Here is a 113,085-nt window from a genome sequence, read left to right as displayed (position 1 = left end):
GGCGATGGGGATGAGCCGCGAGCAGGTCCGTGAGCGTTATGAGGGCATCGTCGACTTCTCCGGTATCAACGAGAAGGGCGACTTCATCTCGCTGCCGATGCGCACCTACTCCTCCGGTATGGCGGCCCGGCTGCGGTTCTCCATCGCCGCGGCCAAGGACCACGATGTGCTGATGATCGACGAGGCGCTGGCCACCGGCGACCGCAGCTTCCAGAAGCGCTCCGAGGCCCGCATCCGCGAGCTGCGCAAGGAAGCCGGCACGGTCTTCCTCGTCAGCCACAACAACAAGTCGATCCGCGACACCTGCGACCGGGTCCTGTGGCTGGAGCGCGGTGAGCTGCTGATGGACGGCCCGACGGACGAAGTCATCAAGGCGTACGAAAAGGAGACGGGCAAGTAGTCCGCTCCGCGCTCGAAGGCCTCCACGAGTCCGCCTCGTGGAGGCCTTCGAGCGTGAGGAACGGTCAACTCCGGCAGTTCCGGGAACAGTTCGGACTTAAAGGACGTTGAACGGATCGTTGTCTCATGCTTCGGGACCCGCTCGGACGTGGGTGAGACGTACGACGTAAGCTGTACCGGGTACCGAACAGCACAAGTGGTACATGTCGGGCAATGCTCACCCAGGCGGGCGATGTGGACCCGATCGGGCGCGTCGCCTGCTGCGGCGTGTCCGAAATAGGATGTTTTAGCTTGGCGGTGTAGAACGGGAGACGTGACGGCAATGGCTACTGGTTCGCTCCGGCACCGAAATGCGCCGGGCAGCCCCCGGTGAGCCGAGACAACGAGCAGGCGCGTCGCGCCTTCCTCCGAAGGGGGACGGCGGGTGACGGGCGGGAGCAGACGCGCACCGTGCTCGATCAGGCCGCACACGAGAATTTCCCGGTCGCACCGTTCTTCCTGCCCCGCGCCTGGCGGACCGATCTGATGGCCGTCTACGGCTTCGCCCGGCTCGTCGACGACATCGGTGACGGCGATCTCGCACCCGGCGGCGGCGATGCCGTACTCCTCGGACTGGACCGCGCACAAGATGGGGGCACCCCCCGCTCGAGCGCAGCCGAGAGTGGGGGAGACCGGGCGGCCTTGCTGGACGCACTGGAGGCGGACCTCCACCGCGTCTTCAGCGACCGGGCCCCCGGCCCCCGGCATCCGCTGCTGCGCCGGCTCGGCCCGACCGTCCGCCGCTGCGCGCTGACCCCCGAGCCGTTCCTCGCACTGATCGAGGCCAACCGGCAGGACCAGCGGGTGAGCCGCTACGGCACCTACGACGACCTGGTCGCCTACTGCGAGCTGTCGGCCAACCCCGTCGGCCGGCTCGTCCTCGGTATCACCGGCACCGCGAGCCCCGAGCGCATCCGTCGCTCGGACGCGGTCTGCACCGCCCTGCAGATCGTCGAACACGTCCAGGACGTGGCCGAGGACCTCGGGCGGGACCGTATCTACCTCCCTGCCGAGGACCTGAAACGATTTGGTGTCACCGAGGCGGATCTGGCCGCGCCGAGCGGGGGCGCATCGGTGCGCGCACTGATCGCCTACGAGGCGGAACGCGCCCGTGAGCTGCTGAATGAAGGCACCCCGCTGGTGGGTAGCGTCCACGGCAGACTCAAGCTGCTGCTGGCCGGATTCGTGGCCGGCGGACGCGCTGCACTCCAGGCGGTCGCGGCCGCCGATCACGACGTACTCCCTGGACCGCCCAAGCCGACCAAGCTCAGCCTGCTGCGCGAGGTAAGGGCGACATTGCGAAGAGAGGGGTGAGTCGGACCGTGGAGGCAACTGCACACGCGTCCGCGCCGGTGCTCGCTGCGTATCGCTACTGCGAGGCCATCACCGGGCAGCAGGCACGCAACTTCGCCTATGGCATCCGGCTGCTGCCGACCGACAAGCGGCAGGCCATGTCGGCGCTCTACGCCTTCTCCCGCCGGATCGACGACATCGGCGACGGCACCCTGGAGCCCGCCGCCAAGCAGGGGCGCCTGGAGGACACCCGGGCGCTGCTGGCCCGCGTCAAGGACGGCCGGATCGACGAGGACGACACCGACCCGGTCGCCGTCGCGCTGTCCGACGCCGCCCGCCGCTTCCCGCTGCCGCTGGAGGGTCTCGACGAGCTGATCGACGGCGTGCTGATGGACGTGCGCGGCGAGACCTATGAGACCTGGGACGAGCTGAAGGTCTACTGCCGCTGCGTCGCCGGTGCCATCGGCCGGCTCTCGCTGGGCGTGTTCGGCACGGTCCCGGGTGCGCCGGACGCCGAGCGCGCCTCCGAGTACGCCGACACCCTCGGCCTCGCGCTCCAACTGACCAACATTCTCAGGGACGTTCGCGAGGACGCCGGCAACGGGCGTACCTATCTGCCCGCCGAGGACCTCGCCAAGTTCGGCTGCGCGGCCGGCTTCGGGCGTCCCGTACCGCCGCCCGGCTCGGACTTCACCGGCCTGGTGCACTTCGAGGTGAAGCGGGCCCGCGCGCTGTTCGCCGAGGGCTTCCAGCTGCTGCCGATGCTCGACCGGCGCAGCGGTGCCTGTGTCGCCGCGATGGCCGGCATCTACCACCGGCTGCTGACGCGGATCGCCGCCGACCCCGAGGCGGTGCTGCGCGGCCGGGTCTCCCTGCCCGGCCGGGAGAAGGCCTTTGTCGCGGTGCGCGGACTGTCCGGGCTCGACGCGCGGGCGATCGGCCGCCGGCAGGCCGTCCGGAGGCGCGGATGATGTGCCGGGCGGCGAACGACAGTGGTGATCCCGCGTCAGCGAGGCGGGCAACCCTCCCCCGGGCGGCTGCGTCCGTAACAGGAGTACAGGGGGAGATCACATGACATCGGGAGTCACCCGGCCAGGCCGGCGCCGTGACCTGCCGCCCGGCCGTCCCGAAGGGGCGGCTGCGGTGGTCATCGGGGGCGGTCTCGCGGGCACGACCGCGGCGCTCGCACTGGCCGACGCGGGGCTGCGGGTCACCCTGGTCGAGGGCCGGCCCCGCCTCGGCGGCCTGGTCTTCTCGTTCCGCCGCGACAGCGCCGCCGGTGAGCTGAGTGTCGACAACGGCCAGCACGTCTACCTGCGCTGCTGCACCGCCTACAGCGAGCTGCTGGAGCGGATCGGCGCCACGGATCTGGTGCCCCTCCAGGAGCGGATGGACGTCCCGGTCCTGGATGCCGACCGGATGCGGCTCGGCCGGCTGCGCCGCACCGCGCTGCCCGTCCCGCTGCACCTCGCCGGGAGCCTCGCCGGCTACCCGCACCTCTCCCTCGCCGAGCGGGCCGGGGTCGCGCGGGCCACCCTCGCGCTCAAGGGCCTCGACCCGGCCGACCCCGTGCTGGACGGGACGGACTTCGGCAGCTGGCTGCGCCGGTACGGCCAGTCGGCCCGCGCGATCGAGGCGCTGTGGGATCTGGTCGGCATCGCGACCCTCAACGCCCGTGCCGGTGACACCTCGATGGGTCTGGCCGCCAAGGTCTTCAAGACCGGGCTGCTGTCCGCCCCCGGCGCCGCCGACATCGGCTGGTCCCGCGTCCCGCTCGGTGACGTCCACGACACCCTCGCCCGCACGGCCCTGGAGAAGGCCGGTGTACGCATCGCCCTGCGCACCCGCGCCGGAGCGGTCACCCGCCGGGACGACGGCTGGCAGGTGTCGGTGGAGAACGGTCCGGACGGCACCGAGCAGCTCACCGCGGACACCGTCGTCCTCGCCGTACCGCAGCGCGAGGCGCACGGCCTGCTGCCCGACGGGGCGCTGGACGGCAAGGACCGGCTGCTGGACATCGGCACCGCCCCGATCCTCAACCTCCATGTCGTCTACGACCGCAAGGTGCTGCGCCGCCCCTTCTTCGCCGCGGTCGGCTCGCCGGTCCAGTGGGTCTTCGACCGCACCGACGCCTCCGGGCTGACCCGCGTCGCAGGGAACGAGCGCTGCCAGTATCTGGCGGTCTCGCAGTCCGCCGCGCAGGAGGAGATCGACCAGCCGGTCGCCAAGCTCCGCGCCCGCTACCTGCCCGAGCTGGAGCGGCTGCTGCCCGCCGCCCGCGGCGCCAGGATCCGCGACTTCTTCGTCACCCGCGAGCGCACCGCGACCTTTGCGCCCGCCCCGGGCGTCGGCAGGCTCCGCCCCGCCGCCCGCACCCAAGCTCCCGGCCTGTTCCTGGCCGGTGCGTGGACCGCCACCGGGTGGCCCGCGACCATGGAAAGCGCTGTTCGCAGCGGCACTGCCGCCGCTCGCGAGGCACTCAACGAACTCGGCTTCCCCCAGGGCCAGTTGCCTCAGGAGGCGGCATGACTACGAGTACGAGCGCTCGCACGAGCACGAGCGTCGGAAACAGAGGAGAAACCGTGAATCCGGCTTCCCCAGCTATCGACACCGAGGGCGTCACCGCGCTGCTGGAGCGCGGGCGGACACTCGCCACCCCCGTGCTGCGTGCCGCCGTGGACCGGCTCGCTCCTCCCATGGACACCGTCGCCGCCTACCACTTCGGCTGGATCGACGCCGAGGGCCACCCCACCGCGGGGGACAGCGGCAAGGCGGTACGGCCCGCGCTCGCCCTGCTGTCGGCCGAGGCCGCCGGCGCGGCCCCCGAGGTCGGTATCCCCGGCGCGGTCGCCGTCGAGCTGGTGCACAACTTCTCGCTGCTGCACGACGACCTCATGGACGGCGACGAGCAGCGCAGGCACCGCGACACCGTCTGGAAGGTGCACGGCCCCGCGCAGGCCATCCTCGTCGGCGACGCGCTGTTCGCCCTCGCCAACGAAATACTGCTGGAGCTCGGCACGGTCGACGCCGGCCGAGCCACCCGCCGGCTCACCCTGGCCACCCGTAAGCTGATCGACGGCCAGGCCCAGGACATCTCCTACGAGCACCGCGAGCGGGTCACCGTCGAGGAGTGCCTGGAGATGGAGGGCAACAAGACCGGCGCCCTGCTGGCCTGTGCCGTCTCCATCGGCGCGGTCCTGGGCGGCGCCGACGACCGCACCGCGGACACCCTGGAGAAGTACGGCTACCACCTCGGCCTCGCCTTCCAGGCCGTGGACGACCTGCTCGGCATCTGGGGCGACCCGGAGGCCACCGGCAAGAAGACCTGGAGCGATCTGCGTCAGCGCAAGAAGTCGCTCCCGGTCGTCGCCGCGCTGGCGGCCGGTGGCCCGGCATCCGAGCGTCTCGCCCAGATCCTGGCGGCCGACGCGAAGAAGAGCGAGACCGAGATTGCCGACTTCACCGAGGAAGAGTTCGCCTCCCGTGCGGCCCTCATCGAGGAGGCCGGCGGCCGTGAGTGGACCTCTCAGGAGGCCCGCCGCCAGCACGCCACCGCCATCGCCGCACTGGACGAGATCCACATGCCGGAGCAGGTCCGCGCACAGCTCGTCGCGCTCGCGGACTTCGTCGTCGTACGACAGAGATGAGCAGTATCGACACCGAATAGTTCGCAGTCGCCGGCCGGTGCCAGCCGGGCGCCGGCCGACGGAATCCCTGAGCACGCTTTTCACAGTTCACTGCAGAAGGGGAAGCCATGACAGCGACGACCGACGGAAGCACCGGGGCGCTGCCGCCCCGGGCCCCCTCGGCCAGCGATGCCACCGCTGAGAACACCGCACCACCCGCGGCCACGCGGACCGCCGTACGGCAGGACACGGTGGACGCCGCCCGCCGCGCGACCGCACGCGCCACCGACTACCTGCTGTCCGTCCAGGACCCCGCCGGTTGGTGGAAGGGCGACCTCGAGACCAACGTCACGATGGACGCCGAAGACCTGCTGCTCCGTCAGTTCCTCGGTATCCAGGACCCCGAGCTCACCGCAGCCGCCGCCCGGCACATCCGCAGTGAGCAGTGCGCGGACGGTACCTGGGCCACCTTCTACGGCGGGCCCGGCGAACTCTCCGCCACCATCGAGGCCTATGTCGCCCTGCGGCTCGCCGGTGACGCCCCGGACGCACCGCACATGGCCAAGGCCGCCGCCTGGGTCCGCGGGCAGGGCGGGATCGCCGCGGCCCGGGTCTTCACCCGCATCTGGCTGGCGCTCTTCGGCTGGTGGAAGTGGGACGACCTGCCCGAACTGCCGCCGGAACTCCTCTACTTCCCCAAGTGGTTCCCGCTCAACATCTATGACTTCGGGTGCTGGGCGCGGCAGACCATCGTGCCGCTGACCATCGTCTCGGCCAAGCGCCCGGTCCGCCCGGCGCCGTTCGCCCTCGACGAGCTGCACACCGATCCACGCCGCCCCAACCCGCCGCGGCCGCTCGCCCCCGCCACCAGCTGGGACGGGGTGTTCCAGCGTCTCGACAAGGCGCTGCACCTCTACCACAAGGTCGCCTTCCGCAAGCTGCGCGCCGCCGCGATGCGCTCCGCCGCCCGCTGGATCATCGAACGGCAGGAGAACGACGGCTGCTGGGGCGGTATCCAGCCCCCCGCGGTCTACTCGATCATCGCCCTGCACCTCTGCGGCTACGACCTCGACCACCCCGTGCTGCGCACCGGTCTGGCCTCCCTCGACCGGTTCGCCGTCTGGCGCGAGGACGGTCCCCCTGGGCCTGACGGCCCGGGAGGTGCCCCCACACGGATGATCGAGGCCTGCCAGTCCCCGGTCTGGGACACCTGCCTGGCGACCATCGCGCTGGCCGACGCCGGACTGCCCGCCGACCATCCGCAGCTGGTCAAGGCCGCCGAATGGATGCTCGCCGAGCAGATCGACCGGCCCGGCGACTGGAGCGTCAAAAGGCCCCAACTCCCGTCCGGGGGCTGGGGCTTCGAGTTCGAGAACGACAACTACCCGGACATCGACGACACCGCGGAGGTGGTGCTCGCGCTGCGCCGGGTCCAGCACCCCGATCCGCTGCGGGTCGAGGCCGCGGTACGCCGCGCGGTGCGCTGGAACCTCGGGATGCAGTCCAAAAACGGGGCCTGGGGCGCCTTCGACGTCGACAACACCAGCCCGTTCCCCAACCGGCTGCCGTTCTGTGACTTCGGGGAGGTCATCGACCCGCCGTCGGCCGATGTCACCGCCCATGTCGTCGAGATGCTGGCCGACGTCGGCCGCACCCATGACCCGCGCACCCGCCGCGGTATCGCCTGGCTGCTGGCCGAGCAGGAGTCCAGCGGTGCCTGGTTCGGCCGCTGGGGCACCAACTACCTCTACGGCACGGGCTCGGTGCTCCCCGCGCTCGCCGCGGCCGGTGTGCCTGCCTCGCACCCCGCTGTCCGCCGGGCCGTGCGCTGGCTGGAGCGGGTGCAGAACGACGACGGCGGCTGGGGCGAGGACCAGCGGTCCTACCAGGACAAGGAGAAGTGGGCGGGGCGCGGCGCCTCGACCGCCTCGCAGACCGCCTGGGCGCTGATGGCGCTGCTCGCGGCCGGGGAGCGGGGCAGCGAGGCGGTGCGGCGCGGTGTGCACTGGCTGACCGCGACCCAGCGCGAGGACGGGTCCTGGGACGAGCCGTACTTCACCGGTACGGGCTTCCCCTGGGACTTCTCCATCAACTATCACCTGTACCGCCAGGTCTTCCCGCTGACGGCCCTGGGCCGCTACCTCAACGGGGGACCGGCCGGCGCCCCGGTGGGGGCCTGATGTCGCGACGGCCCCCGACGGACGCGGAACCGCCGCTGCTGATCGCCTGCGCGCTCGGCATCGAGCGGTTCGCGCTGCGCGGCCGGGGCCGCGGGGGAGCGGCGGCGGGCGGAGCCGGCCCGCGGGTGGTCACGCTCCGCACCGGCATGGGCCCCCAGGCGGCCGAACGCACCCTCACCGAAGCGCTGAGTGAGGGTTCGGTCACCGAACGTTCCCCGGTGGTCGCCAGTGGCTTCTGCGCCGGCCTCGCCCCCGGGATGCGCCCCGGGGACGTGGTCGTCGCCGAGGCCACCCGCGGCCACCAGCCCGCCGCGCCGGAGACGCCCTGCCGTGACAACGGCCCGCTGCTCCGGGCCCTGCGAGAGCGCGGTCTGACCGTGCACAGCGGGCTGCTGTGCGGCTCCGACCATGTCGTACGCGGCGCGGAGCGGGCCGAGCTGCATGCCGCCGGTGCGGTCGCGGTGGACATGGAGTCCGCCGCCACCCTGCGTGCCGCGCAGCGCGCCGGCCGCCGTCCGGTTGCGGCCGTCCGGGTGGTCGTGGACGCTCCAGAACATGAACTCGTACGCATCGGCACCGTCCGCGGTGGAATATCGGCCTTCCGGGTGCTGCGCTCCGTAGTACCCGTTTTCCACGAATGGCACCGTTCTTTGCTGCTCCCCTGGAGGTGAGCCAGATGGCCATGCCGCTCCGTCAGTCCATCCGGGTCGGTACCTATCTCTTTGAACAGAAGGTGATCCGGCGGCGGGAGAAGTTCCCGCTCATTGTCGAGCTGGAACCGCTCTTCGCCTGCAATCTGAAATGCGAGGGCTGCGGGAAGATCCAGCATCCGGCGGGCGTGCTCAAGCAGCGCATGCCGGTGGCGCAGGCGGTCGGGGCGGTGCTGGAGTCGGGCGCTCCGATGGTCTCCATCGCCGGTGGTGAGCCCTTGATGCACCCACAGATCGACGAGATCGTGCGGCAGTTGGTGGCGAAGCGGAAGTATGTCTTCCTGTGCACCAACGCGATGCTGTTGCGCAAGAAGCTGGAGAAGTTCACCCCCTCCCGGTATTTCGCCTTCGCGGTGCACATCGACGGAATGCGGGAACGCCATGATGAATCCGTCGCCAAGGAAGGTGTTTTCGACGAGGCGGTGGCGGCGATCAAGGAAGCCAAGCGGCGCGGATTCCGGGTCACCACCAACTCCACTTTCTTCAACACCGACACCCCGCAGACCATCATCGAGGTCCTCAATTTCCTCAATGACGATCTGCAGGTCGACGAAATGATGCTGTCGCCCGCCTACGCCTACGAGAAGGCACCCGACCAGGAGCATTTCCTCGGCGTCGAACAGACCCGGGAGCTGTTCAAGAAGGCCTTCGCCGGCGGCAACCGGCGTCGCTGGCGGCTCAACCACAGTCCGCTCTTCCTGGACTTCCTGGAGGGCAAGGCGGACTTCCCGTGCACGGCCTGGGCGATCCCCAACTACTCGCTCTTCGGCTGGCAGCGCCCCTGCTACCTCATGAGCGACGGGTACGTCCCGACGTACCGGGAGCTCATCGACGAGACCGACTGGGAGAAGTACGGCCGCGGCAAGGACCCGCGCTGCGCCAACTGCATGGCGCACTGCGGCTACGAGCCGACCGCCGTCCTCGCCACCATGGGCTCGCTGAAGGAGTCCCTCAGGGCGGCCAGGGACACCGTCGCGGGAAACCGCGGATGACCCGTTGAGCAAGGGGAGCCCGTCGCCACGGCTCCCCGGCGTCCCGGCCCGGTCCGGCTCCTGCGTCGTACGGCGCAGGAGCCGGACCGGACCGGTCACCGTCCGCTGAACCAGGAGAGGGGGACCGGACATGACGATGCTGGAGCACATCCGGGAGCCACAGGACCTCAAGGCGCTCCCCGAGGAGCGGCTGGCCGAACTCGCCGCGGAGATCCGGCACTTCCTCGTACGGGCCGTGCCCCGCACCGGCGGTCTTCTGGGGCCCAACCTGGGCGTGGTCGAGCTGACCATCGCCCTGCACCGCGTCTTCGACTCGCCCGCCGACCGCATCCTGTGGGACACCGGCCACCAGTCGTATGTGCACAAGCTGCTGACCGGACGTCAGGACTTCTCCAAGCTCCGGGCCAAGGGCGGGCTGTCCGGCTATCCGTCGCGCGCCGAGTCCGTGCACGACGTCATCGAGAACGGCCATGCCTCGACGGTGCTGGGCTGGGCCGACGGTCTGGCCAAGGCCCAGCAGCTGCGCGGCCAGGGCGGCCATGTGGTGGCCGTCATCGGCGACGGCGCGCTGACCGGCGGGATGGCCTGGGAGGCGCTCAACAACATCGCCGCCGCCAAGGACCGCCCACTGATCATCGTCGTCAACGACAACGAACGCACGGACGCCCCCACCCTCGGCGGGCTCGCCACCCACCTCGCCACCCTGCGCACCACCGACGGCTACGAGAAGTTCCTGGCCTGGGGCAAGGACGTGCTGCAGCGCACCCCGGTCGTCGGACAGCCGCTCTACGGGTCGCTGCACGGTGCGAAGAAGGGCTTCAAGGACACCTTCGCGCCCCAGGGCATGTTCGAGGACCTGGGGCTGAAGTACGTCGGACCGGTCGACGGCCATGACCTCGCGGCCGTCCAGTCCGCGCTGCGCCGCGCGGCGGGCTTCCACGGGCCGGTGCTGGTGCACTGCCTCACCGAGAAGGGCCGCGGCCGGCCGCCCGCCCCGGAGGGCGAGGCGGACCACTTCCACACCGTCGATGTGATGGACCCTTCCCCGGCCAACCCAGGCAGGCGCCCCCAGACCTGCGCGCCGGTCACGCCGCCCGGTGCCCCTTCCTGGGCGTCGGTCTTCGGCGACGAGATGGTCCGTATCGGTGCCGAGCGCGAGGACGTCGTCGCGCTCACGACGGCGACGCCGGAGCCGGTCGGGCTCAAGAAGTTCGCCGAGGCCTATCCCGGCCGGGTGTGGGACGTGGGCAGCGCCGAACAGCATGCGGCCGTGTCGGCGGCGGGACTGGCCACCGGGGGTCTGCACCCGGTCGTCGCCGTCCGTGCCACCTTCCTCAACCGCGCCTTCGACCAGGTCCTGATGGATGTCGCCCTGCACCGGTGCGGGGTGACCTTCGTCCTGGACCGGGCCGGTATCACCGGCACCGACGGGGCCTCGCAGCACGGCATGTGGGACCTGTCGGTGCTCGGCGTCGTGCCGGGCCTGCGGATCGCCGCCCCGCGCGACGCCGGCCGGCTCCGCGCCCAGCTGCGCGAGGCGCTGGACATCGCCGACGCACCGACCGTCCTCCGCTTCCCCGAGGAGCCGGTGGCCGGACCGGTCCCGGCCGTGGACCGGATCGGTGGTGTCGATGTGCTCCACCGGGGGCCGCAGCCGGACGTCCTGCTGGTCGCCGTCGGGGTGATGGCCCCGGTCTGTCTGCGGGTCGCCGAGCTGCTCGCGGCGCGCGGTGTGCACACCACCGTCGTCGACCCGCGGTGGGTCAAGCCGGTCGACGCCGTCATCCCGCAACTCGCGGCCGAGCACGCCATGGTGGCCGTCGTCGAGGACAACAGCGTCAACGGGGGCATCGGCTGGGCCGTCGGCCAGGCGCTGCGGGACGCCGATGTGGAGGTGCCGCTGCGCACCTTCGGCATCCCCGAGCGGTTTCTGGCGCACGCCAGGCGTGGTGAGCTGCTGGCCGACCTCGGCCTCACCCCGACCGAGATCGCCGGCCGGATCAGCGGTGCGATGGCCCGTAAGGAGAAGCAGACGTGACCGGATTTGACCTGACCGAGCTGCTCGCCGCACGCGGGGGTGAGCGCTACGCCCTGCACTCCCGCCATCTCAACCACCAACTGCCGCGGATGCTGCACACCATCGGCTTCGACAAGGTCTACGAGCGGGCGGAGGGCGCCTACTTCTGGGACGCCGACGGCCAGGACTACCTGGACATGCTCGCGGGCTTCGGGGTGATGGGCCTCGGCCGGCACCACCCCGTCGTCCGGCAGGCGCTGCACGACGTCCTGGACGCCCAACTGGCCGATCTCACCCGCTTCGACTGCCAGCCGCTGCCCGGTCTGCTCGCCGAGAAGCTGCTGTCCCACACGCCCCATCTCGACCGGGTCTTCTTCGGCAACAGCGGCACCGAGGCCGTCGAGACCGCCCTGAAGTTCGCCCGCTACGCCACCGGCCGGCCCCGCATCCTCTACTGCACCCATGCCTTCCACGGCCTGACCACCGGCTCGCTCTCCGTCAACGGCGAGGACGGTTTCCGGGACGGCTTCGCCCCGCTGCTCCCGGACACGGCCATCGAACTGGGTGATCTGGCCGCGCTGGAACGGGAGTTGAAGCGCGGCGATGTGGCCGGATTCGTGGTCGAGCCCATCCAGGGCAAGGGCGTACACCCTGCCCCGCCCGGATTTCTGCGCGCCGCACAGGAACTGCTGCACCGTCACAAGGCCCTGCTGATCGCCGATGAGGTGCAGACCGGCCTGGGCCGCACCGGCGACTTCTTCGCCTATCAGCACGAGGACGGTGTCGAACCGGATCTGGTGTGCGTGGCCAAGGCGCTGTCCGGCGGATATGTGCCGGTCGGGGCGACCCTCGGCAAGGACTGGATCTTCAAGAAGGTCTACTCGTCCATGGACCGGGTGCTGGTGCACTCCGCCAGCTTCGGCGCCAACGCCCAGGCGATGGCCGCCGGTCTGGCGGTGCTCTCGGTGCTGGAGGACGAGCAGCTCGTGGCCGGCGCCCGGCGCACCGGTGAGCTGCTGCGCTCCCGGCTGGCGGAGCTGATCCCCGCATACGAGCTGCTGCACGACGTACGGGGCCGCGGCCTGATGATCGGCATCGAGTTCGGCCGCCCCAAGTCCCTCGGTCTGCGGAGCCGTTGGACGATGCTGCAGACGGCCCGTAAGGGGCTGTTCGCGCAGATGGTCGTGGTGCCGCTGCTGCAGCGCCACCGCATCCTGACCCAGGTCTCCGGTGACCATCTGGAGGTCATTAAGCTGATTCCGCCGCTGGTCATCGGCGAGCGGGAAGTGGACCGTTTCGTCGAGGCGTTCACGGCCGTCATGGACGACGCCCACGGGGGCGGCGGACTGATGTGGGACTTCGGGCGGACGCTGGTCAAGCAGGCGGTCGCCAACCGCTGACGACGCTGGGGGGAATGCCATGGTGGCCGCGGCGACGGCGCGGGCCGTCAACGACATGACGGCCCGCTGGGCGCGCGAGACGGTGGGGGAGCGGGACAGTGTGCTGACCGCGGCCGGTGTCTGGCCGCTGCTGGCCCTGCTCGCCGGACCGGCCGGCGGCCCCGCCCGCAAGGAGCTGGCCGAAGCGCTCGGCACCGATGCACGGCACGCCGTACGCGAAGGCCGTGAGCTGCTGGCCGCGCTGGCGGCGGCGGACGGTGTCGATGCCGCGGTGGGGCTGTGGGCCCGCCGCACACTGACCCTGCACCCCGAGTGGCTGGCCGGCCTGCCGCCCGCCGCGCACGGGGAGCTCACCGGGGACGCGACCGCGGACCAGGACGCGCTGGACGCCTGGGCGCGGGGGCACACCGACGGTCTGATCGAGCGGATGCCGGTACGGCTCGCCCCCGACACCCTGCTCGTACTGGCCAGTGCGCTGCTGGTGCGCACGACCTGGACGGAGCCGTTCGACGAGTTCCCGGCCCCGATGGCCGAAGGGCCCTGGGCAGGGCGGGAGTTGCGGGTGCTGAGCCGCTCCGGGCCGGACGTGGAGCAGGTGCGGGTGCACGGCACACCGGCCGGTCCGCTGACCGCGGTGCGGGTCGCGGGCGACAACGGACTCGATGTCCATCTGCTGCTCGGCGAGCCGGACCTGCCGGGTGGCGAGGTGCTGCACCACGGTGTCGCGGCGCTGGGCGGCGGCTACCCGACGGTGTCCGGCGCGGCGCTGACCGAGGGCGCCGGGCCGGGGCTGCGGGTGACGACCGTGCCGAGCTACGACGGCGTCCCGCTGTTCGATCTCACCACCCCGCGGTTCACCGTCGACGCCGACCACGATCTGCTGGAGCGGGCGGACCTCTTCGGGCTCACCACCGCCACCGACACCTCCCGCGGACACCTCCCCGGTATGAGCGACCAGCCGCTGGCGGTGTCGGCCGCCCGGCAGACGGCGACCGCGACCTTCGGCGCACTGGGCTTCCGGGCGGCCGCGGTCACGGTCATGCCGGCCGCCGCGGGGTCCGTGCCACCGCCCCCGCCGTACCAGGCGCTGCGGATCTCGGCCCGCTACGACCGGCCCTTCGGCTTCCTCGCGGTGCACCGGGCGTCCGGGCTGGTGCTGGTCGCCGGGTGGGTGGCCACCCCGTGAGCCGGGGCCGCGGTTGTCAGTCCGTCAGCAGCTGGTCCCGCAGCCGCTCGCGGACGGCGGGCGTCAGCCCCAGGCCGTCGGCGAGGTACTTCTCCGTCGAGCCCCAGGTCCGCTCGATCGCGTCGTAGGCGGCCGTGAGGTAGTCGGTGTGCGCCCCGAACAGCGGGGAGAGCAGCTCCATGACCTCCTGCGACATCCCGACCGCGGAGTTGTCGGAGCGGCGGATCTTGTAGCGGCGGTGCGGATCGTTGGACTTGAGGTAGTCCGCCTCGATGGCGTCCCGCTCCACCCCGACCGCGAGCAGGGTCACGGCGACGGACAGGCCCGCCCGGTCCTTGCCGGCCGCACAGTGCATCAGCGCCGGGACGCTGTCCTCGGCGAGCGCATGCAGCACCCTGCTGTGGTCTTCGGTGCGGGTAGTGATGATGTGGCGGTAGGTCGCGGCCATACGGGCCGCGGCCTTGCCGTCGCCGAGCGCGGAGCGCAGCTGCTCCAGCTCACCGTCGCGCACCATCGTCCAGAATTCCGCGCCGTCGGCCGGGTCGGTGAGCGGAATGTTCACATTGCGCACGCCCGGCAGCGCGACATCGGGGCCTTCCAGCTTGATGTCCGAGGCATTGCGGAAATCGAAGATGGTGTGCAGCCCGAGGCCGGCCAGAAATGCGGCGTCGGTCTCGGTCGCATGGGCGAGATGGCCACTGCGGAACAGCCTGCCCTCCCGTACGTGACGCCCGTCCACGGTCGGCAGACCGCCCACATCGCGGAAGTTCCGGACCTCCGTGAGCTCGGGCTGGGCCTGTGGGACCTGCGGCGTCTGCTGCGTCACGGGCGCGCTCCTCGGGTTCGGCCGCCGACGCTGCTCGTCGGCGAGGCGGGGCACCTCCGACGATACGACATTGATGCAATAGACAATCAGGCCGCAACGGGGGCGTCGTCATACGCACCGCAGTGCACGGCGGAGCAGGCTGCGGTCGAACATTATTCCGACTTGAGCAGAATTTGACCTGGTGGCATTAATCACCTCTCGTCAACCCCTGGTTACGGTGGCGTAAGTCACTTCTTGAGGTGAAGTATGTCCTGACGTGGCAGACGATTCGAAGTACTTCAGCAACGGCGCCCCTGGCGCCATCGAGTCGTACGCAGCCGTCGGGGACAGCTTCACAGAGGGGGTCGGGGATCCCGGCCCTGACGGGGCGTACATCGGTTGGGCGGACCGGCTCGCGGTCCTGCTCTCGGACCAACAGGCGGAGGGGGACTTCCGCTACGCGAACCTCGCGGTCAGGGGGCGGCTCCTCGACCAGATCGTGGAGGAGCAGGTGCCCCGGGCGAAAGCCCTCGCCCCTGCGCTGGTGACGTTCTGCGCCGGCGGCAATGACATCCTGCGGCCGGGCTCGGACCCGGACGCGGTCGCCGAGCGCTACGAGGCGGCCGTCGCCGATCTGCGGGAGGCCGTCGGCGCGGTGCTGCTCTGCACCGGCTTCGACACCCGCGGTGTCCCGGTCCTCAAGCATCTGCGCGGCAAGATCGCGACGTACACGGCGCATGTCCGGGCCATCGCGGACCGGCACGACTGCCCGGTCCTGGACCTGTGGTCGCTCAAGTCGGTGCAGGACCGGCGGGCGTGGAGCGATGACCGGCTGCATCTGTCCGCCGACGGGCACACCCGGGTGGCGCTGCGCGCGGCACAGGTGCTCGGGCTGCGGGTGCCGGCCGATCCGGACCAGCCCTGGCCCCCGGAGGCGGAGCGTTCGGCCGCCGAGGCGCGGCGGGACAACATCCAGTGGGCGCGGGAGCATCTCGTGCCGTGGATCGGACGCCGGCTGCGCGGGGAGTCCTCCGGCGACCATGTCGAGCCCAAGCGGCCCGATCTGCTGCCGCTGTAGGGCAGCCCGCGGGCCGGCAGGGCCCTTGGCATGACTGAGGCCCCGTTGCCGCGGATGCGGAGCGGGGCCTCAGTGTGCGAGGGAGGAGTACGGCAGGTCTGCCCAGACCACCCGGCCCTGACCGCTGTCGGTGGGCCGCGACCCCCAGCTCTCGGACAGTGCGCCGACGAGGAACAGCCCTCGTCCGCACTCCTGGTCCACGCTGCCGGGCTGGATGTGCGGCGCCGAGTCCGCCGGGCCGCCCTGGTCCGTGATCTCTATGCGTATGTGCGCGCCGAAGAGGGCGAGCTCGCAGCCGACCTTCTCGCTGTCGGTGTGCCGCACCGCGTTGGTGAACAGCTCGGAGACCACCAACTCCACGTCATCGCGGACTTGTTGATCCGCGCCCCACTCGCACAGCAGCGCACTGACGCGTCTGCGCGCCTCGGGAACGGACGTGCGTCGCGCCGGCAAGTGGAACGCGTCCTGCGGGTACTGGGCGACAAAGCCGCCACAGCGCCCTAACGAAGGAGCGTTGTTGGAGGAAGCCACGCCGTAACTATGTGCGATGTTGGTCACCGATGGCAAGGATCAGTCTGTAATTTGCAGAATCGTAAGTGCAGTCTGTTCGTTCGTGCTGACGGCATGACACACTGCTGACAATTGAAGTCAGTTGGAGGCGATCGGACGTGGCGGACCCACGGTCGGCAGGTGCACCAACCGTCCTACGGGTGGTGCTCGGCAAGCGACTGCAGGACCTGCGCGAGAAAGCGGGCCTCTCCTTCGAGCAGGCCGCCGCGGCCCTCGATGTGACCCACGCCACGATACGGCGCATGGAAAAGGCCGAGGTCGGCCTCAAGCTCCCCTATGTCGAGAAACTGCTGGCGACCTATGGCGTCACCGACGAGGAGGAGATCGAGGGCTTTGTCTCCCTCGCCCGTGAGGCCAACAAGCCTGGCTGGTGGCACCGGTTCCGCGATGTGCTGCCCGAGTGGTTCAGTGCATTCGTCAGCCTGGAGAGCGAAGCCAATCTCATCCGGGCCTACCAACCGCACTACATCCCCGGGCTGTTGCAGACGGAGGACTATGCCGCGGCCGTCCTGAAGGCCGGCATGCCGCACGCCTCCGCCAAGGACATCGACCGCATCGTCGCGCTGCGCATGGAGCGGCAGTCCCTGCTGACCCGTGACCGCGCACCGATGCTGTGGGTGGTCATGGACGAAACCGTGCTGCGGCGCCCGATCGGCGGGCCGAAGGTGATGCGCGACCAGGTCTCCCGGCTGATGGAGGCCACCGCGCTGCCGAACGTCCGGCTGCAGATCATGCCGTTCGCCGCGGGCCCGCACCCCGCCATGTACGGCCCCTTTCACATCTTCCGCTTCCCGATCCCGGAACTCCCGGACATCGCTTACGCGGAAAGCCTCGTCGGAGCCGTGTACTTCGACCAGCGCAACGACGTCTCGCAGTTCCTGGAGGCCCTGGACCGGATGTGTGCACAGGCCGCGCCGGCACACACCACCGAGGCCATTCTGGGTGGCTTTCGCAAGGAGATCTGAACCATGGATCGCATACGCATCTACAACGGCATGCCCGCCAAAGAACTGGGCACTGAGGGCTGGCACAAGCCGTGGAGCGGCGGAAACGGCGGCGAGTGCGTCGAGGCCATGCGGCTGGGGGACGGCCGGATAGCGCTGCGGCAGTCGACCGACCCGGACGGCCCGGCCCTGATCTACACCCACCGCGAAATGGTGAGCTTCATCGAGGGAGCGAAGGCCGGCCACGCCGACTTCCTGCTCGCGGCGGCCCCGGGCCGGCGCACCGAACGGAGGACGGCATGAGCGGACAGGGCATATCCCAGGGAGCGCCGGACGGCGAGGTCCCGGACATCGGACCCTACGTCCAGGGGCCGGAGCACTCGGGCTTCTCCGCCGAGGAGATCGACACCAGCCGGCCGCACCCCGCCCGGATGTACGACTACTACCTCGGCGGCTGGGACAACTACGAGGTCGACCGGGTGGCCGCGGAACGCGTCATCGAGGTCCACCCCCAGGTACGGCTGAGCGCCCGCGCCAACCGCGCCTTCCTGCGGCGGGCGGTGCGCGAGCTGGTCGCCGGCGGTATCCGCCAGATCATCGACATCGGCACCGGCATCCCCACCTCGCCCAACACCCATGAGGTGGCCCAAGAGACCGCTCCCGACACCCGCGTGGTCTACGTCGACAACGACCCGATCGTCGCCACCCACGCCGGGGCCCGGCTGACCAACACCGAACGCACCGGATTCGTGCTCGGCGACGTCCGTGACCCCAAGGCGCTGCTGGACCACCCCACCGTCCGGGAGCTGATCGACTTCGACCGGCCGGTGGCGCTGCTGCTGGTGGCCGTACTCCACTTCATCCGGGACGACGAGGACCCCGCCGCGCTCATCGCCACCCTCGCCGATGCGCTCCCCGCGGGCAGCCATCTCGTCCTGACGCATGCGACCGGTGAGCCCTACGAGGCCTATGAGGCGGGCCGCACGGACGTGCAGGCGCGCGACGGCGTGGTGAACGTCTACAAGAGCGCCACTGCCACCCTCAATCTGCGGTCGAAGGCCGAGGTCGAGCCGCTGTTCGGCCCGTTCGCCCTGCTGGAGCCGGGCGTCGTACGGGTACCGCTGTGGCGGCCGGACGGCCGGGTGCCCGGCGCGGAGGAGCTCAACAACACCATTTTCTACGGCGGAGTGGGCCGCAAGAACTGACCGGCCGGGGCTCCCGACCGGTCCGCGCTCCGTCGGCCGGACGAGATGCCCTATGCCCCCGTACGGGACACCTGAGCATCCGGCGGGCCCGGGAGCCTGGGCCCGTCACCGGCCGGTGACGTGGTGACGGTCGCCGGCGCCTTCGCGCCGAGGGCCGCGTGCAGTTCCTGCGGTCCGACGAGGGCGGTGTGGGTGCCCCGCGAGGTACAGGCGTACGCCCCCGCGACGGCGCCCAGGCGCGCACACTCCTCCAGACTCCGGCCCGCCAGCCTGCCGTAGAGGAATCCGCTGGTGAAGGCGTCGCCCGCGCCATTGCTGTCCACGACGGGGCCGGGCGGGACCGCGGCCGGCACCGGGCGTGGGGTGCGGTCGTCGGCGCTGAGGAGGTAGGCGCCGCCCGCCCCGGCCGTGGCGATCACCGCCTCGGCGCGGCCCTCGTGCAGGATCTCCCGCATCACGGACCCGATCCGCTCCCCGGCCCCGGCCGTACTGAGGAACACCAGGTCGGAGCGGAGCGCGAACTCCCGGTGATGGTCCGTCAGTCCGTCCCAGTCCTGCAGATCCGTGGAGACGGGGATGCCCAGCGCCTCGATGTCGTCGTACAGGAAACGGGCGAAGTGCATGATCGACAGATGGACGTGGCGGGCGCGGCGCAGCGGGGGCAGATAGTGCTCGGGCGGCATCCGCAGATCGACCGGGTCGCGGGCGTCGTAGAACGACATCCGGCGGCCGTCGGGGGCGACGAGATTGACCGCGCGCCGGGTGCCGTGCGGTGAGATCAGTGGCCGGAAGTCGACGCCGGTACCGGCCAGCCGCTCGCGGACCAGCGTGCCCGGATGATCGTCGCCGAGGAAATCCACGAACCCGGTGGTGAGCCCGAGTGCCGCGCAGCCGAGCGCGACACCGGTGCCGGTGTGCCCCGCCCCTTCGTGCAGAGGTGGGACCGGGTAGGAATCGGCGAGCGGTACGGGCAGCGCGCCGACCTGCACGAGAGTGTCCACGCCCGACCCGCCGACGACGAGGACGTCATAGGCGTCATACGGCTCAGAAACCTGCTGGAATGTCACAAGCGTCCCTGAATCCCTTGCTGATGAGACGAATCCCTTGCTGGTGGGACCGTTTGCGGACGAGGTGCATCCGCTGCCGGGAGTCTAGACGCAGGCTCGTCCCATGACGGGATGTCAGGGAATCCGGTGACACGAGGGAGGAAAGGACGCGCGAGAGCCGGGCCCGTGAGCAGGCCCGTGAGCAGGCCCGTGATCAGTGGCCGATGATGAGCGGGCGACGGCGGATGACCGGTGGGAACGAACGCGCACACCGAGGACCGTTGGCGGAACGGGCCGTTGACACGGCTGCCGGGGGCACTGAAGTCTGTGGCCGACGGCGATCGGATTCCGCGGACGGTGCTCAGGTACCGGGCAGGGCGAGCAGGTCCGGGGACAGCAACGAGTGGGCCGTACGGCGGTCGGACCACGCCGTCGGGGGAGCGAGGCAACGGTGGCAGAGCACTCCAATGGCGGGCACACCGCGATCGTGATCGGTGGCGGACTCGCCGGGATGCTGGCCGTCACCGCCCTGATCGGGCACGTCGATACGGTCACCGTGATCGAGCGCGACCGCTATCCGGAGGGGCGCGCCTTCCGCAAGGGCGTCCCGCAGGCCCGCCATCTGCACATCCTCCTCAGCGGCGGCAGTCTCGCTCTGGAGGAGCTGCTGCCCGGCACGGTCGCCGCCCTCGGCGAAGCGGGGGCACGCCGCCTGTATCTGTCGCGCGATCTGCTCACCCGCACCCCCACCGGCTGGCAGCGCCGCTTCGACGAGCGCCGGCATCTGACCCTGAGCGTCACCCGGCCCGTGCTCGACTCGGTCGTACGGGAGCGGGTGCTGCGGGCGGTGGCTGGTTCTGCCACCCGGGTCGAGGTTCTTGAGGCGACCGAGGCCACCGGGCTGACCGGGGACGCCGGGCGGGTGACCGGGGTCAGGGTGCGGTCGCGGGACGGTGCGCCGGGCGGGCGGTCCGAGCGGGAGCTGCCGGCCGCGCTCGTCGTGGACGCCTCGGGCCGCGGATCCCGCGCCCCGCAGTGGTTCACCGAGCTGGGCCGGTCCGCGCCGCAGGAGGAGACCGTGGACGCGGGGATCGCCTACGCCACCCGGATGTACCGCCCCAAGGACCCGGCCACGGCACCGGACGCGGGCGTCAATGTCCCGGGCTGGCCCGAGTGCCCGCGGGGCGCGGCATACGTCCCCGTCGAGGACGGCAAGTGGCTGCTGACGCTGTCCGGTGTGCGCGGGCACCACCCGCCCACGGACGCGGCGGAGTTCACCGCCTTCAGTGCCACGATCGGCGACCCGTACGTCCATGAACTGCTCGACCGGGCCGAGCCGCTGTCGCCGGTGCACGGCTTCCGCGACACCTGCAACCGCCGCCGGCACTTCGAACGGCCCGGTGCCCTGCCCGAGGGGTTCCTCGTCCTGGGGGACGCCGGGTGCACCTTCAACCCCGTGTACGGGCAGGGCATGTCGGTCGCCGCCCTCGGCGCGCTGGCCGTACGCACCACGCTCGCGGACGGCGGCGGTCTGCGCCCCGGCATCACCGCCGAGGCGCAGCGGGCGGTGGCCCGCTCCGTGGAGCCCGCCTGGCTCGCCGCGGTCGGCGCGGACCGCCCGTACGCGAGCCCCGAGGACACCAGGGCGGGCGTCGGGGAGCGGCTGTCCACGTGGTACATCGACCGGCTGTCCGCCCGCGCCGCCATCGACCCCGTCGTCGGCGAGGCCTTCCGGGACGTCTTCTCGCTCACCGCGCCCCCGACCCGTCTCGTCGCCCCGCAGATCTTCCTGCGCACCGTCTTCCTGCCGCGCCGCCCCGGTCTGCCCGGCCCGCCCGCGGCCATCGAAGCGGTCTGACCCGGATCACCTCGTGAGGGAGTGCGGACCGCACCGGCGACCTCCGGGCGCGCGGGCGTCTGTGGCGAGCGGCCCGGCCACCGCGCGCGCCCCCACCGCCGGCTCGCGTTCACCGCAATGGACGCGTCCCGTGCCTGCCGGGAGACACCCCCGGCAGGCACGGGAAAGGTCACACCCCGCGTCAGGAATGCGACGGGCGGTCGCGCGGTTTGCTTCTGCGGGTGATGGTGTTGAGTCCGGGTGGTCGTGGTGCGGAAACCGTACGACGGCGCCGAGTGGCGCGGTGTGCCGGAACCCACCGCTCATGCGGCCCGTTCACTTCGCGACCGCCCCGACCATGGAGGTGCCGTGACCGGTTCCCGACCCCGCCGCACTCGACTCTCCGCGCTGCGGCCCGCGAGCTTCGGTATCGAACCCACCGGGGAGCGGCTGGCCAGGATGCGCAGGTCGCCCCAGTTCGTGGACGGCCAGTTCCGCAATCCCGTGCCGACCAGGCAGCTGCTCCATGGCTCCGCGCTGCCGATGGCGCGCACCCAGCTGAGCCGGGAGGGGCGGCTGCGCCGGGCACCGGTCGGCCGGATTCCGGTGTACCGCCCGACCGCCGCGGACTGGGGCCGGCCGCCCGCTTCCGGGCTGCGGCTCACCTGGATGGGTCATTCGAGCGTGCTCGCCGAGATGGACGGGCAGCGGGTGCTGTTCGACCCGGTCTGGGGCGAGCGCTGTTCGCCGTTCACCTGGATCGGCCCCCAGCGGTTGCACCCGGTACCCCTCGCACTGGACGAGCTGGACCCGGTCGATGCCGTGGTGATCTCGCACGACCATTACGACCATCTCGACATGTCGACGGTCCAGGGCCTGGCCGGCACCGGCGCGGCCTTCGTCGTACCGCTCGGGGTCGGCGCCGACCTGGAATTCTGGGGTGTGCCCGCGGACCGGATCACCGAGCTCGACTGGCACGAGTCCACCCGGGTCGGCGGGCTGACCCTCACGGCCACCCCCGCACAGCACTTCTGCGGCCGCGGGCTGCGCGGCCCGCAGCACACCCTGTGGGCCTCCTGGGTGGTCGCGGGACCCGAGCACCGGATCTTCCACAGCGGCGACACCGGCTACTTCTCCGGCTTCGCGGAGATCGCCGCGGCACACGGCCCGTTCGATGCGACGATGATCCAGATCGGCGCGTACAGCGACTTCTGGCCGGACATCCACATGACCCCGGAAGAGGGCGTCCGCTCCCACCTCGACCTGCAGGGCGGCGAGCCGCGCGGTGTGCTGCTGCCGATCCATTGGGGCACATTCAACCTCGCACCGCACCCATGGGCCGAGCCCGCCGAACGGACGCTGGCCGCCGGCCGCACATCCGGGGTCACCACGGCCCACCCCAGACCCGGCGAGCCCTTCGAGCCCGCCGAGCCGGCGGCCGTCTATCCGTGGTGGCGGGCGATTGCGGTGCCGCCCATCCATGGCTGGCCCGCCTGGCCGCCTGCGGTGTCCCCCACCGACGTGGGCCTCGCCGCGGACCGGTGAGCGCGCGGCGGAGCGTGCGGGGAGGGCGATCCCTGCCCGGCGCCCGCCGGGTACGTGCGCATGGAGGCCCCGCCGACGCCGGCCCGGGCGAGTGGCTGCCGAGCGGTCGAGGGCACAACGGGCCGGACGGCAATTGCAGTTGAGGCTTCCCTGACCGTCCGGTCGCGATCCTCCGCCGGTCCAACCCGGCCGCTTCCCCGGGCACTTGGCCGGCCAGGAGGCAAACGGCTTGCCGTGATCGAGACACGGCGATGAGGATGAGGCCATGCCTGCCTTCGCCGCTCCGGACGGGACCGCACTTGCCTATCACGTCGTGGGTGAGGGCGAGCCGCTGCTCTGCCTGCCCGGCGGGCCCATGCGGGCCTCCGGCTACCTCGGCGATCTCGGCGGACTGTCGGAGCGGCGCCGGCTGATCAAGCTCGATCTGCGCGGCACCGGCGACTCCGGCACGCCCGCCGACCCCGCCACCTACCGCTGCGACCGGCAGGTCGCCGATGTCGAAGCGCTCCGTGAGCACCTCGGGCTGGACCGTATCGACCTCCTCGCGCACTCGGCGGCCGGCGATCTCGCCCTTCTCTACGCGGCCCGGCATCCGCGCCGCATCCGCACCCTCACTCTCATCACCGCGCGCGCTCGCGCCGTCGGCGTCGACTTCACCGAGGCACACCGCCGGGAGGCGGCCGCCCTGCGCACCGCCGAGCCATGGTTCGGAGCCGCGTACGACGCCTACGAAAGGGTCTGGGCCGGTTCCGAGGCCGATGCCGACTGGGACGCCATCGCCCCCTTCTTCTACGGCCGTTGGGACGCGGCCGCGCAGGCGCACGCCGCATACGAGGTGGCACAGACCCACGACGAGGCCGCCGGGATGTATGCGTCCTCCGGCGCCTTCGCCCCGGACGCGGCCCGCGCCGCCCTTGCGGGCCTGGACGCACGGGTCCTGCTGCTCGCCGGTGAGGTCGACAGCGGCCCGCTTCCCCGTATCGCCGCGGACATCGCGAAGCTGTTGCCCCGGGCCGAACTCGCCGTGCAGCCGGGCGCCGGTCACTATCCCTGGCTCGACGATCCCCGCCGCTTCACCCGGACCGTCGCGGAATTCCTCGGCCAGGAGCCTGCCGGGCCCGTCGGCTGACGCTCAGACAGTGCCCTGCCGCGGTCCCCGGGCAGGGCGCCGCGTGGGTGGGTGCCAGCCGCGTTCCAGGAGGTCGAAGGCGGCGTCGACGGCCGCGCGGGGATCGTCCTGGTCCCGGGCGAGGGCGGATGCTTCGAGGGCGAAGTGCGCGAGTGCGGCGCAGGCCGGATCGTCCTCGGGGGCACCGATGTCGGCGGCGATGGCCTGCGCGAGGGCCGTTTCGTGCCGCATCCACATGCGGTGGCCGTAGTCGCGGAGTGCCGGTGTGCTCGTGACGAGTTCTCTGAACCGGGCGAACGCGGGGTCGGCGAGGGTCTCGAGATGGCTGCGCAGAATGTGGTCACGCAGGGCGGCGGGGAGGGACCGGCCGTCCGGGCGCTCGCGGACGGCGGCGACCAGGGCGGCCTCGTGGTCGCTGTCCGCGTCGAAGACCAGGGCTTCCTTGCCGGGGAAGTGCTTGAAGAGGGTCGTGGTGGAGACATCGGCGGCTTCGGCGATGTCCCTGATGCTGACCTGGTCGTAGCCGCGTTCGAGGAACAGCCGCAGGGCCGCGTCGGCCAGCGCCTGGCGGGTGGCGGCCTTCTTGCGCTCTCGGCGGCCCATGGGCTCTGTCGTCTCACTCACGACTTCACCCTACCCTCTTGTTGACTCATTGAAAAAGTTGACTCGTTGCACTTTTTTAATCGGTGTGCTCTTCTGGGAGTGCCGGGAGCGGAGGACGAGCCCCGACCGGCTCCGGTTTCACCGCACCGGTGAACTGAGCGATGCCTCCTGCCTGTTGCCGACCGGGACCGGACCGGTCCGATGGGCCGGCGTGGGCCCGCTCGCCCCACCTGACCAGGAAGAGGAATCACCCATGCCCACCACCCCCGCACCGCGGATCGCCGTTATCGGCGCCGGCCCCGGCGGACTGACCTGCGCCCGCGTCCTGCAGCGCCACGGCATCGGCGTCACCGTCTACGACCGGGACGCCTCCGCCGACGCCCGCGACCAGGGCGGCACCCTGGACCTGCACGCGGACTCCGGCCAGATCGCCCTGCAGGAAGCCGGACTTCTCGACGACTTCCACGCCCTGGCCCGGACCGAGGGGCAGGCCATGCGCATGCTCAGCCGCCATGGCGAGGTCCTCGTCGACTACCGCCCCACCGACGAGGAGGACGCCGCCCCCGAGATCGACCGCGGCCGGCTGCGCACCCTGCTGGCGAACTCCCTCACCCCCGGCACCGTCCGGTGGGGCCACACCCTCACCTCCGTCACCCCACACCCGGCCGGTACGCACCGCCTCACCTTCGACAACGGCGTCACCAGGGACGTCGACCTGGTCATCGGTGCGGACGGTGCCTGGTCCCGGGTGCGGCCGCTGGTCAGTGCCGCCACGCCCGTCCATACCGGCGTGACCTTCCTGGAGGCCCGCTTCGACAAGGTCGACACCGAGCACCCCGCCGTCGCCGAACTCGTAGGCGACGGGCAGGTCTTCGCCACCGGCGACCACAAGGGTCTGATCGCGCAGCGCAACAGCGACCAGCATGTGCGCGCCTACATCGCCCTCCGTGACGACGAGGACGGGTACCCCGCCGCCGGCGTCGGCCTCGACGACACCGAGGCCGTACGCGCCGCGCTGCTCCGGGCGTTCGCCGGCTGGGACGAGCGGCTCCTCGTCCTGATCACCGACAACGACGGCCCGTACGTCAACCGGCCGCTGTTCGTCCTCCCGGCCCCGCACACCTGGCCCCACACCCCGGGCGTCACCCTGCTCGGGGACGCCGCCCATCTGATGACTCCCTTGGGCGGCAACGGCGCCAACTTCGCCCTGCTCGACGGCTGCGAACTCGCGCTGGCCCTCGCCCGCCACGACACCCTCGACGAGGCCGTCACCGCCTATGAGCGGACCATGCTGCCGCGCGCCGCCGCGGCCGGTGACGGCGCGGCGGCACTGAAGCAACTCCTCGGGCCGGGCGACCGCGGCCGCGCCGACGTCCCTGACTTCGCCGAGGAGAAGGAGCGGTACCGGCAGGGGGCCGCCGCATATCGCAGCCGGTGACCGTCGGCCGGCACCGCCCCGTGCGCCTCGGAGGCGTGAGGCGGGCCGGTCAGCCGTGCCGTAAGTGCGGGGTCAGGTTCCCGTGGTGGAGCCAGGCCTGATGATCATCAGGACGGTGACGGTCGCCCACAGCAGATTGAACAGGCCCGTGAGCATCGTCAGCCGGCGGGCGGCTCCTTGATCGGGTATCGAGGCTCCGGGGCGGTCCGCCGCGGCCTCGATCTCGTCCAGGGCGGCATCCTGGCCGGGCAGCACCAGCACCACCAGAAGCGCGGCGGCGCCGGTGGTGAGGACGATGGAGGCGATCAGCCAGCCGCTCCCCAGGACACCGAGGCTGCCGGCGGTGGCGAAACCCAGGACGGGTACGGCGACGCCGAGAGCGGCGTAGACGCGGCAGATGCGGTGCAAGGTGCGCAGCACCGAGCGGGCGGCGGGGTCCTGCGGTTCGGCCTGGGCGCGGCGCAGTGCCCTGGGAAACATGCCGGCGGCGACGGTGACCGGTCCCACGGCAAGGACGGCGGCCAGGACATGCAGGGCGAGAAAGAGCTTTGTCACGGTGGTGGAGCCTTCGCGTCGACGGCGGTGCGGAGGGACGGGGCCGGGGGCAGGGGGCCGGGGGAGTGGCTCATCGAAGGGACGGTTTCGGTCCGTGGTTGCGCCAGACGACGCCACGCCGCTCGTAGGCGAACAACTCCTCAACGGCAAGGGCGACCTTGGGCCCCACCTCCCGCTCCAGCAGATGGATGCCCAGGTCCAGGCCGGAGGTGACGCCGGCGCCGGTGACCAGGTCGCCGTCGTCGACGACCCGGGCCCGCACCACGTGCGCACCCGCCGCCTCCAGCGCGTCCGGTCCCAGATGGTGGGTCGTGGCATGGCGCCCCAAGTCTCCGGTGCCGCTGATCACTTCGCGCCGCCCCTCGGCGGACACCAGCTCCACCCGCACCGCCCCGTCCGAGGCGGCACCCCCGGCGGACAGCACCTCATAGGGAGCGATGGCATCGAGCGGATCGAAGCCGTCGAACAGGACGATCTGAGCGTGCATGAGCAGTCCTTCGGGCAGACCGGCCCGGCTCCGTGCCGGGATCACCAGCGAAGTTAGTCCGCCGTGCCCGCGCACCCCAGTGGCGCTACGGACAACTCTCAACGGAATAACGCCAACTGCCCTGAAGGGCGGTTGAACAGGTGCAGCCGGGCAGGGAGTGCAGGGTGGGGCCAGTTGCCGCCCGCCGCTGCCCTCCGCCGGAGCCGCCGCCGGACTGGACCTGTGTCTGCACCTGATCCGCCGCGACTACGGCTCCGCCGTCGCCGCCGACGCCGCCCGGCTGTCCGTCATGCCGCTCGAACGGGAGGGCGGCCAGGCGCAGTTCATCGTCCAGCCCTACCCGTCCACACCCCGCGGCTCCGCCCTGGAACCCCTGCTCACCTGGCTGCAGAACAATCTGGCCCGCGAACTCACGCCGGCCGATATCGCCGTCCGGGCGGATATGAGCACCCGTACCCTGATACGCCGCTTCCGCGAACAGACCGGTACCACTCCGCTCCAGTGGCTGCACCGCGCCCGGGTACGCCAGGCTCAGCACCTGCTGGAAACCACCACGCACTCCGTCGAACGCATCGGCGCTCAAGTCGGTTTCGGCTCACCGACGGCCTTCCGCGACCGCTTCAAACGCACCACCGGCGTCAGCCCCCAGACCTACCGGCGCACCTTCCGCTGAGCGCCCTGCGGACCGCCGCCGGGCGGCCGTCGGCGCGCCCGGGCGTCATCCGTAACCGAACCGATGCCCCCGGCGCGCGTCACGCCCCCGAGCGCCGTTCGTGAGCCATCGAAAGGGGCACCCTGGGAGGCCTTAACTCCTCCCGAAGGAACGGGAGTTCGGATTGTGTCGCACTGATGTCCGTGCGGCGCCCACTCAGGGAGGTGGCGAGGGGTAGCGAAACCTCGAAGTGGCTCCGGACCCCACCCCGGCAACAACTAGCGTGCGTGCTCCGCGAACTGCCACGGCCGATCCGGAGGGCGCCGATGCCTACCGCATTCCCCCAGGGGACCCAGATGTCCCAGGAGGCTCAGAGATCCCCAGGGTCCCAGGGTTCCCCGGGGGCCGCCCCCGTACCCGCCGCCCGGCGGCGGGAGCGTGAGGGCGGACGACACGGCCGGGCCGCATTCCCCGAGTCGGCCGCCGACTCGGCGATACGGTCCCGTCTGGTCAGGCTCGCCGCCGTCCCCTGTCTCCTCGTCGCCGTCCTCTGCACGGCCGTCGCCGCCTTCGTCGTCCAGGCCGGCGGCGCCCGGATCACCGGCCGCGAGTGGGTGGTGCTCTGCGGCGGGCTCGCCCTGGTCTGCGTCATCGTGCTCACCGCGGGCGCCGCCGCCAATGCCGAGGCCCGCGCCACCGTCGCCCGCTACGCGCGGCTGCGCCAGGTCTGCGCCCGCAGCCAGTCCGACCTGTACGACCTCCTGGACCGCGTACGGCAGGGCGAGTGGATCCAGCGCCGTGAGCCCGACCCGGGGCCGGTGCCCACCGGTGACACCCTCGACCTGCTCGCCCACGAAGTGGCCGCCGCGGGCCGGGCCGCCGAGTCCGCCGTCATCGACGCGGTCGCCATCGCCCGCAGCAACGCCAGCGGCAGCGAACAGAAGGTCGAGGTCTTCGTGAACCTCGCCCGCCGGCTGCAGTCCCTGGTGCACCGTGAGATCGAGCTGCTGGACGAGCTGGAGAACCAGGTCGAGGACCCGGACCTGCTCAAGGGCCTGTTCCACGTCGACCACCTGGCCACCCGCATCCGCCGGCACGCCGAGAACCTCGCCGTCCTCGGCGGCGCCATCTCGCGCCGCCAGTGGAGCCGTCCGGTGTCCATGACCGAGGTGCTGCGCTCCTCGATCGCCGAGGTCGAGCAGTACCCGAGGATCAAGCTGGTGCCGCCGATCGAGGGCACCCTGCGCGGACATGCCGTCGCCGACGTCATCCACCTGCTCGCCGAACTCGTCGAGAACGCCACGATCTACTCCGCCCCGCAGACGCCGGTCCTGCTGCGTGCCCAACTCGTCACCGCCGGACTCGCGGTCGAGGTCGAGGACCGCGGTCTGGGCATGTCCGCCGACGAGCAGACGCGGATGAACGGACTGCTGGCCGACCCCGAACACATCGATGTCGCCGAGCTGTTGAGCGACGGCCGGATCGGGCTCTTCGTGGTCTCCTCGCTCGCCCGGCGGCACGGCATCGTGGTCCGGCTGCAGAGCAACATCTACGGCGGCGTGCAGGCCGTGCTGATCGTGCCCCAGCAGCTGCTCGGCGCGGAACCGGCCGACGGGGACACGAACGGGGCGGGTGCGCCGCACCTCGGACCACCGGACCCCGGCCTGGCGCGCGAGCACGACGGGGGGTACGAGGGCGGATACCCCGGCGACCACGACGCGGGCCAGGAGCGTCACGACCGCCATGACCCCGCCCCCGCGGCCCCGCGGACCCTCGCCATTCCTGCTCCCGGCCCCGCCCCCGACGACACGCTCGACAGGGCACCGCGCGGCTACGACGGCCGCACGGACCCGGGCCAGGCCCCCGTCCCCGCGGACACCGATGCCGACCTCGGCGCCACCCGGCGCCGACTGGTCCGCGCGTCCGGCGCCCACACTCCCGAAGTCCACCTGCCCGACGCGCATGCCCATGAGACGCCCGCCCCCGACATCCCGCCGACCGACCGCCCCGCCGACCCCGGCCCGGTCGTCCTGCCGCCCGCACCGCCCGCCGTGGACAACGGCGCCCGCCCGCGGCTGCCCCGGCGGCGCAAGCAGACACATCTCGTTCCCGAGCTGCGCGGCGAGCCGATCCTGCCGTCCACGACGCCCCGTACGGGCCCGGAACCCGAACACGACCCGGGTCTGATGGCGGCCTTCCGGCGCGGCTTCAGCCTCGCCGACGACACCTACGCCGACGACACCGGCACCACCCCGGCCCAGGGCGGCGACCCCAGCCCGGCCGGCGACGACCTGCTCTACGACCGTGACCGTGACGCCCCGATGGCCCGCCCCCGAGGAGACGACCGTAACCATGGTGAGTGATGTGCGTGCGCAGGCGCATTTGCAGCCGCAGGGAGGCCAGCACACCGACCTGTCCTGGCTGCTGACCGGGCTCGTACAGCGGGTGCCGCACGCCCGGAGCGCGCTTCTGCTGTCCTCGGACGGCCTGGTCAAGGCCGCCCATGGTTTCGACCCGGACAGCGCCGACCACATGGCCGCCCTGTCCTCCGGCCTCTACTCCCTCGCCCGCAGCGCCGGTGTGCGCTTCGGGGAGGGCGACGACGTCCTCCAGGTCGTCGTCGAGCTGGAGTCCACCTTCCTGTTCGTCTCCACCGCCGGATCGGGCGCCTGTCTGGCCGTGCTCGCCGGCCGGGAGGCCGATGTGGCGGTGCTGGGCTACGAAATGTCGATGCTGGTCAAGAGCGTCCGGCCCTATCTCTCCACCCCCGCACGCCAGCAGGCGCCCGCGGGCGGTCGTTGACCATGACCGTGCGTCGCCGACGGCGGAAGGGCGGGGAGCCGTGGTACGACGACGCGGCCGGCCGGCTGGTCCGTCCGTACACCATCAGCAACGGCCGGACCCGTCCGACGGCGCACTTCGACCTGCTGACCATGGTCATGGCCACCGGCCGGCGGCCCGTCTCCTGCCAGGGCCCCGATTACGCCCAGGTGCTGGGGCTGTGCGGCGGGCCGGTCTCGGTCGCCGAGATCGCCGCCCACATACGGCTGCCCGCCGTGGTCACCAAAGTGCTCCTCGCCGACCTCGTCGACTGCGGGGCGATCACCGCGCGGGCCCCCGCAGCCGTTTCGGCAGGGCCCGCGTCCCGTACCGACCGTGCCCTGCTGGAGGCGGTGCTGAATGGACTTCGCAAACGACTGTGACCCCCGTGCCCAGGGGGACCCCGGGACCGACCTCTTCCCCACCGCGCTCAAGATCCTGGTGGCGGGCGGCTTCGGGGTCGGCAAGACGACCTTCGTCGGGGCGGTGAGTGAGATCGAGCCGCTCAGTACGGAGGAACTCCTCACCCAGATCAGCGTGGGGACGGACGATCTGTCCGGTGTCGAGGAGAAGAACACCACGACCGTCGCCATGGACTTCGGCCGGATCACGCTCAGCCCGGCGCACATCCTCTATCTCTTCGGGACGCCGGGGCAGCAGCGCTTCTGGTTCATGTGGGACGAGTTGTCCAACGGCGCGCTGGGCGCGGTCATCCTCGCCGACACCAGGCGCCTGGACCAGTGTTTCGCCGCCGTCGACTTCTTCGAACGGCGCGGCATCCAGTTCATCGTCGCCGTCAACGAGTTCGAGGGTTCCTACCGCTACGACCCGGACGAGGTCCGCAGCGCGATAGACGTCTCCCCGGACATTCCCGTCGTGCTCTGTGACGCCCGCCGGGGCGGCTCGGCCACCCAAGTCCTGGTCTCGCTCGTCCAGCATCTGCTCACCCCCGCCCTCGCCGCGACCCCGGAGCTGCCATGAACCACCCCGCCTCCCGCGTCCCGTACATCTCCTACGACCCGACGCGCCATCTGCTGCTCACCCCGCAGGACGACGAGGCCCCGGCGCGGGTCGCCCGGCTGCGCGCCCTGGGGATCGGTGACTCCCCGCTGCCCGCGTTCGACGAGTTCGCGCGCAAGCTCGCCCGGACCACCAGGGCGCCCTACTCGATGGTCAACTTCATCGACGAGCGGCGGCAGTACTTCGCCGGTCTCTACACGCCCTCGCAGGACCAGGCCGTCGAGCTGGGCCCGGCGCCCGCCAGTGCCCAGCCGGGCCGGGTGATGGACCGTGACCACGGCTACTGCCCGCATGTCATCGTCCGCCGCAAGGCCCTGGTGCTGGAGGACGTCTGCGACTATCCGCGGTTCGCCGGCAACCCCGTCGTCGATGAGATCGGCATCCGCTCCTACCTGGGCGCGCCGCTGATCGACCGTACGGGGACGGCGCTGGGCACCGTCTGTGTCGTGGACCTCGAACCACGGCCGTGGGGGCGGGAGGGGCTGGAGACCATCAAGTCGATGGCCGCCGAACTCGTGGAGCAGATCCACCATATGGAGAAGCAGCAGAGCGACATCTGATGCGGCCCGACGGCCGGACCCGACCCGGACCCAGACCTGGAATGTTCGGTTCATGCGCCGGCCCGGCTCCTCTCCCTTCTCCTCCTGCTGCAGAACCGGGGCAGGCTGACGGCCGGTGAGCTCGCCGAGGAGCTGGGCGTCTCGGTCCGGACCGTCTATCGGGACGCCGACGCGCTGAGCGGTGCGGGCATCCCGGTCCACGGGGATGCCGGGCACTGCGGTGGGTACCAGCTGCTCGGCGGCTACCGGTCGCGGCTCACCGGACCGCACGCCGACGAGGCCGAGCGAACAGGACTCACCGTCCGTCCTTGCGGCGCTCGCCGATGCCGGACCGTCTGGACGCGGCACTGGTCCGCGCCGTCGAAGCCTCGGCAGGGCCGCCGGACGCCGATGGCTGGGTGACGGCGACGGTGCCGCTGGAGTCGGTCGACCTGGCGGTGCCGACGCTGCTGTCGCTGGGCGCGGACATCGAGGTGCTCGCCCCCGAGGAGCTGCGCCGGGGGATCGCGGAGGCGGCGGGCGCCGTGTTCGACCGGTACCGGTCGAGGTAGCCGGCGATCCCGAACTGACTCTGCAGCACCAGGCCGGCATTGCAGAGAGGAAAGCCCACGACGGCGATGTGAAGGTCCGGATGGCGTCTGCTGACGATCCGGTAGACACCGGTGGCCGCCAGGAAGCCTAGGCAGCCGAGGGCGTTCCACGACACCGAACGCTGCCGCGCCCAGGTGGAGTTCGCCGATGACGGCGGTGGGCAGCAGCGCGTTTGAAGACCGCGACGACCACCTCCCCTGGGCGTAGAGCAGGATCAGGATGAAGCGGCGCACCCGCAGCGGCCCGCGCGGCGCTGCCGGGACCGGCGCCTGCTCCCGGAGGCTCACTGACATCTTTTGTCGGTGAAATCCATGCCGCTCAGGCGGACTTCCGGCCCGCGGTCCCGTACCGCTGCTGCCCCCTCATCTCGGCCGGGCGAGCCATGAGGGCCGGTGCGCCGGTCCGGTGCGCTGGCCCGGCACCGTGGGCGTGGTGCCCTCGGCCCGTACCGTGACGGGCGGGTCAGCGGGGGCCTCGTCGGGGACCTCGTCCTCCTCGGGCCACTCCGAGGGCTCCAGCCGCAGCAGATCCGCGAGCCGGCTGGACCAGTCGCCCTGCGCCCGGCCCAGGGCCAGTTCGCCCAGGCGCAGCAGTTGGATGTCGGAGGTGCCGGCCGGTGCGAAGATGTGGTGGGCGTCGCGCAGGAAACGTTCCACCGGCCGGTCGGTGAACAGCCCGCACGCGGCATGGATGTCCATCGCGTCGCGCGCCGACTCCAGCGCCGATTCCACATTGACCAGCTTGGCGTTCATCAGCTCCGCGTCGCACGGCAGTCCCTGGTCCAGCAGATGCACCGCGTGGTACGCGGACAGCCGGGCCAGCAGCAGCCGCGACTGGATACGGCCGAGTTTCAGCTTGATGTTGCCCAGGTCGGCCAGCGGTTTGCCGTAGCGCTGCCGCTCCGTGCAGAACCTCGTCGTCTCGTCCAGCACCGCCTGATGGATGCCCAGCGACACGGCGGTCAGATTGGGCCGTCCGTACAGCACGCTGGAGGAGTAGGCGACCGACAGCCCGTCGCCCTCGCGGCCCAGCAGATTCGCCGCCGGGACCCGGCAGTTGTCGAAGAAGAGCTCGCCGAAGCTGAAGCCGTGCAGGCCCATCGCGGGCTGTTGCTCGCCGACCCGGAAGCCGGGGGTGTCGGACTCCACGAGGAACGCCGAGAGGCCCTTGGAGCCCTCACTGGTGCGGACCACGACGCCGTGCAGATCGCCGACATGGCTGTTGCCGACGTAGATCTTGCGGCCGTTGAGGACATAGTCGTCGCCGTCGCGGACCGCGGTGGAGGACATGCCCAGCACATGGCCGCCGGACTGGGGTTCGGTGACCGCGATGGTCGGCAGGCAGTCGCCCGAGGCTATGGCCGGCAGCCAGGTCTTCTTCTGCTCCTCGGTGCCGAAGTGGACGATCTTCGCCACGCCCAGCTGGGACGCCTGCACCATGGCGCCCATCGCGGCACTCACCCGCGAGAGCTCCTCGATGATGAGGGTCTTGGCGACATGGCCGGCGCCCATCCCGCCGTAGGCGCGGTGCACGGTCGCGCCTATCCACCCCTGCCGGGCGATCAGACGAGACAGGTCATGGCAGACGGACCGGTTCGCCTCCATCTCGGCGATCCGGGGGCGGACCTCGCGTTCGGCGAAGTCCCGCACCCGGTGCCGGAGTGCCTCATGTCTCTGGTCCGTGAAATAGCGATGCAAGACGAGCCCCTCCTTCGCGATCTTTCCCGCGCTGGTTGCACCCCGCCTTGGGACGGCACCGGCGGTGCCGTCTGCAGCGAACGTTCCGGAAAGTGATCTTTCGCTTACCCCGTGCAATACCCGTTGGCATACCTACTGCGGGGCGCATAAAACATCAACTGGTGGCATTTAAGCGAAGAGTTGAAGCGCGAAGCAGTCGCGCACCACCCCCCGCGCCGCAACGGCAGTGGCGTGGTCCCGAAGGTCCCGGAACCACGCCACCCCACGCCTCCCCGTCCCGCCGTGACGGGGGTGCGCCACGTCAGTGCGAGTCGCCGCAGCAGGACTCGCGGCGCTGCTGCCGGGCCCACCTCCAGCCAGTCGGCGTCGCTCCTGCGCTCCCTTTCATGCGGTAGCCCCGCCGCGGAGCGGAAATCCCGCGAGCGGGGTGTTACGTGCGCGCTAGTGGGCGGGCAGCTCAAAGGAGATGCTGGCAGCCCCTACGTCGTAGAGGTTCACGCGCCCGCCCATCCGTGGCAGGTCCAGGGCGACATCTCCAGTGCCGCTCTGCCCCAGCCGGTACGTCGCATCGACGACCTGGCCGGCAACGGTCGTCTTCAGCGTGGAGGCATCCTGCTCCGCGGTCTTGGCGTCCTCCCACTTCATCAGCCCGTAGGAGTGGAAGCCTCCGTATTCGCCGTCGATGTTCTTCACGGTGAGGATGAGGACGCGGACGCGCTTCGGCTTGTTCGCCGTGCCGATGTCGGCCTGTGTCACGTCGTGAACGGTCACATCAGAGAGCCCACGTCGGGATCATCCGGCGGGGGCTTTTTGCGTTCCGGCTATAGCTCTACCGGGCGCCCGCCCTCCCACAATGCCGTCACATGGCTGGCGAAGCGGTCGTACAGCCCGTCATCCTCCAGCCGGCGGAGGTGGAACATGGGGGACTCGTCACCAAGCAGCGACGCGATGTGTGGCGTGACAAGCATCTGGTCATCGAACTGAAAGACCGACAGCGCGATGTGCTGGTCACTGAACCGCGCTTCGACCCCGCGGACGGGACCCATCTTCTCCAGGGCATCCAGGGTGATCCGGATCCGTGTGCCGACGGTCAGGGGCACGCCCTCGACTTCTTCCCGCTTGCGCGTGACGTCGGACCCCGGATCGCCAACGAGGAACCGGATCCGCGCGCCGGAGTCGGCCTTGGCCTTCAGCCGGGCACCGAGTCGCGGGTGTTGCTGCCACAGGAAATAGTTCGTATAGCCGGCGAACGCCAGATTCTGGGATGCTCCCTCGATGAGGGAGGCCCAAAGGGACGTCGGCGCGGCGCTGCGGAAGGGGTAGGCCGCGATGATCTCGCGGTCGTGCCCCGTTTTGACGTGGGAACGCACCGACTTGGGCCACAGAGTCATGGGGTCCACTCCTAGCGCGCGGCCGGCGTCCTCCTGTGTGGACTCCCGGGGAGCACGGTCGGGGTTGCTCAGCCATCGTTCTACCGTCTTGTGTTCAACCCCGACCATACGTGCCAGCTGCCGGGGCCTGACACCGGCACTCGCCATAGCGTCTCGCAGCGCAGTATTCAAGGTTCCTCCCCGGGATGTTTGGGCCACTTGGGACGATAGCGCCGAAGAGGCCGTTCCGTCCCGGCCCTGAAGTTCGTCGTTGCCTGCGCCAAGATGCCTGACGTCGCCCTGGCTCCCTCCCGCGTCGTTGACGAAGGGTGGCATGCGCTCGTCCTCCACACGAAGGTGTACGAGGAGCTCTGCGCGTCGGTCGGGGATTTCGTCCACCACTATCCCGGCTACGGCCCGGACAACTACGACCCGCTGATCTTGGTGCGCACGCAGGACGCCATCGGTATCGCCGGGTACGACGTCGACGAGGAGCTATGGGGAGCCCCGACCGGGGATCAGCTCATCGCAGTGGCCGCAAAGTGTCAGCACTCCCCGTCGGACACCAGCCCCATCAAGCCCATGCCGACGCCCCGCCCGCCGTGCCGGGACAAGCCGTAACCGACGTCTGCCACACTCGGTGCGTCGATTGGAGACCTCATGGCTGAGTGGACCAACCCCCGATACGCCGCCCTGGTAGCCGCGTGGCGTGAAGCTCAGGAAGAGGAGCGGGAGGACCTGTCTCCCGTGAGGGGGTTCATCCTCCCCGACGCTGAACCCCCGCGACCCGAGTGACGCAACGTCCCGAAGCCCCGTCCAAACGCCCTCAGTGGCCGCGGGCGGGGCTTTCTCATTGCCCCGGGCCCCCGCCGAAGACGTCACGCCGGCTGGAAACGGCAGCCTGAGCGATCCTGGAGAGCGTCAGGGGGCGTTCAGCGTCGACGACAAGCCACCCCTTCGCCACGAGGGAGGAGAGCTGCTGCCGGACCTCGTCACCCAGCTCCTCGGCAAGGTCGTCATCCGTGGCGGTGAGGGGCGACGGGGGGCATTCTCGGAACGGTCCGTGGTGTCCAACGATCCTCCTGCGAAAGGGGGTTGCCGCACAGGTGCCGGGCAAGAACCGCCCGATCGTGCCACGCCGCTCGGACACCCGGCCACCCCCGCCACGCGCGCCCCATGGCGCACTGCCGTCCGGCGCGGAAGAGTGGGCGGCGACGACTCGTCAGCACCGCCCCCGGCAGTCAGGAGACGACGCCATGCAGGCCATGCAGCAGGACTTCCACCAGGCTCCGGACGGCGCCCGTATCGCCACCTATACCTGGCTCCCGGAGTCCGGCCACCCGCGTGCCCTCGTCCAGATCGCCCACGGCGCCGCGGAACACGGCCGGCGCTACGACCGCTTCGCGCGCTTTCTGTCCGGCCACGGCTATGCCGTCATCGCCTCCGACCACCGTGGCCACGGTGCCACCGCCGCCTCCACCGGCGGCCGCGGGGTGGTCGGCGAGGACGCCTGGCGGGCGATCGTCAGCGATCTCAAGGGCATCGGCAACCACGCGGCCGCCGCCCACCCCGGACTCCCGCTGGTGCTGCTCGGTCACAGCATGGGCGCCATGCTGGCCCGCGACTACGCCCAGGAGTACGGCGCCGACCTCGCCGGGCTGATCCTCACCGGCACCTTCCGCACCCTGCCCGGCCTGGACATCGACGGTGCCGTCACCGAACTGGAGGAGGAGATCGCCGAGCGCGGCCGCGACGCGCTCTCCGCCTTCATCCCGCGCACCTTCCGCTCCTTCAACGACGCCTTCACCCACCGCACCGGCTACGAATGGCTCTCCCGCGACGCCGCCGAGGTGGACACCTACGTCGCCGACGAGGACTGCGGCTTCCCCTTCTGTGCCGGTCTCGCCGCCGACTGGGTACGCGCCATCCGCAAGATCAACGATCCGGGGAACCTCGCCCGTATGCCGCGCGGACTGCCCGTCCATGTCGCCGTCGGCGACCTGGACCCCTGCCACCAGCGGATGACCCTGATCCATGAACTCCTGGAGGACTTCCGCTATGTGGGCACCCGCGATCTGACCTGGAAGGCCTATCCGGACGCCCGCCACGAGATCCTCAACGAGACCAACCGCGACGAGGTCCAGGACGACCTGCTGGCCTGGCTCGACAAGCACATCTGAGCCGGTCGCACCCTGCGGGGCCGGCCGCCGGTGCCCCGCACCCCCGAGCCCCGGCCCCCGGTCAGGACCCTGCCGTCACGAACCCGGCGATCCGCTCGCGCAGACCGCGCGGATCGAGGCCGTGCGCCGCCAGGTGCTCGTCGAGCTGCCCGTAGCGGCGCAGCTCCCGGCGGCCGACGCCGAGCCCCAGCAGCCGGTGCGGCAGGTCCTCCAGTGCCTCGGCCGCCGGGCGCGTCGAGGTCCCCGCGAGATACGGCTCCACGATCACCACGTCCGAGGTCCCGGCGGCCCCGGCCGCGGCGCGCAGCGTGGCGGCGTCGAAGGGCCGCACGGTCGTCGCGTAGAGCACGGTCACCGACAGCCCCTCGGTCGCGGCGAGCACAGGGTCCAGCATCGGGCCGACGGCGATCACCACCCCGTCGCGCCCCTCCCGCACGGTCCGCAAGCGCGCCCCGTCCACCGCCCGGGGCGCGGCGTTGGTCTGTACGGACAGCCGGACGTAGACCTTGTCGTCACCGGCCGCCGCGGCGTGCCGCAGCAGCGTCTCGGCCTCGTCCGGGTGCCCGGGAACATGCACCGTCCAGCCGTCGAGCGTGTCCAGCAGCGCGACATCGCCGGGTGCCATATGGGTGAAGCCGCCGCTCGGCCAGTCGTAGGAGGCCCCGGCGCTCACCAGAACCCCGCCCACACCCTGGTGGCCGAGGTCCAGCTTCACCTGCTCGAAGGGGCGCTCCACCAGAAAGCTGGCGAAGGTGTGCATGATCGGGCGGAGCCCGGTGAGCGCCAGCCCACCGCCCACACCGATCAGCAACTGCTCCCGGATACCGACGTTCACCACCCGGTCCGGATGCTGCTTTTCCGCCTCGGCGAAGCCGGCCGCCCCGATGTCGGCGAGTACGAGCGCCAGCCGCGGGTCCTGTGCCAGCAGCTGCGAGGTGACCGAGGCGAAGCGATCACGCATGGTGTCCATCACTGAATTCCTCTCGAAGTCCTGGCCGTATACGGGGAGACGGGCGGGCCCGCTCAGGCGTCCTTGGGCTCGACACGGGCGATCACCGCATGCGGACGGCCCGGGTGCGGCGCGCTGAAGGCCGCGTACAGCGCCTCGTGGTCGCGGCCGTCCACGGTGGCCGCCGACCACCCCGCGGTCTCGAAGCGGGAGGCGATCCCGCCGCGCCACCCGTGCGTGGCGGAGGAGTTGTCGATGACCAGGGTGTGCAGCCGGTCCAGGCCCGCGGCGGCCGCGTAGGCCAGGGCCTCGTGATTGCTGCCCTCGTCCAGTTCGGCATCGCCGATCAGCACCCATACGGCCGGTCCCGGCCGGCCCTGCGCCCGCAGACCGAGGGCGGTGCCGACGGCCAGCGGCAGCCCGTGGCCGAGCGATCCGCTGCCGATCTCGGCGCCGGGCACCAGCAGCCGGTCGGGGTGGTGGCCGAGCGGGGAGTCGTACGAGCCGAAGCCCGGCAGCCACTCGGTGGGGAAGAAGCCCTTGGCGGCCAGCACCGCGTAGTAGGCCATCGGGCCATGGCCCTTGGAGAGCAGAAAGCGGTCCCGGTCCGGGTCCGTGGCGGTGCCGGGGGAGACCCGCAGCACCCGGTCGTAGAGGACCCAGAGGGCGTCGAGCGTGGAGGTGGCGGCCGGGCCGTGCTTCTCATCGCCCGTCATCATGCCCATCAGGTACGGCAGTTGGGCGAAACCGATGCTGTCGTCGCGCGGGGTGGGCCCCGCCGGGGTGCCTGCCCTCGGGGCTGTCGTCAGGTCCGTCGTCGCTTCTGTCGTCAGGTGCGTCATACGACAGAGCCTGCAACCTCAAGCGCGCTTGAGGTCAAGCGTGGGGCCGCGGACCGGAAGATCCCCGGCCCGCGGCCGTCCGGGTCAGACCTGACCCGGATGGAAGACGTCCTGCTCGATGAGGAGCTTGTCGATCCGGGCCTTGTCCACCCGGTTCGTCACCTCCTCGACCTCCTGGCGGTCGCGAATGCACTTCGCCAGCGTGAAGGCCGAGGACACCACGAAGATCAGACCAAGGGCGAGAAACCCGCGCTCCCACGGTCCCACCGGCAGCTTGATGATCCCGATCACCAGCGCCACCAGCGACAGCCCGAAGGAGATCGCGGCCTGCACGAAGAAGGCCGTGGTAGTCGGCCGCTGAATCGATGGAGTAGTCATGCGCGTAGCGTGGCGGCGCGGTGACCCCGGCGCATGAGTACAGGTACTCATCTCACCGCTCCCGCCCCGCCGCGCGACGGGAAAGTGGCAGCACCCACCCTCTGACATGCGGTATTGTTCTCGTGCGCGGTCAGCCGGGACATCCCGGCCGGATCGGGGCACCGGGACGTGGCGCAGCTTGGTAGCGCACTTGACTGGGGGTCAAGGGGTCGCAGGTTCAAATCCTGTCGTCCCGACGGTGCAATCGCAGGTAGGGGCCATCTTCGGATGGCCCCTACTGTGCGTTCGGGAGCGCTTGGGAAGCGGAGTACTGGGTGCTCATCCGGTGGGGAACAGGGCAGCGGCTCCCGCTGTGAGCGGGAGCCGCCGGGGCGTCAGAGGTGTGTCCGGCGCCGGTTCGTGTGTCCGGCTTCGTGATGGCCGATGGCCTTGTGCATCAGTGCGAGGACGGTGTCGAGGTCGTCGCCTTGGTGCGGGTCGTCAGCCATGCGATTGCGGCCGCGGGTACCGCAGCCGGTGCATTGGTGGACGATCATGTAGCCCTTGGCGGAGTGGTGTTCGACGCCAACCGGGCGCATCAGCGCACGACAGTCGTTGGCACGGTCTCCGGGCGAGATGTCCACGTGCAGCGAGTGCAGACAGTGCGGGCAGTGGTTGCGGTAGCTTCCGTTGACCAGTGCCGCGACTGCCTTTCCGCAGTATCCGCAGGTAAAGCCGGTGTTTTCGGTTGTTCTGCTGATGGTGTTGCTCCTCAGCGAGTCGAAGGGGATCTTCAACTCGGAGGCGCAGGGTTCCGTTGGCTCTCTCCCTGCCAGGGCAGGGGTCGCAGGCTTGACCGGGGAGTGACGCGGTTCACCGCCGCTCTTGGCGGGCGATTACTTCCGGCTCCAGCTTCACCAGAGTGCGCTTGCCGCTCTGGATCCGGACCACGACTGGGTTTGTGCATTTGTCCCAGCCACTGTCACGCGGGTGTTCCACGTGCCGCCGGTAGGTGTCCATCCGGTCTCACTGCCGTCGGCGTCGTCCCCCGTCAGGCAGCACCAGCAGCGGCATGGTTCATCGTGATCACGCCACCTCCTTGATCTTCCGGGCCTCCGCCGCATGTCGGGTGAGTGGGCGGCGGAGACTCCCTCCATCGTATTCGGGAGCCGGAGGCCGTCGGAACGTCGCTGGTCAGGCGGCTTCCACAGGCTGGCGCGCCGACCGGGGCCGGCACCGCGGTGGGGGCAGAAGTCCTTGTCCGGCCGATGATCGCGGGTTGAGGTCCCGGGGCACTTATCGGGGGATCAAGGCAGGCGGGGGATATGACGGACGTTTTTGACGAGCCCACGAAGGGTGCGCCCACGGAGGGCGGGCCCGCGGAGGGCGCGGGCGCGTGGGGGCAGGCCGTCGCGGCCGTGGCGCTGGTGGCGGCACTCGGTGTCGGTCTGTGGGCGTTGCAGGGGACGGAGTCGTCATCGGGATCGGACAGTGCCCCGCCGCCCGCCACGTGCTCGGGCGGGGAGGCCGAGAAGGAGTCTCTGTCCCTGTGGCGCGCGGACGGCATGGTGCCGGACGACGCGGTGCTGCTCCGCGTCGCCGAGAAGGTACTGCCGACGGTGCCGGGGTGGGCTGCCGGCAAGTGACTGCCCTGGGCAGCGCCTCGGCATGGGGCGCTCCCGCCGGGGTCAGGCCACGTGCCCAGGTGTTCGGCACCGTGCCGCCGGGTGGTCGCCGAGCTGAGCGTCGTCCAGCGCTCGCGCCCAGTCCGGTTCGAAGGCCGGGTCCGGCCTTCACCCCTGTACGCGTGGAGCCTCGTCCCTGATCTTCTTCTTCTGCTTGTCCGTGAGCTGGAGGTATCGCTCGCAGCGGCCACACTCCACGCACACCAGTACCTTGCTCGGAATGTCCTCCGCGCCCCAATAGCCGAGCTCCACCATGAACTGCCTCTTGATCGCCTTCAGGCAGTAGACCTCTTGTGAACCGCAGGCAGGGCATGTTCCTTGGCGCATGTTCGTCACCGTCATGGCTCGGCAGCCTAGTAGGGAGGCGGGCGGGAGTCGCGGTCAACAGGGGAGTGGGCGGGCGGGGTTGGGACAGGGGTATGTTCTGACGATGCCAAGGCAGGCGGCTTGCTCCGGTGTTGTGGACGGCGCCTCAGGTCAGACCGTCCCGGAAGTGGCGAGCCAGTTCCACCCGTGAGCTCATGTCCAGCTTCCGGAAGATCTGCCGCAGGTGATAGTTGACCGTGTGGGGGGAGCGGGAGATCAGGCGGGCCACCTGTTGGTTCGTCATGCCTTCCGCCACCAGGAGGGCCACTCTCTGCTCCGCTTCGGTGAGCGTGGCCATGAGGGGTTCCGGCGCCGCTGCCCCCGGCACCATGGCGGGCGTCGGGGGTGCCGGCTGTTCCACGGCGGGTGCGGTGGGCGTCGGCGGGCGGTGCCCGGCGGCCCCGCCGTCGGTGCTGCCCGATGCCAGCAAGCTCACCCGCACCCGGGCCACTTCCGCCTCCGCGCCGATGTCGGCGTACCGCTCCATCGCGGTCCGGAGGTGCCGCTGCGCCGGTCCGCCCCGGCCCCGGCGGCTCAGCAGCAGTCCCAGGTCCTCGCTGGCCGACGCCGAGGCCCACGGGCAGCGATGCTCCCGTGCCGCGTACTCCAGGGCATCGGCGTCGTCGTGCAGCACCCCGCGCGCCTGCTCGGCTGTCGCGGCGAGGGCCGGCCGGGCCGCGTTCCGCGCCGCGAGCCACTCCGTCGTCCGTACGACCGTGGCCGCCAGCGAGAATTCCCCCGACACCCGCGCCAGGCGCACTATGCGGGCGGCGGCGCCGTTGTCACCCACGAACAGCAGGGGCTTGGTGAGCAGGCCGGCGTGGTGCGCCAGCAGGTCGATGGCGTTGCGCGGGTCCAGTTGGGTGGACGCCACCAGGAAGTCGGTCCAGGCCCGGCGGATCGAAGGGAAGGCCGCCTGATCGGAGACATTCTCCATACGCGCGCGCCAGAGGTAGTCGACCGCTTCATTGACCTGGCCACGCCACAGTGAGGTGACCGCGAGCAGGGAGACCCCTTGGGTGACCGTGTTGTTGGCGCTCATCCGCTCGGCCAGGGACACCCCCGACACCAGCTCCGCCTCCGCCTCCGCGGTGCGGCCCTCCGCGATCAGCAGGCGTCCCTGGGTGATCATCGAGTCGGCGATCGCCTTGCGGTTGCCGAGTCGCTGGGCCTCCTGACGGATGCGGGCGAGTACCGCGCCGCTCTCGGTGAGTTCGCCGATGTGGATGAGTTTCATGGCCATCGTCAGTCCCGGATACGGGCGCCAGGACTCGGGCAGTACGTCACCGGCGAGGCGCAACGCCTCGCGCCCCCATCGAAGGCCTTCGTCGAGGCGCCCGGATGTCCACTCCAGGTTGGACAGGACCGCGGCGGCGACCACGGCCGCGGGGCTCGTGCCGTGTGCCGCGAGGATGGCGGAGGCCCGGGCCCGCTGCTCCCGTTCGTCCTCCCGGAACAGGCCGACGACCCGGTCGGCCTCGGCCGCCGTGTCCATATCGCCCTCGCGCGCGGCGAGTTCGGCCATCAGGGCCTTGCGCAGCGCCGCCGCCGAGCTGGGGGAGAGCGGCCGGGAGAGGCTGTCCTGGGCGAGGAAGAGCGAGGCCATCATGTGCTGGGCGAAGGCCTGGGACTCGGTGCCGGGCGCATACCCGCTGGGCGGTTCGCCGGCCGTGTCGCCCGGGGCGGTCACACCGCCGCGCAGCATGCGTCGCAGGGGGCCGGAGAGATCATCGCCCAGTGCCCGGTGGACCTCGGGTGAGCGGAAGGCGAGACGGTCGCCGCGGAAGCGGACCAGGGAGGCTGCCATCACCTCGTCGAGCGCCGGCAGCAGCGACAGCGTGGTGACCGACTGGACCAGTGCCACGTCCCGCAGTGCGAAGGTCTCGCCCAGTAAGGCCGCTGCCTGCAACAACTGCCGTGCGGGGTCGGAGATTTCGGCAAGTTGGGCGCGTACCGCGGACCGTATGTGCTCGGGTACGAGGTGAGCCGTGCTCCCGGCCCCGGCGCCGCGCACTCGGTGATGCGGCGTCGGACCTCCTCCTGCGACCCCGCATAATTCATCATTGAACATGTTCGCCTACCGGCGTCGGTCAGGAGATGCGCCGACGCCGAGCCCCCTCTGGTTTCCACTCGAGCAGTGACTGCAACGTCCAGTCGTTGGAGTGTCACCGGAGCTGGAGAGACCGTCAAGAATGTTTCTGGGCGGCGAATTGCACTGCCGGGCTGCGCGGGTCCGGAAAGGCGTGGAATCCGGCAGGGGTAAGGGGGCAGGGCGCCTGGCAGGTGGCCCTTCTCACACTTGGTCAGGTGTGAGAAGGGGGCGCGGGCGGGGTGGTGGTGCCGCCTGTCGGCCCGTCCCGTATGCACCGCGTTCGGCCGTCCGGCCGGATTCCGGGACGGTGCGGGGGCGGGCCGACAGGGGCTCAACGGCGGTTCGGTACCGGCTCGGTGCGGATCACGTCGTGGCGCGGTGCCGGCTCAGGGCCCGCTCGGCCTCGGCGATCGCGTCGTAGCCCGCTATGTGGTTTCTGGAGATGAGGTCGGAAATGGCCTCGGCTTTCTTCGTCATGTCGTCGTTGCTGAAATCCCGGTAAAGTCGCCCCGCCTCGCGCGAGACATTCTGTACAAGGGACGTCCGGTCGATTCGTACGCTTTCGTAAACCTTCAGGAGCCCGGCGAGCGATTCCTGGCCGGCGCCGTCGAGAATCGTGGCGAGGGCGAAGGCGTCCTCGATCGCCTGGTTCGCCCCCTGGCCGAGGTGCGGAACCATCGCATGGGCGGCGTCGCCGAGCAGGGTGACCGACTCCGTGGACCACCTGGTGAGCGGCGGCCGGTCGAAGACGCCCCACTTGAACGTCGACCCGGCGGCCTCGATGGTCTCCTGGACCCGGGGCTCCCAGCCGGCGAACGCCTCCCGCAACTGGCCGAGATCGCCCTCGGCCGACCAGGACTCGGCGGCGTCCCGGTCGCTCGGCACATACCCGACCACGTTCATGATCCGGCCGGCCGACACGAGGTAGCACAGGAAGGTACGGCCCTCACCGAACCAGATGGCGAGCCGCTTGTCCTGCTGCGCCCAGCTGAGCTTCTCGACCGGGACGAGGGTGCGGTAGGCCATGACGCCCTCGCCCGTCGCGCGCACTTCGAGGCCGAGGGAGGCCTGCACCACGGTGCGGATGCCGTCCGCGCCGATGACCAGGTCCGCCGTGATCGTGGTGCCGTCCGCGAAGTCCACGCTCGCTCCGCCGCCGTGGTGTTGGCGTACCTCGACGGCCTTCTTGCCCAGATGCACCACCTCCGGCGGCAGTTTCGAGACGAGCACCTGCTGGAACTCGCCGCGGTGCACGGCGAAGGTGCGGCCCAGGGAGCTGCGCTTCTGCGGCCAGTTCTCCACCCCGAGCCGGTTGCCCTGTGCGTCCCGGGCGATCGAGTCGTCGGCGGAGAAGCCGATCCGCTGGACGTCCTTGTCGAGGCCCACGGTGGCCAGCAGATGCATGGCGTTCGGCAGGACGCCGAACCCCGCCCCGACCGCCCGCAGTTCAGCCGTCTGCTCGTAGACATCGACCCGGTGGCCCTTGTCCCGCAGGGCGATGGCGGCGCTGAGGCCGCCGACGCCGCCGCCTATGACTGCGATGTTCAGCATGGTTCAGTCCTCGGTCTCTTCGGCCCACGGCCCGCCGGGTGCGGGGCAGCGCCGGCCTGGGGATTCCGGTGCGGCCGGGCGGCCGGAGTCACGGCCCGCCGCGTCACAGCGGCCCGTCGGCCTGCGCGGCGGACGACTCCAGGTGGCCGAGGATCCGCTCGGCCGGCCACTCGGTGTGGGTGTCCTGCACGGCGGCAACGATCGACAGGGTGGTCTCGCGGTGCTCGGCGAGGTCGAGGCGCGACCGGACGAGGGTGGTGGCGAGGTCCTCCAGGAGCAGGCTGAACACGGCGTCCCAGACCTCGTCGTCCGGCCGCAGGCACGCGTACTCGGCGACGACCGTGCCGAAGACGGAGAGCGCGAAGAGCTCCCCGTACGTCTGCACCCTGCGCTGGTCGGACTGGTCGAGCGGGCCCGCGAGCAGGGTGTGTCCCAGGCGCTCGACGGCCTCGAAGAACCTCGCGACGGACGGCAGGTGTCCGAGGGCTTCCTTCGCGGGCGTGTGGTCGCTGAAGACCAGCTTTTCCAGCCCGCCGAGCCCGCGCCGGGAGAGCAGATGCTCCGGGGCGCCAGAACCGTCGCCCGCCGTGGCCGGCGTCTGCGGTACGCGGCGCGCGAAGTCGAAGAAACCGGGGGCGGCGCGGACCGCCTGCATCAGGTTGACGTACTGCGTGCCCTCCAGGCGCGGCAGATACTCGGCGTACTTCGCGGCGGGGCGGAACGCCGAGTCCGTCTCGAAGGCCTTCGCCGAGATGACATCGGCCAGGGAGTGGATGACCTCGGTCGCATCGTGGGTCACCTTGGCCTTGGCGACGGCGTTCAGGACGACATACCGGTTGTCGTCCGGGCCCGAGGCGTGCATGTGGTCCACACAGCGGGCGTTGAAGGCCTTCATACCGATCAGCCGGAGCGTCGCACGGCACAGCCCCTCGCGGTTCTGGCCGAAGGAGCTCACGGTCTGCCCGAAGATGGCGCGGGTCGAGGTGTGCCGGTAGGTCTCCAGCAGGGCCCTGGAGACCAGTCCGGTGGCGGCCGTCGCCAGGTTGAACTTGCCGACGTTGATGGTGTTGACGGCGTCGGCGAACGCCTGGGGGCCGGTCGAGATGACGTCTTCGTCGCCGAACGCGTAGTCGGAGAGCCGGAATTCACTGACGTACATCTGCTCGGGCACCGCATTGCCCACCAGCTGGAAGCCCTGCCGGTGGGAGTCGGCCCGGAACAGGACGTAGTCGCGCGGGCCGCCGTCGGCCTGTGTGGCGAAGGTCGTGATCAGGCTCGATACATTGCCGTTGCCCGTGTAGTCCTTGCCGCCGTTGGCCACATACCGCTCGGTGAGGCGCTTCACGGTCGTCGCGGTGTGCCGCCAGTCGGCGCCCGCTCCACGCTCCGACATGCCGAAGGAGCCGACCATGCCGCTCCGGAACTGCTCCTTGTAGGTGTTCTGGACCTCGGTGTTGTGGGACATCCATACGGGCGCCGCCGACAGCGAACTCACATGCCACATCAGCCAGTGCGTGAAGCTGTGGAACGCCAGATGCTCGCTCAGGCCCGCGACGCGGTACGGCGTCCAGCCGTCCGGGCCGCCGCTGAGGGCGGCCGGCACCAGCGAACGCTCCAGCAGCTTTGTCGACTTGAGGAAATACAGATACTCGGCGGGGAATTCCCGGTCGATCTCCTGCCGCAGCACCTTCTCGCGGCCGGTATGCAGGAACCAGTCCGAGACCTCGGAGATGAAGGACCGGTCCGGCCGCACCAGGATGCTGGTGCCACCGAGAAGACCGTCCGTGTGGGGGGAGTTCGGGAGCCCGGAGTTCGACATGGTTGACCTTTCGTCTTTCCTTGCTTATCTGTTCTCTGCCAGGGACGCCGCGGGAGCGCCCGCACCGTCACCGGCTGTTGTTCCGCAGCGCCACATACCGGCCCGGTTCAGCTGGACGATGCCGAGGGCGCAGAACGCGAGCGCGAACACGCAGAAGGAGAAACCGGCCGTGGACAGGCCGTACGCCTTCTCGAGGAAAGCCAGGGCGATGACCGGGACGGCCGCGCCGGTGTACAGCGCCACGTAGTAGAGATTCACCGCGCTCACCCGCTCGGCGAGTGCCGTGCGGGCGGAGATCTCCTGGATGGACCGGCCGATCGCCAGCCCCTGTCCGAGGCCGGTGCACACCGCGGCGCAGGTGTACAGGACGCCGCTGCCGAAGAAGATGGCCGCGATCAGCAGCAGCAGTCCGGCGCTCATGACGGCGGCGCCGGCGGCGAGGCCGCGGGTGATCGTCAGCCGCCGGAACGCCAGCTGCGCCAGCGCCGAGCCGCCGAAGCCGCCACCCACGATGAGTCCGGAGGCGAGGCCGCTGGAGTGCGGGTAGAAGGTACCGAGGAAGTGCGGGGTGAGTCCGGCGAGCATGCCGAGCGTTGCCATGCCGGAGACGCCGATCAGGGTGAGCCCGGCGTAGGTGAGGCGGTCCGCCGACGGTGGCTTGGGAGCCGTCCACCGGAACGGCACGCGGTCGTCGCGGGACAGCGGCTCCCGCGTGGTCAGCAGGAGGACGACGAGCACCACGACCGCGGCCAGATGGCACAGGAACAGCTGGTGCTCGGGGGCGTCGAGGAACTGGGTGCCGAGCCCGCCGATCACCGGGCCGATGCCCAGGCCGAAGATGTTGGCGGCGGTGGCCCATACGGCGGCGTGCTGGGCGAGGCGGCGCGGGGCGACCTCCACGGCGGCCACGGTGGCGGTTCCCATGAAGGTGCCGGCCGCGAGCCCCGTCAGGAGCCGGGCCGCGAAGAGGTAGCCGATCGAGTCGGCGCAGAGAAACACGGCGTTCGACGCCGCACTGCAGATCAGGCCGATGAGGAGCAGGGGGCGGCGGCCGATCGTGTTGGAGAGGGAGTTGAAGAGCACCAGCGCCGCTATCACGCCCAGCGCGTAGATCGCATAGACCTCGGTCACCTGGAGGGTGGTGAGCCCGAACTCTCTGCTGTAGATCGCATAGATGGGCGTGGGCAGTGCCGTGTGCGCCATGATGGCAACGACGCTGACAAGGGTCACCGCAAAAGAAAAGCTGCGGACCCTGTCTGTTGCAGGCATGGAGATATCTCCGCTTCCAGATGATTACGGTCGTGTTCAGGCGACGAACATCGACTGGAGTACATAGGCGCATTCGTCCCGGCGATCGCCCATGGTCGCGTGACTCACCGCGGCGCCGCCCGGTGAGGTGACGGTGGTTCCGTCGAGTCGAAGCCAGTCGCCTTCGGGCAGGCGATGACAGTGCACGGTGATTTCCGTGTTGATCGCGAAATGCTTCATCATGTCGATGCGCCGGCATACGGACCAGCAGCTGTCGGCGATGACCATCAGTCGGCCGAACGGAGTGTCCGGTTCGCCGAGAACGAGCGGGATACGAGGCCGGACCCAGGCCCGTCCCGGACCGGACTTCGCAAAGGGCCGTGCTTCCTCGAACCGCCATTCCACGGCGGAGAGATAGCCCTCCGTGTGACCGGTCAGTTCCAGCGGAACCGGCGGTGAGACGGAATCGTCGTACGCCAGCACCAGCGGAGTGACCGGCGGCACGCTGTCCGCGAAGCCGAGAAGCCCCTGCTGGAGCCGGGGCTCGCGCATGCGCTCCAGGGAATCCGGCGCTGAGCGGAACCGCCACATACGGGCCATTGCCACGACCTTGCCGGAATACAGCAGTTCCCCGGAAAGGAGATCCGTACGGTTGGTGGAGTGCTCCACCGTCGTCCGGATCGTCAGGTCGGCCACCGGGATCTGCCCGAGCAGTTCGAATGTGATCCGTGCCGGGTGGAACCCCGGGCGTGGATGAACGTTCTGCAGCTGCATGGCGAGCAGCGCCGACGGCGGGCCGGCGTGCTGCGCCTTCGGCCCCCACGGTCCCGCCGTCGACCACGAACTGGCGTACGTCGCCTCGTCGAGACGCTCGTAGAAGGCGTCGGCAATCGCCGGCGGTGCATCCTTCGTGCCCACTGTCATTTCCCCCGGTTTTTGTTTTTCGGTTTTCCCGCCAGGAGATTAGGTGACTCCCCTCGCCTGCCGGAACCGCTTGAGTGAGTAGGTGCGCACTACTCGATCGAGTAGGGACGGAGCCGGCCGCGCTACCCCTTCATGCGGTTTCCCGCGGTAATCCCGGGTGCTGGCAGCCCCCTCGCCGGAGGAAAGCCAGCGGGAGATTTCCGGTAAACCGCTCGGCGAACCCTCCGGAAATTCCGTGACCGAAAAGCTCTGTCCGGCAGGCCCCTGGTGGGCATCCCGGCGCGCTGATGCGGCCGTCCGGGCGCCGGCCGGCGCCACCCTCCGTCGAGCGCCCCGGTCGGCATGCTCCGTGTGACGCTCTGTGTGACCTGCACCCTTCGCCACTCAACTCCCGGTTAAGTCCGGCGGTCCCTACTGTCCGTAAGTGGACTGGTGCACCGCGTTCCTGCCGTGTCAGGATGATGGCCAGATGGCGGAGCCTTAACTGTTCGTTGGGCTCGATCGACGGGGGACGGAAGAGATGAACGTGGGGGGAGACAGCCGGTCCAAGGGGGCGGGCAGCGTGCTCGCGGAACGGCTCAACCACCTCTTCGCGAACATGCATCCGCCGGGGGCCCCGTATACCAACGCCTTCGTGGCCGAGGAGATCAGTGGGGGCGCGGCGGAGTACGGCGGGGTCAAGGTCACCGAGCAGTACCTGTCGATGCTGCGCAACGGCAGGCGTACGAACCCGAGCCCGGAGCTGCTGCGCGCGCTGGCCAAGTTCTTTGCCGTACCTGTCGGTTATCTGCTGGGGGACCTCTCGCAGCCGCAGGCCGCGCGGGTGGAGGAAGAGGTCCGCTTCCTGGCCGCGATGCGGGACCAGCGGGTGCGCGCGATCGCGCTGCGCTCCGTCGGGCTGCCGCCGGAGGTGCAGGACAGCCTGACGACGATCATCTCCCAGTTCCGGCAGCAGATGAATCTGCCGGCCGATCCGCCGGAGCAGGGCGGTGACCGACGCGGTGAGTGAACCGATGCGGACCGCTGAGCGCGGCCAGATCTTCTCTTCCTGGCAGCGGGTCGGAGACGAGGACGGGACGAGCATGCGAGTGGGGCAGATACGCAGGCGGTGCAAGCGGCTCATCAAGGAGCTGGCGCTGCCGGCCACAACCGACCTGCGCGGAATGTGCGACATCGTCGCCGCACGGGTGGCGCGGCCCGTCCACCTGGTGCCGATGAGCCTGGGCGGAGTGGTCTCGGGGATGACGGCCGTCACCGACGACGGCTACTGGGTCTTCTACGAGCTCAAGACCTCACTGTGGCACCAGGCGCACATCGTGCTGCACGAACTGAGCCATCTCCTGCTGGGACACAGCCAGGATCCCGCGGTCACCGAGGACGCACTGAAGCTGTGGACCCCGTCGGTCGATGTCGCCACCGCCATGCGGCGGATGGGCCTGACCATGGGCTTCGCCCGGCATCACGGCTATGACAACCTCGCCGAGCGGGAGACCGAAGTGCTCGGCACCCTGCTGATGGAGCGGGTGGCGCCGTCCGCCGCCGAACGGGAACTCCCCCTGGAGGGACAGGCGGCCGAGCTGGCCGCGGCGCTCGGGCCCGCGCTGCAGCACATCCGGCGCCGGCAGGGGGCCCCGGCCGGGGACGAGGGGACCGACGGCGTCGGAGCGGGCGCGGCGGGGGACGGGGGCCCGCGTGTTTGACGTCATCTATCTGTCCTTCGGCGTCGCCGCCTGGGCGATCGTCGGCTACAAGTCCGTCGCCTGGTTCCGGGACCGCAGCAACGCGGACCTGGGGCTGGCCTGTGTGATGACCGGCGGAGTGGCGACGGTCTTCCTCTTCTCCGCGCCCAGCCTCTACCGCGCCTTCGACCGGCTGGCGGGTGTGGCCAACCTCGCCATGGTCTTCCTCTACTCCTCCGTGGTGGTGTTCGCCGCGGGTGCGCTGGTGCTGCTGCTGCGCTGGACGGCCGGCGAGGGCGCGTCCGCGCGGGCCCGTGCCCGGACCAGGGCGCGCGTCGCCGTGGGGATCGTGGCCGCGCTGTGGGCGGTGGCGGTCACCGGCTTCGCGGTCGGCCGCCCGGACGCCGTCGAGCACCCCCGCGACTTCAGCACCGCCTACACCGACTCCCCGGGAGTCATGCTGTTCCTGGTGCTGTATTTGGCCATTTTCGGATTGAGTTCGGCGGCCCTGGGGACGCTCTGCCCGCGCTACGCCGCACAACTCGGCGGCACACACCTCGCGCGCGGTCTGCGGGTGCTGGCCGCGGGCTGCTGGCTCGGCCTGGTCTACTGCGCCTGCAAGGTCATCGGCTTCGTCCTGTCCTGGACGGGCCACCCGGCGCTCTGGCTCTCCAACGGCGTGGCCCCGTTGAGCGCCTCGGTCGCGGCGCTGATGGTCCTCACCGGATTCGCGCTGCCGGCGGCCGGCCCCCGGGTCGCCGCCTGGCGCCGGCTGCGCCGCCTCTCCCCGCTCTGGCGGACCGTCACCGCGCAGACCCCCGAGGTCACGATGGGTTCCTCGGCGTGGTCCGTCCGGTGGCCGTTCGCCGACCTGGAGTGGCGGGCCAACCGGCAGATGGCCGAGATCCGGGACGTACAGCGCGGCATCCGGCGCCATGTGGAGTCCGACGCCGTCGACATCGCCCGCGAGCGGGCCCGCGCGGTCGCCCTCGACGACAGGCAGCTGGCGGCCGTCGCGGAGGCCGCCGCGCTCCGCCGTGGCCTGGAGAACCGTGCGGTGGGCCATGTCCCCGACCACGGCGCCGACAGCGTGGTGGTCGCCACCGGTGCCGAACCGGCCGAACTCACCGCGGAGTACGAACACTTGGCGCTGGTCGCGGATGTCTACCACTCACCGCTGATCGAGACCGTGCTCACCGAACTGCGCCAGCGGAGCTCGGTGGCGCACGGCTGAGGAAGCACCACAGACGGGGTGGCCCGGTACGGGGGTCCGGGCCGCCCGTTCCACCCGGGCGGCACCGGTCGACGAGACCGGTGCCGCCCGCGCGGCTGTCACCGAACGGCGGGCGCCGGACCGGGACTTTGCCGACAGGACCTTAGGGCTGTCCCGTAATCCCTGGCGGGCGCACGACGACAGCTACGGCACCTCGCCGCGTTGTCGGAACGTCCGGATACGCCCAGTATCCGGACACCCCTCCGCCTTGCGATGCACCGCATCTGACGCCGTGCGCTGATCCACCAGGGATTACGGGGCAGCCCTTAGGGTCGGGCTCATGCAGAACACCGCCGAGACCGGCCCCGACGCCCCCATCGACGTGACGCCTCTCCTCGACGATCCGTACGCCGCCTACGCCGCGCTGCGCGACGCCGGACCGGTGCACCGGATCACCGGTGCCGACGGGAACCCCGCCTGGCTCGTCACCCGCTACGACGACGTCCGTCGCGCCCTCGCCGACCCGCGGCTCTCCCTGGACAAGAAGCATGCCGCGCCCGGCGGTTACCGCGGCTTCTCGCTGCCGCCCGCGCTGGACGCCAACCTGGGGAACATGGACCCCCCGGACCACACCCGGGTCCGCCGTCTGGTGGTCAAGGCCTTCACCCCGGGCCGGGTCGAGGCGCTGCGGGCGCCCGTACGGAAGATCGCCGACGAGCTGCTGGACGCGATGGCGGAGCGCGGCCGCGCGGATCTCATCGCCGACTACGCGGGGCCGCTGCCGATCACCGTGATCTGCGATCTGCTGGGCGTCCCGCACCGTGACCGCCGCGACTTCCTGGCCTGGTCGGATGCCCTCATCACACCCGACCCGAGCCGTCCGGAGCTGATGAAGCAGGCGATCGGGGCGATGCTGGAGTTCTACACCGGACTGATCGCGGCCAAGCGCGCGGAGCCGGGCGACGATCTGCTCTCGGATCTGATCGCGGTGCGCGATGACGCGGACGCCGGCGAGGAGGGTGACCGGCTCACCGAGGACGAACTGACCTCGCTCGCCTTCCTCCTTCTCTTCGCCGGATACGAGAACACCGTCCACCTCATCGGCAACGCCGTGCTCGCCCTGCTCGACCACCCGGACCAGCTACGGCAGTTGCATCACAATCCGGCCGAACTGCCGGCGGCCGTGGAGGAGTTCCTCCGCTTCGACGGGCCTTCGCCCGTCGCAATCCGTCGCTTCCCCAAGGAGGACGTGGAGATCGGCGGTGTACGGATCCCGGCCGGGGAGAGCGTGCTGCTGTCGATCGCGTCCGCGAACCGCGACCCCGCGCGCTTCCCCGAACCGGACGCGCTGGACCGCGGCCGGGACCTCTCCGGGCATCTGGCGTTGGGGCATGGCATCCATTACTGCCTCGGCGCCCCGCTGGCCCGACTGGAGGCCGTCACCGCGCTCGACGCGCTCCTCGGCCGCTTCCCGGGGCTGCGACTGGGCGTCCCGCGTGGTGAATTGCGGCACCGTCGGGCGCTGCGGGCGCGTGGCCTGATTTCGCTGCCCGTCACCTGGTAATCGGCAAACGAACAAGTTTTTGAGGCATAACCGTTCGCTCATGCGGTAGAAATGTTCCTGAGACCCGCCCGGTGTGCATCCCCCGTCGCACCGGGCGGGTCCTTCTTTGCACCGGTTGCAGTTGCGACACGCCCGCGGACGCGGCGCGGCCCTGGTCCGTGTGGCGCAACTGCGCTGCGGACCGCGGCACCGCTCCATAGCGTGACGGCATGACAACTGACGCGCGTGTGTCCAGGAAAGCCGGTGCGGTGGCGCTGATCGCTGTCGCCGGTGTGTCGCTGACGTCCATACCGGCCGCTGCCAACGGGGCGACGGCCCGTCAGCCCGCCGTCACCGGCGCCGGGGTGCAGGCACCCACCGCTCCCGGCAGCGCGAGGCTGCCCAGCGGTCTGTCCGCCCTGTCCTGGATGGTGGCCGACGCGGACACCGGCAGCGTGCTGGCGGCGAAGAGCCCGCACCGCAAGCTCGCCCCGGCCAGCACCCTCAAGACACTGTTCGCGGTCACCGTCCTGCCGAAGTTCTCGGCCGGCACGGTACGCCGGGTCAGCTCCGCCGACCTCGCGGGAATCGGGGCCGGCAGCAGCGTCGTCGGCGTCCAGCAGGGCCGCCGCTACACCGTCGGCGACCTGTGGCGCGGGGTCTTCCTCCGCTCCGGCAACGACGCGGTGCACGTACTGGCCGCGATGAACGGCGGCTGGCGGACCACGGCGGAGGAGATGCAGGAGAACGCCAGGAAACTCGGCGCGCGCGACACCACCGTCAAGTCCCCGGACGGCTATGACGCGCCCGGTCAGGTGTCCTCCGCCCACGACCTGACCGTCTTCGCCCGCGCCGGGCTCGCCAACGAGGACTTCGCCCGCTACTGCGCCACCCCCCGCGCCACGTTCCCCGCCGCGGGCGGCACCACGCAGATCGAGAACACCAACCGCCTGCTGGTGGGCTCGCACGGGATGTCCCGCTACCCCGGCCTGATCGGCGTCAAGAACGGCTACACCTCCAAGGCCGGCAACACGCTGATCGCCGCCGCGCGCCGGAACGGCCGCACCCTCCTGGTCACCGTGCTGAACCCCCAGTCGAAGGAGTACAACGCCGTCTACAAGGAAGCCGGCGCCCTCCTGGACTGGGGTTTCCGTACCGCCGGCACGGCCCAGCCGGTGGGCACCCTGCACGCCGTACGTGCCGCCCACGACGGCGGCGGCCCGATGCGCCCGGTGGCTGCCGATGTCACCGGCACCGAGGCCCGCGACGGTTCTCCCGGGCGCGCCACCCTCGCCCTGGGGGCGGGCGGCGCCGGCCTCGCGGCACTCGGGCTGGGCGCCCTGCTCACCCGCTTGCGGCAGGCACGCGCCCGCGGTGGACGGAGCGGAGGGACGGCGTAGGCCCGGGGCCTGGCCCGGGGTGCGTACGACAGCGGCGACGGCTCCGCGCGTCCCGGCGGAGCCCGGCCCCGCCGGTCGCCTGTAGGGCGGTCTCAGACCTCGTCCCCGGTGGGGCGGTTTTCGGTCGCTTCTCCCGTCGCCCGCAGCCGGGGCGCGGACTCCGCCGCCGGCACGGCCCCGGAGCCGGTCAGACGCCCGGTCAGCTCCCGGGCCCAGGCCAGGAGTCCCGCGATATCGATCCCGTAGGGGGCGGCGTCGGCATACGGCGCGATGGCCGCCGCACCCCGGTCGAGCAGCGACGTACCGCCCACGGCATTGCCACGTGCCGCATGGGTGAGTCCCACCGCGAGCTGGGCGAGCCCGCGCCACAGCTCGCGCTCCGCCTCCGGCGCCGCCTTCCAGGCGTCCTCCAGCACCTCATGGGCGTGGAACGGCATCCCGTCGTCGAGCAGCCGCTGTGCCTCGGTCAGCGACTGCGCGGGCGTCCGGGGCACCCCTTCGGGCTGCCGGGCCACGCCCGGGGAGCCGTACGGCAGCGGCCGGCCGAGCCCGTCCCGCGGGCGGGCGCTACGGGCGCGCCCCTCCTCGTCACGGTCCCGTCGGCGCGGCGTGGCGACGGGGTCGGGGGCGCGGTCGGGGACGCCGGTGCCTTCGGCGTCCGACGCCCCGGCGCCACAGTGCTCGCAGACCGCACTGCCGGGCCGTTCCCTGATCCGGCCGCAGGCGTCACACACCTGGTCCAGCCAGCAGGCCGGATCGCCGCCTTCGTCGCCCGCCCGGTGCGGGACGGACGGGCGGGAGGGGAGGGGCTGGTCGTGGGGGCTGTCGGCGTCGGTCACGCTTCGATTGTGCGCCGTGCGGCCGGCCGGCGTCGTCGGGGGGCGGGCACGGTGCCGTACGGTTGCGCACCCAGAATTGTTAGGAGTATTTCCTATTCCCGCCGGAGGTGGGCGACGGGGATGCTCCCGCTCAGGCCAACTCGGCCTTGTAGAAGCAGAAATGATCCTTGATCCGGGCGACCTCGGGGTGCGGCTCGGGGTAGGCCCACACGATGTCCTCCGGACCGCCGGCGAGCGACCAGTACGAGGCGGTGCCCTTGAAGGGGCAGACGGTGTGCGTCTCGGAGGGGGTGAGCAGCTCGGTGCGGACGTCCTCGGGAGGGAGGTAGTACCGCACCGGATAGCCGGTCTCGGTGAGGAGCAGCGGGCGCCGGCTCTCGGCGATCAGCTGTCCGTCGATCTCGACGCGGACATGGTCGGTGCCTTCGGTGACGTCGATGCGGTGGCCTCGGGTGGTGCTCATGGTCACGTCCCTTCGGTGGGCGAGGGAGGTGGCTCCCTCCCGGTCCAGGATCGCACCGGGAGGGAGCAGGGGCGGCTGAGGCGGGCGAGGCGGGTCTGGGGCCCACCGGCAGTCCGTACGCCGTCGCCGCGCCTCACACCTCTCGGATGCCGCGTCCCGCCCACTCCGGCGCCGGAGCCACGAGGGCGGTGAGGTGCGCGCGGGCCGTCGCCGGCAGGGGTGCCGAGCGCCCGGCGGCCTGGTCGATGTGCAGGGTGAACAGCTCCTCGGTGGCCACCGGCTCGCCGGAGGGTTCCCCGGCGAACATCTCGTGGAGGAGTCGGAGCTTCTTGCCGTCGACGCCCAACACGGTGGTGCGGACGGTGAGTTCGCTGTCACGGGCGACCTCGTGGAGGTAGCGGACGTGGGCCTCGACCGTGTAGAGGGAGCAGCCGGTGCGCTCGCGGTAGGCGGCGTCGAGACCGGCCGCGTCCATGAGGGCGTCGGTCGCGAAGCCGAAGACCAGGACGTAGTAGGCCTCGCTGAGATGGCCGTTGTAGTCGATCCACTCGTCCCGGACGGTCCGGCGGAAGAGGGGCGGGCCGCCCGGTGTGCCGTCGGTCATCGGGTGCTCCCCAGCCGCCCCGTGGCGCTAAGGACGTCGATGACGCCCTGGTCACGCGCGGCGACCAGCTCCGCGTACGTACGGCCGCCCGCGGCCTCCCGGCAGCCGTCGACCATGGCGTCGCGCAGCTCACGGTCCAGCTCGGGCGCCTCCAGCCGGGTCCACGGCGACTTCAGGGACGGGCCGAAGTGGTCGAGCATATGGGCCATCCCGCCCTCGCCGCCGGCCAGCGCGAAGGTCAGGCAGGGGCCCATGAACGCCCAGCGCAGGCCCGGTCCTTCGGTGATCGAGGCGTCGATGTCCTCGACCGAGGCCTCGCCGTTGGCGACCATGTGCAGCGCCTCGCGCCAGAGCGCCTCCTGGAGACGGTTGGCGATGAAGCCGGGCAGCTCGCGGTCCATGGTGATCACGGACTTGCCCGCCAGGTCATAGAAGCGGGAGGCCCAGGTGACGGCCTCGCGGTCCGTCTGCTCGCCGCCGACGACCTCGACCAGCGGGATGAGGTAGGGCGGGTTGAAGGGGTGGCCGACGACGAGGCGGCCGGCGTCCTCGGCCGCGGTCTGCATATCGGTCATCGGATAGCCCGAGGTGGAGGAGGCGATGACCACGCCCGGCCGGGTCGCGGCGGCGAGCTCGGCGAGCAGGGAGCGCTTCAACTCCAGCTTCTCCGGGGCGCTTTCCTGGACGAAGTCGGCGTCGGCGACCGCCTCGGCGAGGGTGGGGGCGATCGTCAGCCGGTCCTGCGCGGCGCCCTCGGCCAGGCCTATCCGTTCCAGCGCGGGCCAGGCGGCGGCCACCAGGCGGCGGAGCTTGTCCTCGGCGTCCGCGGCCGGGTCCCAGGCGGTGACGTCGTAGCCACGGGCGAGGAAATGAGCGACCCAGCCGCCGCCGATCACTCCGGCGCCGATACAGGCGATGCGGCGTACGTCCTCGGGGGTGCAGGGGGCAGGGGTGGTTTCAGGCATGGGGGAGCGGCTCCAGGTGGAGGGAGGAGAGGGGAGGAACGGGGGAGGGCGGCCGCGGGTCAGGCGCGGGGCTTCAGGCCCAGCCGGGCGCGCGCCTGGTCGGGGGTGGCGACCGTGGCGCCGAGCAACTCGGTGATCTGGACGGCGCGTTCGACGAGCTGCCCGTTGGTGGCCTTGACGCCCTTGCTGAGGTACAGGTTGTCCTCCAGGCCCACCCGCACATGCCCGCCGAGGAGGATCGACTGGGCGGCCCACGGCATCTGCATCCGGCCGAGCGCAAAGCTCGCCCACTGGGAGCCCTCGGGCAGCATCCGCACCATCGACTGCAGCACCCCCGGGTCGGCCGGCGCGCCCCACGGGATGCCCATGCACAGCTGGAAGACGGTCGGGTCGTCCAGCAGCCCTTCGGCCAGCAGCTGCTTGGCGAACCACAGCTGACCGGTGTCGAAAATCTCCAACTCGGGCCGCACTCCGAGCTCCTGGATGCGCTTCGCGCCCGCCCGCAGCATGTCGGGGGTGGAGACATAGAGGTTGGAGCCGTCGCCGAAGTTGAGGGAGCCGCAGTCCAGGGTGCAGATGTCGGGCAGCAGTTCCTCGACGTGCGGCAGCCGCTCCAGACCGCTGACCAGGTCCGTACCGGGCAGCTGCCGCAGCGGGGCGTCGGGGTCGATCACCAGGTCGCCGCCCATGCCGGCGGTGAGGTTGATGACGACGTCGGTGCCGGTCTCCTTGATCCGCTCGACCACCTCGGCGTACAGCCGCGGGTCGCGCGAGGGATCGCCGGTCCCGGGATCGCGGACATGGATGTGCACCACCGCGGCGCCCGCGGCCGCCGCCTCGACGGCCGATGCGGCGATCTGCTCGGGCGTCACGGGGACGTGCGGGGAGCGGCGGACGGTGTCGCCGGCGCCGGTGAGCGCGCAGGTGATGATGACCTCGTGGTTCACGGGGGTCCCTTCGATGGGGGTGGGTGCCTCGGGCCCGGCGGGGAACGGCGGCGTCAGACGGCGGAGGCGGGGGTGAGCTCGCTCTCGACGAAGGCCAGCAGGGCGGTGTGCATGGTGTCGGGGCCGGTGCTGTCCGGCGCGGTGGCGAGCACCTGCGTGGCCAGGCCGTCGATCAGGGCGGTCAGCCGGAGCGCGGTGAACTCCGGATCGACGGTGCGGAAGACGCCCTGGTCGACGCCGCGGCGTACGACCTCGGCGACGGTGGCGCGCCACTGCCGGTAGTAGTGCTCGTGCAGACGCCCCACGGCGGTGGAGCGGGCGGCCTGGGCCCACAGATCGAGCCAGACCAGCCACTGGCGGCGCTGCTGATCGGTGCGCGGGGTCTGCAGCGCGATGAGGTGCAGCAGTTCGCCGCGGGCGTCGGGGGCCGCGGCCAGCCCCGCGGCGCGGCGCTCGGTGTCCTCGTCCATGCACCAGCGCACGGCCGCTTCCAGCAGCTCGTCGCGGCCGGGGAAGTGGTAGTGGACGGCGGCCGGGCTGGTACCGCAGGCGGCGGCGATATCGGCGACCCGTACGCCGTGGAAGCCGTGCTCGGCGATCAGCCGGACGGTCTCCCGCACGATCTGCAGGGGCCGGCCGCCCTCGGGCACGGCGGCAGGCTCGCGGCCGGGCGGCGCCGCGGGCCGCTCCGGGGCCCCGAGCAGCCAGCCGGTGTCGACCGCGCCGATATCGGCGATGCGCACGATCTCGGCCAGCGTGAAACGCCGGGTACCCCCCAGTGACCTGGACAGTTTCGAGGGGTCCATCACGATCCGGCGGGCGAACTCGCGATGGCTGCAGCCGAGCCGGCCGATCACCTGCCGGACACGGTCCGTGACCTCTCCGGCGTCGTCGGTGACCCGGTCTCCGGGGGGGTCCTTCATGGTCCGGGACCGTAACAGGCGTGTTGAGAACATCGCAACGGTTGGGGGAGGGGGTGGGCGCGTACCGGCCTGCTATAGCCGGGTCCAGGGCGTGGAATTGCGGGATACCTGAGAGTGGAGTCAGTGAAGTGGCGGCTGCTGTCGCAGCCCGACCGGGTAAACGGACTGAAGACGCCGCAATCCGGGTGAATGTGGCAAAGTGACGACATGGCTGACCGGGGAGCGAAGCGGCCCACCGTGTCGGTGCCGGACGACTGGCCCGCCCACCCGGACCTGACCCTGGCCCTCAACGGCATGGGCGCCTTCGACTGGGACCTCGACAGCGGGCTGATGCACATGGACCCGCCCGCCCTCGAGGTGTTCGACATGCTTCCGGCGGAGTACGACGACCGTCCGGCCACGCTCAACTGCCGCGTCCCGGCCCATGAGGCGGCCCGTCTGGACGCCCTGGTCGCCCGTGCGCTCAAGGACGGGAGCGACTCCTACGGCGCCTACTTCCGGGTACGGCTGCGCAACGGTGAGCTGCGCTGGACCCACTCCCAGGGCAGCATCCGCCGCGACGACACCGGCCGGCCCCGCCGCGTCATCGGTGTGGTCCGCGACGCCAGCCACGAATACACCCACGCGGCGGAGCGGCTCGCCGGCGATGAGGAGCGCCGGCGGCACACCAGCGTCGTCGAGCGCACCACCGCCGCCCTGGCGCACGCCCGGACGGTCGGTGAGGTGATCGCGGTGCTCGCCGATGAGCAGGGCCTGAGCCGGCTGGGCGCGGAGAACGTGATCCTGGGCCTCGTCGAGGCGGGACGCATCCGGCTGATCTCCGAGGGCAAGGCGGGCAGCTTCGTCCCCGACCTCGAATACACGCGGGTGGGGGACGAATTCCCGATGAGTGAGGTCGTCCGCACCCTCACCCCGCGCTACGTGGGCAGCCGGGCCGAATTCCGGCACACATACCCCCGGCTGTGGCCGGCCATCGAGCCGCTGAACGTCAACTCCGCCGCCTATCTGCCGCTGATCGCGCAGGGCCGCCCGATCGGGGTGATCGGCCTGTTCTTCGAGCGGGAGAGCGACTTCCGCGACCAGGAGCGCAACGTCCTGGTGGCGCTCGGCAGCAGCATCGCGCAGAGCCTGGCCCGCGCCATGCTCTACGACCAGGAGCACGACCTCGCCGCCGGCCTCCAACAGGCCATGCTGCCCCGCCGGATCCCCGGCATCCCCGGCGCCCAGATCGCCGTCCGCTATCGCTCCGCCCGGATGGGCCGGGACATCGGCGGCGACTGGTACGACGTGATCCCGCTGCCCGATGGCCGGGTCGCCGCCGTCATCGGCGACGTCCAGGGCCACGACACCCAGGCCGCGGCGCTGATGGGCCAGCTGCGGATCGTGCTGCGCGCCTACGCCGCCGAAGGGCACGCCCCCGCCACCGTCATGGGCCGCGCCTCCGCCTTCCTCAACGAGCTGGACACCGACCGCTTCGCCACCTGCACCTACGTCGACGCCGACCTGAGCACCGGCTCGGCCCGGATCGTCCGGGCCGGCCATATCGATCCGCTGCTGCGGCACGCCGAGGGCATCTGCCGCCGGCTGCCGGTGGCCGGCGGGCTGCCGCTCGGGATCTCCTCCGAATTCCGGCGGCTCGACTACCCGGTCACCACCGTCCAGCTCGCCCCCGGAGACACCCTGCTGCTGTGCACCGACGGCATCGTCGAGCAGCCCGGCACCGACCTCGACATCGGGATGCGGGAGTTGGCCCGCGAGGTCCGCGACGGCCCCCAGGACGTCCAGCAACTCGCCGACCGGCTCTGCGAGTCGGCGGGCGACCGGACCGGCGAGGACGATATGGCGCTGCTGCTGCTCCGCCGGCTGGGCGCCCCGGAGCACGACATCGTCGGACGGTTCCGCCAGCACATCGCGCCCGCCGACCCAGAAGGCCTCTCCGCCGCCCGGCACATGATCCGGGCCGCGGTACGCGCCTGGGGCGCGGCGGACCGCGCCGAGGAGATCGAACTGGTCGCCGACGAGCTGATCACCAACGCGCTGCTGCACACCGACGGCGAGGCCGTGGTCAACATCCGTATGCCGCACAGCGTCGGGCGGCTGCTGCGGCTGGAGGTCGAGGACCACTCCAGCAGCCTGCCGCGACGCCGTGAGCCCGGTGAGGCCGGCGTCTCCGGCCGCGGTCTGCTCCTCGTGGACCGCCTGGCGGACGTCTGGGGTGTGGAACCACGCGGCAGCGGAAAGTGCGTATGGTGCGAGTTCAACTGCTCCTGACCGGGCGGCGTCGAGCCGGGCCGGCAAGGGCGATCAGCGGGCACGGGTGCCGGGCACCGGCACGGTCGAATGAGGACGGCTCTATGGGAACGCGGGCTGTGGAACAGCGCGAGGAAGCCCGCCGGTCGGCGGCGCGACTGGAGGCGGAAGGTGTCCGGAATGTGGCGCTGACCTGGGTGGACAACGCCGGCGTCACCCGCGTCAAGACCATTCCGGCGCAGCGGCTCACCGCTGCCGCGGAGCGCGGCGTCGGGATGTCGCCCGTCTTCGACGTCTTCACCTCCGACGACGCCATCACCGCGTCCGAGCACCTCGGCGGACCCGACGGGGACCTGCGGCTCTTCCCCGACCTGGACCGCCTCACCGTACTCGCCGCACAGCCCGGCTGGGCCTGGGCGCCGGTGGACCGCTACGACCTGCTCGGCCGGCCGCACCCCGCCTGCCAGCGGCAGTTCGCCCGGCGGATGGTGGAGCGGGCCCACGCGGCCGGGCTGGAGCTGCGGATGGGCTTCGAAACCGAATGGGTGGTCACCCGCGCCCCGGAGGGACACCACCCGGCCGCCACCGGTCCGGACGAGGTGCTCGACTACCCCTGCGCGGGCCCCGCGTACGGCATGACCCGGGTCGTCGAACTCTCCGACTACCTCCGCGATGTCACCGAGGCGCTGGCCGTCCAGGGCATCGACGTCCTCCAGCTCCACCCCGAGTACGCCCCGGGCCAGTTCGAGGTCACCACCGCCCCGGGCGACCCCGTCCGCGCCGCCGACGATGTGGTGCTGGTCCGCGAGACCGTCCGCGCCGTCTCCGCCCGGCACGGGCTGCGGGCCTCCTTCGCCCCGTCGGTCGTCGCCGGAGAGGTCGGCAACGGCTGCCACCTCCACCTCGGCCTGTACCGCGACGGTGCGAGCCTGCACCGCACCCCCGACGCCCCCTGGGGCCTGGCGCCGGACGCGGTGGCCTTCCTCGGCGGCGTCCTGAACGCCCTGCCCGCCCTGCTCGCCATCGGCTGCCCCTCACCCGCCAGCTATCTGCGGCTGCAGCCCTCCCGCTGGGCCGGCATCTACCAGTGCTGGGGTGTGGAGAACCGGGAGGCGGCGCTGCGTCTGATCACCGGCGCCCCCGACGACCCGGACGGCGGCCACGCCGAGGTCAAGACCTTCGACGCCGCCGCCAACCCGTATCTCGCGGTCGGCGCGGTACTCGCCGCGGGACTGCACGGCATCGAGTCCGCGGCGCAGCTGCCGGCACCGCAGACCGGCGACCCGGGCATCCTCGGCGTCCGCGAACGTGCCCGGCGCGGCATCGTACGGCTGCCCGCCACCCTCACCGAGGCGGCCGACCGGCTGGAGAAGTCCGCCCCGCTGTACGAGGCGATGGGCGAGGTACTGCACGGCGCGGTGCTCGCGGTCCGGCGTGCCGAGGAGGCCCACTTCGCCGACAGCGAGGCCGAGGAGATCGCCGCCGCGACCCGCTGGCGCTGGTGAGACCGGCGGACACCGCGGGGGCGGCAGCGCCCTCCTGGCCACCGGACCGCCCGGCGCCATGACGTACCCCGCCGGGACCGCCGGGGACGGGCGAGCCGGCCGGCCCTCCACCCACATTTCCCCGCGCACGCGCCGGGCGTAAGGGGTGAGCGGCCGGAGTGCCTCTTCCCGCCCCGGCACCCCCGGTGTCCCCGACGCGTGCTTTACTGCCGCGTGCCCTCTACAACGACCTCCGAAAAGGGCGAAATACCCCTGCGCTCACGGATATTCGCCGATCTGACCCCGCTGCGCACCTCCCCGGACTACCGCCGTCTCTGGTGTGGCAACACCATCTCCTGGATGGGCCAGCAGATGACCGCGCTCGCGGTCTCCCTGCAGGTCTATGCCATCACCCACTCCACCTTCTCGGTCGGCCTGGTGGGGCTGTGCTCACTGGTCCCACTGGTCGTCTTCGGGCTCTACGGCGGCGCCATCGCCGACACCGTCGACCGCCGCAAGCTGGGCCTCTACAGCGCCATGGGCGCGACGGTGATGTCCCTGATCCTGGCCACCGCCGCGGTGGCCGGATACCACCGGGTCTGGCTGCTCTACACCGTCGTCGCCTGCCAGGCCGTCTGCTTCGCGATGAACTCACCGGCCCGCAGCTCGATGATCCCGCGGCTGCTGCCCACCGAGCAGCTGCCGGCCGCCAACGCCCTCAACTCCCTGACCAGCAACCTCGGTCTGATGGGCGGACCGATGCTGGGCGGGGTCATCGTGGGCCTGTGGGGCTATCAGACCGCGTATCTGATCGATGTGGTGGCCTTCAGCGGCTCGCTCTACGCGATGTGGCGGCTGCCGTCCATGCACCCCGACCAGGGAGAGGGACCGCGTCGCCGGGCCTCCGTCCTGGACGGCCTGCGCTTCCTCGCCACCCGGCCGAATCTGCGGATGACGTTCTTCTCCGACCTCGCGGCGATGGTGCTCGCCCAGCCGCGCGCACTGTTCCCCGCGGTCGCGGTGCTCTGGTTCGCCGGGGACGCCAAGACCGTCGGACTGCTGGTCGCCGCGCCCGCGGTGGGCGCCGTACTGGGCGGGCTGTTCTCCGGCTGGCTCGGCGGCATCCGCCGGCACGGCCTCGCCATCCTGATCGCGGTGGCCTCCTGGGGCGCCGCCATCGCCTGCTTCGGGCTCTCCCGGCATCTGTGGCCGGCGCTGTTCTTCCTGGCCGTGGCAGGCTGCGCGGACACCGTCTCGATGGTGTTCCGCAGCACCATGCTGCAGGCCGCGACACCGGACGAGATGCGCGGCCGGCTCCAGGGAGTCTTCATCGTCGTGGTCGCCGGCGGCCCGCGGCTCGGGGACTTCCTCGCCGGCTCGGCGGCCGATCTGACCTCCCCGGCCACCGCGGTGATCGGCGGCGGCCTGGCCTGCCTCCTGGCCGTCACCGCGCTCGGCCTCAGCCGCCGGGCCTTCGCCCGCTACGACGCCCGCGATCCACAGCCGTGAGGGCGGGGGGTCCCCGGCCTCCCTACAGCAACACCGGTGTCAGCCCCGGATCCTCGAACCCCTCGTCGTCGAAGGGGTAGAGGGGCCGCAGTACTTTGTGGTGTCCGAGGCGCAGCAGGTCCTGGTCGACGCCGCCGGGGGTGAGGGCGAGCAGCCAGTCCGCGGCCATCTCGTACAGCTCGGGTTCCAGATAGCCGATCTTGACGACCACCAGGTCGTAGGCGAGCGGGTCCAGTGGGCCGAAGTCCGCGCGGGTGTGGAACGGCTTGCGCCGCTCGGTCAGCACCACCGTCACCCCACCGCAGGTGACGGCCGCGGACCGGCCGCCGCCGTCGTAGGCCGGGTTCCCGCGCGGCGCACCGGGGCCGGGTCCGGCCGGCTCTTCCACGGCGGTGACCGTGCCGGTCAGCACATACGGTGCGGTGTGCGGGCCGGTGCCGGCGCTGAACCGGCCGCCCACGCCGAGCGTGACCTCGGCGCCCACCCCGGCGGCGCAGCAGACGGCGACGGCCTCGGGGTCGGTGATGCCCGGGTGCAGCGCGGTGACCCGGCCGCTCGCCAGCTCCTCGTGGGCCAGCAGCCGGCCGAGCATGTACGCGAGGTCCCCGGCGCCGCCCGCGGTCGGGTTGTCGCCGGAGTCGCTGATCAGGAACGGGCGGGCGGGGGAGGCGACGGCGCGGGCGATACAGCTGTCGGCGTCACCGGTCGGGCCGACGAAGACGAAGTCGCGCCGGGCGTCCCAGTACGCACGGGCCAGCGATCCGGCCTGCGCCAGGGCGAGTTCGGGATCGTCCGCGGTGACCACCACGGCGGCCCGGCAGCGTGCCTCGTCGGCCCAGGCGTAGCCCACCCAGATCGCCGCGTCCACGACCCCGTCGAGCGCCTCGACCGAGGCCAGCCGTCCGTAGAGCGATCTGGCCGGTTCCAGCCGGGTGCTGGTCTTCTCGCCGGGGAGCAGGACGGGAATCTGCGCCCAGGCCCGGTGCGGGCGGCCCCGCCCGTGGACCAGCCGCTCGACGAGCTTGCGGGCGGCCCGCTCCCGGGTCTCCCAGGCGTCCTCGTGCGGGGCCATCCGGTGCGCGGTGAGCAGATCGAGGTGCTCGGCGAAGCGGCGCGAGACATTGCCGTGCAGATCCATGGCGGCCGAGATCAGGGTGCCGGGGCCGGTCGCGGCCCGTACCGCGGCGGTGAGATCGGCCTCCGCGTCATCCAGCCCGATCACGCTCATGGCGCCGTGGATGTCGTACACCAGCCCGTCCAGCGGGCCCGACTCCTCGATCCGGAAGGTCAGTTCGTCCTTGATGCGGTCGTAGGCGGCGCGCTCGACCGGCCCGCCGGGCACCGCGACGGCATGCACCAGCGGCACCCACTCCACGAGTCCGGACAGCTCGCCGTCCGGCCGGATCCAGGTGTAGCGGTCCAGCAGCGCACGCTCCCGGGTGATGCGGAAGTCGTCGTATCCCGAGCGGTGCGGGCAGAACTGGCTGGACTCGATGGCCATACCGCCGATGCCGATGCGGAGCCGGGAACCGGAAGGGGTGGACGACATGGGGCTCACTTTCCCTCGGGCGGGCGGGAGTTGACCAGAGCGCCTCAGCGGGCGGTGGCCGGCGAGCGGAACCCGTCCGTGGCGGGCAGCCGGGGCGGCACGGCGTGGCCGGCGCCCAGCAGCCCCGCGTCCGGGCCGCAGACGTCCGCACTGATGGTGAGTTCGCCGGCGCCAAGGGCGGACGGCGCTCGAACTCGCCGACAAGAGACCCCAGTTGGCCTTGTTTCGCCAGGGTCTTGACTTCTTTTCCCGGCCCTCCGTACTTTGCTCGCACTTCGACCGGCCGACTCCCCCGGAGGCAGCATGGGTCCGCGCACCACACGCATCCGCGGGTCCCTGGGGCGTATGGCGGCCGCCGTCCTGCTCGGTACCTTCGTGCTCATCAGCTGCGGGCCGCCTGGCAACGTTGTCACCGACCTCGGTGTCACCGGCGGCACACCCGTCGAGGGCGGCACCGTCACCATGGCGCTGCCGCCCGCCGCCACTCCCAACTGGATCTTCCCCATCGGCGCCCCCGGCTACCTGGCGTCCTACAACAGCGCCATCCAGAACCTGCTGTTCCTGCCGCTGTTCACCCCCGAGCGCAAGGGCGCGGCGCTGACCATGGACTCGCCCCGCGGCCTCGCGGAAAGGCCCCGCTACCGCGACGGCAACAAAACGGTCACCATCACCCTGAAAAAGGGGCGTGAATGGTCCGACGGAAAGCCTGTCACCACCCGCGATGTGAAGTTCTGGTTCGATCTGATCAAGCACAACAAGAAGGACTGGGCCGGTTATTCGCCCGGACTGATGCCGGATGACGTCAAGGCCTTCGAAATCGTCGACGACCGGACCTTCCGTCTCCGGCTGGACCGCGCCTACAACCCGGCCTGGTTCACCGCCAACGAACTCCAGGACTTCGTCGCCCTCCCCGTACACGCCTGGAACCCCGGTAACCAGAGCCCCGAGCGGGCCTTCGCCCGGCTGATGCGGCACGCCAGGCAATTCTCCCGGTTCGCCACCGACCCCCTGTGGCAGACCGTCAACGGGCCCTGGAAGGTGGAGAAATGGGCGACCTCCGGGCAGGTCTCCCTGATTCCCAACAAGCGCTACCGAGGGCCTGACACACCCCATCTCGACCGTGTGGTCCTCAAGCCCTTCACCACCGCCGACTCCGCATTCAATGTGCTGCGCGCCGGCGGCGTCGACTACGGCTATATCCCGCCCTCGATCATGGCGCAGTCGGCGAAATTCCGGGAGATGGGCTACCGGATCGACCCGTGGGAAGGCTGGGCGATCACCTATATCGTCCTCAACTTCCAGCACCCCACGGCCGGACCGCTGCTGCGCCAGGCCTATCTGCGCCAGGCGCTCCAGCATCTGATCGACCAGAAGGCGCTGTCCCGGGTGGTCTGGCACGGCAGCGCCGCACCCACCCTCGGCCCGGTCCCCGCAGGTCTCCTCGACCGCGACCCGTATCCGTACGACCCCCGGCGGGCGAAGGCGCTGCTCGCCGGGCACGGCTGGGCCGGGCGGGCCGGTGTGCTGCGCTGTGTACGGCCCGGGACCGGCGCGGGGGAGTGCGGTGCGGGCATCAAGGACGGCCAGGAGCTGCGGCTCACGCTACTCGCCCAGTCCGGCTCGACCGAGACCTCCAACACCATGCAGGTCATCAAGTCCGAATTCGGTAAGGCAGACATCACTCTCGACATCCGGCAGCAGCCGCTGAACACCGTCCTGGGCACCACCGTCCCCTGTAAACGGACCGAACCCCGCTGCGCGCAGTGGCAGCTCGGCTTCTTCGGCACCCAGGGCAGCTGGTACTTCCCGCCCGACCCCAGCGGAGAAAAGATCTTCGCGAGCAATGCGCCCTCGAACATGGGAAGTTGGTCCGATTTCCGCACCGACCGGCTGATCCGGGCCACCGAGTACTCCGACGACCCGGCCGCCCTGCGTGACTACGGCCGGGAGGTGGCCCGTCAGCTCCCGGTCCTGTGGACCCCCAACCCCGCCTACCAGGTCTCCGTCATCCGCAACGATCTGCGCGGCGTCGACCAGAACCCGACCCTGTCCCTGGCGCCGCAGAACTGGTACTTCGTGAAGAAGGGCGGGGCCGGCCGGTGATCCGTTTCCTGGTAAAGCGCCTCGTCGAGGCCCTCGTCGTGCTGCTGCTGGTCTCCGTGATCGTCTTCGTCCTGCTGCATCTGCTCCCCGGCGGCCCGGCCCGCGCCATCCTCGGTGTGCAGGCCACCCCGGAGGCCGTCGACCACTTCAACCACCAGCAGGGGTACGACCGTTCCCTGCCCGAGCAGTACCTCAGGTACCTGGGACGGCTGCTCACCGGTGACCTCGGCGAGTCCTACAAGCTCAACCAGGACGTCTTCGCGCTGCTCGCCGAGCGGCTGCCCAAGACCGCACTGCTCGCCGGCCTCGCCCTGGCGCTCGCCGCGCTGCTCGCCGTCCCGCTGGGCATCCTCCAGGCCGTACGCCGCGGCAAGGCCGTCGACCACGTGCTGACCGCTGCGGCCTTCCTCGCCTACGCCACTCCGGTGTTCTTCCTCGGCCTGGTGCTCATCCTGGTCTTCAGCCAGGAGCTCCCCCTGCTGCCCGCCGAGGCGCCACAGGCCGACACGGTGGGCGGCCTCCTCGCCGAACTGCCCGCTCTCGTCCTCCCCGTCGTGACCGCCGCGCTCGGCATCATCGCCGCCTTCAGCCGCTATATGCGCTCCGCCGTCCTCGACAACCTCGGGGAGGACTACGTACGCACCGCCCGCGCCAAGGGGCAGTCGCCCGCCCGCCTCATGACCCGACATGTGCTGCGCAACGCCCTCATCCCGCTGGCGACCCTCCTCGGCCTCTACCTCCCCACCCTCTTCAGCGGCACCCTCGTCGTCGAGTCGATGTTCAACTACCCGGGAATGGGGCTGCTGTTCTGGAACGCCGCCCAGAGCTCGGACTTCCCCGTCCTGCTCGGCGTCACCCTCGTCGTCGGCACCGCCACCGTCCTCGGTTCCCTGATCGCCGATATCGCCTATGCCGTCCTCGACCCGCGCATCAGGAGCGTGACGTGACGCCCTCCTCCCTCGACGCCGCCGCCCGGACGGACACCGCCCCGGCCACCCCCGGCCCCGCCCGCCGCACCCTGGCCGTCTTCGCCCGCAACAAACTCGCCCTCACCGGCGCCCTGGTGCTGCTCGTCCTGTGCGCCTTCTGCTTCCTCGGGCCGCTGGTCCACCCCACCGACCAGATCCACACCGACCTCGCCCAGGCCGGCCGGGCCCCCGGCGCGGGCCATCCGCTGGGCACCACCGACCTGGGCCACGACGAGCTGGGCCGGCTGATGTACGGCGGCCGGACCTCCCTCGAAGTCGGGCTGGCGGCAGGGCTGCTGGCCACCCTCTTCGGGACGGTCTACGGCGCCGTCGCGGGCTACTTCGGCGGCTGGGCGGACGCGGTGATGATGCGCGTCACCGATGCCGCACTCGCCATTCCGGCGCTCTTCCTGCTCGTCGTGGTGGCCGCGATCGTCACCCCCGGCAAGCCCCTCCTCATCCTGATCATCGCCTCCGTCGCCTGGCTCTCCCCGGCCCGCCTCGTCCGCGGTGAGGCGCTGGCGCTGCGCAGCCGCGACTACATCCACGCGATGCGGCTGATGGGCGGCGGAGGCGGCCGTGCCGTCTTCCGGCACATCCTCCCCAACGCCCTCGGCACCGTCATCGTCAACGCCACCTTCCAGGTGGCCGACGCCATCCTCTACGTCGCCTATCTGTCCTTCCTGGGCCTGTCCCTCCCGCCGCCCGCCGCCGACTGGGGCTCCCTGCTCTCGGCCGGCCTCACCTACACCCAGGTCGGCCACTGGTGGCTGATCTTCCCGCCGGGCCTCGCGATCGTGCTGACCGTCGCCGCCTTCCACTGCGTCGGAGACGGTCTGCGGGACGCCTTCGACGTACGGCTGAAGAAGCCCTGACGCCGGCTTCCCGGCGAACCGACGCGGGTCTCCCCGACGAACTGACGCGGCTTTCCCCGAAGAACCGACGCGGTTCCGGACGAACTGAAGCGAGGAACCACACCATGACCGACTCGCTCCTGATGATCGACGCTCTGCAGGTGGAGATCGCCGGCCGCGGCCGCACCGTCCGGGCCCTCGACGGGATCGACCTCGACCTCGTCCCCGGTGAGGCGCTCGGCATCGTCGGCGAATCCGGCTGCGGGAAGACCATGACCGCGCTGTCCGTCCTCGGCCTGCTGCCGCCCGGCGGGAAGATCACCGGCGGCCGGATCCTGTTCGACGGCACCGATCTCGCCGCCGCCCCGGAACCCGTGCTGCGGAAGGTCCGCGGCCACACCGTCGGCATGGTCTTCCAGGACCCGCTGACCTCCCTCAACCCCACCCTCACCATCGGCGCCCAGGTCGCCGAACCCCTGCTGCTGCACACCCGGCTGACCAGGGCCGAGGCCTGGGCCAGGGCCGAGGAGACCCTGCGGCTGGTCGGTCTGCCGCGCCCGGCCGAACGGCTGAAGAACTATCCGCACCAGCTCAGCGGTGGCATGCGGCAGCGCGTCGCGATCGCCATGGCCCTGGTGTGCGAGCCCCGGCTGCTGATCGCCGACGAACCGACCACCGCCCTCGACACCACCACCCAGCACCAGATCCTGGAACTCATCGACTCCCTGCGGGCCCGCCTCGGCATGGCGATGATCCTGGTCAGCCACGACCTCGGGGTGATCGCCCGCCGGGTCGACCGGGTCGCGGTGATGTACGGCGGCCGGATCGCCGAACGGGCCCCGGTCCGCCCGCTGTTCGCCACTCCACGGCATCGCTACACCCAGGCGCTGTTCGCCGCCCTCCCCGACCGCGCCACCGCCGAAGGGCGGCCGCCGGCCACCATCCCGGGGCTGCCGCCGACCCTCACCACCCGCCCGGCCGGCTGCCGCTTCGCCCCCCGCTGCGGCTTCGTCACCGACCTCTGCCACACCGCCGAGCCGGAGCTCACCGACGGCCTCGCCGCCACCGCACCCGCCGCCACCGCACCCGCCACCGCCCATGCCTTCGCCTGCTTCCACCCCACGGGACCGGTACCCGGCGCCGGCCCGTTTTCCGGCGTGGCCGCAACCTCCGGCGCCACCCCGACCTCCGGCGCCACCCCGACCTCCGGCGCCGCCCCGGCCGCCGAGCCGCGTCCGCCCGTCCCCGCCGCGCCCACGGTGCGCACGGACGAACCCCTCCTGCGGCTCGCCGATGTCAGCAAGACCTACCCGCTGCACGGCGGCCCCTTCGCCCGCCGCAAAGGGGCCGCCGAGGTCAGTGCCGTGGCCGGGATCTCGCTCACCGTCCGACGCGGTGAGACCTTCGGCATCGTGGGGGAGTCCGGCTGCGGCAAGTCCACCCTCGGCCGGATGGCCGTCGGCCTGGAGGCGCCCACCGGCGGCACCATCCACATCGCCGGACGCGATATCGCCACTCTGAACAAGCGGGAGCTGCGCACCCACCGGCGGGCCGTCCAGCTGATGTTCCAGGACTCCGCCGCGGCCATGGACCCGCGGATGCGGGTGGGCGCCGTACTGCGCGAACCGCTGGTCATCCAGGGCATCGGCGACCGCACCGAGCAGCGGCGGCGGATCGCCGGGCTGCTGGACGACGTCGGGCTGCCGCGCGGTGCGGTGGACCGCTACCCGCACGAATTCTCCGGTGGCGAGCGCCAGCGCCTCGGCCTGGCCCGCGCCCTGGTGCCGGGCCCGTCCCTCGTCGTCGCCGACGAGCCGGTCTCCGCGCTCGACGTTTCGGTCCAGGCGCAGATCCTCAACCTGATGCGCGCACTGCAGCGCGAGAAGGGGATCGGCTATCTCTTCATCTCGCACGACTTGGCGGTGGTGCGGCATCTCGCGGACTCCGTCGGCGTGATGTACCTCGGCAAGCTCGTCGAGACCGGCCCCGCCGAGCAGGTCTTCACCCGCCCCCTGCACCCGTACACCCGAGGTCTGCTGGACAGCGTCAGCACACCCGATCCGGACGCCGTCCCGCCCGGCACCCCGCTCGGCGGCGAAGCCCCCTCGGCGGCCGACCCGCCCTCCGGCTGCCGCTTCCGCACCCGCTGCCCGCTCGCGACGGCACTGTGCGCGACCACCGAGCCGCCGCCGGCCGAGCCGGAGACGGCGGGCCACCGGGTGGCCTGCCACTTCCCGCTCACCTCGGCACCGCTCAGTAGCGGGTGAGCGCGGTCGGCCCGGACGCGGTGCCGAGGGCGATATGCGGATGTGCGGAGGGCCGCACCCAGGACAGGATCCGCGCCATCGCCCCGGCCGGTACGGACACACAGCCGGCCGTGGCGCCCCTCCCGTGGACATGGAGGAAGATCCCGGCGCCGCGGCCGCGCACCGGACGGTGGTAGTTGAAGCCGATGACCAGGGCCCGGCCGTACTGCGTCGGATAGTCGGCCAGCCGCTCGGACTCACCGGGCGCGCAGTCCGGGGGCAGGGGGTCCACCCAGCGGTTGTAGGAGGCGGAGGCGTTGTCCTCGCACCACCAGGAGGCGGCGCCGACCCTGCGGTAGGGGGTCGTGGTGCCGGGCGGCGCCGGCGCGGTCCCGAAGCCGAACGGCAGGTCGTACAGCCCGGTCGGGGTGGTCGCGGTGCCCTGCACCCGGCTGCCGCCCTCGGCCAGCCCGCCGGCCCCGAAACGGGCCGGTGCCGAACCCACCTGCCGCCAGCGGCCGTTGTGCCGCTGCCACCACCGCACGGTCCCGGTGGTGGCGCCGGTGGTGCGCGCACGGGCGGTGACGAGCTGGGTGCCGCCGCCGGTGTCGGCCATGGTGGCGGGGAGGGGGACGCGCGGAGTGGGGGAGACGGCGGGCGGCGTGGCCGCCGAGCCGGGGGCGGCAGGCACACCCAGCACCACCCCGGCCGCTGACAGCAGCGCGACCGCCCTGGCCCCGAGCCGGGGGCGGGCCGTCGCCAGGCGTGTCGTCGTCCTTGTCCGCGTCATGGGCATGACCGCACGGTAGGGCGTGACCGGCGTGCCCGGCGCCGCCCGATCGGGTCATATACGCCGGGCCCGTCCCCCGCGCAACCCGTCCGCGGCAATCCGCCGTGCGCCGGGGCCATGGACGGGCGAAACTCGGGTACGGGGGCTCATGTGCCACTAGCCGTCTCATTCTGGAGGCCCGCAGTGCAGCGGCAACCGCATACGTGCAGTGAGCGCACGCTCGACCGCGACCCGCAGCCCACGCCGGAGCCGGGGGGCCCACCGCCGAACCCCGTCCCCGACCCGCTCCCCGGCCCGCCGGTCCCGCCCGCGCCACCGGAACCCATACCGCCGGAACCGTCGCCGATACCCCGTCCGCCCGGACCCGATCCCGACCCGGTCCCGGAGCCGTCCCCGGCTCCTTCGCCGCTCTCCTAGGAGCCGCCCGGACTTTCGCCCCGTATACCGCGGGTACCACGTCCCCGCACCACCAAGGAGGTGCTGATCATGGCCATCGCCACGGTCAACCCGGCCACCGGCGAGACCCTGAAGACCTTCGACGCGCTCAACGCGGGCGAGATCGAAGATCATCTGGTCCGGGCGGAGCAGGCCTTCCAGGAGCACCGCACCACGAGCTTCGCCCGCCGCAGGGAACTGCTGCTCGCGGCCGCCGACCTGCTCGACGCCGACCAGGACGGCATCGCCCGCACCATGACCACCGAGATGGGCAAACCGCTGGCCCAGGCGCGCGCGGAGGCCGCGAAGTGCGCCAAGACCATGCGCTGGTACGCCACCCACGCCGAGGCGCTGCTCGCCGACGAGCACCCCGACCCCACCGACGTCAGCGACTCCGGCGCGCGGCGCGCCGTGGTGCGCTACCGCCCCCTCGGCACCGTCCTCGCGGTGATGCCCTGGAACTTCCCGCTCTGGCAGGTCGTACGATTCGCCGCGCCCGCCCTGATGGCGGGCAACACCGGGCTGCTCAAGCACGCCTCGAACGTCCCGCAGACCGCGCTCTACCTTGAGGAACTCTTCCGCCGGGCCGGCTACCCCGAGGGCTGTTTCCAGACCCTGCTGATCGGCTCCGGTGCGGTCGAGGACCTCCTGCGCGACCCGCGGATCGCCGCCGCGACCCTGACCGGCAGTGAACCGGCCGGCCGCTCGGTGGCTTCCATCTCCGGCGACGAGGTCAAGAAGACCGTCCTCGAACTCGGCGGCAGCGACCCGTTCGTCGTGCTCCCCTCCGCCGACCTCGACAAGGCGGCCCGCGTCGGGGTCACCGCGCGCGTCCAGAACAACGGGCAGTCGTGCATCGCGGCCAAGCGGTTCATCGTGCACGAGGACGTCTACGACGCCTTCGCCGAGCGGTTCACCGGCCGGATGACCGCGCTGACGGTCGGCGACCCGATGGACGAGAACACCGACATCGGGCCGCTCTCCAGCGAACAGGGCCGCTCCGACCTGGAGGAGCTCGTCGACGACGCGGTCCACAAGGGTGCCACCGCGCTGTGCGGCGGACAGCGCCCGCCGCAGCACCGCGCCGGCTGGTTCTACGAGCCGACGGTGCTGTCCGGCATCACCCCCGAGATGCGCATCCACCACGAGGAGGCGTTCGGGCCGGTCGCCACGCTCTACCGCGTCGCCGACGTGGACGAGGCGGTGCGGGTCGCCAACGACACCCCGTTCGGGCTCAGTTCCAACGCCTGGACCCGGGACCCCGACGAACAGGACCGCCTCGCCCGCGATCTGCAGGCCGGCGGGGTCTTCTTCAACGGGATGACCGCCTCCCACCCGGGCCTCCCGTTCGGCGGCGCCAAGCGCTCCGGCTACGGGCGGGAGCTCTCCGGCCACGGCATGCGGGAGTTCTGCAACATGACGACGCTGTGGTACGGGCCGGAGGACTGAGGACCGCGGCGCGGCACGGGAGTTGGCCCCGACGGGCGCGCGTGCCGGAGCGGTTTTCGCCGGGGACGTGAGAGGGTACGTTCCGGTCAGGCCGAGTCGGCCAACGGCCAGGTTGGTCGGCTCGGCCCCTTGCGGACCGGGCGCGGGACGACATCACCGGACCTGACGTCCGGCTCCCCACCACTGACGTACCGCAGCACCGACGTACCGCAGCACTGACATGCCGCAGCCCTGACGTACCGCCAATTCCTCAGCCCGGCCCGGCAATTCCCCGGCACACACAGCGAACTCAGTGTGCGAGATCCGTCGTGTCCGGCACCGCGAACTCACACCACAGGGCCTTGCCCGCGCCGCGCGGCTCGGCGCCCCACTCGTCGGCGAGGGCCTCGACCAGCATCAGCCCCCGGCCCGACGTGGCGGTCTCCCCGGGGCTGCGCCGCCGCGGCCAGCGGCTGGAGCGGTCCTCGACCTCCAGCCGGATCCTGCTCGGGGTGCCGGGCAGCAGCTCCACGGAGACCAGGGCGCCGCTCTCGGTGTGCGTCAGCGCGTTGGCGATCAGCTCGGAGGCGGCGACCTCGATGTTGTGCATGACGGCGCCCGCCCGCCACTGGTCCAGGATGCGCCGCAGCGCGGAGCGGACCTCCGCGGTGCCCGACGGATCGGCCTGATGGACATGCAGCCGCATCCGCGGTGTGGTGGCGCCCCCGGGACCGGGCAGCCGGTGCAGCAGCAGAAGGGCCATATCGTCCTCGGAGCCGGGATCGGCCCACAGATGGTCCGAGAGCCGGTCGGCGAGCGCCTCCAGGTCCGTGGGCCCGGCGCGGACCGCCGCGGACAGCGCGTCGATGCCCGCGGAGATGTCCCGGCCGGGCTGTTCCACCAGGCCGTCGGTGCACAGCAGCAGCGTCGACCCCGGCTCCAGGAACAGCTGGGTCTCCGGGAAGTGGTCGTGCCCGAAGTGCGTGGCCAGGCCCAGCGGCAGCCCGCCGCGGACCTCGGGCCAGTCGATGTGCCGGGAGCTGTTGCTGATCAGCGGGCCGAGATGGCCGGCCCGTGCGAGGTGCAGCGCCCCGGATTCCAGGTCGGCCTGGATGTACGTACATGTCGCGAAGCGCTCGGTGTCCAGCTCGGCCAGAAAGCGGGAGGCCCGCACCAGCACGGTCTCCGGGGAGTGCCCCTCGCTGGCGTAGGCGCGCAGGGCGATGCGCAGCTGGCCCATGACGGCGGCCGCATGGGTGTCGTGGCCCTGCACATCGCCCACCACCAGCCCCGTCCGCCCCTGGGGCAGCGCGATCACGTCGTACCAGTCGCCGCCGATGTCCCGCCCGACGCTCGCCGGGTGATAGCGCACGGTGACCGCACCGCCCGTGAGGGGCGGAAGCCGGCGCGGCAGCATCGTCGCCTGCAGCCCCGTCGCGAACTCCCGCTCCTGATCGAAGAGGGTCGCCCGCTGCACCGACTGCGCGACGACACCGGCCAGCGCCAGCGCCAGGTTCCTGGCCTCCGGCGACTGCACCGCCGGCTCGGCGTTGAACAGCCCCAGCGCACCGATGACGGTGTCCTGCGCGACCAGCGGAAGAAAGGCCGCGCTGCCCGCCGGCAGCACATCGGTGTACGGGCGCAGCCGCGGATAGCGGGCGATCAGCTCGCCGCGGCTGCCGAGGAAGATGGGCCGCCGTGAGCGCGCCGTGTCGGCCAGCGGCAGGGTGTCGTCCAGCCGGGAGGTCATCATGTCGGCGGGCACCTCGCCCTCCAGCCCGGCGGTGGCGATGACCTCGAACTGATCGTTCTCCACCAGCCCCAGGACCAGTCCGTCCGCACCGAACCGCCGGGCGCCGCCGGTCCCGGTGAGCACCCGGGTCACATCCTTGACGGACAGCGCACGGGCCAGTGCGGCGGTGGTCTGCTGCACCATCACGGTCTGCCGCTGCCGCTCCTGCTGGAGCGAGCGCAGCAGCGCGGAGTCCGCCAGCTCGCTGGTCGCCTCCCGGACGATGCCGATGATCCGGTACGGCCTCCCGTCCGCGTCGTGCAGAATCCGCCCCTGGGAGTGCGTCCAGCGCTGGGTCCCGTCGCGGCACTGGACCCGGAAGTAGGCGCCGTAGGACGAGAGGCCGTCCTGCAGGGCCTGGGAGAGCGCCTCGTCGAGCCGCAGGCCCTCCTCCGGCGGCACCCGAGTGACCAGGGACATCGGTGCCCCGTCGTACTCCTCCGGGCGGAGGTCGAAGACCTCCATGGCACCGGGGTCCAGGTCCATGGAACCGCCGTCCAGGTCCCAGTCGAAGGTGCCCATCCGGTTGAGCGAGAGCCGCTCGCGCAGCCCGATGGCCTCATGGTGCGACACCCCGGGGGCGTCCTCCGCGACGAGGCGCCACTCCCGGTCGGCCAGCGGGTCGTAGTCCTTGTCGGACGGTTCCAGGGGCGGGCCGGTCATGGCGTGCCGCGCCTCGTGCCCCGGCCGCGCGGGATGTGCGGCCTCGCTCCTCGCGGGCAGCGGTGCATCGGGACGGCAACCGGCCACGCCACGCCGAGCACACCTCGCACCCTCGGTCGCGGGCCGTTGACCGGGGCCGATATCCACCGGAACGCGACCATGCGAACACCCTAGGCGCGGGTCGCAGCCCCCGCATTTCCGGTGCCGCCGGACACCGATGGGGGGATTACGGAGGACGGGTGAGGGGGGAGGGGCGTGAGGGCGCCATACGCGGAAACCTCTTGCCGTGCCACCATGCCAGGAACGTACAAGAAGGCGCGCAGGGGCGGTTGGCAGTCTCGGAGCATGACGATCGAGCACGCCCCCGTACGATTCGACGCCAAAATTGCCGTTCTGCTGCGCGAGGACCTGGAGTCCTGGCAGCGGCTGAATGTGACCGCTTTCCTGGTCAGCGGTCTCGGCTCACAGCTCCCCGAAGTCATCGGCGACCCGTACGCCGACGCCGACGGCACCCCGTATCTGCCCATGTTCCGCCAGCCCGTCCTGGTCTTCGAAGGGACGAAGGAGACGCTGACCGCCGCGCACGGCCGCGTCCTGTCCCGCTCGCTTCCCCGGTCGGTGTTCACCTCAGACCTCTTCGCCACCGGCAACGACCGCGACAACCGCGCGGCGGTGCGGGCGGTGCCGAAGGACCAGTTGGATCTGGTGGGTCTCGCCGTGTACGGACCGCGCAACGCGGTCGACAAGGTGCTCAAGGGCGCCCGCATGCACCCCTGAGCGCGGCGGCACGGCACCAGCGCGGCGCGCTACCGGTGCTCGGTGCTGCCGTCGGGCCGGCGCGGAGAGTCGAGCAACCACCTCGTGGTCAGTTCGTGGACGTCGGCGCGGCTGCGATCGCCGTGGTCGGCGAGCACGAACCGGTCGGCGATGTACAGCGAGAAGGTGATCAGGCAGCGCGCCTCGACGTCGTCCTCGTCGGCGCAGAAGGCACGGAACAGCGAACGAAGGTAGTCCATATGGCGGTTGTCGACGCGCCGAAGGCGCTCGGCGACCGCCGGGTCGTGCCGGGCCCAGTCGCGGATCGCCAGGTCGGTCGTGATGGCCGAGTCGAGCCCGTCACCGGTGTCGACGATCGCGAACAGATGCCGCAGCCGGGCCTTCGCATCGCCGCCTTCCTTCTCGACGCGTGCTTCCACGTCGTCGGTGATCTCGCGTTCCCAGCGGTCGAGCATCTCCTCCAGCAGGGCGCGCCGGTCGGAGAAGTATCCGTAGAAGCCGCCCTTGGACACCCCCAGCGCCTTCGCCAGCGCCTCGATCTGGACGGCATCCGGGCCGCCTGCCGCGAGCGCACGCAGTCCTTCATCGATCCACTTGTGCCGCGGGGTGCGAGCCACCGCCATGATCTGCTCCGTTCCGCTTCGACCAGCCATCTATACGCCATCGTATAGATGGGTGCTAGAGTTCCATCTATACGGCGCCGTATAGATGAGGAGTGGTCATGACACTCCCACACGCCACGCGCACCTCCCGTCCGAACAAGCCGAAGCTCACGCGCGCGGCCGACCGGATCGGGATCGCCGTGGCCCTCGGCGCAAGGGGCGCCGAAGGTCGTGGAACAAGCACACTGAGTTGGAGGCACTGCATATGGTCCGCACGCTGGTCCCTATGGTGTTGGCGATTGTCCTCACGGTAATTGGCTTGTTGCACTTCATCTGGGCGTTCTCGCACTGGCCGATGAAGAATGCAGTCACGTTTACCAAGACGTTCGCCGGCACCGACGACGGCGTGATGCCGCCGGCACCGATCACCCTTCTGGTAGGTCTGGCGCTGATCGGTGGCGCTGTGCTCACCCTCATGGTGAATGAGTCCCTCCCGGCAATCGGCCCGGAGTGGCTGCGCTTGGTGGGCATGTACGGCTTGACGGTGGTGCTGCTCGTCCGAGGCCTGGGCGGCTACTTCATGAACTCCGGAGCCGCCGTCGAATTCCAGCAGTTGAACACTGTCCTGTACTCGCCCTTGTGCGTGGTACTCGGCTCCCTGGGCGGCATTGTCGCGGTAGCCGCGAGCAGGCGTTAGCCTCTTCGGACTGCGGAGCAGGAGGCCCGGCTCGTCGAGACGTCCTGGATTACATCGAGTTCCGGCTCATGGTGCAGGAGTTCAGAGGTGATGCGGCTACTGAGCCACCCTTCCAGGAATGCGGCGACCCCGCAGTCGAACCGTTCGTGCTCGTCGTCACCGAATGGTGTGCACAGGCAGAGCGCGCCCCAGAAGTCGCCGCGTCCGTACGCCTCCACCACCTGCTTGAAGTCGTCCGGTAGCGGCGTGCCCAGCGCCCGCTCGGCATCACCCCAGTCGCCGGACCCGTTCACCGCTTCGGCCGGCGGTGGTACCCGTTCCATGATGCGGGCGAGCGGGCCATGCGAGTCGATCATGTACATACCTTAGAGCCGGTCTACGACGGGCTGAGGTTGCCCGGGTGCCGATGCGCCCGGCGTTCCCGACGGGGCCGGAGGCTGCACCGTGCCCCACACGCACCTCGCGCGAGCGGATTCCTGCGAGGCCGCGGCGGATGAAAGGGGAACATAGTAGATACAATCGAATAGCTGCACGTAAAGAGGTGCAATTCGTGAGCAGAGGATTCGTCGAGGCCGCATACGAGAGCGACGAGGCCGGTCCTGAGGGCATTCGGCTCGACCGCGTGGGGCAGGCCGAGGCGTTCGACGCGATCGGCGACCGCTATGACGAGGCGTTCCCCTACAAGAAGGGGCAGCTCGCGGCCGCAGAGTGGGTGATCGGGTCGCTGCCCGCCGGATCCCGTGTGCTGGACCTGGGCTGCGGAACCGGCCTCCCGACCGCCCGGCAGCTGGTGGAGGCCGCGTGCGAGGTGGTCGGCGTCGATCTGTCCCGTGGGATGGTGGCCCTCGCCCGGGAGTATGTGCCCGGTGCCACGTTCGACCGGCTGGACATCGCCGATCTGGGGCCCGACGGCCCTCATGACCTGGGCCGTTTCGATGCGGTCGTGGCGTTTTTCTCGCTGCTGATGTTGCCGCGCGCCGAGATTCCCGGTGTGCTGCGGACGGTCCACGACCTGCTGGTCCCCGGTGGCCTGTTCAGCCTCTCGATGGTGGAGGCCGACGTGGACTACTTCAAGATCCCGTTCCTCGGCAACGCGATCCGGGTGACCGGTTACCTGCGGGAAGACCTGCGCAAGGTCATCGAGGAGGCGGACTTCGAGGTCGTCGAGGAGTCCTCGTACACCTACGCCCCGGAGATCTCGGACGTGCCGCCCGAGGAACAGCTGTTTCTCAACTGCACGCGGCGCGGCTGAGGCCGCCCAGCGCGGTCCCCGGTCCCCATCGGACGGGCGAGACGAGTGATGAAGCCCCGCACCCCAGGCCGAGGCCCCGGCAGGTTCGCCGCCGGGGCCGGGGAGCGCCCTGCTCCCCAGGACCTGGCAGCGGGTGCCGTACCTGTGGACGCCAACCCCAACCCCAATGCCAACGTCAACGCCCCCGCGCCGCCTCAGCCGACGAGGAAGCAGCCCCCATCGCTCGACGAGGAGCGGTCCCCGCCGCCCCAGCAGCCGGACGACGCACCACCACGGACATCGCCGTCCCACCCGCCGTCTCCCGGAAGCCCCCGCTCCGACGGCGTGTCCGGTGGATCGGGGGAGAGCCCGACCCCGACGGGCCGCGGCACCACCTGCCCCGCGCCGACCGCCGAGCGTGCTGCGGAGGGGCCCAGGGACCAGGCCGCGCGTGCCGCCGAGGCGCAGACCGATCGGCTCCGGTTCCTCGAAACCGCGACGCAGCGGATCGCCCGGGGCGTCGACCTGGACGAGACGCTGCGAGAACTGCGCCAGGCAGCGATTCCCGCGTTCGCCGACGCGATGCTCGTCCATCTGCGTCATCCGCTGCCGACCGGGGAAGGGCAAGCGACCGAGCCTCTCGTCCTGCGGCTGTACAGCGTCACCCAGGGGGCGGAGGACGCGGTCACTGCGGCGCCTCAGGGGGCCGCCGAGCTCACGCAGCTGACGGTCACCGGCCGGTTCGTCGAGTCTCTGCTGGCCCGGCAGCCCCTCTTCGGTGACGCCCCGGAGGTCGCGCCCGCGGTGGCCGAGCTGCTGGAGCCGGTGGGGAGCATGCCGACGCCGCCCTCACCGGGCCGACGGCTGATCATCGCCCCGCTGTACGGCCGCTGTCACCTCCTGGGAACCGTTGCCCTGTTGCGCGGGGCCGACCGGCTCGCCTTCACGAGCGACGACCTGCTCGTCGCCTCCCAGCTCGCCACGCACGCCGCTTTCGGCGTCGACGAGACCATGCCGTACGGACACGAAGCCTCGGTCGCGGACGCGCTCCAGCTCACGATGCTGCCGTCGTCGCTCCCCGAGACCACGGGGGTCCGGCTGGCGAGTCGCTACCTGTGGGCTGCCGGGAGCACCCAGGTGGGCGGTGACTGGTACGACGCGATCCCGCTGCCCGGCAACCGCGTCGCACTGGTCGTCGGCGACGTCATGGGGCACTCCATCACCTCCGCCGCCATCATGGGCCAGCTGCGCACCACCGTGCAGACCCTGGCCAGGCTCGACCTGCCGCCGGAAGAGGTCCTGTATCACCTCGACGAGCAGGCCCAGCGCCTCGGCAGCGAGCACATGGCGACCTGCCTCTACGCCATCTACGACCCGATATCGCAGCGACTTCAGGTGGCCGACGCGGGCCATCCGCCCCCGGTACTGCTGCACGCGGACGGCTCGGGCGAAGTGCTTCAGGTCCCGCCCGGCGCACCGATCGGAGTGGGCGGCGTTCCCTTCGAAACCGTGGAAATGCCCGCGCCCACCGGAGCGACTCTGCTCCTGTACACCGACGGCCTTGTCGAGTCGCGCACCACGGATGTCTGGACAGGTGTGGAGTTGCTGCGGACCCGCCTGGAAGCTGCTGCCGCCATGGCCGCCTCCCCGCCCCTGGAAATGCTCTGCGACGCGGTGCTGACCCTCCTGGAACCGGACGCCCGGGATGACGACGCGGCGCTGATAGCCGCCCGGTTCGACGGCTTCCCGCCGCGCAATGTCGCGTACTGGTTCCTCAGCCCCCAGCCGCAAACGGCCGGCCGGGCACGGCAGCTGACCCGCAGGGCGCTGCACCGCTGGGGCCTGGGCTCGATGCTCGACGCGACCGAGCTCATGGTCAGCGAAGTGGTGACGAACGCGGTGCGCTACGCCTCCCGCCCGATCGCCCTGCGACTGCTCCGTACCGAGGTGCTCCGGTGCGAGGTGGGTGACGATTCATCGCAGCTGCCCCGGCTGCGGTGCGCTCAGGCCGGTGACGAGGGCGGACGCGGCCTGTTCCTGGTCGACCAGCTCTCCCAGGGCTGGGGAGCGACAATGCTGAGCACCGGCAAGGTCGTCTGGTTCGAGCAGCGGATCCCCGAGGAATACCGCCAGAAGGGGCCGGACGCAGCGTAGTTCGCGGTTCGCGGTTCGCGGTTCGCGAGACCGAGCTCGGCGTGGGCGGTATTGAGGCAGTTGCTACGCCGCTCGTCCGTTTTTGCGGAACCGCCGGAACGGATGCTGCGCACGGTGTTCCTGGCGTCAGCTCCTGGTCAGGCAGAACGGGTGCCCGGCCGGATCGAGGAACACCCGCCATCTGTCACCGCCTGGTTGCGAGTCGGGCTTGACCGCGCCCGATTCCAGCAGCAGGGTCTCGGCCCGGTCGAGGTCGTCGACCGCAAAGTCGAAGTGAAACTGCTGTGGCACGGTCTGCTCCGGCCAGCTGGGAGCCTGGTAGTTGACGACCCGCTGGAAGCCGATGAACAGTCCGTCCTCACAGACGAGCCCCGCGAAGTCACCGTTGGACCGATCGGCGAGTCGGAGCCCGGTTGCCTGCTGGTAGAACGCGGCCAGCGCCAACGGATCGGCGCAGTCGAGTGTTACCGCCGTCAGCCTCATGTTCATCTGCGCTGGCATGCACAACTCCGTATCGGCTCTCATGCTGGTGGACTGTATAGAGGTCACATCGTAGGGATCAGCTGCGCACTATCCTTGACGCGGCATGTGCTGGTCGGGACCGGATGGACCCGCAGTCGGCCGGCTGTGGCTCAGGGGCCGGGTAGCGGTGGCAGGGCCGAGGCCACGTCGGCAGGGACGTGCCCGAGCCGGAAGCAGGTCCGTGATCAGGTGCGTGCGCGTGCCGGCGTGCGTGCCTGACTGTCCTTGCCAGAGGAAGACACACCCATATGAGAGCCAGCAGCGTCCGGCGGATCCTGACCGGTGCGTTCGGGGCGGTGGTGGCCGCGCTCGTGGTGCTGTGGGCGGTCGGACCGCCGGCCGGTGGGCCGCGGCAGGTGCAGGTCTACCTCACCACCACCTCCGGATCCGGGGGCAGGCAGGTGGTGAAGGGGCTGGAGAAGCAGGCGCCGCTCACCTTTGCGCCGGGTGGCGGGGGCGGCATCGCCGTCGACGAGGCGAAGAGGTACCAGCGGTTCGAGGGTGGTGGTGCCTCCTTCACCGATACCGCCGCATGGCTGCTGAACAGCAGCGGCGCGCTGAGTGACCGTGCCCGCGCCGCCACGATGAGGAAGCTCTTCGACCCCGCCGACGGCATCGGGCTCAGCTTCGTCCGTAACCCCATGGGCGCCTCCGACCTCGCCCGCTTCGGCTACACCTACGACGACCTGCCGGCCGGGCGGACCGACCCGGGCCTGAAGCACTTCTCCGTCGCACACGATCTCGCCGACGTCCTGCCGCTGACCGCCTGGGCCCGCCGGCTCAACCCGGCCGTCAGGGTGATGGCCTCGCCCTGGAGCGCACCCGCCTGGATGAAGGACAACAGGAAGCTCGACCAGGGATGGCTCCGGGCGAGGTACTACGGCGTCTACGCCCGGTACTTCGTGAAGTACCTCCAGGCGTACCGGGACCGAGGCGTGCCGGTCGACTATGTCTCCGTCCAGAACGAGCCCACCTGCTGCGCCGGGTATCCGTCCATGCGGTGGAACGGCTCCGGACTCGCCTACTTCACCAAGCACGACCTGCTCCCCGCCCTGCGCCACGCGGGACTGTCCACCAAGGTCCTTGCGCTGGACTGGAATTGGGACACCTATCGAGAATTCGCCGCGCCCACTGTCGACGACCCCGTCGTCCGCCGCCATCCCAACTTCGGCGGCATCGCCTGGCACGGCTACAGCGGTGAGGTCACCCGGCAGACCAGGTTGCACCACCGGTACCCGGGTCTGGCCGCGTACGACACCGAGCACTCCGGCGGCCGGTGGGTCGGCAACCAGCAGCGGGAGGACATGCACAACCTCATCGACTACACCCGCAATTGGGGCCGCAGCTGGGTCAAGTGGTCCCTCGCCGTGGACCAGAACGGCGGCCCGCACCACGGCGGTTGCGGCAACTGCACCGGACTGGTCACCGTGCACCGCGGCGACGGACGGCACGGCACGGTCGACTACACCGTCGAGTACTACACGATGGGCCATCTCACCAAGTTCGTGCGGCCCGGCGCCCGCCGTATCGGCTCCACCGCCTCGGCCACCCTCCCGAATGTCGCGTGGCGCAACCCCGACGGTTCCAGGGCCCTGATCGTCTACAACGACACCGGGCGCACCCGGCGGGCGGGTATCAACTGGCAGGGGCAGCACGTCACTTATGCTCTGCCGGCCGGCGCCTCGGCCACCTTCACCTGGTAGGCCCGAGCTCTCTCGTACGCCGATCCCTCTCGTACGCCCAGTACGAGGTGAGCCGTCCCGGGGGAGTGCGGCCCCGGGACGGCTGCTGTCGTCAGGCGTGCGTCCGCGCCGGCGCCGCCACCGGCCGGGTCTGGTGGGTCCGGTGGGCCAGGGTGGCCTTCCGGGTCGCCACATCGACGGTGTACGCGTCGATGGTCAGCCGCGCACCGGACACCTTCAGCACCATGAACCCGTTGTCGGAGAAGTTCTGCCAGGCCGCCGGGTGTCCGAAGTGTGCCTTGCCGTCCTCCGTCTTGGCCGACGCACCGCACACCACCTGCCGGGTGCCGCCCGTACGGGCCGTCGGCTCCAGGATCTGCAGTGTGTGGTCGTGGCCGGACAGGATCAGATCGGCCCGTCCGCAGACCACGTTCTCGTACATGTCCTTGAGGTGGACACCGCTGGTGTAGTTCCCGATCTCGAAACCGTCATAGGAACCGGCGCTGCCGTGCTTGCCGTTGTTGAGGTACGGGTGGTGGCCGATCACCACCTTCCAGCGGGCGCGCGAGGCGCGCAGCGCACCGTCCAGCCAGCTCCGCTGCTGGCGCATGTACGGCCCGTCCCAGCGGTAGTGCGGGTCGAGCTGGGCCACATACGACGACCAGGGGATGGTGTCGATGGCGAAGAACTCCACCAGCGGGTCGGCGGCCGGCAGCGGCACGCTGTAGTAGCGGCTCGGCATGTACCAGCGCCGTGACGTGGCGGCATAGGCGACCTCGCGGTCACCGCGGGACGGGTCGCCACCGCTGCCCGGAATCAGCCCAGAGCAGTCGTGATTGCCCAGCACCATCAGCCACGGCACATCGATACCGCTGTTCGGCTTCTCGAACTTGTCCTGGAACTCCGAGTCATCGTCGGATTCCGGCCCGTTCTCGTAAATATTGTCGCCGAGGCCCACCGCAAGGCCTATCCCCTCGGTCCGGCACAGGTCTCGTGCGGCGGCCGCCACCGCGTACTGCGCCTCGTCCCCCGTCCCCGCGTCACCGGTGACCAGAACGGCGAACTCGCCCTTGCCATTGGGGTGTTCGGGAAACGGGAAGGCTCCCGGGCCCCCGAGGCGGGGCGCGGCGGACGCGGGCGACTGGGCCGGCGAAGGCAGCACCGTGAGTGCCGCACCGGCCATGGCACCGCCCAGCAGGGTCCGCCGGTTCACCCACTGCGGAACGCGCCCCGTCGTCCGCATCGACGGCCCCCCGGCCGTCGTCTCCGACCCGGCCCGCAGCCACTCCCGCTCGGTCATGTCCGCCTGCGGCGGGATCAGTTCGTCTTCACACATTCTGGTTTTCTTTCACGGTCGCCAGAGGTGATGGTGACGAAAAGATGAAGCAGAGGTGGACGTATGGCGATCGGAAGTGGTGTTGCTACGCGTCGGTAACTACGTGTGCGTGGGGGGCCATCAGGGTGTGAACGAATCCCGCTGACATGACGTCGAGAGGCATGGTGAGGTGCTCCCGCCGACGCTCCCGCAGATGCCCTGGGGCCGAGCGAGTGGCGGAGGCGGGCGGCGGTGTCCGGCTTCGGCGGTGTCCTGTTTCCCGTCGTGCGGAATTCACGGACGGTTCGCCAGGCGGCGGAGGGTCCGGCCCAGATGACGGGCGTACTGGCGCTGGAAGACGGGGACCAGCGGGCCGGCGAGGCGGGTGAGCGTCCGGGCGGGCCGGCTGAAGGCGGTCACCGTGAACCAGACCGAGCCGTCCGCGCGCAGCTCGGCGACGAACGCCTCCTCACCGCACTCGGGATGCCCCTTCCGGGCCCCGTATCCGAAGCCGATGCGGTTCTCGTCGCTCACCGTCCACACCACCGTGCACGGCGCCCGCAGCCGCAGCGGGCCGAACCCCAGCGCGACCTCGACGTGCACGCCCGGCGCCGCCCGCGGGGCGTCGGAGCGGATTCCGGCGCCGGCCGCGCGGTGCATCCGGAAGGTGGTGATCGCCTCGCCCGCCGCGGTCAGTACCGCGCGGCCGTGGCCGAGCGGCAGTTCCTCGTGGAGGTGGTGGTAGCCGGGTGGCAGCGGGGTACGCCGAGTGCCGCCCTCCTCGGGGTAGTTCAGATCGCGCATGGTGTGCTCCTGGCGGGCGGCGGGCGGCGGGCGGCGGGCGGCGGGCGGGCGGCGGCGGGGTAGAGCGACGGTACGCGGAGGGCCGCCGACCTTCAACGACGCCGGTCACCTGTTGTGGGGCGGCGGGTCGCAGCGGTTGCCGTCAGCTGCCCTGGCCAGGGCCGGAGGGGGAGGAGTCCGGAGCGGATCCGGGGCGGGCCGGCGCCGTGGGCGTCATGGTTCCCGGCTCCTGACTCCCGTCCGGTGCTCCGTGCCGCCCCGCCCCCGCGGCGAACCGCGCCGCACCTGCCGTCGCCTCGGGCAGTACCGCCTGTCCGTAACGGAGTTCCGCGGCCATCGCCGACTCCTCGTCCAGGCCCTCCTGGTCCAGCAGGGAGGCGCGGTCGCTGCGCAGACACGCCTGCGGGAAGCGGGCGATCTCCGCCGCCAGCAGCTCGGCCTCCGCGCGCGCCGTACCGGCCGGCACCACGCGGTGGACCAGACCGATGTCCAGCGCCTCCGCGGCCGGGACCGGACGCCCCGTCAGCACCAGGTCCATCGCCCGGCTCGCACCGATCAGCCGCGGCAGCCGCACCGTACCGCCGTCGATCAGCGGTACTCCCCAGCGCCGGCAGAACACCCCGAACACCGCGTCCTCCTCCGCCACCCGGAGATCGCACCAGAGCGCCAGCTCCAGACCGCCGGCCACCGCATGCCCCGCGACCGCCGCGATCACCGGCTTGCCCAGCCGCATCCGGGTCGGCCCCATCGGCCCGTCCCCGTCCGGGGTCACGCGATTGCCGTGCTCGGTGCCGATCGCCTTGAGATCGGCACCGGAGCAGAACGTCCCGCCCTCGCCCCACAACACCGCGACCCGGGCACCGTCATCGGCGTCGAACTCCCGGAAGGCGTCCGCGAGTTGCCGGGCCGTCGCCCCGTCCACGGCATTGCGGGAAGCGGGCCGGGACAGCACCACCGTCGTCACCGGCCCGGCGCGCTCCACCCGTACGGACATCAGACCGCGCTCCCGGCCGCACCTGCCGCATCCGGCCGGGCCCGCTCCAGGATCGAGGTCAGATCGGCGCCGGCCGGCAGGGTGCCGAAGGCGTTGCCCCACTCCCCGTCGAGCCGCGAGGCGCAGAACGCATCGGCGACCGCCGGGTGGCTGTGCCGCACCAGCAGGGAACCCTGCAGCACCAGCGCCATCCGCTCCGCCAGCGACCGCGCCATCAGCTGCGCCCGCTCCGGCTCGGCGAGCCCGCCGAGCATCTTGCGTACCCCGGCCACCGCCGCGTCCAGCCGCCGGTCGGCGCCCGCCGCGGTCTCCACCTCGGCGAAGAACGCGTCCAGCGCCGCCGGTTCCTTGCCCAGCGCCCGCAGCACATCGAGCGCGGCGACATTTCCCGAGCCCTCCCAGATGGACAGCAGCGGCGCCTCCCGGTAGAGCCGCGGCATACCGGAATCCTCGACGTAGCCGTTGCCGCCCAGACACTCCAGCGCCTCCGCGGCATGGGTGCTGCCCCGCTTGCACACCCAGTACTTGCCGGCCGCCAGTGCCAGCCGGCGCAGCGCCGCCTCCCCGGCGTCCCCGGCCTGCGAGCGGTCCACCGCCGTCGCCAGCCGCATCCCCAGCAGGGTCGCCGCCTCCGACTCGACCGCCAGATCGGCGAGCACCGAACGCATCAGCGGCTGACGGTCCAGCTGCCGCCCGAACGCCCGGCGGTGAGCGGTGTGGTGCAGCGCCTGCCGCAACCCGGCCCGCATCCCGGCCGCCGACCCCAGCACACAGTCCAGCCGGGTCATGTTCACCATCTCGACGATGGTCCGCACCCCGCGGCCCGGTTCGCCGACCGGCCAGGCCACCGCCTCGTCGTACTCGATCTCGGAGGAGGCGTTGGAGCGGTTGCCCAGCTTGTCCTTGAGCCGCATCAGCCGCATCCCGTTGAGCGTGCCGTCCGGCAGCACCCGCGGCACCAGGAAGCAGCCGAGCCCCTCCTCGGTCTGCGCCAGCGCCAGGAACACATCGCTCATCGGCGCCGAGGTGAACCACTTGTGGCCGGTGACGCGGTATGTGCCGTCGCCGGCCGGCACCGCGCGCGTGGTGTTGGCCCGTACGTCGGAGCCGCCCTGCTTCTCCGTCATCGACATGCCGGCGATCAGGCCCGACTTGGTCAGCGGCGACCGCAGCCCGAAGTCGTAGCTGCGGGCGGCGAGCAGCGGTTCGTACTGCGCGGCGAGATCCGGCGCGGCACGCAGCGCGGGCACCGCGGCGTACGTCATCGAGATCGGACAGCCGTGTCCCGCCTCGGCCTGCGACCAGACGTAGAACTTCGCGGCGCGCACCAGATGCGCCCCGGAGCGGCCGTCGGCCCAGGGCGCGGCGTGCAGCCCGTGCTCCACCGCGACGGTCATCAGCTGATGCCAGGCCGGATGGAAGGCGACCTCGTCGATGCGGTGGCCGAACCGGTCGTGGGTGTGCAGCCGCGGCGGCTGCTCCTCCGCCCAGCGGGCCTGCTCCTGCACCGCCGCGGAACCGGCCAGCGCGCCGAGCTCGGTCACCTCCCGCACGCCCCACTCGGCGCCGTCCCGGCGCAGCGCCTCCAGCAGGGCCGGCTCGTCCGCCGTGCTGAACCCGGTCAGCGGCGGGGCCTGATTCACGACTTCATGGGTGACGGTCATACCGTTGACGTTACAGAAGTCTGACAGCCGCGGGAAGGGTGTAAGGGCAGGGCTGTAAGGACAAGGGCAGGGCTGTAAGGACAAGGACAGGGCTGTAAGGACAAGGACGTGACCCGGCTGTCCCCGCTCAAGCACAAGAACCTCAATGTGCTGGGCCGTGCCTACGTCAAACCGCCTCTCAGAACACGATCGAGTGCTGCCCGGCCTGCGGGTCCCCATGTCGGCTTGCCGCCAGGGAGGCCCCGGTCGCCGTTCTGGCCCATGAGCATGAGGAACAGGCTCTTCAGGGCGGCCAGCCCGCGGGCGCGCCGGATCGTCCCCTCGTCTGCCCGCGCGTATGCGTCGAAGAAGCGTGAGGCGGCGCCGGCGGGAAGGATGATCCATGCGGCCGCGAGGTCCCACGCCGGATCGCCGGCGAACATGTCACCGAAGTCGATCACGCCCGAGAGCGTCCCGTCCGAGACGACGACGTTCGCGGGATGAAGGTCGCCGTGCACCCAGAGCGGCGGGCCCTCCCACTCGGGCGCCGCGACGGCGTCGTCCCAGACGGCCCGGACATCGTCGGCGAGGTCGTCGGGGACGACGGCGTGGAAGAAGTGGTCGAATCCGTCCGTGCACTTCTTGGGGTGGTCGCCGCGGTCCTCACTGATCGGCGCGTCTTCGGGCGCCTCCACGTGGAGTGCCTTGAGGAAGCCCGCCAGAGTGTCGGCCGCGTGGTCGCCGCGGCTGATGGAGGTGTAGTCCAGTGGCTCGCCGGGGACCCACGTCATGATGGTCCAGGGCTTCGGGAAGCGCGTAGACGGTTCACCGATCCGTACGGGGTTGGGGACCGGAAGCGGCAGGCGCGGGGCCAGGACGGGCAGCCACCGGCACTCCTTGCGCAGGAGGTCCGGGGCACCTTCTGTACGCGGCATGCGCACAGCCAGGTCGTCCCCAAGGCGCCACATTTGGTTGCCCCACCCACCCGCTACTTCGCGGATGGCCGGTCCTGCGAGGTCCGGATGCTGCTCCTGCAGCAGGTCATGGACCAGGTCTGCGGTGATCTCGATCTCGGATTCGGTCATGCGAAGCCACACTACCGGGGCAGGACTCTGGCTTCGATCGTGATCCGCGACCGGTTGTCGTGCGGGCCGTCGCGGGCGCCATACCACAGGTGCAGCCCGGGCTGGGCGACGACGAACCCGCGCACCACGCGGGCGTGGTGGATGGAGTCGTTGTCGCCCAGCACCACCACTGCCGGGGCGGTGGGGAAGGCCGCCACCAGCTGCCGCAGCAGGGCCAGGAAGTCGGCCGCGCACCGGCGGCCGAGCCGGTAGCGGAAGACACCGGTGGTCACCTCCAGCGCGCCCAGCACGGTGAGCTGACGGTCAGTGGGCCCTGTAGCGGTTGGCGAGTGCGTGGAACGCTTGCTTCGGTTCCCAGGGCATGTCCGGGTAGGCGCGCTTGTCGGCGGGATAGCCGCTGTGCTCGTCCAGGACTTTGACGATGCCGTAGGAGGCGAGGTCCTCGTCCGGTCCGGATGTCCGGTGGGGTGTGCTGAAACCGGCGAAGCTGAACCAGAAGACGGAATCGATGCCCTCCCCCTCGAAGACGGTCATGAGATCGTCGAGGTAGCGGACCTGCTCGCCCTCGTCGCGCACCAGGCCGGGTTTGAGGGTGACGCCGTCGGCCTCCCTCGCCATGTACCAGCCGGCGCCGCCGTGCTCTCCCGCTCCCCGGTAGGTGCAGCAGCCGGCCTCCATGATGGCGACGGGCTTGCCGTGGCCGCATTCCTTGCGCAGGTCGGTGCGGTAGGTGGCCGCATTGCGCAGGCTACGGAAGGCGTCCAGGCCGACGATGTCGAACGGGGCCCAGTCCACGCCGTCCAGAGGGCAGGAGGCGTAGCTCACGCGGCCGCCGAAGAGGGGCCGCACGGCGTCGACGACCTCCCCCAGGAAGGCGTTGACCTTGTCGGGGATGCCCTGGAGCGCGGCTTCGCGGCCGGGGCCCGCCAGGACCGGAATGCGCTCGTTCAGTGTGTCCCCGGGCAGGTATCCGCGGGCGAACACGCTGAGTTCGCAGCCGGTGACGAGGACGACCTCGGCGCCGCCGCGCCGCAGTCGCTCCGCCCGCTCGGCGCAGTCGGTGAACAGCGGCAGCATCTCGGCGTTCGACAGCTCGCAGGGAAACGGCGAGAACCAGACCTCCAGGCCCGCCTCCGCCGCGTACCGCGCCGTAGTCTCGATACGGTCCGGATCGCCCCCGGTGATACGGACAGCGGTGCAGTGCAGGTCCTCGGCGACGACACGCATGTCCCGTTCGACGTCCCGAACGTCGAAGACGGGGCGCGAAGTGTCGCCGTTGGGAAAGGTGCCGGTGTCGTAATGGATGCCCTTGCCGCGCAACATGACGAATGCCTCCGGTGGAATGACTGTGTCTGCCGTACGGCGTCATCGTCCAAGTTGCCGCTGCGTCAGCGTCAAGGCCGCACCGCGGCCGGCCTGTCGCCGAGCTGAGGAACCGGCTGAGGCGGTCGGGCCTGTCCAGAAGCCTTGTGTGTCTCACCCGGCCGGCTCCTGGCCACCGCAGCCCCCTGGACCAGCCCCTGGTTCCCGCCCAGTTACCGACAGAACTTCTGGACGCGCTCAGCTGCCTGAGCCGGTGGCCGACGGCGGTACCTCGACGGCGAAGAACAGGAAGTTGGGGTTGGTCGAAAGGTCCTGGAAGCCGTCCGGGAACAGTTCGCGGGCGGCCGGATCGGGCTGCGGCTCGCTGATGACGCAAAGACGGAAGCCGGCTGTGGTGAAGGCATCGGTCATCGCGTGCAACGGCCTGCGCCACAACTCCATCGGGACGGAATGCCCGTTGAGCGTCCAGTCGAAGGTATAGCTGGTGGTCGCGTGGTAGTCGGGCCGAGGGTCCCGGTGCGCGTAGGCCGTGAAAGGGTGGCTCACCGACGCGATCAGCCGGCCGCCGGGCCGGAGTACCCGCCGCAACTCGGCCAGCGTCGGCCCCCAGTCCTCCAGGTAGTGCAGGACGAGCGACGCAACCACGTCGTCGAACCCATCGTCGTCGAACGGCAGGGGGTCGCTCAGGTCGACCACGTGCAGGCAGGCATCGTCACCGAGCCGCCTCCTGGCCAGCGCCAGCATTCCGGCGCTGGCGTCGATGCCGGTGACAACTGCACCACGGTCGCGCAGGGCAGCGGTCAGGGGGCCTGAACCGCAGCCGGCGTCCAGGATCCGACGGCCAGTCACTTCTCCGGCGAGTGCCAACATCGCGGGCCGCTCGTAGTATGCGTTTACGAGGCTGTTCTCGTTCTCTGCCGAGTACGTTGCGGCGAAGCTGTCGTAGTCGTTCGCCTGGTCTGCAGACTGCATCGTTGCAGCCTAAGGGCTGTCCCGTAGTCCCTGGCGGTTTCGTTTAGATCATCGGATCGTTGGTCCGGATGTGCCGCTGACTGACGCGCAGTGGGTGCGAATCGAGGCGTCGTTCCCGGACCGGACGCCGAAGCGAGGTGGCCGGTGGAGGGAGCACCGTGAGGAGATCGACGCGATCGTCTTCAGATTCCGCACCGGGACGCAGGGGGTGCACCTGCCGGACAGGTACGGCAACTGGAGAGGTGTCTACAACCGGTTGCGGATGTGGGCCGTCGGCGGCACCTGGGAGTGGGTGTTCACCGCGCTGATCTCGGCGCTCCCATGCCGCCAAGCCCGCCCTCGCTAGACTTCCTTGCACATATGAACGACGACCGGACCCGCACGATCGACGACACCGAGGCCGCCGCGCTCGCGCTCCGGCCGCTCACCGCCCGTTCCATCGTGCTGAGCACTCTCCTCGGGCACCACCCGCCGCGGCTGCCCGCACGCGCCCTGGTGCGGGTCGGTGAGCTCTTCGGCATCGCCGAGGGCACCGTCCGGGTCGCGCTCTCCCGGATGGTGGCCGCCGGCGACCTGCGGCAGGCCGAGGGCGCGTACGCCCTCACCACCCGGCTGCTGGCGCGCCAGACCCGGCAGGACGAGAGCCGCTCACCGCGGACCCGCCCCTGGAGCGGGGACTGGGAGATCGCCGTCGTCACCACCCCGGAAGGCCGTCCGGCGGCCGAGCGCACCGCGCTGCGCCAGGCCATGGCGACGCTGCGGCTGGCCGAGCTCCGCGAGGGCAACTGGCTGCGCCCCGCCAACCTCGACCGGTCCCGCCCCGCCGTCGTCACCGACCAGTGCACCTGGTTCACCGGCACCCCGGACGGCGACCCGGCCACGCTCGCCGGCCGGCTGTGGGACCTGACCGGCTGGGCCGGGCGGGCCCGCGCCCTGTCGGCCGCACTGGACCGCGCCGGCACCCACGCCGACCGCTTCACGGTCGCGGCGGCCGCACTCCGCCATCTCCTCGCCGACCCGCTGCTGCCCGCCGAACTCCTGCCGGAGAACTGGCCGGGCGAGCAACTCCGCCGCACCTACGCAGAGTTCGAGACGGAACTACGGGATCTGCTGCGGCAGTATCTGGCGGGCTAGGAGGCGTACCGACCGGGCCGGGCAGGGAAGGGGCCGACGGGGCAGCCGCGAAGCCACAGCCGGAGGCGGATCGCTGTGACGGGACGGCGACGGTGGCGGTGCGGCGGCAGACCTCGGCGCGCGTTTGCCGTGTCCCGTGATCACGCCAGGGCCGCGAGCGCGTCCTCGGCCAGCCCGGCCAGGTAGCGGGGGCAGCCCCACGCCTCGGCGCCGCGGCTTTCCTCGGGGGCCTCGAACTCATCCGGTGCGTAGAGGTGGTTGAGGTGCGCCTCGAAGTCCGGGTATTCGGGCGGATGGGCATCGCCGTGCGCACACGCCGAGTCGGACGGGACCGTCCGGGCGCCGACGAGCAGGTCCCGGATCTCCTCGCCGACGTCAGGAGCCAGTTCGGCGGTCCCCGCGCACCACAGGACGAGGAGCAGCAGCACCAGACGCTCCCGTGGGCTGCCGTCCCCCGTAGCCGCGTAGCGCCGGGCGGCCCAGCGCACGGCGTTCTCGGCCTGCCACGACTTGTCGTACTCCGCCTCGTCGAAGCAGTGTGTGAGCGCGCCGATGTCGAGCCGCCCGTCGGGCCGGAGGTACTCGGTGTCCAGAAGGCGGTCGTCCCGGATGCCGAAGAGCGAGTCCCGCGCGTAGCGCAGATTGCCCAGCGCCTCGTGGGCGAGGCCGCGCAGGAAGTCGTGGCACAGCCACCGCTCCAGGGGCGCGTCCGCGTGCCACGACCTGAGCTCGGCCCGTCCGCCGGGGCTGCGCAGGAGGTAGCCGGTCATGGCGTTGCCGCTCGGGTCGCTGTCCAGGTCGGGGTGTTCGGCGACGGTACGTGCACAGGGAGCGTCGCCCAGTAGCGGCAGCGCCGCCTCCAGGCCCGCGATCATGTCGTCCAGCACGCGCTTCTCGGTGATCAGGCCGGACGTCGCGTACCACTGGCTCGCGTGCAGGGTGACGACATAGCCGGCGAGCACCCCCTGCGTCGGATGGCGGGGGAGGCCGCCGGCCTGGAAGGACAGCTCCTCGCCGGGGTCGCCGTAGGGGTAGCCGTTGAGGACCGAGGACAGGTTGCTCAGGCTGCTCGTGTGGGCGTCGGGGATCAGTCCGGGTATGCCGCGCACCGTGAACGGGGCGAGGACGTCGGCGGTGAGCCGCGCGAAGCCGGCCACGTTGGCCGGGCACCGCCAGGCGCCGCCCTCGGATGCGGGGCTGACCAGGCTCGCCAGGTCGGGCCCGGCCAGCCACACCTCGTCCGCCAGGAGCCCCTTCAGGGTGCCCTCGTAGGGGTGGGAGGGATGGGCGCAGGGCAGGTCCCCCAGCGCCCGGTCGACGGCGCGCAGCGCGTCCAGAGCGCTCCGGGCGGCTTCCCGCCCCGGCTGCCGGACGAGGTATCCGGCCATCTGCACCAGCCCGAAGGTCCACAGATACGCCGTCCCGCCGCCGGGGTCGGCGAGCAGGCGTCGGGCGCAGTCCTGGACGAGCGGATCCGCTTCGGCGCGGTCCGACGTGGCCGTGACGCGCCCCCACGCCTCGGTGAGCCGCTGTGTCCGAGCGGCAGGAGTGTCGATCATGCTCTGTACGACGGTGCGGTGCCCGTGCGGGGTTCCTGGTCGTCCGGGCGGGGCCGTGTCCGGTGGATCTTGGCCGGATGGCTCGCGGCTTCCGGGGCTTACCTCGCAAAGCGCTCATTGGATCGGGTAGCGGGCGTAAAGCCATGAACCAATACGACAGGGAGGCGTCGGGTCGGGGTGTGCTGGGCCCGAGCAAGATCCACCCGGGCCTGCCCGGGGCGGCCGGACGTCGGTTTGTATCCTCGGCAGGCAGTACCGAAGCCCCGGGCGCCGACCCCGCGGCGCCACCGGCCTGAGAGGAAACACCATGACCACCGAGCTGAGCGCCGACGCCCTGAACGGGCTCCTCGAGCGGGCCCGCAAGGACTATCAGGATCTCGCGGGGCGCGGACTCTCGCTGAATCTCACCCGGGGCAAGCCGGCGCCCGAGCAGCTCGACCTCTCCGAGGAGCTGCTGAGCCTGCCGGCCGGGCGGCACACCGCCGCCGACGGTACGGACGTGCGTAACTACGGTGGTCTTGAGGGGCTGCTGGAGCTCCGGGAGATATTCGCCGGGGTGCTCCAGGTGCCGGTCGGGCAGCTCCTCGCGGCGGGCAACTCCAGCCTTGAGCTGATGCACGACAGCCTGGTGCACGCCCTGCTGAGTGTGCTGCCGGGGGCCGAGTCGCGGTGGGTGGAGCAGGAGCGGATCGCGTTCCTGTGCCCGATACCGGGCTACGACCGGCACTTCGCGCTCTGTGAGCGGTTCGGGATCGAGATGATCCCGGTGCCGATGACGGCCGAGGGGCCGGACATGGCGGTCGTGGAGCGGCTGGTCGCCGAGGACCCGGCCGTCAAGGGCATCTGGTGCGTCCCGAAGTACAGCAACCCGGACGGGGTCTGCTACAGCGACGCGACCGTGGCGCGACTGGCCGCGATGAACACCGCCGCGCCCGATTTCCGGATCTTCTGGGACAACGCGTACGCCGCCCACCACCTCACCGACGAGCCCGTCGAGATCGCCGATCTGCTCGCCGCCTGCGCGGACGCCGGGAACCCGGACCGCGCGTTCGTCTTCGGCTCCACCTCGAAGATCACCGCGGCGGGCGCGGGCGTCGCCTTCTTCGGCTCGTCGCCCGCGAATGTGAAGTGGCTGCTGGCCAACAACGCCAAGCGGTCGATCGGCCCGGACAAGGTCAATCAGCTGCGGCACGCGATGTTCCTGCGGGACGCCGACGGGGTGCGGACCCACATGGAGCGCCAGCGCGCCCTGCTCGGGCCGAAGTTCGAGGCGGTGGCCCGGATCCTGGAGGCCGAGCTCGGCGGCACCGGACTCGCCCGCTGGACCGACCCCAAGGGCGGCTACTTCGTCACCCTCGAAGTGCCGGACGGCTGCGCCAAGGAGGTCGTACGCCGGGCCGCCGAGGCGGGCATCGTGCTGACCCCGGCCGGCGCCACCCACCCGTACGGTGACGACCCGCGCGACGCCACCATCCGGATCGCGCCCAGCTACCCCGGCCTCGAAGAGCTGGAGCAGGCCATCGAGGGCCTCGCCGTCTGCGTCCGGCTCGTGGGCTACGAGCAGCAGGCCGGCTAGGACGTGTCCGTTCGGCCGGCGCGGCTCAGACCGCGTCGGCCGGCCCCTTCCGCCGCCGCAGCTCAGACCATGTCGGCCGGCCCCTTCCGCCGCCGCAGCTCGTAACCGGCCAGCACCACGGCCACCGTCAGCAGACTCAGCCAGAACTGCGACCTGCTGTCCGGCAACCACGCCATGGCCCCGATCACCACTGCCATCAGCGCAATGGTCAGCCGGCTCAGCCACGGGAACAGCCACATCTTCAGCGTCAGCCGCTCCGGCTCCGTACGCTCCAGCTTCCGCCGCATCCGCACCTGGGCGACGGCGATCGCCAGATAGACGAACAGGGCGACCGCGCCGTAGGAGCGGGCCGAGACCATATTGGTCGCGGTCAGCAGTGTCATCAGCACCAGGCTGACCGCCCACAACGGCACGTCCGGAAGCCACAGTTGGACGATCCGGCCGCCGGCCACCGCCTCGACGGCGACCACGATCACAAAGAAGTACCAGTACAGCCAGCCGACCGTGAACCCCGCGCGCAGCCCCAGCGTCTCGCGGACATGGGCGTAGAACGATCCCAGCGCCGGGCGGGCGACGGTCATCTCGGCCAGCATCCGCATGATCAGTACGGTGAGCACGCCGGCCGCCAGGAACGACAGCACAGCGGCCGGACCGGTGGACCGGATGACCACCCCGCTGCCGACGAACAGCCCGGGCCCGATGACCCCGCCCAGCGCGATCAACTGCATATGGCGGCGCTTGAGCCCCTGCTGCAGGCCTCCCGGCGCGGCCGGCGTCCCGTCCCGTGTGGTGCTGTCGTCCCGTACCGTTCCCGTGCTCATGGGGGCCGACGCTAGTGGGCCAATTCTGCGGCGCTGTTGCCGCAGTGTTTCAGCACACGGGGCCGCTCCGCGGCGCCCGGAGTGCCGCCTGCGTCCCGCTCACCGTGGCAGGACGCACACCGGTACCGGAGCCGTGAACGGCGCGTCTGTGCGGTCCAGGGTCCCGGTCCGGGGGGTCACCGAGAACACCGTCACCGACCCGGACTTCTGGTTCGCGGCGAACAGCCATCGCTGATCCGGTGAGAAGGCGATCTGCCGGGGAAAGTCCCCGCCCACGGGCACGGTGTCCAGCAGTCGCAGCCGGGCCCCGGCGGCCTCCACGGCATAGCGGGTCAGGCTGTTGTGACCGCGATTGGCGAGATAGGCGAAGCGGCCGTCCCTGGTGACCAGGAGCTGTGCCGGATAGCTGGTGCCCGGGCCGGTACCCGTGGACTGGGGCGTACCGGGCGTGAGCCGTCCGCTTCGGCGGTCGTAGCGGCAGACCACGACCGTGTTGTCGACCTCGTTCGCCAGATACGCGAAGTCGCCGGAGGGGTGGAAGGTCAGATGCCGGGGGCCGGCCCCGGGCCGCAGCGCCGCGTACGACAGCTGGGTGAGTTTCCCGGCCGAGGAGTCCAGCCGGTAGGTGTAGACGGTGTCATTGCCGAGGTCCACCGCCAGCACATGGCGGCCGTCCGGAGCGGTGATGATCTGGTGGGCATGCGGCCCGTCCTGCCCGGGGCCGGGCGGCGGGCTGGAGTGGGTGACCAGATCCGTGCGCTCGCCCAGGGCGCCGGTGGCCCGGTCGACCGGATGCACGGCGACGCTGCCGGAGAGGTAGTTGGCACTGAGCAGCCAGCGGCCACTTGGATGCACGGACAGATGGCAGGGGCCCGCGCCGCCGGTGGACCGGGTGCCCAGGACGCCGGGCGGGCCGTCCGGCCGCAGCGCCATGGCGGTCACCCCGCCCTGCTCCCCCTCATTGACCGCGTAGAGGGTGCGGCCGGACGGCGCCAGCGCGAGGTACGAGGGATCGGCGACCCCGGTCACCACCCCGCCGGCGGTGATCTGCCCGGTCATGGTGTCGTACGTTCCGTATCCGACGCCGGTGCCGCCGCCCTCGACCGAGGTGTAGGTCCCCAGGAAGAGCGGACGGACGCGGGGCGGGCGGGGCGCCGGGCGGCGGGTGGCCTCCGCGGGCGGGGGGTCCTCCAGCGACCGCAGCCCTGTCCCGGCCGCCGCGGCCAGTCCCAGCCCCGCGACGGTGCCGAGGAACCGCCGGCGGCCCGTACCGCTCCCGGTCTGCGTTCCCGTGCCTTCTGCTCCCATGCCACACCTCGGTGCTCGCGGTCGGTGGTCCGTGACGGGTGTTGTCAGCAGGGTGTCCCGTACCGCCCGGCTCCTGCAAGCAGAGCATCCCGCGGGGCGCGGGGTGCACGCACTCGCGCGGTCTCCCATCGGAGGGGTGACCCTGACGTGCCCCTACATCCCCATGATGACCATGAGCCTCCTCCGTAGCACTCGAGTCGTACGGCACAACCCACATGCGGACGGATTCGCCGGACCCTCCACCGCTCGTAGGTTGTTGATCAAGGCACGGAGATGAATCGAGAGGGCCACGGATCTATGTACGGCAAGGCATTCGCCCCGGAATACCAGGGCGAGTTGGGCTCGGCCCTGGGTGTGAACTCCTCCTACGAGGAAGTGCTGGCGACGGCGAGCCGGGCGCACGCCGACGCGGGCACACCACTGGAGCGGTCACGGGCCGCGCTCGCGGTCGCCGAGGCCAACCGCCGGCTCGGCCGGGTGGCGGAGGCGGGCGACGCCTGGCGGGAGAGCTACCGCAGCGCCCGTACCGCCGGTGACCCGGGCGCCATGGCCTGGGCCCTGTGGAGCGGCGGCACCCTGGCCCGCCAGTGCGGGACCCTGCCGCTCGCCCGCCGGCTGCTGACCCATGCCGTCGCGCTGGCCGACGGCAGCGGTGACCGCCTCGCCCACGGCTACTCGCTCGCCGGCCTCGCCGAGACCGGCCGCATACAGGGCGACTACGCCGCGGTCGCCGAGCTCCACGAGCAGCTGCTCGAACAGGGCCGGGCGCACGGCGAGGCCCGGCACATGGTCTGGGCGATGTCCGGCATAGCCCAGATGCACCGCAACACCGGCGGCTACGACAAGGCCCTGGAGCTGTTCGAGGAGTCCGCCCGGATCGCCGCCGAGGCCGATGACTTCCGTGGGCGCGCCTGGTCGCTGCGCGGCGTCGCCGATGTCCTGTCCGTACAGGGCGAGACGGACCGGGCGCTGGATCTGCTGTCCGAGGCGGAGGCCATCTGCCGCGCCATGGACCTGGCGAGCGCGCTCGCCTACAACCACAAGATGCGCGCCAACGTCCTCTACCGGGCGGGCCGTTACGAGTCAGCGCGGGAGACCTACACCCTCTCGCTGCAGGAGTTCCGCGAGATGCAGGAGCCCCGCGGGATGGCTCTCTCCCGGCTCGGGCTCGTCAAGTCCCGCGCCCGCCTCGGCCGCGACCGGGACGAGACACTGGCCGAACTGGCCTCCCTGGAAAAGGACTTCGTGCGCATCGGCCTGCGCCACGCACGCGATATGGTCATCGCCTTCCGCGCAGAGCTGACCGCGCAACCGGCGGCAGAAACTCCCGCTCCTCGGTGCGATGCCACCACGCCCCGGTATCCCGCAGTTCCCGCCAGGTCGTGAAGCGGTAGCGGAAGACCCGGGCCCTGATCCGGGCCGGCGGCAGATCGGGGAACGGATTGCCGCGCAGCAGCCGCAGCGTGTCCCGGTCGTTCTCCAGCAGCCGCGTCACGAACGGTACGAACCATGCCCGTGCGTAGGCCGGTGACAGCGCGGCGAACCACATCAGCCAGTCCAGCCGCAGGTGGTACGGCGCGAACTGACGCGGCAGCCGGCGCACCGCGCCCGGCTTGCCGTGGAACTCGTAGGCGAGCCAGGTCGTGTCCGGCCCGGTCACCGCGTCCGCCGTGCCCTCCACGACGATCTCCCGGCGCACCCGCGTGATACTGCCGAACGCGCCGTACGAGTTGACCAGATGCAGCGACTCGTAGGACGTGTTCATCAGCTGCTGCCGGGCCAGCAGATTGCGGGCCGGCCGGTAGCTGAGCGCGAGGACCCCGGCGGTGGCGAGGAGGACCAGGACCTCGAACCAGACGGGTGGCGCCGGGAGCGGTGCGGAGGGCTGCGCCCACAGCGGGGCGGCGGCCGACAGGGCGAGTGCGATGGTCACCCAGTTCAGCCAGGCGAAGTTGCCGGAGACCACCAGCCACAGCTGGGTGACCACCATCGCGACCGCCGCCCATCCGGCGATCGGCTGCGGGGTGAACAGCAGCACCGGAACGGCCAGTTGGGCGACATGGTTGGCGGCCACCTCGACCCGGTGGAGGGGCCTGGGCAGATGGTGGAAGAACCAGCTCAGCGGGCCCGGCATCGGCTGGGTCTCGTGGTGGTAGTAGAGGCAGGTCAGATCCCGCCAGCAGCGGTCGCCGCGCCACTTGATCAGCCCGGCCCCGAACTCCACCCGGAACAGCAGCCATCGCAGCAGCCACATGACCGTCACCGGGGGAGCGGTCTCGGCGTTCCCCAGGAACACCGCCAGCGAGCCCGCCTCCAGCAGCAGTGACTCCCAGCCGAAGCCGTACCAGGTCTGCCCGACATTCACGATGGACAGATACATCACCCACAACACGGCCCACATCACCATCGACGCCCACAGCGGCACGGCGTCCGCGGCCCCCGCCGCCACGGCCGCGGCGAGCAGGACCCCGCCCCACGACCACAGCGCGAAGAAGCGGTCCGAGTAGTGCCAGTGGAAGACCGAGGGCGCCGCGCGGAACGGCACCATCGCCACGTAGGCGGGCACCGGCAGCATCCCGCGCGCGCCGATCAGCGCCCGGAACTGCCGCACCGCCGCGAGGAACGCGACCACATAGAGAACGGCCAGCAGGCGCTGGAAAACCAGCCGCCCCAGCCAGTAACCGGAATCCGAGAACCATGCCACCCGCCCATGGGTAGCACCGTGGCCGCGCGCTCTGCGGCATGGCGCGCGGCCTTGGAGGCCGGATCCCTCGCTCACTCTCCAGCGTAGGGACCGGCGCGAACGCAGCAACCGCAGGGCCATTGGGGTGAGTGACGTATATCACATTTTCCGGCCGGTACCCCGTCATTCCCGGGGGGCGTTATTCGCGCTTTTCGAGGACTTGACTTTCTCAAGGGAAAACGTCGAGCGCGCCGCGTGCGGCGTCGTTACTCTGAGGGGCGACGGACGACCTTTCTGGGAGACGCCAACACCATTGGCCCGTCGCGGGAACGCCACAAACCTTGGCTGACCTCCCGGTTTGTGAACAAGGCGCCACCGCGTCGGAACCAATACCTCGATGAAGGAGTGCGTGGTGGCATTGCATAAAGCTCAACACAAGCAGCCCCGTTTGAAGCAGGGCGAGCGGCCGGGTCGGATCAAGGAAGTCCGCAACCTAGAAGTCTGGGACCGCTGTGCCCCGGTGCGCCTGGCCGGCTGCGACGACGATCCCGCCGAGCCGAATATCTTCCGCGGCATCGACTGATCGGCTGATCGCAGGTGTGTATCGGCCCTGACCCGTGGGCCTCCTCCAGGGTCAGGGCCGACGCCCGAGCAGACACAGCAGCCGGGTGAGATCGTCGGCGTCCGCCGGCGGCTCCGTCGCGGGAGCGAACAGCCCGGAGGCGGCGAGCCCCGGCGCATACGGCTCCACCTCGCGCAGCGCCGCCGTCGCCAGATGACCGGGCAGCCGCTCCTCGGCGCCGATCGCCCGGGACAGATCCCAGGTGTGCACCACCGCGTCGGCCATCATCTGCGTGCAGTACGCCTCGGCACGCTGCGAGCCGTAGGACAGCTGCACCGGGCGGTCCAGCGCCCCGCGCTCCGAGAACGCCGCCACGGCGGCCACCGCCGCGCGGTCCCAGACGCGGGCCGGGTCGTCGCCGAGCACCTCGCCGTCGTAGGCCGATCCGACATCCGTGATCGCGGCGCCGTCCCGCACCAGGCGGGGCACCCACAGCTGCTCCGCGGTCAGGTGGTTCACCAGATCACGCACCGACCACTCCGTGCACGGTGTCGGGGCGCCCCACTGGTCGTCGCGGACGGCATGCACCCGGGTCCCGAAGAGGGCGAGAGCCTCGCCATGGGTTCGCAGGATCTCGTCGTGGTTCATGCTCCCCGAGGATAGGAGCGGGCACGGACAACGGCGCCCCGACGCACGGCCGGTCAGGTGGAGGCCTGCGCTGAACCGTACGGCCCAACCGGGGGCGGGTGATTTCCCGTCCGCAGCCCGCCGGCAGCCCGCACGCACGCACGCCGGCCGGCGCCGGCCGGCGGGCGCGGTGACACCGCCGCGGTCGTCCTGAACGGCCGCGATCAGTCGGCGTAGAGCTGACGTTGCGGCACGATCTGCCGGCTCTGGCTCGGGCTGGACCACAGCAGCTTCATATGGGCCTCGCCGGTCTGCTCCGTGTAGTCGATCCGGATACGGTGCCGGTGACCGGCCTTCAGGGTGACCGTTCCCCGGTCGGCCTTCGGACCGTGCGGGGTGGTGCTGTCGATCACCAACGTGCCGTCGATCCACAGCCGCACGGTGTCGTCCGAGACGGTGGTGAAGGTGTACGTCTCGTTGTGGCGCGGCTGGATGCTGCCGGTCCAGCGGGTGCTGAAGCGGTCGGCGGGGATCTTCGGGTCCGGTGAGCCGTCGAAGCGGTAGGACTTGTTCACCGTGGGATCGACGGTGGTCACCGCGGGCGGGCCGGTGAAGGAGTCATTGGCCCAGCTCTGCGCCGTCAGTCCGGTGCCGGTGCCGGCGGGCGCCGCGGCGGGCGGCCGGATGGTGAGCCGGATGACGCTTGCGCGCGGATCGGTGGCCGTGCCGGACGGAGTGAGGTCGAAGCCGTCCCCGGACCGGACGGCCTTCACCTGCTGGGAACTGCCCAGCACCCGGGCCGCGGTGATGTCGAACGGTGCCCTCGCCGTGAGGTGGAGGGCGGCGCCGGCGGCCGGCCAGGAGGTGACGGCGGCATACAGCTCGTTGCCCCGGCGGGAGACCGCGCCCCAGGGCGGGTCCGCCACCAGACCGGTGTGCCCGGCCCCGTACACCGCGTCGCCCTGACCGTGCGCCGCCAGCCACCGGCCGGTCTCCCGCAGCCGGTCGGCGGACGGCTGCGGGATGCGCCCGAGCCTGTCCGGGCCTACGTTGAGCAGATAGTTGCCGCCGCGGCTCGCCACGTCCAGCAGGTTGCGGACCACGGTCGCCGACGACTTCCAGTGGGTGTCGTACTTGGCGAAGCCCCAGTGGTCGTTGAGCGTCATACAGCTTTCCCAGAGCTGCCCGTCGACCGGCTCAGCGGGGATCTCCTGCTCCGGCGTGCCGAAGTCGCCGTCGACCACCTCGCGTTTGCCGACGCGGTTGTTGACGATCAGACGGGGGTTCAGGGTGTGCAGATACGCTTGGAGGTCGGCACCGTCCCGGCGCGACCAGCTGTTGGTGGGGTTGTCCGTGTCCCACTCGCCGTCGAACCACAGCAGTGCCGGGTCGTAGCTGTCGATCAGCTCCTTGAGCTGGCCGTACATCCGCTTCTTGTAGCGCGGGAAGGTGGCGGGGTCGGCGAAGTCCGGGTCGTGCCAGTCCCAGATCGAGTAGTAGAAACCGAGTTTGATCCCGGCGGCGTCGGCGGCCTTCTTCAGCTCGGCGAGGATGTCGCGGTGCGGGTCGAAGGAGGAGTGGTCGCGCAGATTCCAGGTGTTCTGCCGGGTGGGCCACATCGCGTAGCCGTCGTGGTGCTTGGAGGTGATGACGATATAGCGCTGACCGGCGTCCTTGGCCGCCCGCACGATCGCTTCGGCGTCGAAGGCGGACGGGTTGAAGGTGGCGGCCTGCCGCTCGTACTCCTCGTCCGGGATCCGGCACTCGCGCTTGATCCACTCCGCGTTGCGGCAGACCGTGCCGTCGGGCCGGGTGTATTCGCCCTCCAGATTCGAGTACGCGCCGAAGTGGATGAACATCCCGAAGCGGCTCTGACGCCACCACGAGGTGCGCGCCGAGGTGAAGGGATCGTCGGTCGCGTGGTTGGTGCCGGGACCGGCGGTGGGCCGGGGCGGGGGCTTCGCGGCGGCGACGGGGCCGGCGGCGGCCAGCAGCAGGGCGCCCAGCACCCCCGCCAGTCCCAGCAGCCGGAACGGTCTTGTGCGGCTGTGCATCGCTCGCTCCTCGGGTCAGTTGGTCACGTACGTGCCTCCTGTGCCATCCCGCATGGTGCAGTCCCGGCACCCGGACCGGAAGACCCCGGACGCAACAAACATCGGAGCATCTTGGGGGAAGTGGCGGCGAGTTGAGGAAGTTGGCGGGTGGAGGGGCAGGAGACCTCGGACCTAAGAGGGGTGCGAAGGAATGGCCGAGAAGGGCGCGTCGTATGACCGGCGCGTGACTGACGCGGGGTCAGCGCCCTGGCGGGGAACGCGTCTTGCCGGTTCAATGAGCCGTCCGGTCGCACTCACTGGAGGCACCATGGAAGCCGTCGCCCGATCCGCCGCCGGCGCCCCGGTCATCCGCTGCGCGGGCCATGAACGCGACTATCCGGCCTTCCTCGAACGTGCGGCGCGGATCGCCACCGGCCTGAAGGAATGGGGAGTTGAGCCCGGCGACCGGATCGCCGTCGTGCTGCGCAACGAGCCCGCCCATCTGGAGATCACCGCCGGAGCCGCTCTGCTCGGGGCCTCGGCGGTCCCTGTCAACTGGCACTTCCGGCACCACGAGCTGCGCCATGTGCTCGCCGACAGCGGCAGCAAGGTCGTCTTTGTGCACACCGACCTGCTCGCCGCGGTGTCCGCCGTGCTTCCCGACGGCGTACGGATCGTCGAGGTGGCCGTCCCGGCCGGGGTCGCGGCCGCCTGCGGGATCGCCCTGCCGCCGCCCACCGGTGCCCACCCGCTGCTCGACGACTGGCTGGAAGGCTGCGCACCGCTGCGGAACGCCGCCACGGAACGCCCGCCCACCATCATCTACAGCTCCGGAACCACCGGGCGCCCCAAGGGAGTGCTGCGCGAACCCGTCGCCATGGACCGGCTGGAAGAAGGGGTGCTGCGGTTTCTGGAGTACTTCGCCGTGGCCCCGGGCGGCCGTACGCTCATCCCCGCCCCGCTCTACCACGCCTCGCCCAGCCAGCACGCCGTCCTCGCCCTCGCCGCCGGTCTGGACATCACCCTGATGCCGCGCTTCGACGCCGAGGAGTTCCTCCGGCTGATCGCCCACCACCGCATCGAGCAGGTCCAGGTCGTGCCCACGATGTTCGTCCGGCTGCTGCGCCTGCCCAAGGACGTCCGCGAGGGCTACGACCTGTCCTCGCTCACCTCCGTCGTGCATGCCGCCGCGCCCTGCCCGCCGCATATCAAACACGCCATGATCGACTGGCTGGGGCCGGTCCTGCGGGAGTACTACGGCGGCAGCGAGACCGGCGCGGTGACCTGGTGCGACAGCGCGGAGTGGCTGGCCCACCCCGGCACCGTCGGACGGGCCACCGGAACCTGCGGGGTCGCGGTCCTCGGCCCCGGCGGGGAACCGCTGCCGACCGGTGCCACCGGTGACATCTACCTCAAACCCGCCGACGACTGGCCCCGGTTCACCTACCTCGGCGACCCGGACAAACGCGCCGCCATGGAGGCGCCGGGCCTGCCCGGGTACGTCACCATCGGGGACATCGGCCATCTCGACGCGGACGGCTACCTCTACCTCAGCGACCGCCGCAACGACATGGTCATCTCCGGCGGGGTCAACATCTACCCCGCGGAGATCGAGGGCTGTCTCCTCGCCCTCGACGGTGTCCGTGACGTGGCGGTCTTCGGCATCCCCGACGAGGAGTTCGGCGAGGTCCTCGCCGTGCATCTGGAGACCGAACCCGGTGTGCTGCTCAGCGCCGAGACGGTACGCGCCCATGTCGGTGCGCGGCTCGCCGGCTACAAGGTCCCCCGGGCCGTGGTCTTCGAGGAGCGGCTGCCGCGCGACGAGTCGGGAAAGCTCTTCAAACGGCGGCTGCGGGATCCGTACTGGGCGGGTCACGACGGCGCGATCTGAACGTCGTGCCCGCCCGGCGGCTGCCTCGGCTCAGCAGGCCCCTCCGTCGAGAATCGGAATCAACTGCTCCTCCTCATAGGTGAGATGGTTTTCCACTGCCGCCGTGAGGCGCTCGACCTCGGAGAGCACCAGCTGCGGATCCGCGTCCTCTGCGGAGATGACTTTCTGCAGGGCGGCGAGGAGAACCGCGAGTTTCTCGTGTTCCTGCTGCATACGCTCCAGGGCCGGTGCGAGTTCGGGATGATACCGGCCGAGCATCGGAAACATTCCGGCGTCCTCACCGGTGTGGTGATTGTGCAGCCCCTGGCAGAAGGAGAGGCAGTTCACCCGGAGCTGGGCGCCGAGACCGGGGCCCGAGGTGGCGATTTCCTTGCGGATCAGGGCGAGTTCCCGGCGGAAGCCGTCGTGTACGGCCTTGAGTGCGGCGCCCACCGAGGAGGCGTTGATATTCGGTGGCCCGGCGGGAATTTCCTCCAGGGCCACCACGGGAAGGATCCGCTCCGTCTTCTCCTGGTAATCGGACCACCCGGGATCGGCCTCGGCCGCACGGGCGAAGGCGCGGTCGCGTTCGTCGCCCTCCAGGACAACGGCCTGCGCCTCGTAGGTGAAGACACCTGCCTCGACGGTGACACGGGGATGGGCCAGCAGATTGTGGTACCAGGCCGGGTGCTTCGGAGCGCCGGCCGCCGAGGCGATGACCAGGACACGCCCGTCGACGTCGGGAAGGTAGCCGAGCGGGGTGGTGTGCGGGGCACCGGACCGGGCGCCCGTGGTGGTCAGCAGAAGCAGGCGGCCGCCCTCGAAGGGGCCGCCGACGCGACCGCCGTTGGCGCGGAACTCCTCGATGATCTGTCGGTTGAAATCGATCGGCATATGCGGTGTTTCTCCAGGATGGGGGAGTGCGGATGAGCCCGCGAAGGCAGGGCGAAGAAGCCCTGCGGGCGAGAGGGAGAACCGCTCGCGGGGCAGGGCGAACTGACCACGGGACGAAGGGCGTTCGACCGTGGTGCGGAGCGCCGGAAAGGCGGAAACGGAAAGCGCGCGAGGCGCGGAAATTTCCTGGGGAAGAGGCGCGCAGGCAGGGAGAAACCCGTGCGCGGGCCGAACCCGCAGGTGGAAGTGGAGCGCGAATCGCGCGAAAACTGAAATAGCGGAGGGGCGGGCCTCTTGTCGCCCGCCGGGCGGTCACGTGGTGACCGGGAACCTCACTCGCTCATGGCACATGGCCGACCCGGTAGTCACGGCGACAAAGGTAATGCCACAAAGGGGCGAAGGCAACGGCGAAGCGAAATCCGGCCAGGAGCCGGTGGTTTCCGGTGCCGCGCCGGCGGCCGCCCCGGTCCCACCTGCCCCGGCCCCGCCGGTCGCGTCGCCGGCACCGCCACCGACACCGGCACCGGCACCGGCTCAGAGCCGTACGGCCTCCAGCAGCACCAGCCGCTCCGGGAACAGCGTTGGCGCCTGCACCCCCACCTCGGCCAGCACCCGGCCCGGCAGTGTCACACCCCGTTCCCACCAGGGCAGCGCCGAGGCGACCGGCCCCTCCGGGCGGTCACCCGGCGCCAGCGGCGCCAGCCGGTAGTCCGCGTCCGGGTCCAGCCCCGGCAGCCGCACCCGCCCGGCCGGGGACTGCACGCTCGTCGCCATCTGCACCAGCGCGAACACCGCCCGCCCGGCGTCCCCGGCCACCACGCCGTGCACCCACAGCGCCGGGTCGGGATGGTCGCCGTGCACCACCGTCCCGCTGTGCAGCAGCGGTCGCAGCGCCCGGTGGAGCGCCACCCACTCGGCCAGCCGCGCCCGCTCGGCCGCGCTCGCCGCCGTCAGGTCCCACTCGATCCCGAAATGGCAGAACAGCGCGGTCCCCGCCCGGAAGTCGAGGGTGTGCCGCCGCCCCGTCGTGTGCGCGACCGGCGCCCCCACATGCGCGCCGAGCAGCTCCGGCGGCAGCAGCAGCCCGGTCCAGCGCTGGATCCGCTGCCGCTCCAGCGCATCGATGCAGTCGCTGGTCCACACCCGGTCGGTGCGCTCCAGCACTCCCAGATCCACCCGGGCGCCACCGGACGCACAGGACTCGATCTCCAACTGCGGGTGCCGCGCGCGCAGTTCGTCCATCAGCCGGTAGGCGGCCGTCGTCTGGTGGTGCGCGGCGGCGTCCACGAGATCGCGGTTGTGGTCCCACTTCAGATAGTCGATACGGTGCTCGCGCAGCAGAGTGTCCAGCCGTGCGAGGACATACGCATACGCCTCGGGGCGTGCCAGATCGAGGACCTGCTGATGGCGGGAGGCCGGCGGCAGCCGCGACGGGGAGGCGGCCAGCACCCAGTCCGGATGTGCGCGGGCCAGATCCGAGTCCGGGTTGATCATCTCCGGCTCGACCCACAGCCCGAACTGCATCCCCAGCCCCCGCACGGTGTCGGTCAGCGGCCGCAGCCCGTCCGGCCAGACCTCCGCGTCCACGTACCAGTCGCCGAGCCCGGCGTGGTCGTCCCGTCGCCCCCGGAACCACCCGTCATCCAGCACGAACCGCTCCGCTCCGGCCTCGGCCGCCGCCCGCGCCAGCCGTTCCAGCGTGGCCAGGTCCTGGTCGAAGTACACCGCCTCCCAGGTGTTGAGGGTGACCGGCCGAGGGGAGGCGGGGTGCCCGTCACGGGCCCGCAGCTCGCGGTGGAAGCGGCCGGCCAGCTCGTCCAGGCCGTTGCGTCCGTAGGAGCCGTAGAGCCAGGGGGAGCGGTAGGTGGCGCCCGGGGCCAGCCGGAGCTCGCCGGGCAGCAGCAGTTCGCCACCGGCCAGCACCGCCTGCCCGGCCGGGGTGCGCTCCGCGAGCGAGCGATGGTTGCCGCTCCAGGCCACATGCAGCCCCCACACCTCACCGGACCGGAAACCGAAGCCCGCCTCCCCGGCGGTCAGCAGCAGCGTCGCATCGCTGCCGGTGCGCCCGCGCCGGCTCTCCCGCAGATGTGTGCCCAGCGTGAACGCATGCCGCTGCGGGGCGCGTTCCCGCAGATGCCGGCCGGTCAGATCGAGCAGCTCGGTGGCCTGGGCGGGGACCGGCAGGGCGGGCGTCAGCTCGCTGAGGTGGTACGGCCCGTCGCCGGTGTTGGTGACCGCCGCGCGCAGCCGCACCAGCCCCGCACCGGTCAGCCCGAGCTCCAGCGACAGCGCCAGACCGCCGTCCGGGTCCACCGCCTCGACCGTCAGCGATCGGCTCTCGTCCTGTACGGACGTGCCGTGCACCGTGAACGCGGGCGCGGCGGCACGGCCCGCACGATGGCCGCTCACCCCCGGGGTGCCGAGCCAGCCCGCGGACTGCTGCGGCAGCACACTCAGCGGAACCGGCTCGTCCAGCGCATTGGGGACGGTCTGGGGGACATCGGCGGCGCGCAGCCCGGCGAGACGGCCGGGCGCGGACGCCCCGAGGTCGGCGCCCCAGTGCACGATGCGCGGCAGACCGGTGCCGGAGAGGTCCAGCACCAGGCTGGTGCCGGCGGCCCGGAAGTGCAGGAGGTCGTCCATGGCGGGATCCCTTCGTGACGGACGGGAGGGCGGGGTGCGCCGGGGGACGGACGGAACGGCGCGGGCGGTGGGACGGGCCTGGCGGCATGCCCCGCTGCGAGGGGTACCGGACGCACCGCCCGGCACACCAGAGGGCCGCCGGCCGCCCACGATGACCCCGGAGGTAATCGACCCGTACCCCGACGGCTGGAACCGTGGGCGTCACCGCACCACCGACGCACCGGAAGGCAGTCCCATGACCGCATACGCCGTCGCCCACCTCCGCCCCGCCGCCCCGCACCCGGAGATCTTCGAGTACATCGAGAGGATCCAGGCGACCCTGGACCCCTTCGGCGGCCACTTCCTCGTCCACGGCGCCGAAGTGGAGGTCAGGGAAGGCAGTTGGCCCGGAGCCGTCGTCATCATCGAATTCCCCGACCTGGCACGGGCCCGCGGCTGGTACGACTCGCCTGCCTACGCGGAGATCCTGCCGCTGCGCACCCGCCACATCGACGGTGAGGCGGTGCTGGTGCCGGGGGTGCCCGACGGCTATGACCCGGCCGTCACGGCGGCGAAGCTGCGGGCGGCGGCGGCCGGATGAGGTCCGGCCCGGGGCCCGCAACGGCGGCCGGGTGACGCCCGGAACGACGGCCGGCCCGCACCCGCGAAGGCACCTTGCGAAGTGGGCCGAAATCTTCGTACCCGACCGTGACCGGCCTCTCGCTCCCCCGCTAAGGTCTCCCCAACAGCGCAGGTGAAACCGCTTCCACAGGGTCCGGGGGCAGCCGCCCCGGGGGGAGGACACAGAGCGACATGAGCCGCCGTTCCCATGGGTTAATGGCCATCTGGGCCGAGGCGCAGCGGCAGCAGCAGCGCCAGCAGGAAGCCCAGCGCCGCGCGCGGGCCCAGCAGCAGCGCGACCAGGAACGGCAGGCCAGGGACGCCGAACGCGCCATGGCGCGGATGCACCGCGAGCGGCAGGCCGCCTACCGGCAGCAGCGCGAGGCCGACGCCCGCCGCCGCACCGAGGAGCTGGACGGCCGGGTCGCCACACTGACCGGCCTCCTCGCCGAAGGCTGCCGCGCCCCCGCGTTCTCCCCGGCCGCGCTGCTGCGCCCCGAGCGCATCGAGGAGTTCGCGC

The 113,085-nt window shown here is 71.3% G+C and carries 100 protein-coding genes, 1 tRNA gene and 3 pseudogenes (2 of these 104 running past the window's edge); 57 read left to right on the top strand and 47 right to left on the bottom strand.

What is annotated here, in order from left to right; genetic code table 11:
* The 11 genes from SLV14N_RS06215 to SLV14N_RS06165 form a co-directional block, all read left to right on the top strand.
* Positions 1–400: the 3' portion of an ABC transporter ATP-binding protein gene (locus tag SLV14N_RS06215; protein WP_263268489.1), read on the top strand. Its footprint begins 404 nt before the window's first position; 400 of the gene's 804 nt are visible here — the last part of the coding sequence; its start codon lies off the left edge, out of view; the stop codon is at positions 398–400.
* Positions 401–849: 449 nt separating this feature from the next.
* On the top strand, positions 850–1,752 hold the full coding sequence (gene hpnC, locus SLV14N_RS06210; RefSeq protein WP_263273036.1) for a squalene synthase HpnC: 903 nt from the start codon (positions 850–852) through the stop codon (positions 1,750–1,752).
* Between the two features lie 8 nt (positions 1,753–1,760).
* On the top strand, positions 1,761–2,702 hold the full coding sequence (gene hpnD, locus SLV14N_RS06205; protein ID WP_026169417.1) for a presqualene diphosphate synthase HpnD: 942 nt from the start codon (positions 1,761–1,763) through the stop codon (positions 2,700–2,702).
* Between the two features lie 100 nt (positions 2,703–2,802).
* A complete protein-coding gene (gene hpnE / locus SLV14N_RS06200; protein WP_259670151.1) occupies positions 2,803–4,260 on the top strand; it encodes a hydroxysqualene dehydroxylase HpnE in 1,458 nt (485 codons plus the stop codon).
* 53 nt (positions 4,261–4,313) lie between these two features.
* Entirely contained in the window at positions 4,314–5,378 is a 1,065-nt protein-coding gene (locus SLV14N_RS06195) for a polyprenyl synthetase family protein (RefSeq protein ID WP_176740841.1), read from the top strand.
* Positions 5,379–5,485: 107 nt separating this feature from the next.
* Complete coding sequence (shc, locus tag SLV14N_RS06190; protein ID WP_208680114.1) at positions 5,486–7,537, top strand: squalene--hopene cyclase; 2,052 nt, start codon at positions 5,486–5,488, stop codon at positions 7,535–7,537.
* A complete protein-coding gene (locus SLV14N_RS06185) occupies positions 7,537–8,208 on the top strand; it encodes a 1-hydroxy-2-methyl-2-butenyl 4-diphosphate reductase (RefSeq protein ID WP_208680113.1) in 672 nt (223 codons plus the stop codon). Before shc ends, SLV14N_RS06185 begins: the two co-directional genes overlap by 1 nt.
* A gap of 5 nt (positions 8,209–8,213) precedes the next feature.
* The gene (gene hpnH / locus SLV14N_RS06180; RefSeq protein ID WP_208680112.1) at positions 8,214–9,239 is read left to right on the top strand and encodes an adenosyl-hopene transferase HpnH; all 1,026 of its coding nucleotides are present in this window, start codon (positions 8,214–8,216) and stop codon (positions 9,237–9,239) included.
* Between the two features lie 130 nt (positions 9,240–9,369).
* Positions 9,370–11,277, top strand: a complete 1,908-nt coding sequence (gene dxs / locus SLV14N_RS06175) for a 1-deoxy-D-xylulose-5-phosphate synthase (protein WP_263268482.1) — start codon at positions 9,370–9,372, stop codon at positions 11,275–11,277.
* Positions 11,274–12,656 carry an aspartate aminotransferase family protein gene (locus SLV14N_RS06170; RefSeq protein ID WP_263268480.1) on the top strand — a complete coding sequence of 461 codons (1,383 nt, stop codon included), beginning with the start codon at positions 11,274–11,276 and terminating at the stop codon, positions 12,654–12,656. Before dxs ends, SLV14N_RS06170 begins: the two co-directional genes overlap by 4 nt.
* Positions 12,657–12,675: 19 nt before the next feature.
* Positions 12,676–13,842, top strand: a complete 1,167-nt coding sequence (locus SLV14N_RS06165) for a serpin family protein (protein WP_263268478.1) — start codon at positions 12,676–12,678, stop codon at positions 13,840–13,842.
* A gap of 16 nt (positions 13,843–13,858) precedes the next feature.
* Here the strand turns inward: SLV14N_RS06165 and SLV14N_RS06160 are convergent, their stop codons facing one another.
* A complete protein-coding gene (locus tag SLV14N_RS06160; protein ID WP_263268476.1) occupies positions 13,859–14,668 on the bottom strand; it encodes a tyrosine-protein phosphatase in 810 nt (269 codons plus the stop codon).
* Positions 14,669–14,924: 256 nt separating this feature from the next.
* Between SLV14N_RS06160 and SLV14N_RS06155 the strand changes: the two genes are divergently transcribed.
* Entirely contained in the window at positions 14,925–15,725 is an 801-nt protein-coding gene (locus SLV14N_RS06155) for an SGNH/GDSL hydrolase family protein (protein ID WP_208680108.1), read from the top strand.
* Between the two features lie 69 nt (positions 15,726–15,794).
* Here the strand turns inward: SLV14N_RS06155 and SLV14N_RS06150 are convergent, their stop codons facing one another.
* Entirely contained in the window at positions 15,795–16,256 is a 462-nt protein-coding gene (locus SLV14N_RS06150; protein ID WP_259670150.1) for an ATP-binding protein, read from the bottom strand.
* A 137-nt stretch (positions 16,257–16,393) separates the two neighbouring features.
* Here SLV14N_RS06150 and SLV14N_RS06145 point away from each other — a divergent pair, with 137 nt between their 5' ends.
* From SLV14N_RS06145 to SLV14N_RS06135, 3 genes are read left to right on the top strand one after another with little or no spacing between them, the layout of a single operon-like run.
* Positions 16,394–17,260 (top strand): helix-turn-helix transcriptional regulator, encoded by an 867-nt coding sequence (locus SLV14N_RS06145; protein WP_208680107.1) that lies wholly within the window; start codon positions 16,394–16,396, stop codon positions 17,258–17,260.
* A 3-nt stretch (positions 17,261–17,263) separates the two neighbouring features.
* Positions 17,264–17,542 (top strand): DUF397 domain-containing protein, encoded by a 279-nt coding sequence (locus SLV14N_RS06140; protein ID WP_018088387.1) that lies wholly within the window; start codon positions 17,264–17,266, stop codon positions 17,540–17,542.
* Entirely contained in the window at positions 17,539–18,444 is a 906-nt protein-coding gene (locus SLV14N_RS06135) for an SAM-dependent methyltransferase (protein ID WP_208680106.1), read from the top strand. The genes SLV14N_RS06140 and SLV14N_RS06135 overlap by 4 nt, the downstream gene beginning before the upstream one ends.
* A gap of 50 nt (positions 18,445–18,494) precedes the next feature.
* Here the strand turns inward: SLV14N_RS06135 and SLV14N_RS06130 are convergent, their stop codons facing one another.
* A complete protein-coding gene (locus SLV14N_RS06130) occupies positions 18,495–19,511 on the bottom strand; it encodes a carbohydrate kinase family protein (protein ID WP_208680105.1) in 1,017 nt (338 codons plus the stop codon).
* 430 nt (positions 19,512–19,941) lie between these two features.
* Between SLV14N_RS06130 and SLV14N_RS06125 the strand changes: the two genes are divergently transcribed.
* The 3 genes from SLV14N_RS06125 to SLV14N_RS06115 all read left to right on the top strand — a co-directional run bounded on the left by SLV14N_RS06125 (position 19,942) and on the right by SLV14N_RS06115 (position 24,001).
* Complete coding sequence (locus tag SLV14N_RS06125) at positions 19,942–21,348, top strand: NAD(P)/FAD-dependent oxidoreductase (RefSeq protein ID WP_263268473.1); 1,407 nt, start codon at positions 19,942–19,944, stop codon at positions 21,346–21,348.
* Positions 21,349–21,696: 348 nt separating this feature from the next.
* Complete coding sequence (locus SLV14N_RS06120; RefSeq protein WP_263268471.1) at positions 21,697–22,872, top strand: MBL fold metallo-hydrolase; 1,176 nt, start codon at positions 21,697–21,699, stop codon at positions 22,870–22,872.
* 265 nt (positions 22,873–23,137) lie between these two features.
* Complete coding sequence (locus SLV14N_RS06115; protein WP_263268469.1) at positions 23,138–24,001, top strand: alpha/beta fold hydrolase; 864 nt, start codon at positions 23,138–23,140, stop codon at positions 23,999–24,001.
* 3 nt (positions 24,002–24,004) lie between these two features.
* Here the strand turns inward: SLV14N_RS06115 and SLV14N_RS06110 are convergent, their stop codons facing one another.
* Positions 24,005–24,604, bottom strand: coding sequence for a TetR/AcrR family transcriptional regulator (locus tag SLV14N_RS06110; protein WP_263273035.1), 600 nt, complete (start codon positions 24,602–24,604; stop codon positions 24,005–24,007).
* A 253-nt stretch (positions 24,605–24,857) separates the two neighbouring features.
* Between SLV14N_RS06110 and SLV14N_RS06105 the strand changes: the two genes are divergently transcribed.
* Positions 24,858–26,042: an NAD(P)/FAD-dependent oxidoreductase gene (locus tag SLV14N_RS06105; protein ID WP_263268468.1), complete on the top strand. Its 1,185-nt coding sequence runs from the start codon at positions 24,858–24,860 to the stop codon at positions 26,040–26,042.
* Between the two features lie 72 nt (positions 26,043–26,114).
* On the opposite strand, the gene SLV14N_RS06100 is transcribed toward SLV14N_RS06105, so the two are convergent.
* Both SLV14N_RS06100 and SLV14N_RS06095 read right to left on the bottom strand, forming a co-directional pair.
* Entirely contained in the window at positions 26,115–26,597 is a 483-nt protein-coding gene (locus tag SLV14N_RS06100; protein ID WP_263268467.1) for a DUF2269 family protein, read from the bottom strand.
* A 70-nt stretch (positions 26,598–26,667) separates the two neighbouring features.
* Positions 26,668–27,084, bottom strand: coding sequence for a DJ-1/PfpI family protein (locus SLV14N_RS06095; protein ID WP_263268466.1), 417 nt, complete (start codon positions 27,082–27,084; stop codon positions 26,668–26,670).
* A gap of 193 nt (positions 27,085–27,277) precedes the next feature.
* Here SLV14N_RS06095 and SLV14N_RS06090 point away from each other — a divergent pair.
* The 8 genes and pseudogenes from SLV14N_RS06090 to SLV14N_RS06055 all read left to right on the top strand — a co-directional run.
* Positions 27,278–27,757 (top strand): annotated as a pseudogene (locus tag SLV14N_RS06090) (GlxA family transcriptional regulator); the annotation flags it as partial.
* A gap of 305 nt (positions 27,758–28,062) precedes the next feature.
* Positions 28,063–30,099, top strand: coding sequence for an ATP-binding protein (locus SLV14N_RS06085; protein WP_263268464.1), 2,037 nt, complete (start codon positions 28,063–28,065; stop codon positions 30,097–30,099).
* The gene (locus SLV14N_RS06080) at positions 30,089–30,538 is read left to right on the top strand and encodes a roadblock/LC7 domain-containing protein (RefSeq protein ID WP_018088399.1); all 450 of its coding nucleotides are present in this window, start codon (positions 30,089–30,091) and stop codon (positions 30,536–30,538) included. The genes SLV14N_RS06085 and SLV14N_RS06080 overlap by 11 nt, the downstream gene beginning before the upstream one ends.
* 2 nt (positions 30,539–30,540) lie before the next feature.
* The gene (locus SLV14N_RS06075; protein ID WP_093645536.1) at positions 30,541–30,939 is read left to right on the top strand and encodes a DUF742 domain-containing protein; all 399 of its coding nucleotides are present in this window, start codon (positions 30,541–30,543) and stop codon (positions 30,937–30,939) included.
* Positions 30,917–31,537 carry an ATP/GTP-binding protein gene (locus tag SLV14N_RS06070; protein ID WP_208680097.1) on the top strand — a complete coding sequence of 207 codons (621 nt, stop codon included), beginning with the start codon at positions 30,917–30,919 and terminating at the stop codon, positions 31,535–31,537. Before SLV14N_RS06075 ends, SLV14N_RS06070 begins: the two co-directional genes overlap by 23 nt.
* Positions 31,534–32,136, top strand: coding sequence for a GAF domain-containing protein (locus SLV14N_RS06065; protein WP_208680096.1), 603 nt, complete (start codon positions 31,534–31,536; stop codon positions 32,134–32,136). The genes SLV14N_RS06070 and SLV14N_RS06065 overlap by 4 nt, the downstream gene beginning before the upstream one ends.
* 36 nt (positions 32,137–32,172) lie before the next feature.
* A pseudogene (locus SLV14N_RS06060) lies at positions 32,173–32,421 on the top strand (helix-turn-helix transcriptional regulator); the annotation flags it as partial.
* A gap of 23 nt (positions 32,422–32,444) precedes the next feature.
* Complete coding sequence (locus tag SLV14N_RS06055) at positions 32,445–32,687, top strand: WYL domain-containing protein (RefSeq protein WP_263268459.1); 243 nt, start codon at positions 32,445–32,447, stop codon at positions 32,685–32,687.
* 402 nt (positions 32,688–33,089) lie between these two features.
* Here the strand turns inward: SLV14N_RS06055 and SLV14N_RS06050 are convergent, their stop codons facing one another.
* The 3 genes from SLV14N_RS06050 to SLV14N_RS06040 all read right to left on the bottom strand — a co-directional run bounded on the left by SLV14N_RS06050 (position 33,090) and on the right by SLV14N_RS06040 (position 35,815).
* The gene (locus tag SLV14N_RS06050) at positions 33,090–34,424 is read right to left on the bottom strand and encodes an acyl-CoA dehydrogenase family protein (protein ID WP_263268457.1); all 1,335 of its coding nucleotides are present in this window, start codon (positions 34,422–34,424) and stop codon (positions 33,090–33,092) included.
* Positions 34,425–34,865: 441 nt separating this feature from the next.
* Positions 34,866–35,180 carry a hypothetical protein gene (locus tag SLV14N_RS06045; protein ID WP_208680094.1) on the bottom strand — a complete coding sequence of 105 codons (315 nt, stop codon included), beginning with the start codon at positions 35,178–35,180 and terminating at the stop codon, positions 34,866–34,868.
* Positions 35,181–35,245: 65 nt separating this feature from the next.
* Positions 35,246–35,815 carry a hypothetical protein gene (locus SLV14N_RS06040; protein WP_262037604.1) on the bottom strand — a complete coding sequence of 190 codons (570 nt, stop codon included), beginning with the start codon at positions 35,813–35,815 and terminating at the stop codon, positions 35,246–35,248.
* A gap of 264 nt (positions 35,816–36,079) precedes the next feature.
* Here SLV14N_RS06040 and SLV14N_RS06035 point away from each other — a divergent pair, with 264 nt between their 5' ends.
* Positions 36,080–36,415: a hypothetical protein gene (locus SLV14N_RS06035; RefSeq protein WP_317633697.1), complete on the top strand. Its 336-nt coding sequence runs from the start codon at positions 36,080–36,082 to the stop codon at positions 36,413–36,415.
* Positions 36,416–37,050: 635 nt separating this feature from the next.
* Positions 37,051–37,974, top strand: coding sequence for an alpha/beta fold hydrolase (locus SLV14N_RS06030; RefSeq protein ID WP_208680093.1), 924 nt, complete (start codon positions 37,051–37,053; stop codon positions 37,972–37,974).
* Positions 37,975–38,035: 61 nt separating this feature from the next.
* On the opposite strand, the gene SLV14N_RS06025 is transcribed toward SLV14N_RS06030, so the two are convergent.
* The 3 genes from SLV14N_RS06025 to SLV14N_RS06015 form a co-directional block, all read right to left on the bottom strand.
* Complete coding sequence (locus tag SLV14N_RS06025; RefSeq protein ID WP_263268453.1) at positions 38,036–38,944, bottom strand: transketolase family protein; 909 nt, start codon at positions 38,942–38,944, stop codon at positions 38,036–38,038.
* A gap of 53 nt (positions 38,945–38,997) precedes the next feature.
* Complete coding sequence (locus tag SLV14N_RS06020) at positions 38,998–39,648, bottom strand: thiamine pyrophosphate-dependent enzyme (protein ID WP_263273033.1); 651 nt, start codon at positions 39,646–39,648, stop codon at positions 38,998–39,000.
* Between the two features lie 201 nt (positions 39,649–39,849).
* Positions 39,850–40,143: a YiaA/YiaB family inner membrane protein gene (locus SLV14N_RS06015; RefSeq protein WP_026169423.1), complete on the bottom strand. Its 294-nt coding sequence runs from the start codon at positions 40,141–40,143 to the stop codon at positions 39,850–39,852.
* Between the two features lie 162 nt (positions 40,144–40,305).
* Here SLV14N_RS06015 and SLV14N_RS06010 point away from each other — a divergent pair.
* A tRNA-Pro gene (locus tag SLV14N_RS06010) sits at positions 40,306–40,379 on the top strand.
* A 138-nt stretch (positions 40,380–40,517) separates the two neighbouring features.
* Here SLV14N_RS06010 and SLV14N_RS06005 read toward each other — a convergent pair.
* Positions 40,518–40,919: an RNHCP domain-containing protein gene (locus tag SLV14N_RS06005; RefSeq protein WP_263268451.1), complete on the bottom strand. Its 402-nt coding sequence runs from the start codon at positions 40,917–40,919 to the stop codon at positions 40,518–40,520.
* A gap of 528 nt (positions 40,920–41,447) precedes the next feature.
* Between SLV14N_RS06005 and SLV14N_RS06000 the strand changes: the two genes are divergently transcribed.
* Positions 41,448–41,768 carry a DUF6215 domain-containing protein gene (locus tag SLV14N_RS06000; protein ID WP_263268449.1) on the top strand — a complete coding sequence of 107 codons (321 nt, stop codon included), beginning with the start codon at positions 41,448–41,450 and terminating at the stop codon, positions 41,766–41,768.
* Positions 41,769–41,915: 147 nt separating this feature from the next.
* On the opposite strand, the gene SLV14N_RS05995 is transcribed toward SLV14N_RS06000, so the two are convergent.
* The 6 genes from SLV14N_RS05995 to SLV14N_RS05970 all read right to left on the bottom strand — a co-directional run bounded on the left by SLV14N_RS05995 (position 41,916) and on the right by SLV14N_RS05970 (position 49,801).
* Positions 41,916–42,134, bottom strand: coding sequence for a hypothetical protein (locus tag SLV14N_RS05995; RefSeq protein WP_208680090.1), 219 nt, complete (start codon positions 42,132–42,134; stop codon positions 41,916–41,918).
* Positions 42,135–42,279: 145 nt separating this feature from the next.
* On the bottom strand, positions 42,280–44,187 hold the full coding sequence (locus tag SLV14N_RS05990; RefSeq protein WP_263268447.1) for a LuxR family transcriptional regulator: 1,908 nt from the start codon (positions 44,185–44,187) through the stop codon (positions 42,280–42,282).
* Between the two features lie 441 nt (positions 44,188–44,628).
* The gene (locus SLV14N_RS05985) at positions 44,629–45,816 is read right to left on the bottom strand and encodes an FAD-dependent monooxygenase (RefSeq protein WP_263268445.1); all 1,188 of its coding nucleotides are present in this window, start codon (positions 45,814–45,816) and stop codon (positions 44,629–44,631) included.
* 103 nt (positions 45,817–45,919) lie between these two features.
* Positions 45,920–47,635 carry an acyl-CoA dehydrogenase family protein gene (locus tag SLV14N_RS05980; protein WP_263268443.1) on the bottom strand — a complete coding sequence of 572 codons (1,716 nt, stop codon included), beginning with the start codon at positions 47,633–47,635 and terminating at the stop codon, positions 45,920–45,922.
* Positions 47,636–47,659: 24 nt separating this feature from the next.
* The gene (locus SLV14N_RS05975) at positions 47,660–48,865 is read right to left on the bottom strand and encodes an MFS transporter (protein ID WP_263268441.1); all 1,206 of its coding nucleotides are present in this window, start codon (positions 48,863–48,865) and stop codon (positions 47,660–47,662) included.
* Positions 48,866–48,940: 75 nt separating this feature from the next.
* Entirely contained in the window at positions 48,941–49,801 is an 861-nt protein-coding gene (locus tag SLV14N_RS05970) for a thioesterase family protein (RefSeq protein WP_263268440.1), read from the bottom strand.
* Between the two features lie 526 nt (positions 49,802–50,327).
* Here SLV14N_RS05970 and SLV14N_RS05965 point away from each other — a divergent pair.
* From SLV14N_RS05965 to SLV14N_RS05945, 5 genes are all read left to right on the top strand, one after another.
* A complete protein-coding gene (locus SLV14N_RS05965; RefSeq protein WP_018088412.1) occupies positions 50,328–50,816 on the top strand; it encodes a helix-turn-helix domain-containing protein in 489 nt (162 codons plus the stop codon).
* Positions 50,817–50,820: 4 nt separating this feature from the next.
* Positions 50,821–51,507, top strand: a complete 687-nt coding sequence (locus SLV14N_RS05960; protein ID WP_263273031.1) for a hypothetical protein — start codon at positions 50,821–50,823, stop codon at positions 51,505–51,507.
* Positions 51,500–52,720, top strand: a complete 1,221-nt coding sequence (locus SLV14N_RS05955; protein WP_127154046.1) for an MAB_1171c family putative transporter — start codon at positions 51,500–51,502, stop codon at positions 52,718–52,720. Before SLV14N_RS05960 ends, SLV14N_RS05955 begins: the two co-directional genes overlap by 8 nt.
* A gap of 319 nt (positions 52,721–53,039) precedes the next feature.
* A complete protein-coding gene (locus SLV14N_RS05950) occupies positions 53,040–54,263 on the top strand; it encodes a cytochrome P450 (protein ID WP_263268437.1) in 1,224 nt (407 codons plus the stop codon).
* Between the two features lie 209 nt (positions 54,264–54,472).
* The gene (locus SLV14N_RS05945) at positions 54,473–55,642 is read left to right on the top strand and encodes a D-alanyl-D-alanine carboxypeptidase family protein (protein ID WP_259670143.1); all 1,170 of its coding nucleotides are present in this window, start codon (positions 54,473–54,475) and stop codon (positions 55,640–55,642) included.
* 92 nt (positions 55,643–55,734) lie between these two features.
* On the opposite strand, the gene SLV14N_RS05940 is transcribed toward SLV14N_RS05945, so the two are convergent.
* From SLV14N_RS05940 to SLV14N_RS05915, 6 genes are all read right to left on the bottom strand, one after another.
* Positions 55,735–56,355 (bottom strand): DUF309 domain-containing protein, encoded by a 621-nt coding sequence (locus tag SLV14N_RS05940; protein ID WP_259670727.1) that lies wholly within the window; start codon positions 56,353–56,355, stop codon positions 55,735–55,737.
* Positions 56,356–56,611: 256 nt separating this feature from the next.
* On the bottom strand, positions 56,612–56,944 hold the full coding sequence (locus SLV14N_RS05935; RefSeq protein ID WP_208680083.1) for a DUF427 domain-containing protein: 333 nt from the start codon (positions 56,942–56,944) through the stop codon (positions 56,612–56,614).
* Between the two features lie 133 nt (positions 56,945–57,077).
* Positions 57,078–57,548, bottom strand: coding sequence for a thioesterase family protein (locus SLV14N_RS05930; protein ID WP_263268435.1), 471 nt, complete (start codon positions 57,546–57,548; stop codon positions 57,078–57,080).
* The gene (locus SLV14N_RS05925; RefSeq protein ID WP_263268434.1) at positions 57,545–58,513 is read right to left on the bottom strand and encodes a 3-hydroxyacyl-CoA dehydrogenase NAD-binding domain-containing protein; all 969 of its coding nucleotides are present in this window, start codon (positions 58,511–58,513) and stop codon (positions 57,545–57,547) included. The genes SLV14N_RS05930 and SLV14N_RS05925 overlap by 4 nt, the downstream gene beginning before the upstream one ends.
* Before the next feature lie 59 nt (positions 58,514–58,572).
* A complete protein-coding gene (locus tag SLV14N_RS05920; RefSeq protein WP_263268433.1) occupies positions 58,573–59,460 on the bottom strand; it encodes a 3-keto-5-aminohexanoate cleavage protein in 888 nt (295 codons plus the stop codon).
* A 53-nt stretch (positions 59,461–59,513) separates the two neighbouring features.
* Positions 59,514–60,383: a TetR/AcrR family transcriptional regulator gene (locus SLV14N_RS05915; RefSeq protein ID WP_263268432.1), complete on the bottom strand. Its 870-nt coding sequence runs from the start codon at positions 60,381–60,383 to the stop codon at positions 59,514–59,516.
* A 207-nt stretch (positions 60,384–60,590) separates the two neighbouring features.
* On the opposite strand from SLV14N_RS05915, the gene SLV14N_RS05910 reads away from it, so the two are divergent.
* The 3 genes from SLV14N_RS05910 to SLV14N_RS05900 all read left to right on the top strand — a co-directional run bounded on the left by SLV14N_RS05910 (position 60,591) and on the right by SLV14N_RS05900 (position 65,626).
* Positions 60,591–62,654, top strand: coding sequence for a SpoIIE family protein phosphatase (locus tag SLV14N_RS05910; protein ID WP_208680079.1), 2,064 nt, complete (start codon positions 60,591–60,593; stop codon positions 62,652–62,654).
* 83 nt (positions 62,655–62,737) lie between these two features.
* Positions 62,738–64,138, top strand: coding sequence for a glutamine synthetase family protein (locus tag SLV14N_RS05905; RefSeq protein WP_263268430.1), 1,401 nt, complete (start codon positions 62,738–62,740; stop codon positions 64,136–64,138).
* Between the two features lie 198 nt (positions 64,139–64,336).
* Positions 64,337–65,626, top strand: a complete 1,290-nt coding sequence (locus SLV14N_RS05900; RefSeq protein WP_263268428.1) for an MFS transporter — start codon at positions 64,337–64,339, stop codon at positions 65,624–65,626.
* A gap of 22 nt (positions 65,627–65,648) precedes the next feature.
* Here the strand turns inward: SLV14N_RS05900 and SLV14N_RS05895 are convergent, their stop codons facing one another.
* Complete coding sequence (locus SLV14N_RS05895; protein WP_263268427.1) at positions 65,649–67,175, bottom strand: M81 family metallopeptidase; 1,527 nt, start codon at positions 67,173–67,175, stop codon at positions 65,649–65,651.
* 303 nt (positions 67,176–67,478) lie between these two features.
* Here SLV14N_RS05895 and SLV14N_RS05890 point away from each other — a divergent pair, with 303 nt between their 5' ends.
* The 4 genes from SLV14N_RS05890 to SLV14N_RS05875 all read left to right on the top strand — a co-directional run bounded on the left by SLV14N_RS05890 (position 67,479) and on the right by SLV14N_RS05875 (position 73,367).
* Positions 67,479–69,278 (top strand): peptide ABC transporter substrate-binding protein, encoded by a 1,800-nt coding sequence (locus SLV14N_RS05890; RefSeq protein ID WP_263268426.1) that lies wholly within the window; start codon positions 67,479–67,481, stop codon positions 69,276–69,278.
* Positions 69,275–70,225, top strand: a complete 951-nt coding sequence (locus tag SLV14N_RS05885) for an ABC transporter permease (protein ID WP_263268424.1) — start codon at positions 69,275–69,277, stop codon at positions 70,223–70,225. The genes SLV14N_RS05890 and SLV14N_RS05885 overlap by 4 nt, the downstream gene beginning before the upstream one ends.
* Positions 70,222–71,121, top strand: a complete 900-nt coding sequence (locus SLV14N_RS05880) for an ABC transporter permease (protein ID WP_263268422.1) — start codon at positions 70,222–70,224, stop codon at positions 71,119–71,121. The genes SLV14N_RS05885 and SLV14N_RS05880 overlap by 4 nt, the downstream gene beginning before the upstream one ends.
* A gap of 104 nt (positions 71,122–71,225) precedes the next feature.
* Positions 71,226–73,367, top strand: coding sequence for an ABC transporter ATP-binding protein (locus tag SLV14N_RS05875; RefSeq protein WP_263268420.1), 2,142 nt, complete (start codon positions 71,226–71,228; stop codon positions 73,365–73,367).
* On the opposite strand, the gene SLV14N_RS05870 is transcribed toward SLV14N_RS05875, so the two are convergent.
* Positions 73,354–74,136: a L,D-transpeptidase gene (locus SLV14N_RS05870; RefSeq protein ID WP_263273029.1), complete on the bottom strand. Its 783-nt coding sequence runs from the start codon at positions 74,134–74,136 to the stop codon at positions 73,354–73,356. The two genes, SLV14N_RS05875 and SLV14N_RS05870, sit on opposite strands and share 14 nt — an antisense overlap.
* A 486-nt stretch (positions 74,137–74,622) precedes the next feature.
* Here SLV14N_RS05870 and SLV14N_RS05865 point away from each other — a divergent pair, with 486 nt between their 5' ends.
* Entirely contained in the window at positions 74,623–76,020 is a 1,398-nt protein-coding gene (locus tag SLV14N_RS05865) for an NADP-dependent succinic semialdehyde dehydrogenase (protein ID WP_208680071.1), read from the top strand.
* 289 nt (positions 76,021–76,309) lie between these two features.
* Here SLV14N_RS05865 and SLV14N_RS05860 read toward each other — a convergent pair whose 3' ends face one another.
* On the bottom strand, positions 76,310–78,454 hold the full coding sequence (locus SLV14N_RS05860; RefSeq protein ID WP_263268419.1) for a SpoIIE family protein phosphatase: 2,145 nt from the start codon (positions 78,452–78,454) through the stop codon (positions 76,310–76,312).
* 345 nt (positions 78,455–78,799) lie between these two features.
* Here SLV14N_RS05860 and SLV14N_RS05855 point away from each other — a divergent pair, with 345 nt between their 5' ends.
* Positions 78,800–79,231 (top strand): DUF2000 domain-containing protein, encoded by a 432-nt coding sequence (locus SLV14N_RS05855; RefSeq protein WP_208680069.1) that lies wholly within the window; start codon positions 78,800–78,802, stop codon positions 79,229–79,231.
* A gap of 29 nt (positions 79,232–79,260) precedes the next feature.
* Here SLV14N_RS05855 and SLV14N_RS05850 read toward each other — a convergent pair whose 3' ends face one another.
* The gene (locus SLV14N_RS05850) at positions 79,261–79,854 is read right to left on the bottom strand and encodes a TetR/AcrR family transcriptional regulator (RefSeq protein ID WP_208687720.1); all 594 of its coding nucleotides are present in this window, start codon (positions 79,852–79,854) and stop codon (positions 79,261–79,263) included.
* A gap of 265 nt (positions 79,855–80,119) precedes the next feature.
* Between SLV14N_RS05850 and SLV14N_RS05845 the strand changes: the two genes are divergently transcribed.
* The gene (locus SLV14N_RS05845; RefSeq protein WP_259670142.1) at positions 80,120–80,530 is read left to right on the top strand and encodes a DUF3995 domain-containing protein; all 411 of its coding nucleotides are present in this window, start codon (positions 80,120–80,122) and stop codon (positions 80,528–80,530) included.
* Here SLV14N_RS05845 and SLV14N_RS05840 read toward each other — a convergent pair.
* On the bottom strand, positions 80,527–80,886 hold the full coding sequence (locus tag SLV14N_RS05840) for a hypothetical protein (RefSeq protein WP_208680067.1): 360 nt from the start codon (positions 80,884–80,886) through the stop codon (positions 80,527–80,529). The two genes, SLV14N_RS05845 and SLV14N_RS05840, sit on opposite strands and share 4 nt — an antisense overlap.
* 194 nt (positions 80,887–81,080) lie before the next feature.
* Between SLV14N_RS05840 and SLV14N_RS05835 the strand changes: the two genes are divergently transcribed.
* Positions 81,081–81,782 (top strand): class I SAM-dependent methyltransferase, encoded by a 702-nt coding sequence (locus SLV14N_RS05835; protein ID WP_263268418.1) that lies wholly within the window; start codon positions 81,081–81,083, stop codon positions 81,780–81,782.
* A 144-nt stretch (positions 81,783–81,926) separates the two neighbouring features.
* Positions 81,927–83,915 carry an ATP-binding SpoIIE family protein phosphatase gene (locus SLV14N_RS05830; protein WP_259670141.1) on the top strand — a complete coding sequence of 663 codons (1,989 nt, stop codon included), beginning with the start codon at positions 81,927–81,929 and terminating at the stop codon, positions 83,913–83,915.
* A 126-nt stretch (positions 83,916–84,041) separates the two neighbouring features.
* Here the strand turns inward: SLV14N_RS05830 and SLV14N_RS05825 are convergent, their stop codons facing one another.
* The gene (locus SLV14N_RS05825) at positions 84,042–84,416 is read right to left on the bottom strand and encodes a VOC family protein (RefSeq protein WP_208680065.1); all 375 of its coding nucleotides are present in this window, start codon (positions 84,414–84,416) and stop codon (positions 84,042–84,044) included.
* Between the two features lie 269 nt (positions 84,417–84,685).
* Between SLV14N_RS05825 and SLV14N_RS05820 the strand changes: the two genes are divergently transcribed.
* On the top strand, positions 84,686–86,140 hold the full coding sequence (locus tag SLV14N_RS05820; RefSeq protein WP_208680064.1) for a glycoside hydrolase family 30 beta sandwich domain-containing protein: 1,455 nt from the start codon (positions 84,686–84,688) through the stop codon (positions 86,138–86,140).
* Positions 86,141–86,231: 91 nt separating this feature from the next.
* Here SLV14N_RS05820 and SLV14N_RS05815 read toward each other — a convergent pair whose 3' ends face one another.
* The 8 genes and pseudogenes from SLV14N_RS05815 to SLV14N_RS05780 all read right to left on the bottom strand — a co-directional run bounded on the left by SLV14N_RS05815 (position 86,232) and on the right by SLV14N_RS05780 (position 94,255).
* Positions 86,232–87,455 carry a metallophosphoesterase gene (locus SLV14N_RS05815; protein WP_208680063.1) on the bottom strand — a complete coding sequence of 408 codons (1,224 nt, stop codon included), beginning with the start codon at positions 87,453–87,455 and terminating at the stop codon, positions 86,232–86,234.
* A 273-nt stretch (positions 87,456–87,728) separates the two neighbouring features.
* Positions 87,729–88,238 (bottom strand): DUF1990 family protein, encoded by a 510-nt coding sequence (locus SLV14N_RS05810; RefSeq protein WP_263268414.1) that lies wholly within the window; start codon positions 88,236–88,238, stop codon positions 87,729–87,731.
* 142 nt (positions 88,239–88,380) lie between these two features.
* Positions 88,381–89,232: a crotonase/enoyl-CoA hydratase family protein gene (locus SLV14N_RS05805; protein ID WP_263268412.1), complete on the bottom strand. Its 852-nt coding sequence runs from the start codon at positions 89,230–89,232 to the stop codon at positions 88,381–88,383.
* Entirely contained in the window at positions 89,232–90,896 is a 1,665-nt protein-coding gene (locus tag SLV14N_RS05800) for an acyl-CoA dehydrogenase family protein (protein WP_263268410.1), read from the bottom strand. Before SLV14N_RS05800 ends, SLV14N_RS05805 begins: the two co-directional genes overlap by 1 nt.
* Positions 90,897–91,057: 161 nt before the next feature.
* Positions 91,058–91,960, bottom strand: a complete 903-nt coding sequence (locus SLV14N_RS05795) for an aminoglycoside phosphotransferase family protein (RefSeq protein ID WP_263268408.1) — start codon at positions 91,958–91,960, stop codon at positions 91,058–91,060.
* 53 nt (positions 91,961–92,013) lie between these two features.
* Positions 92,014–92,265: pseudogene (locus SLV14N_RS05790) on the bottom strand (IS630 family transposase); the annotation flags it as partial.
* Positions 92,264–93,283, bottom strand: coding sequence for a hypothetical protein (locus SLV14N_RS05785; RefSeq protein WP_263268405.1), 1,020 nt, complete (start codon positions 93,281–93,283; stop codon positions 92,264–92,266). The gene SLV14N_RS05785 and the pseudogene SLV14N_RS05790, both read right to left, overlap by 2 nt.
* Before the next feature lie 237 nt (positions 93,284–93,520).
* Positions 93,521–94,255 (bottom strand): class I SAM-dependent methyltransferase, encoded by a 735-nt coding sequence (locus SLV14N_RS05780; RefSeq protein ID WP_263268404.1) that lies wholly within the window; start codon positions 94,253–94,255, stop codon positions 93,521–93,523.
* A 70-nt stretch (positions 94,256–94,325) separates the two neighbouring features.
* Here SLV14N_RS05780 and SLV14N_RS05775 point away from each other — a divergent pair, with 70 nt between their 5' ends.
* Together SLV14N_RS05775 and SLV14N_RS05770 are read left to right on the top strand one after the other, a co-directional pair.
* Positions 94,326–94,601, top strand: a complete 276-nt coding sequence (locus SLV14N_RS05775; protein ID WP_263268403.1) for a transposase — start codon at positions 94,326–94,328, stop codon at positions 94,599–94,601.
* Between the two features lie 14 nt (positions 94,602–94,615).
* Positions 94,616–95,389, top strand: coding sequence for a PaaX family transcriptional regulator C-terminal domain-containing protein (locus tag SLV14N_RS05770; protein ID WP_208680055.1), 774 nt, complete (start codon positions 94,616–94,618; stop codon positions 95,387–95,389).
* 140 nt (positions 95,390–95,529) lie between these two features.
* Here the strand turns inward: SLV14N_RS05770 and SLV14N_RS05765 are convergent, their stop codons facing one another.
* The gene (locus SLV14N_RS05765) at positions 95,530–96,948 is read right to left on the bottom strand and encodes a hypothetical protein (RefSeq protein WP_263268402.1); all 1,419 of its coding nucleotides are present in this window, start codon (positions 96,946–96,948) and stop codon (positions 95,530–95,532) included.
* A gap of 307 nt (positions 96,949–97,255) precedes the next feature.
* Between SLV14N_RS05765 and SLV14N_RS05760 the strand changes: the two genes are divergently transcribed.
* The gene (locus tag SLV14N_RS05760; RefSeq protein ID WP_018088453.1) at positions 97,256–98,524 is read left to right on the top strand and encodes an aminotransferase class I/II-fold pyridoxal phosphate-dependent enzyme; all 1,269 of its coding nucleotides are present in this window, start codon (positions 97,256–97,258) and stop codon (positions 98,522–98,524) included.
* Between the two features lie 62 nt (positions 98,525–98,586).
* Here SLV14N_RS05760 and SLV14N_RS05755 read toward each other — a convergent pair whose 3' ends face one another.
* Both SLV14N_RS05755 and SLV14N_RS05750 read right to left on the bottom strand, forming a co-directional pair.
* Positions 98,587–99,345, bottom strand: coding sequence for an amino acid permease (locus SLV14N_RS05755; protein WP_208680052.1), 759 nt, complete (start codon positions 99,343–99,345; stop codon positions 98,587–98,589).
* Between the two features lie 99 nt (positions 99,346–99,444).
* Positions 99,445–100,653, bottom strand: coding sequence for a lactonase family protein (locus tag SLV14N_RS05750; RefSeq protein WP_263268401.1), 1,209 nt, complete (start codon positions 100,651–100,653; stop codon positions 99,445–99,447).
* A gap of 297 nt (positions 100,654–100,950) precedes the next feature.
* Between SLV14N_RS05750 and SLV14N_RS05745 the strand changes: the two genes are divergently transcribed.
* The gene (locus tag SLV14N_RS05745; RefSeq protein WP_208680050.1) at positions 100,951–102,039 is read left to right on the top strand and encodes a tetratricopeptide repeat protein; all 1,089 of its coding nucleotides are present in this window, start codon (positions 100,951–100,953) and stop codon (positions 102,037–102,039) included.
* Here the strand turns inward: SLV14N_RS05745 and SLV14N_RS05740 are convergent.
* The gene (locus SLV14N_RS05740) at positions 101,933–103,357 is read right to left on the bottom strand and encodes a lipase maturation factor family protein (protein ID WP_208680049.1); all 1,425 of its coding nucleotides are present in this window, start codon (positions 103,355–103,357) and stop codon (positions 101,933–101,935) included. The genes SLV14N_RS05745 and SLV14N_RS05740 overlap by 107 nt on opposite strands.
* Before the next feature lie 391 nt (positions 103,358–103,748).
* On the opposite strand from SLV14N_RS05740, the gene SLV14N_RS05735 reads away from it, so the two are divergent.
* On the top strand, positions 103,749–103,919 hold the full coding sequence (locus SLV14N_RS05735; protein ID WP_158686011.1) for a hypothetical protein: 171 nt from the start codon (positions 103,749–103,751) through the stop codon (positions 103,917–103,919).
* A gap of 51 nt (positions 103,920–103,970) precedes the next feature.
* Here the strand turns inward: SLV14N_RS05735 and SLV14N_RS05730 are convergent, their stop codons facing one another.
* Positions 103,971–104,546, bottom strand: a complete 576-nt coding sequence (locus SLV14N_RS05730) for a TIGR03086 family metal-binding protein (RefSeq protein ID WP_208680048.1) — start codon at positions 104,544–104,546, stop codon at positions 103,971–103,973.
* 203 nt (positions 104,547–104,749) lie between these two features.
* A complete protein-coding gene (locus SLV14N_RS05725; RefSeq protein WP_263268400.1) occupies positions 104,750–106,579 on the bottom strand; it encodes an alpha-L-fucosidase in 1,830 nt (609 codons plus the stop codon).
* A 307-nt stretch (positions 106,580–106,886) separates the two neighbouring features.
* Here SLV14N_RS05725 and SLV14N_RS05720 point away from each other — a divergent pair, with 307 nt between their 5' ends.
* The gene (locus tag SLV14N_RS05720) at positions 106,887–108,449 is read left to right on the top strand and encodes an AMP-binding protein (protein WP_263268399.1); all 1,563 of its coding nucleotides are present in this window, start codon (positions 106,887–106,889) and stop codon (positions 108,447–108,449) included.
* Between the two features lie 30 nt (positions 108,450–108,479).
* Here SLV14N_RS05720 and SLV14N_RS05715 read toward each other — a convergent pair whose 3' ends face one another.
* Together SLV14N_RS05715 and SLV14N_RS05710 are read right to left on the bottom strand one after the other, a co-directional pair.
* Complete coding sequence (locus tag SLV14N_RS05715; protein ID WP_263268398.1) at positions 108,480–109,322, bottom strand: nitroreductase/quinone reductase family protein; 843 nt, start codon at positions 109,320–109,322, stop codon at positions 108,480–108,482.
* Positions 109,323–109,856: 534 nt separating this feature from the next.
* The gene (locus SLV14N_RS05710) at positions 109,857–111,965 is read right to left on the bottom strand and encodes an alpha-galactosidase (protein ID WP_263268397.1); all 2,109 of its coding nucleotides are present in this window, start codon (positions 111,963–111,965) and stop codon (positions 109,857–109,859) included.
* A 235-nt stretch (positions 111,966–112,200) separates the two neighbouring features.
* Between SLV14N_RS05710 and SLV14N_RS05705 the strand changes: the two genes are divergently transcribed.
* The gene (locus tag SLV14N_RS05705) at positions 112,201–112,545 is read left to right on the top strand and encodes a DUF1330 domain-containing protein (protein ID WP_263273027.1); all 345 of its coding nucleotides are present in this window, start codon (positions 112,201–112,203) and stop codon (positions 112,543–112,545) included.
* A gap of 236 nt (positions 112,546–112,781) precedes the next feature.
* Positions 112,782–113,085, top strand: partial view of a restriction endonuclease gene (locus SLV14N_RS05700; protein ID WP_263268396.1) — the beginning only. The gene runs 1,751 nt beyond the window's last position; the window shows 304 of its 2,055 coding nt (coding positions 1–304); it begins with the start codon at positions 112,782–112,784; its stop codon lies off the right edge, out of view.

Origin of the sequence: Streptomyces sp. Je 1-4 4N24 (genome assembly GCF_026239515.1) — a bacterium.
GTDB classification, from domain to species: Bacteria; Actinomycetota; Actinomycetes; order Streptomycetales; family Streptomycetaceae; genus Streptomyces; species Streptomyces nigrescens.
The sequence above is the reverse complement of the archived record's forward strand: the minus strand, read 5'-3'. Positions and strand labels throughout refer to the sequence as shown.

What these genes read in the sequence shown, in the direction of transcription:
- hpnE (WP_259670151.1), top strand. Translation starts at nt 2,803, where the DNA reads ATGACATCGGGAGTCACCCGGCCAGGCCGGCGCCGTGACCTGCCGCCC.
- shc (WP_208680114.1), top strand. Translation starts at nt 5,486, where the DNA reads ATGACAGCGACGACCGACGGAAGCACCGGGGCGCTGCCGCCCCGGGCC.
- SLV14N_RS06185 (WP_208680113.1), top strand. Translation starts at nt 7,537, where the DNA reads ATGTCGCGACGGCCCCCGACGGACGCGGAACCGCCGCTGCTGATCGCC.
- hpnH (WP_208680112.1), top strand. Translation starts at nt 8,214, where the DNA reads ATGGCCATGCCGCTCCGTCAGTCCATCCGGGTCGGTACCTATCTCTTT.
- dxs (WP_263268482.1), top strand. Translation starts at nt 9,370, where the DNA reads ATGACGATGCTGGAGCACATCCGGGAGCCACAGGACCTCAAGGCGCTC.
- SLV14N_RS06165 (WP_263268478.1), top strand. Translation starts at nt 12,676, where the DNA reads ATGGTGGCCGCGGCGACGGCGCGGGCCGTCAACGACATGACGGCCCGC.
- SLV14N_RS06140 (WP_018088387.1), top strand. Translation starts at nt 17,264, where the DNA reads ATGGATCGCATACGCATCTACAACGGCATGCCCGCCAAAGAACTGGGC.
- SLV14N_RS06135 (WP_208680106.1), top strand. Translation starts at nt 17,539, where the DNA reads ATGAGCGGACAGGGCATATCCCAGGGAGCGCCGGACGGCGAGGTCCCG.
- SLV14N_RS06115 (WP_263268469.1), top strand. Translation starts at nt 23,138, where the DNA reads ATGCCTGCCTTCGCCGCTCCGGACGGGACCGCACTTGCCTATCACGTC.
- SLV14N_RS06110 (WP_263273035.1), bottom strand. Translation starts at nt 24,604, where the DNA reads ATGGGCCGCCGAGAGCGCAAGAAGGCCGCCACCCGCCAGGCGCTGGCC.
- SLV14N_RS06105 (WP_263268468.1), top strand. Translation starts at nt 24,858, where the DNA reads ATGCCCACCACCCCCGCACCGCGGATCGCCGTTATCGGCGCCGGCCCC.
- SLV14N_RS06095 (WP_263268466.1), bottom strand. Translation starts at nt 27,084, where the DNA reads ATGCACGCTCAGATCGTCCTGTTCGACGGCTTCGATCCGCTCGATGCC.
- SLV14N_RS06085 (WP_263268464.1), top strand. Translation starts at nt 28,063, where the DNA reads ATGCCTACCGCATTCCCCCAGGGGACCCAGATGTCCCAGGAGGCTCAG.
- SLV14N_RS06080 (WP_018088399.1), top strand. Translation starts at nt 30,089, where the DNA reads ATGGTGAGTGATGTGCGTGCGCAGGCGCATTTGCAGCCGCAGGGAGGC.
- SLV14N_RS06075 (WP_093645536.1), top strand. Translation starts at nt 30,541, where the DNA reads ATGACCGTGCGTCGCCGACGGCGGAAGGGCGGGGAGCCGTGGTACGAC.
- SLV14N_RS06070 (WP_208680097.1), top strand. Translation starts at nt 30,917, where the DNA reads ATGGACTTCGCAAACGACTGTGACCCCCGTGCCCAGGGGGACCCCGGG.
- SLV14N_RS06065 (WP_208680096.1), top strand. Translation starts at nt 31,534, where the DNA reads ATGAACCACCCCGCCTCCCGCGTCCCGTACATCTCCTACGACCCGACG.
- SLV14N_RS06040 (WP_262037604.1), bottom strand. Translation starts at nt 35,815, where the DNA reads ATGACTCTGTGGCCCAAGTCGGTGCGTTCCCACGTCAAAACGGGGCAC.
- SLV14N_RS06035 (WP_317633697.1), top strand. Translation starts at nt 36,080, where the DNA reads ATGCCTGACGTCGCCCTGGCTCCCTCCCGCGTCGTTGACGAAGGGTGG.
- SLV14N_RS06030 (WP_208680093.1), top strand. Translation starts at nt 37,051, where the DNA reads ATGCAGGCCATGCAGCAGGACTTCCACCAGGCTCCGGACGGCGCCCGT.
- SLV14N_RS06025 (WP_263268453.1), bottom strand. Translation starts at nt 38,944, where the DNA reads ATGGACACCATGCGTGATCGCTTCGCCTCGGTCACCTCGCAGCTGCTG.
- SLV14N_RS06020 (WP_263273033.1), bottom strand. Translation starts at nt 39,648, where the DNA reads ATGGGCATGATGACGGGCGATGAGAAGCACGGCCCGGCCGCCACCTCC.
- SLV14N_RS06015 (WP_026169423.1), bottom strand. Translation starts at nt 40,143, where the DNA reads ATGACTACTCCATCGATTCAGCGGCCGACTACCACGGCCTTCTTCGTG.
- SLV14N_RS06000 (WP_263268449.1), top strand. Translation starts at nt 41,448, where the DNA reads ATGACGGACGTTTTTGACGAGCCCACGAAGGGTGCGCCCACGGAGGGC.
- SLV14N_RS05995 (WP_208680090.1), bottom strand. Translation starts at nt 42,134, where the DNA reads ATGCGCCAAGGAACATGCCCTGCCTGCGGTTCACAAGAGGTCTACTGC.
- SLV14N_RS05985 (WP_263268445.1), bottom strand. Translation starts at nt 45,816, where the DNA reads ATGCTGAACATCGCAGTCATAGGCGGCGGCGTCGGCGGCCTCAGCGCC.
- SLV14N_RS05980 (WP_263268443.1), bottom strand. Translation starts at nt 47,635, where the DNA reads ATGTCGAACTCCGGGCTCCCGAACTCCCCCCACACGGACGGTCTTCTC.
- SLV14N_RS05965 (WP_018088412.1), top strand. Translation starts at nt 50,328, where the DNA reads ATGAACGTGGGGGGAGACAGCCGGTCCAAGGGGGCGGGCAGCGTGCTC.
- SLV14N_RS05960 (WP_263273031.1), top strand. Translation starts at nt 50,821, where the DNA reads ATGCGGACCGCTGAGCGCGGCCAGATCTTCTCTTCCTGGCAGCGGGTC.
- SLV14N_RS05950 (WP_263268437.1), top strand. Translation starts at nt 53,040, where the DNA reads ATGCAGAACACCGCCGAGACCGGCCCCGACGCCCCCATCGACGTGACG.
- SLV14N_RS05945 (WP_259670143.1), top strand. Translation starts at nt 54,473, where the DNA reads ATGACAACTGACGCGCGTGTGTCCAGGAAAGCCGGTGCGGTGGCGCTG.
- SLV14N_RS05935 (WP_208680083.1), bottom strand. Translation starts at nt 56,944, where the DNA reads ATGAGCACCACCCGAGGCCACCGCATCGACGTCACCGAAGGCACCGAC.
- SLV14N_RS05930 (WP_263268435.1), bottom strand. Translation starts at nt 57,548, where the DNA reads ATGACCGACGGCACACCGGGCGGCCCGCCCCTCTTCCGCCGGACCGTC.
- SLV14N_RS05925 (WP_263268434.1), bottom strand. Translation starts at nt 58,513, where the DNA reads ATGCCTGAAACCACCCCTGCCCCCTGCACCCCCGAGGACGTACGCCGC.
- SLV14N_RS05915 (WP_263268432.1), bottom strand. Translation starts at nt 60,383, where the DNA reads ATGAAGGACCCCCCCGGAGACCGGGTCACCGACGACGCCGGAGAGGTC.
- SLV14N_RS05910 (WP_208680079.1), top strand. Translation starts at nt 60,591, where the DNA reads ATGGCTGACCGGGGAGCGAAGCGGCCCACCGTGTCGGTGCCGGACGAC.
- SLV14N_RS05905 (WP_263268430.1), top strand. Translation starts at nt 62,738, where the DNA reads ATGGGAACGCGGGCTGTGGAACAGCGCGAGGAAGCCCGCCGGTCGGCG.
- SLV14N_RS05895 (WP_263268427.1), bottom strand. Translation starts at nt 67,175, where the DNA reads ATGTCGTCCACCCCTTCCGGTTCCCGGCTCCGCATCGGCATCGGCGGT.
- SLV14N_RS05890 (WP_263268426.1), top strand. Translation starts at nt 67,479, where the DNA reads ATGGGTCCGCGCACCACACGCATCCGCGGGTCCCTGGGGCGTATGGCG.
- SLV14N_RS05875 (WP_263268420.1), top strand. Translation starts at nt 71,226, where the DNA reads ATGACCGACTCGCTCCTGATGATCGACGCTCTGCAGGTGGAGATCGCC.
- SLV14N_RS05870 (WP_263273029.1), bottom strand. Translation starts at nt 74,136, where the DNA reads ATGACGCGGACAAGGACGACGACACGCCTGGCGACGGCCCGCCCCCGG.
- SLV14N_RS05865 (WP_208680071.1), top strand. Translation starts at nt 74,623, where the DNA reads ATGGCCATCGCCACGGTCAACCCGGCCACCGGCGAGACCCTGAAGACC.
- SLV14N_RS05860 (WP_263268419.1), bottom strand. Translation starts at nt 78,454, where the DNA reads ATGACCGGCCCGCCCCTGGAACCGTCCGACAAGGACTACGACCCGCTG.
- SLV14N_RS05855 (WP_208680069.1), top strand. Translation starts at nt 78,800, where the DNA reads ATGACGATCGAGCACGCCCCCGTACGATTCGACGCCAAAATTGCCGTT.
- SLV14N_RS05850 (WP_208687720.1), bottom strand. Translation starts at nt 79,854, where the DNA reads ATGGCGGTGGCTCGCACCCCGCGGCACAAGTGGATCGATGAAGGACTG.
- SLV14N_RS05845 (WP_259670142.1), top strand. Translation starts at nt 80,120, where the DNA reads ATGGTGTTGGCGATTGTCCTCACGGTAATTGGCTTGTTGCACTTCATC.
- SLV14N_RS05840 (WP_208680067.1), bottom strand. Translation starts at nt 80,886, where the DNA reads ATGATCGACTCGCATGGCCCGCTCGCCCGCATCATGGAACGGGTACCA.
- SLV14N_RS05825 (WP_208680065.1), bottom strand. Translation starts at nt 84,416, where the DNA reads ATGCCAGCGCAGATGAACATGAGGCTGACGGCGGTAACACTCGACTGC.
- SLV14N_RS05820 (WP_208680064.1), top strand. Translation starts at nt 84,686, where the DNA reads ATGAGAGCCAGCAGCGTCCGGCGGATCCTGACCGGTGCGTTCGGGGCG.
- SLV14N_RS05815 (WP_208680063.1), bottom strand. Translation starts at nt 87,455, where the DNA reads ATGTGTGAAGACGAACTGATCCCGCCGCAGGCGGACATGACCGAGCGG.
- SLV14N_RS05810 (WP_263268414.1), bottom strand. Translation starts at nt 88,238, where the DNA reads ATGCGCGATCTGAACTACCCCGAGGAGGGCGGCACTCGGCGTACCCCG.
- SLV14N_RS05805 (WP_263268412.1), bottom strand. Translation starts at nt 89,232, where the DNA reads ATGTCCGTACGGGTGGAGCGCGCCGGGCCGGTGACGACGGTGGTGCTG.
- SLV14N_RS05800 (WP_263268410.1), bottom strand. Translation starts at nt 90,896, where the DNA reads ATGACCGTCACCCATGAAGTCGTGAATCAGGCCCCGCCGCTGACCGGG.
- SLV14N_RS05795 (WP_263268408.1), bottom strand. Translation starts at nt 91,960, where the DNA reads ATGACCGAATCCGAGATCGAGATCACCGCAGACCTGGTCCATGACCTG.
- SLV14N_RS05785 (WP_263268405.1), bottom strand. Translation starts at nt 93,283, where the DNA reads ATGTTGCGCGGCAAGGGCATCCATTACGACACCGGCACCTTTCCCAAC.
- SLV14N_RS05780 (WP_263268404.1), bottom strand. Translation starts at nt 94,255, where the DNA reads ATGCAGTCTGCAGACCAGGCGAACGACTACGACAGCTTCGCCGCAACG.
- SLV14N_RS05770 (WP_208680055.1), top strand. Translation starts at nt 94,616, where the DNA reads ATGAACGACGACCGGACCCGCACGATCGACGACACCGAGGCCGCCGCG.
- SLV14N_RS05765 (WP_263268402.1), bottom strand. Translation starts at nt 96,948, where the DNA reads ATGATCGACACTCCTGCCGCTCGGACACAGCGGCTCACCGAGGCGTGG.
- SLV14N_RS05760 (WP_018088453.1), top strand. Translation starts at nt 97,256, where the DNA reads ATGACCACCGAGCTGAGCGCCGACGCCCTGAACGGGCTCCTCGAGCGG.
- SLV14N_RS05755 (WP_208680052.1), bottom strand. Translation starts at nt 99,345, where the DNA reads ATGAGCACGGGAACGGTACGGGACGACAGCACCACACGGGACGGGACG.
- SLV14N_RS05750 (WP_263268401.1), bottom strand. Translation starts at nt 100,653, where the DNA reads ATGGGAGCAGAAGGCACGGGAACGCAGACCGGGAGCGGTACGGGCCGC.
- SLV14N_RS05745 (WP_208680050.1), top strand. Translation starts at nt 100,951, where the DNA reads ATGTACGGCAAGGCATTCGCCCCGGAATACCAGGGCGAGTTGGGCTCG.
- SLV14N_RS05730 (WP_208680048.1), bottom strand. Translation starts at nt 104,546, where the DNA reads ATGAACCACGACGAGATCCTGCGAACCCATGGCGAGGCTCTCGCCCTC.
- SLV14N_RS05725 (WP_263268400.1), bottom strand. Translation starts at nt 106,579, where the DNA reads ATGCACAGCCGCACAAGACCGTTCCGGCTGCTGGGACTGGCGGGGGTG.
- SLV14N_RS05720 (WP_263268399.1), top strand. Translation starts at nt 106,887, where the DNA reads ATGGAAGCCGTCGCCCGATCCGCCGCCGGCGCCCCGGTCATCCGCTGC.
- SLV14N_RS05715 (WP_263268398.1), bottom strand. Translation starts at nt 109,322, where the DNA reads ATGCCGATCGATTTCAACCGACAGATCATCGAGGAGTTCCGCGCCAAC.
- SLV14N_RS05710 (WP_263268397.1), bottom strand. Translation starts at nt 111,965, where the DNA reads ATGGACGACCTCCTGCACTTCCGGGCCGCCGGCACCAGCCTGGTGCTG.
- SLV14N_RS05705 (WP_263273027.1), top strand. Translation starts at nt 112,201, where the DNA reads ATGACCGCATACGCCGTCGCCCACCTCCGCCCCGCCGCCCCGCACCCG.